Here is a 103,030-nt window from a genome sequence, read left to right on the forward strand (position 1 = left end):
GAGAGCGTGTCGGGATAGGTCGCCCGTTCAGCCTCCAGCAGTTTCTCAACCGCGTTGTAAACCCGGATACTGTCATCCTCCTTGGATTTCGAGAAGGTGATGATCGCAGCCTGCACCCCGTTGATATAAGAAGAGATATCCGGGTTCTTGTCGCTCAGCGTGACCGTGGCAATATCCCCCAGGCGCACCACGCCCCCCGCGCTGGTCTGCAACACGATCAGATCTTCCAGCTCGGCCACCGAGCGGCGCACATCCGCATAGCGCAGCGTGATCGACCCGGCCTTCAGCTCCGCATCCCCCAACGGGCGCGACAGGCTGCGCGATGTGAGCGCACCGGTGATATCGCTGCTCGACAAGCCATGCTGGCGCAGGGTCGCCTCGTCAAACGCGACCTGAAATTCGCGATCCGTAATCCCGGACACACTGGCCCGGGACACCCCCGGAAGCGCCAGAATACGGTCCGCCAGCCCATCGGTATAATCCGCAAGGGCTGCCCGGGTCGGCAGACCGGACACCGCAATCATCGCCACCACGTCGGACCGGGCCAGCACCTCGACCGCGGGGGTTTCCACATCTGACGGGAAGGTGGTGATGCCGGACACGGCAGAAAAGATATCATTGAAAAACTGGGTCAGATCGCCGCCTTCCACCAGTTCCGCCGTGGCATTGGCCCGCCCGGCCACAGACAGGCAGGTCAGATCCTCCAACCCTTTGCGTATTTCGATGTTGATAGCTCCTTCGGGTGCAATTTGAAGGGACTTGATTTCAAACCCGTCACCTGAACGGACAAGGGCGACCGGGAAGGTGCCCGACATATACTCGACGTGTTCGGTCAACTTCTTATAGTTGCGTTTGAGGGTATACGCCTGTTCGCCAAACCAATCTTCCAGATCGTCGAAAACCTCGGCGTCCGTCTTTGTTGTCTTACTGCGTTGCTGCACTCTCCTTGCGCAGCTTTGTCGGGGCCGTCTGAGGGTGTGTAAAGACCAAAACCGAAGTCGGTAAGAGTTTTCTCCGCATATTCTTTGGCTGCGTTAATGGACGCCAGATCCTCTCCAACCATGAGAATGTCGTCGATGTATCTCACCGCGGTGACACCCATGGAGTTTAGCTTCTGGTCCATTTCGTAGAGCAATACGTTTCCGGCAAATGCCGACAGTGACGATCCCTGGGCAACGCCGATACCGCCTTTTGGAAATAGATGCGTGTAGCCGACAAGCTCGTCTTCATTCCCTAAATGGACCTCAAGTGCCTTCGCGAACAACTTGGCAAACGCTTCGTCCGCAGTTTCGCGACGAACGAAATCGACCACCCTGTCCGTCGGAATTTTGGTGAAGAAGGCCCGGATGTCGGATTGGAAGTAGAACCTCGCGCCGTTGTCGATGGCCGACATGATTGTTTCGATGGCGGGGCGCACGCCACCGTATGGATAAATCAGCCCCCCAACACCATACTCGGAGCAATTAACATCATTAATGCGTCCAAGCCTATTGTCGCGAACGGTCTCGAAGCGCGTGTCTGGATTGCGCAGGTGTCACGTGCGTGTCGCGGCTGTAATACTTGTAGAATAGCCCTCTGAACTACCCGGTTTTGGATTGTTGAGTTGGATTGTTGAGATTGCTATGGGGCGTGGGTCCTTGCCTGCCAAAAGGCGTTTACGCTTGTCCTTTAAGACGCCTTCAACAGGGTCAAAGGAAAGCTTGTCTTTGCGTAGATGAGCGATAATGCGCTTAAGGTGGCGCTGGTGCGCATGCTCGAACTCAGAGGCTTTACCCCGAATATCAGGATTTCCAGAGGTTAAAGCACTCCGCTTCACGTGTCGCCAGGCTGAAAAGATATTCTGTTCGCTTCTAACTTCTTCAAATAATGTCTTCGTCATATTCTTCGCTCGGGTCCTCCGCTCATACAATCCCGACCGTTGACGGACACCTCAGCGGCAACAGCCACCTTGGCGAGGTCTCCGTGGCGCTCGATCCGCATGGACAGGTCCAGCTTCACGTCGGACGCCATGGGGACCATGGACATACCAGATATAGTGGTGACTTGACGTAGCTACTTCAAGAGAAGCTCGGAACTAATAGTTCGAAAAGATTATGGGAGTGGCCGACTGACGGCGTTGAAGGGCGGTGGAACCCTGGTGGACACGAATGGGCTGATCCCAGCAAAACGACGTCCCTTTTCAATACTGCCGAAAACCAACCTTCTTGAATACGAGCTCGTTCGGTATCCGCAATTGGTCTATTCATCCACAGCCTGCGTTCCACCTCAACAAGAATCCAGTCTACGAAGCAGATGGGCTGCGATACACATTTGATATCTCTTAGCACCCAGAAAGTTTTAGCTTTGAGGCTGATAGGCTGTGGAAAAGGTGTGGCGACCCCGGAAGAACTCGAATCCTCAACCTGCTGATTAGAAGTCAGCTGCTCTATCCAGTTGAGCTACGGGGCCGTATCCACAAGGCGTATGTAGCAGATGCGAATTTCGGTGGAAAGCACCTTTCCTTACCATCAAATACAAGAAGTTATTTCTTATCTAAATAGGTAGTAAATTTTTAGTGCAACCCAATGAGGAAACAAAAAACTCTCCGCTTCCTCACTCCCTACTGAAGCAATAAGTGTATATTTTATAAGTGACTGTGAGTCATGTCGCTTTCAAAGCTCCAAGCGAAGGAAGGTTCCACGAGCGCATAGCATCGTTTCTTCTTAGCAAACCGGTTAAGATAAGGGTTCGAGTCCTTCCGGGGTCGCCACTCTCCATTCCCCCACGCCGGATATCCAAATCAAAAAACCAGCCGCCCACCCGCTATGCAGGTGAGACAGCCGGTTGACCCGCCAGAGGCCCTGGCAGGTAAAGCGCCCGGTAGGGCCGGATCAGGAAAGATTGCTGAGCTGTTTGGCCACGATCCAGGACACGGGCACGGCAAGAATGAACCCCAAAATCGCTGAATAAACAATGGGTTTTCCGGTATCAAACCCCATGGTCAGCGCGACCACGATGAATATTCCGGCAAGCGTTGCACCAAGCAGGGTGTAAATGACGGCGGTAAGGCGGAGCATGGCGATCCCTCATAAATATATTCAATTTATGGAATTCTTTCGCGCTCCCAAAGCCCCTTCCTTGATCTGGATCAGTCCCCCATCATTGCGCGTGCGACATAGTAACTCACGGGAAACCCTAAGATAAATCCAACCGCTGCCGCCCCCAAAAGCGGCCAAAGCCCGGTGATCCCATTGACCAGCGCCAGCACCACCAGCACGGAGGCCACGGTGGACCCGATAATGCCGTAAAAGGTCATGACCAGCTTGAACAGGGCTGACTTCATCTTACTTCTTCTTCACGAATTTCGTAAGTATAACAATACGTTGCCCTTCCACGCGCCCTTCAATATGTTCCGCGCTATCCGGCACCAGAGAAATCCCGCGCACCGCAGTGCCGCGTTTCGCCGTGAACCCCGCCCCCTTGACCGGCAGGTCCTTGATCAGCACCACATTGTCGCCCTGCGCCAGCCGCGTGCCATTGCTGTCGCGATGCTCCACCGCGTCCAGCACATTGTCCGCCCAGGCCTGCGTGTCCTCATCAAGATACAGCTGATCCAGCAGATCCTGCGCCCAGCCTTCCCCTAACCGTTTGAGAACACGGGAAGAAATCACCTGAACCGCCGGATCCTCAGACCACATGCTTGATGCCAGCCCGCGCCAATGCGCCGGATCCAGATCCCCTGAAAGCTGCCCGGCACAGGTGGCACAAACCTCAACCGCCGCGCCCTCGGGACCACCGCTCACATCATATTTCACCAAGGCCGCATCGGCCGAACACAGGGGGCAACTGGGGGGACAGGACATTGGGGGGCTCCGTTCGCTCATCTCATCAAAACTTTAAACTCTTTAACGAGCATCAGGGGCGGATTTGCAAGTTTTCCCCCGCAAAAAATCGAAACTTTAAACTTTTGAAGGCCCAGAATGTCCACAATCCTGCCGCCCCTCTACGTCCGCCTGACCGACGTGCGCCTCAACCTGACCGAAATGATCAAACGCACCCTGAATGGCGAGGAGCGGATGATCATCACCCGCCACGGCAAACCGGTGGTGGCGCTGGTCACAATCAACGAATTGCACCGAATCTGGGCCGATGAGGATTACGAGCTTTACGGGCCAGTGAACCCCGAAACCGGCCACCGCCACGGCGCCGCATGGGTCGCCCGCACCGGCTGGAAACGCCCTCTGTTTGAGGCAGAGGTGATTGCGAAAGAGGCGGCGGAGAAAGCCGAGGAACAGGAAATGCTCACCCGGATTGAGGCCAAAATTCAGTCTTGGGAGGAGGAAGACCCGGAGACCGAGCAATCCTCAGCAGGGAGTGCGGAGGACGCGCGGCCTGTGTGGTGGAAACGGTGGTGGAGGTAAGGCATTCTTTCAATTCAAATGCAGAGAAAACCTCTTCCTAGTTAAACTGTAACCACCGAAGGAATTCGCTTTATAGTGAAGTATAGAGTCAACAAACCACTTTATAGTTTTTAGCCGCCAAACTATAAAGTGACATATCCACATTAAAGAGGACTATAAAGTGCGATATGACGACTTTGGACAGCACTCTCCTGGGCGACTTGTACCAACAGTTTACAATGCCAAGGCATTTGTACCCACTCCACTTCCTCCCGATCTTAACATGGCGGAGATCGCTCTATCCCTCGCCGAAGCACACGGAGCAATTGGGGAACTGAAGGGTGCATGTCGTCGGCTGCAAAACCCCTATATTTTCATCAAACCTATGCAGCGCTTAGAAGCGCAAACTTCTTCCGCGATGGAAGGCACTCATACTACAAATGAAAAGTTGGCAATGGCCGAAGCTGGTGTTAACGCCAACGGTGATGATCAAACAGCTGAAGTGCTAAACTATGTCCGCGCTTTGGAAACAGCGATTGAGTCATTGAACGAGTTACCGATCTCAAGCCGATTAATTAGAACTGCACATCAACAACTTTTGCAAAATGTGGGCATCTCTCGTGGCGAGGATAAGCTACCGGGTGAGTTCAAACGCGACCAGAACATGATTGGTGGGAGAACCCTAGAGGCGGCGCGTTTCATTCCCGCCCCACCGTTACAAACAGCAGATTGCATGAGCGATCTAGAAGTTTTCATTAATTCTGATCGTGGAGCTCAATATGCACTAATAGATATGGCTTTAGTACATTACCAATTCGAAACCATACATCCATTTGCTGATGGAAACGGTCGCGTGGGCCGCATGCTAATCTCTTTGATGGCAGTATCAAGAGGGCTTCTCGATCTGCCCGCGCTATTCCTTAGCCCTGCATTGGAAGGGGTGAAAGACGACTACATCGAAAAAATGTACCGAGTATCGGCGTTTGGAGAATGGAATGAGTGGCTAAACTTCTTTTTCAGCGCAGTAACTGAAACCGCCCGCCGAACAGTAGATACAATTGACAGAATTATTTCTCTTCAAGAAATCTATCGAGAAAAGGCCGCAGCTGTTTCTACATCTAACAACTTGCAATCCGTTGTCGACATGTTGTTTGAACAGCCTGTCATTCGGCCAAAGGATATCGTCAATCACGTTGGAGTAACCGACGCCGCAGCAAGGGGTCTTCTAAGTAAGCTTATGGAAACAGGTATCTTGGTAGAAGTTGATATGTACCCAAAGACTTGGATAGCCTTGGAACTTATTAAAAACACCCGCCCAGATTGAACGCTGGTTACCACAAAGGCAGCTCATAGGAATCGTGCCTGACACAAGGATAGTGTAGAACACCAACGAGTGGGCACGCGATTGGCTTTGCCAATCTCTTCCGCCCACCAAATGAAAAGGGCCTCTTGCGAGGCCCTTTTCATTTAGTTGTCCATTTTCAGCGCGCTGATAAACGCTTCCTGCGGGATATCAACCTTGCCGAACTGGCGCATCTTCTTTTTACCCGCCTTCTGCTTCTCCAGCAGTTTCTTTTTCCGGGTCGCGTCGCCACCGTAGCATTTCGCCGTCACGTCTTTGCGCATCGCGGACAGCGTCTCGCGCGCGATCACCTTGCCGCCGATGGCCGCCTGGATCGGGATTTTGAACATGTGGCGGGGGATCAGGTCCTTGAGCTTCTCCACCATCGCCCGGCCGCGCAATTCGGCGCGGTCGCGGTGCACCATGGTCGAAAGCGCGTCCACCGGCTCATCATTCACAAGGATCGACATCTTCACCAGATTGTCCTCGCGATAGCCCTCCATCTGGTAGTCGAAACTCGCATACCCTTTTGTGACCGATTTCAGGCGATCATAGAAGTCAAACACCACCTCGTTGAGCGGCAGGTCATAAACCGTCATCGCGCGCGAGCCCGCATAGGTCAGGTCCATCTGGATACCGCGGCGGTCCTGGCACAGTTTCAAGACGTCGCCCAGATATTCGTCCGGCACCATGATGGTCGCCTTGATGCGCGGCTCTTCCATATGATCGACCTTTGAGAGGTCGGGCATGTCGGCGGGGTTGTGCAGCTCGATCATCGAGCCGTCTTTCATATAGACGTGGTAGATCACGCTGGGCGCGGTGGTGATCAGTTCGATATTATATTCGCGTTCGATCCGGTCGCGGATCACTTCGAGGTGCAAAAGCCCAAGGAAACCGCAGCGGAAGCCAAAGCCAAGGGCGGCCGAGGTTTCCATTTCGTAAGAGAAGGACGCATCGTTCAGCGCCAGTTTCTCAATCGAGTCGCGCAGGTCTTCGAATTCGGCACTGTCGACCGGGAACAGGCCACAGAACACCACCGGCTGCGAGGGTTTGAAGCCCGGCAGCGCCTCGGTTGTGCCCTTTTTCTCATGGGTGATCGTGTCCCCCACGCGGGTGTCGCGCACCTGTTTGATCGACGCGGTGAGAAAGCCGATCTCGCCCGGCCCCAGCACGTCAATCGGCTTCATCTCGGGGGTGAAGACACCAACCCGATCCACCGGGTAAACGGCGTTGGTCGACATCATACGGATGCGTTCGCCCTTTTTCAGCTTCCCGTCGATGATCCGCACCAGAACGATCACCCCCAGATAGGAGTCATACCAGCTGTCCACCAGCATCGCCTTCAGCGGCGCATCCGGGTCGCCCTTGGGGGCGGGCAGTTCGGTGACAATCGCCTCAAGCGTTTCACGGATACCAACCCCGGTTTTGGCAGAGACCTGAATGGCGCCGGAGGCATCAATGCCGATCACATCCTCGATCTGTTCAGCCACGCGGTCACATTCCGACGCGGGCAGGTCGATCTTGTTCAGAACCGGCACAATCTCGTGATCCGCTTCAATCGCCTGATAGACATTGGCCAGTGTCTGCGCCTCAACCCCCTGGGTGCTGTCCACCACCAAAAGCGAGCCTTCGACCGCGCGCATCGAGCGGCTGACCTCATAGGCGAAATCCACATGGCCCGGCGTGTCGATCAGGTTGAGGATATAGGTCTCGCCATCCTCGGCGGTATATTCGATCCGCACCGTGTTGGCCTTGATGGTGATGCCGCGCTCGCGCTCGATATCCATACTGTCGAGCATCTGCTCTTTCATATCCCGATCCGCGACGGTGTTCGTCTCCTGGATCAGGCGATCCGCCAGGGTGGATTTCCCGTGGTCGATATGCGCCACGATCGAGAAATTGCGGATGTGTTTCAGGTCAGTCATAAGAGGAGCGTATTATAGGGAATTTAGCCCCGGTCAAGGTCCGAAGTCTTTACTAATAATTGGTGAGTCCAAGAATATGAAATGTATTTACTGCCAACAGCCACTGTCCGATGACCGCACCTCCTCTACATGTTGCTCGAAAGAGCACATTATCCCAGAGAGCTCTGGCGGAAGATACCCAGCAATTACATCGGATTGCTGCAAAAAATGCAATTCAGAGCTTGGTTCCAGAATAGATGCACCATTCCAATCTGAAATGATAATGGAAATGTGCCGCACAAAGTACGCAATACCAAGCAAGAAAGGAAAGGCACCTAGTTTTTCTGTAATGTTTGAGAATGACGGCACTGGCACGTCAACTTTCACACCTAACGGTATCACGCACAAACTGAGGCCTGACTTCCAGATTACCCCGCGTTCCAATGGTGCGTTTGATGTGACTGCCTCTGGATCAGAAGCGGACGTAGCCCATTTCTTAAGAGGCTTCATCAAGAAGCAATTCAAAGTTACGGGGCGAAAAATACCATCAGACACCCTACTCGATGAATTTATAAATAAAGAGCTTTCAAATGCCCAAAGAAAACCAATTACGCATTTTTCTGGGCAAGTAATGATGTCTCAACTGCCTATCGAACGTGGTATGGCCAAGATCGCCTTGGGAGCCGGTCATTTGTTTTTGGGTGATCAGTGGTCCTTCAGTAAAAGCACCGACCCGTTGAGAGCAATACTTAAGCTGGAAAAGTTCAATCCAAAAGTGATCGAAGAAGCAACCAGCATCCCAAACGATGAATTCAGGACCAGCATTATCGGGGAAAATGTTTGGCGAACCGACAGTCATTTTCTGGCAATTTTGCCCGAAAGAAGAAAACTACAAATAGTCATAAATCTGTTTGGTGAAATATCGCTAACGAGAGTTTATCGATTGGAAAATACAATCAATTATTCATTATACTCCAATCTCGATAAATCCGCTCTTTGCATCCCATTAAACCGAAAACAGCCTCCAGAATGGTTTGGCCTCCATGAGTTCCTTTTCTTTAGGCGGATCATGCTGAAGGATGCCATCGAAAATCCCTTCTCTTAAGTTTACAACTGCGCCCGACCTAGGGGGGCATCGGGACATTGCGTGGGACGAGTGCCTGCAAGCCCCGGCACGTGCGCAGCACGGGCCACGCCCGACCTCCCCCCATGGGAGGGCGTTTCGCGAGGATTCAACACACGCACCGTTGCGGCTCTTGAAATAAACTGACAGCCACCAGCGTTGCATCGCCCTCCCGAGGTCAGTCGTGGCCCTTATGTTTTGCAATGTTAACGTCGGGCGCTGTCCGGCCTTCGTCCGGACGAAACATCTCATACGCGCACCCAGGGTCGGGCGTGGCCCTTGTGTGGTGCAGTTACCCCGGTCGGGCGCTGTCCGGTGCGCCACCGGATGGTCATTCTCAGGGCAGCCCCTCACCCCATCGGCAAGCGATTGCGCCTGACCATGGTGCGCAGGGTAAAGCTCGATCGCATCCGGCTCACCCCTTCGACCCGCATCAGGTGGTTTTCCATGAACGCGTCAAAAGATGCGAGGTCGGCCACGACAACCCGCAGCAGGATGTCGCGCGACCCGCTCATCAAATGGCATTCCATCACCTCTTCCATCCGCGAAATTGCCCGCTCGAACGCGCTGATCGCTTCGCGCTTCTGGCTTTCCAGCTCCACCTCGATAAACACCGTGACCGGCAGGCCCAGCCTGGCCTGATCAACCCGCGCGCCATAGCCGGTGATCACGCCGCTGTCTTCCAGCGCCGCCACCCGGCGCGCGCAGGGCGTGGGGGAGAGGCCAACCTCCTCGGCCAGATCCCCGAGTTTCTGCCGTCCGTTTTGCTGCAGAGCAGAAATAATACGTCGATCGGTGGCATCCATCAGATTTCTCGCGTTAAATTTGATTCCACATCAGATTATCACCAATTCACAAAAACTTCACGCGTGAAATTGGTGATAATCTTCCCTGCCCCGGCGGTAAGTTGATCCAAAGGGAGAGATTTATGACCATCACCACCATTGCATCCACCACCCATGAACAGATCCTGCGCGTGGCAGACCCGGCCTGCGGGCTGGTCGGTTTCATCGCCATTCATTCGACCGATCTTGGCCCGGCGGCGGGGGGCCTGCGGATGCGGCCTTACGCCAGCGAAGACGAGGCGCTCACGGATGTGAAACGCCTGTCCGAGGGCATGACCTATAAGAACGCCGCCGCCGGCCTGCCGCTGGGCGGGGGCAAGGCGGTGATCATAGGCGACCCGGCGACGCAGAAAACGCCGGAGCTTCTGCACGCCTTTGGCCGTGCGGTTGAGGCCTGCGCCGGGCGCTATTGGACCGCCGAAGACATGGGCATGACCACGGCGGATATGGCAGAGCTTGCGAAAGAAACCCGGTATGTGGCCGGGCTGGCGGATGGGGAATTTGCCTCGGGCGATCCTTCGCCCATCACCGCGCGCGGCATTTTCAACGCGATCCGCCGCGTGGCCCTGCACCAGTTTGATGACTGGACCCTGCGCGGACGCATCATCGCCGTTCAGGGGCTGGGCAATGTGGGGTGGAACCTGTGCTATCGCCTCACCGCGGCCGGGGCAAAACTGATCGTGACCGACATCAACCCGGAACGGGTGCAAATGGCGGTGACCAGCTTTGGTGCCGAGGCCGTGGGGCTGGAGGAGATCTATGCCGCGAAGGCCGATATCTTTGCCCCCTGCGCCATCGGCGGCATCCTGAACGAAGACAGTATCGCGCAATTGCGGGTCGAGGCCGTGGCTGGCGGCGCCAACAACCAGCTGGCCACGCCCGAAGACGCGCAGCGCCTGCACGATCGCGGCATCCTTTATGCCCCCGATTTTGTTGCCAATGGCGGCGGGATCATCAATGTGGCGACCGAGATCCTCGGCATTGAAAACCGCGTGGACTGGGTGGATGAAAAGCTGGAGGCGCTGGATGCCACGATGGAGGCCATCCTGACCGAGGCGGAACGCCGCGAGGTCAGCCCGGCAGATGTGGCGCTGGAAGTGGTCTCCCGCGCCATTCCCGCCAGACAGGCACAGGCCCCCGCCGCCTGATTTTGTCAAAGCGCGCAAGTCCCATGGACCCCGACTGGGGACGGGACGAAAGCGTTTCAAGTTTATCCCGAAACGCTTTAGGCTCCGACCGACACCGGCCGGAGCCAAATCATGCCAGCAGATCCCCTGCCCATCCTGACCCTGACGCTGAACCCCTCGCTGGATCTGTCCACCGAGGCCGACCATATCGTGGCGGGTGACAAGATCCGCTGTGACACGCCCCGGCTGGATCCGGGCGGGGGCGGCATCAACGTGGCGCGCGCGATCCGCATTCTGGGCGGCGAGGCCACAGCACTGGTCGCCCTGGCGGGACACCACGGCGCGCAGGTGGCAGCCCTTCTGGAGCAGGAGAATGTCCCGCAGATCCATTTCAAACTGCCCGGTGAAACCCGCCTTTCTGTTGCGGTCGGGGAGCGGGACGGAACCGCCCAACACCATGCCAGCCCTCACCAGCCCACTCCTCACCAAGCCAGCCAATACCGATTTGTCATGCCCGGCCCGACCTGGACGCCCGAGCTCAGCTCTGCCTGTCTGGACCTGATCACCACGCGGATCATGCCGGGAATGCTGGTGGTGCTGTCGGGATCCATGCCGCCGGGTGTGACCCACGGCTTTATCGAACAGCTTGCGATCCGGGCGGCCCAACGGGGGGGCAAACTGATCCTCGACACATCCGGCGCCGCCCTGAACGAAGCGGTTCACAACCGCGGCCGTGGCGCGGCCCTGTCGCTGCTGCGGCTTGACCAGAGCGAAAGCGAGGCGCTTGCGGGTCAGCCCCTGCCCGGCCCGCAGGACGCAGCCCGATTTGCCCGGATGCTGATCCGGCAGGGGGTTGCGGATCAGGTGGTGCTGGGGCGCGGCGCAGAGGGATCGGTTCTGGTCACGGCAGATCAGGCATGGCACGGGGTTGGGCCTGACGTGCCGGTGCGCTCAAAGGTGGGGGCCGGGGACAGTTTTCTGGGGGCGTTCACTCTGGCGCTTGCCCGGGGACAAACCGGCCCGCAGGCCCTGTGTCACGGTGTGGCGGCGGCCTCGGCGGCGGTCATGTCTGAGGCAACCGCCCTGTGCAGGCGCCCGCAGGTCGAGGCGCTCGTGCCGCAGGTGTCCCTGAACACGCTGTAAGCTGCGCGTTGTGAGTGGCGGGCTGTCGCCGGTGATTTACAGGAAAAATTGCACCAAAGGGAAAAATATGCTAGGCTTTTCCTAGACCGTTTCGGTTTTCCCTACTTTAGATTAATATCGAAACGCGTTAACCGAGTCCCGGAAAAACCGGGGCCAAAACAACCCAACCAAGGCCCAGGTCAGGCCGCGCGTCAGGGTGGCATCCAAACGCGGGTATTTCGCCGCGACAGGTGCTGAAGCCGGAGCGCGATCATGACAAAGCGGGCCCCAAGAAAATATGAGCACGAGGCAGCACATGAAATATCTGGCAATGGCCGTTGCACTGGGGATCGGTGGCTTTGGCATCAGTTCAATTGCCCCCACCCCAGCCACCGCAGGCGGTATTCAGAAGGCCTGCATGAGCGCGGATCGGTCCGCCGCATCACGCAATCTGTGCGGCTGTATCGAAGACGTGGCAGGGGCCATGTTGAGCAGGAGCGAGCAATCGCGTGTCGTGAAGTTTTTCAAAGACCCGCATAAAAGCCAGGTTCTGCGTCAGTCCGATCGGCGGACGGATGAGAAGTTCTGGCAGAAATACAAGCAGTTCGGTCAGGCCGTGAACACTTATTGCGGCTGAGCGTTTCCTGTTCCCCGCTCTGGTTGCCGCCCCATCTTCGGTGGCGACCCTGTCGAGAACTGCGGATTTGAAGCGTGGTTTGAGATTTATATTGTGACATTACTGGCGTTGGGTCCGCGACAGGATTGTGTGCCCTTCGCCCCTTGCCAGTGCATACCTTGGCCAGCCCATTCCCTGGCCGGTCCGTATCTTGTGTGTCCCCTGCTTACCTCTTGGCTCAGCCTGCTGCCTGTTTCCGGCGCAACTGCTGCAAAAGCCCGTGTGACGCGGCCTCGACCAGGTCGAGTGTCTGGTCGAAATCGCGGGTGTAATAGGGGTCGGGCACGTGGTCCATGCCCCGGCGCGGGTCCTGCGCGGGCAGGTCTGATGGAAGGTAGTCGGTAAACACATGTGCTGGCGTTGTCCGCCCCGGCGGGCGCAGCGCCTCGATATTGGTGATGTTGTCGCGGTCCATGCCGATGATCAGGTCAAACCGGTCAAAATCGGCGCGCGAAAACTGACGTGCGCGTAATGTTGCCAACTCATAGCCACGCACCCTTGCAGCCCGCTGCATGGGGCTATATGGGGGTTCACCTTCGTGCCAGTCTGACGTGCCGGCACTGTCGACCTCCAGCGCCAGTTCCGGGGCGTGTTGGTTGGCGATCTGGCGAAACACCGCCTCGGCACTGGGCGAACGGCAGATATTGCCAAGGCAGACGAAGAGAATACGAGTGGTCATAGTTTCTGATAGCGGTTCTGTTTGCTGCTGTCACCCATCCGCGAAACCACGCCGACGGGCGTGCGCCCATCTTGAACTGAAACGCAACGACCCGAAAATGAGCCTATGAAACGTGCAAAACCCTATGCCCAAACCTGCCCCATTTCCCGCGCATTGGATGTGATCGGGAACCGTTGGGGGATCCATGTCCTGCGCGAACTGCACGCCGGTCCCACCTCATTCGGAGAGATCAAGGCGGGTCTGCCCGGCATTGCGACCAACATGCTCGCATCCCGGTTGTCGGAACTGGTCGAGGCCGGGCTGATCCATAAGGCGGGGCGGTCCTACCGGCTGACCCCCGAAGGCACGGCCACCCGTGGCATCCTGTTCGAACTGGCCCGGTTTGGCCGAACCCTGCCCATGCCCGACATCCCGTCCGATCCGGAAAACAGCCGCCATCGCGCGGTGCCGCTGGCGGGCGCAATCGAACGGATTGCCACGCCGCAAACCTCTTTGCGGGCGGAACTGGTGATCGACGGCGAACCGTTCAGCCTGATCGTGGCCGATGGCCATGTCTCATTGGAAGTGGGCCCCCTGCCCCTGCCGCCGGTGCGGCTGCGCTTTGACTGGGGGGATGTGGACAAGGTTGCCGACGACATGGGCCGATTTGCCGAATTTGCCGAGGCGCAGGGGATTGAGGCCCAGGACCCGGCTGAGGTCGCGGCCCTGCTTGACCTGCTGCAAAAAGCCATCGACAGTCTGGCTGGGCATCGTTAAAGCGCTCGGCCCGTGGCTTTCACCAATGGCTGCGCGCGTGCCCTGGCAGAAAAGGGGCAGGCAGATGGACAGATTTCAGACCACAGAGTTTAAGAACATCGTCATCCTGACGGGCGCGGGCGTGTCGGCCGAAAGCGGGCTGGGCACGTTTCGCGACAAGGGTGGGATCTGGACCAGATATGACCTGCAGGAGGTCGCCACGCCGGAGGGCTTTGCGAAAAACCCCTCTTTGGTGCATGAATTTTACAACGCACGGCGCGCAAACTGCCTGGAGGCCAGCCACAACGCCGCCCACACCGCGCTTGCCCGCCTGCAGGCCAGGCATCCGGGCCGGGTCAGCCTGATCACCCAGAATATCGACGATCTGCATGAACGCGGCGGGGCGGTGGATGTGATCCATATGCATGGGGAGCTTACCCGCGCGCTTTGTGCCACCTGCGGGCATCGCTGGGCTGCGCCGCGCGAAATGGACCCTGCCGATCCCTGCCCCAATTGCCACGCCCCCACCACCCGGCCGGACATCGTCTGGTTCGGGGAAATCCCCTATCAGATGGAGCGCATCCTGACCCCGCTGTCCGAGGCGGACCTGTTTGTGGCACTGGGCACATCCGGCACGGTGTATCCCGCGGCCGGTTTTGTGGGGGAAGCGCGGGGGATGGGTATTCCAACCCTTGAAATCAACCTTGAACGCAGCGACGGCAGCGGCGTGTTTGACCATGGGATCTATGGCCCGGCAAGTCGTGCCGTTCCTGAATGGGTGCAGGAAATCCTTGACGAATAAGAGAAATTCCGGCGTCGGCAGAGCCGGTTTCAATTGCAGCACCCACAAGAGCCTGACAGAATGAAACCGCCCCCCGAGAGGTGCGGCCTTAAAGCGTTTCGGCGTTCACCCGAGACACGTTCACCCGTGGCGGGAAAACGCCGAAACACTGTCAGAGATATCAATGATATCAATGTTGTGGGCGTTTCGGGATAAACATGTGTTTCAAGCTTATCCCGAAACGCTTTAGGGGGTGACTAGTCCCCGTATCGGAAGGACTGGCCCGCAGGGGACGCAAAAACCGCGTGACCCGGCCTTCCGAAAACTTCATATTCAGTTGCTGGCGCCTGCGTTTGCGCCGCTCCCCATGGTGCCCATCTGGCCCTGCCCCATATTGTTCTGGCCCATATTGTCTTGGCCCATATTGCTGTGATCCATTTTCATCATGCCGCCGCCCTTCTGATCACGGTTCAGATCCACCGGGATCTCGACCACAAGCTCACCGGCTTTCTCAAACACCAGCGTCACGGTCACGGTGTCGCCCTGCTCCATCGCGCCATTAAGACCCATGAACATCACATGGTCACCGCCACGCTGGAGCGCATGCATTCCGCCAGCGGGGATCGTGAACCCTTCCGGCACATGCATCATCCTGGCCACGCCCTGATCGTCGATCTTGTGGGTGTGCAGCTCAACCCGTTTGGAAATGTCAGAGCGCGCATCAATCAACTGATCATCTTCGTCCCCCTGGTTCATGATCTGCATGAAGGCCGCACCGGCCTTGGCCGACATGCCAGCCGCACGCGCATAGGCATCCTGCACCATGATCTTGCTGTCAGCGAAGGCCGGCAGGGTGACAAGCGCACAGGCACCGGCGGCGAGAAGGGTTTTCAATTTGGACATAACAACTCCTGATATCCTGATTTGAATAAGGGTGGCGTGGGACACGCGGAAAGGATCGCCCTGCATATTCACAGGGACTGATCGGGGGATTTGCGCTCGGTTTCAGATGGGATTGGTCCCGTCACAAGACGGAAATCACCTGTAAACGGACGGCAAAACGCCCGACGAAGGGATCAGATCAGGGCAGGAGGGCCGCGGGCAGAGGGGCTGGTTTCAGCCCGATCCGTCACCGACAGGGCCACCACAACCGGGAACAAGGCAACCAGCGCACCTTCGGGGCGGTCAATCGCTGGCACATCAAATCCGGCCACGAAATTCTGCGCCCCATCGGGGCAGACATACTGGGTTTTGATCGGTTCGCCATCAGGACCGATGGTGATGGTGGTCATACCGATGCCGGTGCAGATCACCATCTCGATCCCATCCACATAGGTCGTGGGCAAAGGATCCCCGCCCCGCGCCTGGGCGAGCGAGAAGCCGGTCACAGTGAGAACCAGCGCCAAGAGATATGCGACAAAACCGCGGATCATACCCTCATGGCTACGCCTGTCGATTGCGCTTGGCAAGTGACAAAAGGTAACAGGCCCCGTGGCAGGCAAGATACCCCGCGCCGCAACACAGATCGGGACACTTTTGGGCACGGGCCGGAACACAGAAAAACCGCCCTGAAGTCACCTTCGGGCGGCATCTCTTGTCCATTTTGTTGCCGCTGAGGGCAACACACAGGCGGGCTCAAGCTTAGGCAGCGGCCAGAAACTTAGGCAGCAGCCTGTGCTTTTGCGATGTCTTTTTTGATCTTCAGCGCATTGGCCGACAGTTCAGTATCTTTGGCTTTGGCCAGGAACGCGTCCAGACCACCGCGGTGGTCCACCGAGCGCAGGGCAGCAGCCGAGATGCGCAGTTTGAAACCACGACCCAGAGCTTCCGACTGCAGGGTAACGTCGTTCAGGTTCGGCAGAAACCGGCGACGGGTTCTGTTTTTCGCGTGGCTGACATTGTTGCCAGTCATCGGGCCTTTTCCGGTCAGTTCGCAAACGCGCGACATGGTCTCTTCCTTGCTTCTCGGGCCAGATTGGTGGGATTTTGCGATGCAAAGCCGGGGCCATCCCCATCTTCTGCACCGTCCGCCATGGATACCCACATTTGGCCGGTCAATAGTCATAGGCACCGCCAAAGCGGCACCCCGAATTCCGTCCGCGCTCAATAAACGCCTTTCAGGGGCACGTCAAGTGAGTCGGAGCAGCGAATTTCAAGGGCACATCTGCGGGCCGGGTTTGATGAGGGGATAGGGGCTTTTCCCCAAGAGAACAAGGGGAAAACGCACGCCACCTCGCAAAGATCCGCCCGGCGGATCGCGCGGGAACACCCACAGGGCACCACCGGGCGCATTGGGCGCATGAGCACTAGCGAACCGGCGTCACCTCTCCCCCGAGCGAGATAAAGGCCCCCTCAGACCAGCTATAGGCACCAAAACAGATTTCTGCCCCGCTGCGCCCGCACCCGCTGCCGTGCTGGGCAAGCAGCAAAATCGCCCGATCCCCCAATGAGACGATCACCTTGCCTTCGCCAAGGAACTCGAACCGCTGATAGCCCTGTTCCGCTGTCTGATCAGAGACAAACACCGTGATCACCCGCCCGCCGGTTCCCCGGTTGAACGACGCCATGCTGGAACAGCTGTAAACGCCCGTGTCCAGCACCGGATCGGTGATACCGTCCCCATTGAAATCGGCAACAGATTGCAGACCGCCGGGAGCGATGTGCAGCTCACCCTTTTCAAAAGCCGCGCAATCCTGCGCCAGCTCCGCCTCGTAAGCGGCCAGCGCGGGGGCAAAGGCGGCGCTTCGGTTGGCACCATATCCCTGCCCGGTGCCCTCTTGCGACAGGCCGGCTGACCCCATCACCAGCGCGCTGGCAATCCCCCCGATCAGGCTGGCGCTTAGCACAGGTTTCACAATCTGAAATCTGCTCATCTTTGATACTCCTTATACGATGCAATCGACATCTCAGATCTGGAGGGCCGAACGGGAAATGACAACATGAAATGACACGGGGCGCGCGGGATCCTCATTGCCCCCGCACCGTGCCCCCAAAGCCACATCACTCTTCCGCCAGGAAACCACCGGATTGCCGCTCCCACAGGCCGGCATAGGTGCCGCCCAGCGCCAACAGTTCATCATGGGTTCCCTGTTCGATCACCCGCCCCTGATCCAGCACGATCACCCGATCCATTTCGGCAATCGTCGACAGGCGGTGCGCAATGGCCATCACGGTTTTCCCTTCCATCATGCCATAGAGCGTTTTCTGGATCGCGGCTTCCACTTCACTGTCGAGCGCGGATGTTGCCTCGTCCAGCACCAGAATGGGCGCGTCTTTCAGCATCACCCGCGCGATGGCAACCCGCTGGCGTTGCCCGCCCGACAGCTTTACGCCGCGCTCGCCCACATGGGCGTTATAACCCCGGCGCCCCTGCGGGTCCTCCAGCGTCTGGATGAATTCATGCGCTTCGGCCCGGCGCGCCGCCGCGACCATCATCGCCTCATCCGCATCCGGGCGACCGTAAAGGATATTGGCCCGCACCGACCGGTGCAGAAGCGAGCTGTCCTGCGTCACCATGCCGATCTGCGCCCGCAGGCTGTCCTGCGTCACCTGGGCCACATCCTGACCATCAATCAGGATCCGCCCCCCTTCCGGGTCCCGGAACCGCAACAGCAGGTTCACAAGCGAGGATTTCCCCGCACCGGACCGCCCGACCAGCCCCACTTTCTCACCGGGTTTCACGGTGATCGACACATTGTCCAATCCCCCTTTGCCCCGGCCATAATGGTGGGTCAGGGCGTCAAACCGGATTTCCCCCCTGTTGATCTGCAACCGGGTCGCATCCGGCGCATCCACCAGCTCATGCGGCACCGCGATCGACCGCAGCCCCTCGCGGATCACACCGGCATGTTCAAACAGCCGGATCGTCACCCACATGATCCAGCCCGACATGCCATTCAGCCGCACGGTCAGCGCCGACGCCGCCGCCACCTCTCCAACCGAAATCAGCCCGGCCGTCCACAGCCACAGCGCCGGGCCAAGCACCCCGGTGATCAGCATCCCATTGAGGATGTTCAGGCCAAAGGATAGCTCGGTCATCAGGCGCAGGAACCGCATGAACCGCAACCGCAACCGGCGCATGGCAGACAGCACATAGCGTTCCTCGCCCGCGCCTTGCGCAAAGAGCTTCACGCTTTCGATATTGGCATAGGCATCCACCACCCGCCCGTTCACAAGCGACCGCGCATCCGACCATTTCTCGGACGCCACCGCCACGCGCTTGGCAATATGGCGGGTATAGGCGACGTAAAGCACCAACCAGATCGCCAGCGGCAAAGACAGGCGCCAATCAACCGATCCAAGGATCAGCATCGCCGACAGCACATAGGTGGTGGCATAGAAAATGCCCTCGAAAAACATGTAGGTGCTGTCTTCGACCGCCGGCCCCAGCTGCATCACCCGGTTTGACAGGCGGCCCGCAAAATCATTTTGGAAAAACGAAAGCGACTGGCCCAGCATGTGCTTATGCGCCCGCCAGCGCACCTGTTCTTGCATGTTGCCCGCAAGGGTCTGCTCCAGAAAAAACCGGTTCCAGACAATCGCAACGGGGCGCAGGATCAGGATAAACAGCGCCGCCGCCAACAGCTCCCACCCATGGCTGGACCAGAAACTCTGCCGCTCAGAGGCATTCATCAGATCCACCACCCGCCCGGTGTAGAAAATCAACCCGGTCTCGATCAGGGCCACCAGAACACCGGTCAGCGCCATCCAGACCATCCATTTTCTGAACGGCCCGAACTGGCTTGTCATGAAAGGCCAAAGCGCGGCGGGGGGTGTGCCCCCTTCATGGGCCGCAAAAGGGTTCACAAGGTTCTCGAAATAACGAAACATCTAAAGCTCCAAAAACGGAAATCCGGCAAAACGGATTGAAAAAGCGCAACTTCTGGAAAGCGCAAAAGGGATGGGATGATGGACGGGACCGGCTGAAAAACCGACAGCCCGCAACAGCAGGACCGGCGGTTTAGCCTCGGTATAGGGTCCTGAACTGCTTCATCGGCATATCTCCTTCAATGCGTGACACCCTGCCTAACCCAGATGTTAGCGCACATCAAGCCCCCAGGGCAGCGCCAACAGCAGCGCACCGCGCGCGCCCATTTTCTGGTCACCAATATCCTGGGGTGAGGTTCCCCTCAAAGAGGGGGACCGAGGGGCAAAGCCCCTTCAGGCTCACGAAGTGAGCCACCCCCAAGCCTAACGACATCAGGTCAATGGCGGAGCGCGACATCAAGCAGATCTGCGATACGCACAACAACACGCCGTGAAAGTGCTTGGGATGGAAGACACCAGCGGAGCCTTTAAAGCGTTTCGAGATAAACTTGAGGCACATGTCTATTCCGAAACGCTTTAGCAGCCAGAAAACTCTCTTCCGGGGGCGTATCAGGATCGCCAAGCGCAGACCCGCAGTCAGCCTGTATCGCTGTTTCAACAAAGTCTTTGGATTGCCCAGCTCGCTCCAATCTAGAGGTTCAAACAACCCTTCATCACAACCAGTGACCACATCATCCTGCTCGACTTGCATCACCTCGTAGGAAACAGTGTTTGTCCAAACCATGGCTTCAACTTTGGCCACAGCCCCGGAATAGCTTTCCTCGTTTGCCGTGCCCAAACTCTTCCGCAAAAGGCGTGTAATATGCATATTTTCATGCCACTTGCAGACTACCGCCCGCCCCGAGCACATTCAGTGCTTTTTCTTGGGACAAGGCCGGTGCCGCCGCAAGAACTGCGGCTCGAAGGGCGCCAACCGATGCTTCGAACCTGCGCTGTGAGAGGATTGCCAAGGCCACGGCACTCCTCCGGTTGATCTATGCTATATTATGTTTCGGGTTATGTTCTTCCTCATAGATGCCTGTCACATCAACATGCACAGGTATTTTAGTTCCAGATAATCCTCGATCCCGTATTTGGATCCTTCCCGGCCCAGCCCAGACTGTTTGATGCCACCAAACGGGGCCACTTCGGTTGAAATCAGTCCGGTATTGATGCCCACCATCCCGTATTCCAGCGCATCGGACACCCGCCAGATGCGCGACATGTCACGGCTGTAGAGATAGGACACCATCCCGAAATTGCGCTTATGCGCCGGGGTCGACGCAAGCTCGCGCCCTTCGTGCAGGATCTGCCCCGCGGTCGGGCGTTCGAACCCGGCCAGCAGCATCAGGGTGGTGCTCTTGCCGAACCCCGAGGGGCCGAGCAGCGTGATGAACTCGCCCCTTTTCGATCGACAGGTTCATGTCGCGCACCGCGAACAGCTCGCCGTCATAGGTTTTGTCGATATTGCGAAACTCGACAAAGACGCCGGTATCTGTGGTCATGGTTTCCTATCGGTAAACAGATTGCAACGCAGCTTATGCGGCGGCACAAAGACCGGCCCGCGTGGCGTGCAGGGCTGTGCGCAAGCGATTGATCATAATGTAAAATTCATCATCAGTCATGATGTAGGGCGGACAGAGGGCGATGGTGTCACCCATGTTGCGCACGATCAGCCCTTCGCGCAGCGCATTGTTTTCGAACCGCCTGCCGACAGAAAGTTCGGGCGCAAAGGGAGTGCGGTCAGCCTTGTTGGCAACCAGTTCGATCCCGGCGATAAACCCTTCGACGCGGACGTCGCCAATCATGTCATCTGTCGCCAGCGCAGTCAGCGCGCTGCGCAGATCCTGCCCTCGCCGCGCGGTCAGCGCGGGGGCGTCCATCTTGTGGTACTGTTCAAGCGCCGCCAATGCGACGGCCGAGGCGGTGGGGTGGCCGGAATAGGTGAACCCGTGGCCAAACACCCCCAACTGGTCGCTTTGCGCAGCAATGGCCTCATAAACCCGGCCAGAGATGGCAACGGCCCCCATCGGGATGTATCCGGCGGTCAACCCCTTTGCCGTGGCAATCATATCGGGCTGGGCGCCATAAGTCTGAGCCCCGAACCAGTTGCCGGTCCGGCCGAAACCACAGATCACCTCGTCCATCAAAAGAAGGATCCCGTGCGACTGCAAAAGGGTGCTCAACCGGCTGAAATAGCCCTTGGGCGGGGTCAGGACCCCACCGGCGCCGATGATCGGCTCGGCAATCATCGCGGCAATCGTATCGGCCCCATGTGCGGCGATCACATCCGCGACCTCGTCAATCAGCCGGTCACAATAGGCCGCTTCGGTTTCACCCGCATCGGCATTGCGGTAATAGCTGGGGCACGAAACCTGCACCACGCCATCCGTTTTGGGCAGGTTGAACCCGTCTTTCATATGCGGCAGGCCACCCACAACGGCACCGTATATCGAGGAGCCATGGAACGCCCCCTGGCGCGAGATGATCTTGCGGCGTGTGCCGTTACCCTCGGCCATATGGTAATACCAGGCCATCTTGACCATACTGTCGATCGCCTCGGACCCGGAGTTGACATAGAACAGCCGGGCATCCTCCAGCGGAACGATCTGCGCCAGTTTCTCGGATAGTTGCGCGCAAACGTCGTTCGAGCGGTGATTGAACGTGTGATAGGCAGGCAGCTTTTGCAGTTGCGCATGGGCGGCATCGACCAGCCCCTGATTGCTGAAACCCAGATTGGCGTACCAAAGCCCCGACATGGATTCGAGGTATCGGCGCCCCTCGACATCGGACACAAACACGCCGTCGCCCCCTGTCAGCATAAGCGCCCCACGGGACTGATGGGCAACAGCATTGGTTTGAGAATGCAAATGATACCGCGCGTCGATCGCGTTAAGATGAGTGGCGTAGTTGGTCACGAGGTCTGGTCCTTTTAGTCGCTGCCGCATTCTTTGATTGATTGGATAATGTATTATACATTATAAATCGTCAACACCAAACCCCGGAGGATAAGATGACACCCACACAGCCAGCGGCGCGCATGCCAAAGACCGGCGCGCTATCCCCAGACCATCTGCGACACCTGAAAGAACGCGCCCTGTTTTGCCGTCTGGAAACAGTTCGACTGATCCAGATCGCAAAGGTCGGACACTATACATCGGTCTTTTCCTGCGCCGAGATCTTTGCCGCGCTGTACTACGACACGATGCGCCTGAAGCCCGGCGTGCCGGATTGGGAAGACCGCGACCGTTTTACCATGGGCAAGGGGCATGCCGCCGTGGGGCTTTACCCGATCCTGGCGGACCTTGGATTCTTCGACCCTGCCCTGCTGGACGGATATACCAAACTGGGCAACCCGTTGGGCGATCATCCCGACATGCGCAAGGTGCCGGGTGTGGATTTCAGCTCGGGCTCGATCGGCCACGCCATTTCGGGCGCGCTTGGCATGGTGCTGGCCGGTCGCGCGCAAGGCCGGGATTTCCACGCCTTTGCGCTGGTGGGCGATGGCGAGATGCAGGAAGGTCAGGTCTGGGAGGCCGCCCTGAGCGCAGCCCATCACAAGGCGGCCAACCTGACGGTGATCGTGGATCGCAACGGCTTTCAACTTGATGGCGACATCGATGACATTATCGGGGTCGAGGATCTGACCCAGAAATGGCAGGCCTTCGGCTGGGAGGTCCACCGCGTTGACGGCCACGATATGGCGGCCCTTGCCACGCTCTTGCGACAGGTGCGCGCCGACACCGCCCGCACCCGTCCCTGCTGTATCATCGCCGACACAGTCAAGGGCAAGGGCGTCAGCTATATGGAGACCGAGCCCGGTTGGCATCTGGGATACCTGCACCCCGAAGACGAAGCCCGCGCCATCGAGGAACTCAAACAAGGAGCCAGACTATGACCGCCCCTCTGCATAAAGACAGCTGGCAGTATCGTCAGCTCAACGCCCTGAACCCCGGCCTGCAAACCCTGTCGGACGGTCTGGACGATCTGGTTCAGGCCGGGCACTCGGTCATCGCCTGTACGGCCGATCTTCAATATTCTAACGGCCTGTCCAAATTCGCGGCGGCCCATCCGGATCGTTTCGTTCAGTTCGGCATTTCCGAACAGAACATGGTTTCGGCAGCGGCGGGCATGGCCGCAGTCGGGGCGATGCCATTTGTGGCAACCTTCGCATCCTTCCTGGCGCTGCTGTGCTGCGAACAGATCCGCACCGATGTGGCCTATTCCGCGCTTCCGGTGCGCCTGATCGGGCATCACACCGGGATCTCGCTTGGCTTTTACGGCACGTCGCATCACGCGACCGAGGATATTGCGATCATGCGCTCTATTGCCGACCTGACGGTGGTCGCTCCCGCAGACAACGCGCAGCTGCGCGCCGCCATCCGGGCCTCGGCCACCCATGCGCAACCGATCTATTTCCGCATTGGTCGCGGGCGCGACCCGGATGTTTATGAGGCAGATGCGCCGTTCGAGTTTGGCAAAGCCGTCTGGCACGGCGAAGGGGATGACCTGACCATCATCGCCACCGGGTCTATGGTGCACCCCGCGCTGGAAGCCACCCGTGCGCTGCGGGCAAAGGGCCATTCCGTCGGCTTCATCGACATGCACACGATTAAGCCCCTCGACCGCGCCGCAATCCTGCAGGCCGCCAGCACCAGCCGCACCTTGATGACCGTGGAGGAACATAACGTTCTGGGCGGGCTTGGCGGCGCCGTGGCCGAAGTTTTGGCCGACGAAGGCGCAGGTTGCCGCCTGATCCGCCACGGGATCGAGGATGAATACAGCCTGATCGCCCCGCCAACGCATCTTTATGCACACTACAAGCTGGACGCAGACGGCATCGCCGAACGCGCCATTGCCGCGCTTGGCTGACAATTGAACCTGAACGCTGCAGCATGGGCGTGCGTGTCTGACCCATGCTGCATCATCGTCGGCTGTGCGCAGAATATTTCGGCGCGGAGATGGTCGCCAAACGTCAAATGCTTGAGTATATAGTACATTATAGGATCGCGAACCAGAACGAGCACAAGACAGACATGGCAAAACTAAGCCCATCAAAACCCGTCAAGCTTTCGACCCGTATTCATAAAGAGTTTCAGGATCTGTTGATTGCCGGAGAATTCAAACCCGGCGAAAAACTGCGGGTGGCGGATCTGATGGAGCAGACCGGAACGTCGATCACCCCGGTGCGCGAGGCCCTGATCCAACTGGTCAGTGAGAATGCGGTCGAGATGTATTCGCCCCGCGCCTTCGCCATCCCAGCCCTGTCTTTGGACCGCTATCAGGAAATCCGCGTCATGCGCATCGCCCTGGAGGGCATCGCGACCGAAGCAGCCACTCCGCGCCTGCGGCCAGATGAAATTGAACGGCTGCAAAGGCTTCACGACGCATTTGTATCGGCAGAGGCAAGAAAAGATGGCAAGTCCACTCTTCGTAACAACCGTGAGTTTCACTTTCTGATTTATCGCGCCGCGAATATGCCACTGCTGTTGGCAACTATTGAACGGCTTTGGGCGATGATGGGGCCGATCCTGAACGTCTTTTACGAAAAGATGGAGACAGACTATATCGGCGCCGAAGAACATCTAAGCATTCTGGCGGCCATTCGGGCCGGCGACGGGGCCAAAGCGGCCCAGGCCATGCAAAATGATCTGCGACGCGGCGGGGCCAGCATGGAGGCCTATATTTCCCGACAGACCAAAATGACTGAAGAGGCCAACGGCAAATAACGTAAGGGCGCGTGCAACAAACGCACGCGCCGTTTTCTTGTGGCTTAGAGCATGTCGCGCAAAAGCGGGTGCCGTTTTTGCGCTCCTCGGACATGCAAAATCAAGATGTTAGAGTGGGTCGCGTGAATGCAAATGAACGCGGCACGCTTTAATGCGTTTCGAGATTAACTTAAGACACAAGTTGATTTCGAAACGCCTGCAACATCAGTAGGTTTCGAGCGTTTCGCCTCATTATCGTGTCTCAATAATAAGGCGAAACACTTTAGTCGAAGATTCCAGCAGTCTCGCCGCCATCCACCGGAATAATGGCCCCATTCACAAAGCTTGATGCGTCTGAAATCAGCCAGGCAACAACATCTGCCACCTCGCGCGGGTCTGCCAGACGGGCGGCGGGAATGGTGGCCACGGTTGCGGCAAGCCGGTCTGGGTCATCCATGATCTTCTGCATCATCCGGGTGCCGATCTGGCCCGGCGCGACAGCATTGAACCGAACCTCGGACCCGTATTCCAGCGCGAGCGCCTGCGTCAGCCCGATCAGGGCCGCCTTCGATGCCGTGTAAAGCGCAAGGCCACGCTGACCGACAAGTCCGGCCACGGATGAGGTGGTAACCACGCTGCCCTGCGCCGTACGCAGCCCCGGCAGCGCGAGCCGTGTCATCAGATAGACGCTGCGAGCGTTCACGGCCATGACCCGGTCCCAATCTTCGGTTTTTGTATCCTCAAAGGCCGCGCGCAAAGACATGCCCGCATTGTTGACCAACCCAGCAATCTGCCCCTGCCCGATCTCCAAGGCGCGATCTACGGCCGCCGCGCATTGCGCCTCTTCGGCCACATCACACCGTTGAAAAATGGCTCCGCTTTTTTTCGCCAGTGCCCGCCCTGCGGCTTCGTCGCGGCCCGTGAACAGCACCTGATACCCCTGTTTTTTCAGAATTTCGACACAGGACTGCCCGATGCCATGGGTGCCCCCCGTAACAATGACTGTTGACGTATCGTTCATGCTGCGCCTCTCTCTTTTGCCAGTTTCATGGTCACGAACTCCATCTTTTCCAAGGTTTCTTCCAGTTCCAACGCGCCATGTGCTGTGCTGGCCATAAGGTTGCCGCGCCCAAAGATCCAGATCCCCTCGACCAGAAGTTCTTGATGCAGGCGCGCAAGCAATGCCGCATCATGGGTCAGGGTCTCACGGTATCGTTTCGGCGGCGTCCTCGCCGCGAAGATCGACAGGACCGGCCCAAGCCCGTCAGCACAAAGCGGCAGGTCGTGGCGGCGAAAGATCTCGTTGAACCCGTCGATCAGACGGCGGCCATAATCAGTGATCCGCCCAAAACCCGCGCCATCCTCGGCGGCGAGCGTATCAATTGTGGCAAGCGCCGCCACCGCCGAAATGGCATTGGAGTTATAGGTGCCCAGATGGCTGACCTGATTGCCATCCAGAAGCACCATCAGATCCTGCTTTCCGGCAAATCCGGCAATGGGCATACCGCCGGCCATCGCCTTGCCAAAGGTGCACAGATCCGGCGTCACCTCATAATGGCCTTGCGCCCCAGCCAAACCCAATCGGAACCCGCTGACCACTTCGTCAAAAATCAGCACGATCCCATACCGGTCACACAGGCCCCGCAGCGCGTGCAGATAGTCTGCACCGCTGTCCATGCAGCCGTTATTGGTCGGATAGGGTTCCCCAGAGCTGTCTGCACGGCGTCGACCACAGGAGCAGGGCGGTGACCCAGGATCAGCGCCCCGAACCCCATCATGTAATCGATATAGCTACGCCCATCCGCATCCGTGACCCGCGCGCCTGTGCCCTCGGTCAGAAACAGCCCGCGATGGTCAATCCGGCCACCGCTGCCGATCCCGCCAGCCAGAACTTTGGACAATCGCTGGGTCGCTGCCTGCGATTTTTTCTGATCCAGCATCGTGGATCCTCCTTCTTTGAAATTCACGATGTTTTGCGCGCCAGCCAGGCGGTGGCCGCCAACATCAGGATCGAAATCACCACCAACAGGGATGACATCGCCAGGATGGATGGCTCGATATTGTCGCGGATGCCGTCGAACATCTGTCGCGGCAGTGTCTTCTGAACGGGCCCCGCGATGAACAGCGCCACCAGGATGCTCAGTAACAGCTGGCCATTCCGCATCGAAAAAATCGGTGTCATTGGACCATCCCTCATTTATCAATTCCCACCAGCTGGCCGATGCCCACAAAGCGGCCCAGCCCGACATAAAGCGCCAGAATGCAGCTCAGCAGGATGAAACTCAGCGCCGAAGCCATACCCCAGTTCAGCCGCGTATCGGTGAAAAACGCGATAGAATAGCCGATCTTCTGGTCCTGCGCACCGCCGACCAGCGCCGGGGGGATGTAATATCCAACCGCCAAAATGAAGGTCAGCAGGCACCCCGCCCCAATCCCCGGCAGGGTCATCGGCAGATAGACCCGCCAGAACACCTGCAAGGGACGCGCACCCAGCGATGCCGCCGCGCGCATGTAACTGGGGGGGATCCCCTGCATCACCGAATACAGCGGCAAGACCATGAAATTGGCCACAGGAAAGGCGATCAGAAGGCAAACTATCATCATCACCACGCTGACCCAAAGCAAGTGCAACAGAATGTCGATGAATATCCGCTGTTCAGGATCCGCGCGCACGACACTGCCGCTGTCATCAACCCTTAGATCGAGGGCGGCCAGAAGGTAATACGGGGTGACAGGCGCGACCGCACGTTCCGGGCGCAAATCCGGGTTGCTCAGATCCTGTGCCAAGGCATAGAATATCTTTGCTTCAGGAAGCTGTTCTTCTGACCAATCGTTCAGGCTTTGTGCCAATGTCGGCAATCCGGCACGTAGCTCAGGATTTTCGACCGAACGCGACAACATCGCAAATATCGGGCCAATCAACAGGATCGCGACAAACAGCAAAAGCGGCAGAACCAAAAGATGCGAGATCGGACGCTTGCGCCAGACATCACGCCGGAATTCCTGCTTTTGAGCGGTTGGAATTGCGGCCCAGGCCGTGTGGTCGCTTGTCACCGTCATCATGTGTTCCTTGGTTGCGGCAAAGCGCATGATCAACCACGCGCTTTGCCTGCCTCAGTTCAGTTGGCGAGCCACTGTGTGAAACGGGTCTGCAAATCTTCTTCGTGATCAACCCAGAACGCGGCGCTCAGCGACAGGGCCATCCAGGTTTGCAGGGCTTGTCGAAAGTTGCGGCGCGATTTCGGGGTCAATCAGAGCGTGCGCCTCGGTATTGGTCACACCATAGGGGATCTGATCGGTGAATGCCTTCTGGTTGGGCGCGTCCACTGCGAAGGTTATGAACTTCTTGGCGGCATCCAGGTTGCCGCCCTTGACCACGGTCCAGAAATCCATGGCGTAAAGCTGGTTGGACCAGGCAATGCCAAACTCACGGCCCTCCTTGTTGGCATTGGCGATCCGTCCATTATAGGCCGCCATCAGCGCCACGCCGCCCGCAAGCAAAGCGATTCCCCGCGTCATACGCGCCTGTTTGCGCAGCCCGCGCCCACCGGGCCGGGTTTCCAGATCCCACATGTCGGACCAGCTTGTGGGTGCCTTTTCCTGACGCGCCCCATCAGACCCCAGAACCATTGTCCCGACGAAAAAGCCAACACCGCAATCCGAGGATTTGGCCTGATCCAAGAGCACCCCGTCCAATCCCAGATCGGCAGCCAAAATGGATTCCAACAGCCCTTCGGCGCAGGCAAGAACCATCTCGTTCTCATCCATCTGCATCACATCCCAGACGACGCTATCCATCTCGACCATGACCTTGATCTTTGAAATGCCGCCTCCATAGGTGTCTTCATTCACCTTGGCTCCGGTCGCCTGTTCAAAAGGCGTGAAGTAAGCAGCACGCTGTGCGTCCTGAAGAGATCCACCAAAGCCAGTGACCGTCAGGTCTTGGGCATTGGCGCAGGTGGCCGCGATCACAGCGCAAGCCGACGTAAGCAACAGTGATTTCATAATTACCCCCCTTTTTTGTAATTATAATATATCATACATTATATATTCCGGCAAGTTGCTTATGCCGCCTTTGCGCTCACACCCCAAGGTACTGTAGCTTGTCAAAACCCCCTTTGGCCCGAACTCACCAAAACTGATTTAATATCAATTAATTACAGTCAACCGGAAGGAATTTCGAAATCACTGATACCCAATCGGGGCATTTACAAACAAAGGAATCAACGGGCTTTTCCACCCCAATGCTGAGGGCCTTGGCCGCGGATTATAGAAGCCGTTGATGTACTGGAAGATGGCCAGCCCTGCTTCTCTGCGTGTCGGCCACGGCCTTCGTCATATCAGCTCAGCCTTGATGGTCTTGAAGAATATCTCAACAGCGGCGTTACCATAGCAGTTGCCCCCGCCGCTCATCCCATGCCCCCGCATTGTATGTTAAAGCGTTTCGCCTCATTATTGTGTCTCAATAATAAGGCGAAACACTTTAGGCCAGACGTACCTCCTGATGGCGCAGCCTTCGCGCATTGTCACGGGCGGCAAACCGGCGCAGCCGTGCGCGATTATCTTCGCCAAGTCGCGCGAGGGGATGCATCGGCATATCCGCGACCTCAGGATGTCCGGCCAGAATCTCTTGCGTCTTATCCGCACCGATTGCGATTTCGGTCTGGCCGCCAAAATAAAGCGTCTCGGACCAGTGACCGTCCGCGCGGACCATGTCGTGATTGGCGCAAAGGATGTGGTGATATGTAACCCCATTTTCCGGCGAAACACGCTCTACCCCGTCAAGCTCGATCAGCTTTACAGCCGGGACCATGACTTCATCACTGCCGAACATCCGTTGTGCCACTTTCGACCGCACAAGAACCCGATGCTGAGGGGAGACCATCAGCGTCTGTTCCGGGAGACCGTCGCCCAATGCGCCGGGATTGATCAGCACCGGCGCGGATTTGGGATTGGCCGCGATATTTGCAAAGCTGAGCTCCTGGGCGCCAACCCACAGAACCGGCTGCGGGCCATTGTCGCGCGTGATCACTTTCATGCCCGCGGTGATGTCTTCGACCGGGACCGGGCCTTCCACCGTGTCGATCAGGGTGCCGTTCACGAAGCATACCACTCTCGCATTTGTGGTAATTTCGTCGTCCTGACCGTTGGTGTCGATCATCGCCTCGATGTCGAGCCTGCCATCCTCGACCCCGTCAGCCAGATCGAGGGCCCGGATACTGTCCTTGTCGGTGATGATCGTACGGCCATCATCCAGCGTGAATATGTATTCCAGCGCATTACTGCCCGAAGGTGTGACAGTAAAGCCCTGGCCGGACCCGGTATAAAGCACCAGATCGTCGTCGGTGGATCCGGTATCGTTGACCAGCGCCTCAAGGTCGACGCGCCCGTCCTCGGTGCCATCGCCGATATCCCAGCCGCGCAAGCTGTCACGGGCGAGGATGGCGGTGGTGCCGTCGTCGAAGGTGACGATATATTCCAGCGCATTGTTGCCGGAAGGCGTCAGGGTAAAGCCCTGGCCCGACCCGGTATAAAGCACCAGATCGTCGTCGGTGGATCCGGTATCGTTGACCAGCGCCTCAAGGTCGACGCGCCCGTCCTCGGTGCCATCGCCGATATCCCAGCCGCGCAAGCTGTCACGGGCGACGATGGCGGTGGTGCCGTCGTCGAAGGTGACGATATATTCCAGCGCATTGTTGCCGGAAGGCGTCAGGGTAAAGCCCTGGCCCGACCCGGTATAGAGCACCACATCATCGTCGGTGGATCCGGTATCGTTAACCAGCGCCTCAAGGTCGACGCGCCCGTCCTCGGTGCCATCGCCGATATCCCAGCCGCGCAGCGTGTCCTTGGCGACGATGGCGGTGGTGCCGTCGTCGAAGGTGATGATATATTCCAGCGCATTGTTGCCCGACGGCGTGACGGTGTAGCCCTGGCCCGAGCCGGTATAAAGCACCACATCTTCGTCGGTGGAGATGCTGTCGTTGATCAGCGCCTCAAGGTCGACGACCCCGTCTTCGGTGCCGTCGGAGATATCCCAGCCGCGCAGCGTGTCCTTGGCGACGATGGCAGTGGTGCCATCGTCCAGCGTGATGATGTATTCCAGCTCGTCGTTGCCCGATGGCGTGATGGTAAAGCCTTGGCCCGAGCCGGTGGTCAGAATCACATCGCCATCGGTGGAAATGCTGTCGCCCAGCAGGACCTCAAGGTCGATCTTGCCGTCATTCAAGCCATCGGCGTAATCAAAGCCCGCCACGCTGTCGCCCGGCGCATCGGTCCTGTCGATGATCGCGGTGGTGCCGTCTTCAAGGGTGATGATGTATTCAAGACCACTGTTGCCGGTGGGCGTGATGGTGAAACTCTGCCCCGAGCCGGTGTAGAACTCGACAAAATCCCCGTTGGAGGTGGAAATGTTATCCAGCGAATTGACGTCGAAGTTGCCGTCGTTGCTGCCGTCCGTCAGGTCCATGCCCCAAAGGTCGGTGCGATCGGCGATGAAGGTCCGACCACTGTCGGTCGTGACGATGAATTCGTTGGTGTGGTTGCCGGTTGGGCGAATGGTAGCCATAGATCAACTCCTTATGCTAGCCAGAGAGCCGAATTATCGAGCCGCTCTGGTCCCAGTAGGTATCTTCTCGTAGGCGTCATTGCCGGATGGGCACCTGAAGCCGCTGCTCCGTTACGGGCCATTCTGCCAGAAAACGGCCCGATCTTAGCGTGGCCGGGTTAACCGGCCGTGAATTGACGCGTGGTGCACGATCCTCGTCCATTCACGCGGCTGGCAAAATTCTCCAGACGACCCCTGTTCTCTTCTCCCAATTGGGCAAGGGGATGCATCGGCATGTCGGCAACGCCAGGAAATCCGGCCAGAATCTCTTGCGTCTTATCCGCACCGATTGCGATTTCGGTCTGGCCGCCAAAATAAAGCGTCTCGGACCAGTGACCGTCCGCGCGGACCATGTCGTGATTGGCGCAGAGGATGTGGTGATATGTAACCCCATCTTGCGGCGAAACACGCTCTACCCCGTCAAGCTCGATCAGCTTTACAGCCGGGACCATGACTTCATCACTGCCGAACATCCGTTGTGCCACTTTCGACCGCACAAGAACCCGATGCTGAGGGGAGACCATCAGCGTCTGTTCCGGGAGACCGTCGCCCAATGCGCCGGGATTGATCAGCACCGGCGCGGATTTGGGATTGGCCGCGATATTTGCAAAGCTGAGCTCCTGGGCGCCAACCCACAGAACCGGCTGCGGGCCATTGTCGCGCGTGATCACTTTCATGCCCGCGGTGATGTCTTCGACCGGGACCGGGCCTTCCACCGTGTCGATCAGGGTGCCGTTCACGAAGCAGATGTAGAGATCGGTGGACTGCACCTGAGGGAAGCCATCCGTGCCGGTCAGTGTGTAGGTTTCGCCGGGGATCGGCTGAAAGTCAAAGACAAACCCCTCAATTTCACTGACGGCGTCGGTGCCAATGGTCAGCGCGTACATCTTCCCGACGACAACACCGTTACTGTCGGTGATGTAATAGGCATATTCCGGGTTGATCGGCTGATCGACGTTCTGACCGTCGATCGTGCCGGTAAGCCTGTCATCCAGCCCCCCGGAGTTGTCGCCCAGCTCGGCTCGGTCGCCGTAACGGTCGGTATATGTGACGATGTCACCATTGCCGCCAGTGAACGTAAATGACTCATTGATAAAGTCTCCAGAGGCCCCTGTCTGCGGCAAGTCACCAAAGATATCAGTCCATGAAAAGACAAGTATGTCATATGTTGCCATTTTGGGCTATCTCCTCAAACCATTACAAGCTGACGCTACCATCACGCCCCACCCACACCAGAACTCATTTCGTGCGGTTGCCTTTTTCCCCCGAGTGTACGCATGACACACATCACCGGCTATCGCCCGCAAGACACTCTTGATCCGGAGGCGAAGCCCCTTCACCAACAGAAAGGAGACGGGCTGAAAGATCGTCTCCTCCATCGGGCACGAAAGGTCCGACGTGACAGGAGTGCGCCGCCTCAGCTTCTGATCACGGTCAGATAGGAATCGTCCCAGTGTCTTGCTTGCCGTTGCCATGACCTACATCCAAAATCTTTCTTTTTTGTGACGACATTACGCACCTTTGAACATAATTGAAGATATCTTTGGGTCGGCGACGCAGGAGGCGGACCAGATCTCATAGCTGCGCTCTTATTGATCCGGCGGGCTACGCCTCACCGCGAGATACGTCCTGGCGACACGCCATTGGCAATGCGGATCACAGGAGGAAATCCGCCTCCGTTTCGTCCTCCTCTTCCTTCTCGACGGGTTCATGTTCGTTCTCCATCGGGATAAAGAACATGTTCATCAGATCGGCACCATCCATGCCTTTGCCAGGGTGATCGACACCGCGATTGGGGCCGGGATCGGGACCGAGACCACAGCCGCCATCATCGTTTTCGACAACACCGGCATCATTGTCGGGCGTATCTTCATTTGCCACCACAACGATCCCTTCGATCCGGCCGATACCATCATCCAGATCCTCGACATCGCTGTCGATCCGGTCGTCGTCCCCCTGATTGGCAGCGACAAATGTGGTATTGTCATCAGGATTGGAAAACTGCACACTATAGGTCCCGGCTTCTAGATCCTCGAAGCGATAGTTGCCGTCCTCATCTGTGATCTCGAAGCGGTTCAGGGAAACACCATCTGCATCGAATAGTTCGACCCTGATCCCTGGGACGCCGTTGTCATCGCCATCGTTGTCGAGGTCATCGCCGTTCTTATCCAAGAAGTACTTGCCCGAAAGCGAGCCAAGTTCTTCTTCCTCAACCTCGCAGATGCCGATATCGACGTCCTCTGTCTGATCGTGGCGCACCTCGATCGTCCCGGACACGCCGTCGCTGTTCACGTCGCTGTCGATCTCGTCGTTGTCGCCCGCATCCTGCAATGTGAATTCAGTGCCATCCGGCGCAATGCCGACGATCTGATAGTCGCCCACGGGAACGTTGTCGAAGCGGTAGTTGCCGTCCGCGTCGGTTTGTGTCGTCAACGGTTCGCCGTCCTTGTCCAGAACGGGTGTGCCGTCGAGGTTCTGAAGCGCAACAGTGACGCCTTCCTTGGTGTCATCCTCGTCCCCGGTCAGGATGACCTCGCGGAGCTCGACATTATCCAGACCCGCGCCGTAAACCCGGTTGCCACCGGTATCGCCTTCAAAGCTGATCTCGTGGCGGCCTTCGGTCAGTTCCAGCTCGATCGTAACGGTCTTGTCGTCATCCACGCGCACCGTCTCGATCAACTTGCCGTCGACGCGCACTTCGATTTCGTCGTTTCTGCTGCGGAACTGGAGGGCATCAAAAGTCAGCTGGTAGGTGCCCTCGTTTTCGATCTGCACATCCTGCGAGACTTCGTTGTTATGCGCCAGCCTGACAACGGCGTCGCCGCGCTCGTTGCCCAGACCGTAATCCCGATTGTCCGTCCGGACCTTGCCGGATTTATCCCAGTCGTTGATCCGGCTAAAGGAATAGCTGCCCCGAATACTGTTATCCTCGAAATCGCCGTTCTGGATCAGGTTTTCGCCCAGAGTCTCATAGGTGTCGCTGATCTGGAGACCATCGCATTCATCGTCGATGAAGACGGTACCCTCGATGCTGCCGCTCTCGATCTTGAGGCCAGCATCCCAATCGCGGACGTGCTCGCCTTCTTCCACGAACACGCGGGTGCCCGCGCCGTCGCCCCTCACGTCCGCGCTGATGCTGTCGGGCGTGCCAGACGGGCTTTTACCGACAAAGACGTGTCCGTCCTCGCCCTCAAAGGTGACATTGTAGGCACCCGCTTTGACGCCGTCGAATTGATAATTGCCGTTTTCATCGGTCGTTGTGCGCGCGATGAGCTCTTTGGTGTAGGCATGGCGCAGCTCCACCACATTGCCCGCGACACCCTGTTCAAGCTCTCCGGTGTCCTCGTTACGCTGGGTGGTGTCGCCATCCTCGTCAAAGAACAGCCGACCCGAGATGCTGCCAGTGTCCGGCTGCGGATCGGGATCCGTGACAGGATCAGGCGTGTCCGGCACCGTCAGATTGTGGTAGCTCGACATATCGCCGAACCACTTGTTGACATTGTAGGTCCGGACCACGGTCAGGTTCGTGCCCTCGTCCGGCACACCGTAGGACTTGTCAAACGAATAGAACACCTCGTTCGAGTTGTTCTGCTCAATCCGGACCATGCGGTATTCCTGGCCGGAACTGTCACGCACGACCGTGTAATGCTCGCCATAGATCTTGCCGCCATTGCCGACGCTTTGGCCACTCTCGTTGCGGATGGTTGCGCCGCTGACGTAAAGATCGTCGGCATGTTCGTTCCAGCGCAAATCGCCGCCAAGGTTTGCTTCATCGTCCCGGACCGAGATCGAAACCGCCCCACCGGAGGGCACTGTGAATTGGGAACCAATACCGTCTGAGCCGCCCCCGAAGAGGGACTGGGACCGAAACGCGGTAAACTGGTAATCTTGATAGTCTCTCGGCATGGTGAATCCTTACTTTACAGGTCTCTCTTCTGAGCAATGCCCCCTCCGAAGCGGGCGACACTATCTATCGCTCTGCCGATCACTGCGAGTAAATCATTTTCTTTAAATTTAATTAATATGCCTTGAAATCTGGGAGTTTGGAGAAACAGTGTTCGCAAGTGACGGGAAATGTTGCGCGCATGGGGATTGTTCCGTGTGTGGGGACTGTTGCGTGTATAGGGACTGTTGCTGATCTGATTCGCAGAAATAAACATGCTACGACCGTAAAACTCTTCTGGGTCGGCAACGTAAAAGATCGGAACTCTGTTTCTTCGTATTATGCGATTTGATGCGGAGTTTCGCGACGGTGGCGCATGGCGCGGCGTTCAGGGCCTTTGGTCATGAAAGCAAGATAGGCGGCAGTTGCCTGGGCCTCTGGCAATGGCGCAGCGGGCCCTATTTTTGCAATATGTCGTCCCAAACCTGCACGACAAAAGGGACAGTGATTCAGCCCCCTTTCAGAGCGCAGAGAGGCTAGCACCACCAGCACTTTCAGAGAGATGTCGTTCGTCAAAAATGCAAGGTTACCTGGTTCTGGCAGCGGCGCTGAAATGTATCTCTGCGCCAGCACGTCTCGTGCGCTGAAACGCCGCGAGGCAGCTCTTGGGCCAGAATGCCCGGTCCGGCCCTTGGTTGCGGGATGGTTTGGTTTTATCGCTTACCTGTTACCAGTGGATGGCCGTTACCAATGGATGGCCGTTTTTCAGGTGACGCTGAGCAAAAGTGCTTGCTCTCTTTCTGGCAACGATATGACGGGCTGTTGGCGGTGGGCAATCGGCACTCTCCAACTCCGGGAACAGCAGGAAAATTTCTTTTCGTGCTTCTGGTGAAACGGATTTCAAAGCTTGCCGGCCGGTGTACAGGCTTTCGGCTTCCGCCCCATGCGCCACAACGATCTCGTGCTGGTCAAACAGGAAATGATAGTAGGTGATGTCTGCGAGGTCGCTGGCCACATCGACACCATCAACCTCCAGCAGGTGCTTGGCGGCGACCAGCACTTCCTGAGCATCGAACATGCGCACGGCAATCCGCGAACGAACGAGAATCCGGTGCTGGGGGGACACGATGAGATCCTGTTCGGGAATGTTCGGGCCAAGCGCGCCCGCACGGATGCGGATCGGGCGCAGGTTGGGATGGGCGTCAAGCTCGGCCGCGGAGACGTGGCGCGACCCGATCCAGCGAATGGGTTGCGGGCCGTTGTCGAGCGTGTAGGCCAGATCGCCCTTGCGGAGGTTATCGATCAAAACCTCGCCCTCGGGTGTGCGGATCGATGTGCCGGAGGTGAAACAGGCGACCCCGGTATTGTCTGTGGTAAACGTGGATTTGTCGGCGGTCGCCCCCTGGATGGTCAGGCTGCTGTCCGGGCCGAACTGGGTGTTGTCGGAATAGTCGACCGTGTTGCCTTTGGTATCAGTGGTGTTGGACTGGTTGAGGATACCGTCATCGGCCTGGTCGGCGTACAACTCCGACATGCTGTCGTAATGTCCCGACAGATCAATGAAGTCGTTGTTGGTGGTATCACTGTCGCCAAGCGCGCCGCTGTTGCCGGTGTTGAAGTCGGTGATGGTGTCATGGCCGTCCCCGACAATAAAAACATCGTCGCCATCGCCGCCGGTCAGCGTGTCGTTATCCGTCTCCGGTACGGTGGAGATCGGATCGAAATGCACATCCGAGACATAAAGCGAATGACTGGTCACGGTCGAACCGGAGTTGCCGTGGAGGATCACGATCTTCGACACCGGCCCCGGGATCTCGACCAGGACCGAGCCGTTCACGCTGCTCGAGCTATCGCCGCCACCGCTGGCGGTGACCGTGTTGCCCGAGATATTGTCGGGATCGGTTGCGCCGGGCTGCGATAATGTCACCGGGACGGCGTTGCCATCGGCGTCATAGGCGAGGATCGTGACGCTGTCTGTATAGAAGGAGCTATTGTCCACGTCGTTGAGACGGAACACGACGTTTTCGACCTCGTCGGAAACACCGGCTTGCGCAGCCGCGAAATCAAGCGTCGTGCGCGTCGTGGTTCCCAGCTGGTCACCGCCCTCGATCAAGAGAGCGGAGAACGCATCGATGCCTTCATCGGTTTCGACATATTGCTCGTTGGTTCTGATCACCGCATCGCTGTTGGGATCACTGGTAAACTTTTGAAAGGTCACGGTGATATCCATATCACCGGTATTCTGGGTGAAACCGCTGCCGATATCCGTGCCGCTGCCTTCTTCGGACCATTCCAGCGCCTGACGATCCGGGAGCGACCCCCCGTCTATCGTATCGTTGCCCGCGCCACCGTCGACAAGATCGTCGCCCGATCCGGCGTCGATGAGGTCATCCCCGCCATTGGCGATGATCGAATCGTCGCCAGAGCCGCCGATGATCGTGTCGTCCACGACCGACCCCTGAATCGTGTCCGCCCCGGTTCCGCCATCGATGCTGGAGCCGCTGCTGGCTGCGAAAATCTGGTCATCCCCATCACCGCCGGTGATCGTTGCCATGTCGGACCCGCCAAAGATGGTGTCGTTGCCCGTTCCGCCGTCAATCGTATCGAACCCGGCACTGCCGTAGAGCAGGTCGCCGCCATCTCCGCCCTGGATGTCGTCGGCCCCGTCACCACCATCCACCGTGTCATTGCCAAACCCGCCGGTCACCGTGTCGTCGCCACCGCCTGCGACGACATTCAGGCCAGAGCCATCAGCGGTTCCATCGACCAGATCGGCCAGGTCAGTCAGAATGAGGTTTTCGACGCCCGAGAACGTGATGGTATTCGCGCCATCGGTGATCGTGCCCGCCTCGTCGCCCGTATAGGTGACCGTGACCGGGGCCGTTACACGCGACAGGTCGATCGTATCGCTGTCGATCCCGCCCTCGCCGCCGAGAATGGTGTCAGTGCCGAACCCGTCCTGCACGACGAAGGTATCGGCATCATCGCCGCCTGCGAGGCTGTCATCGCCGGTACCACCATCTATCGTATCGGACCCCGCACCGCCAAAGATCGTATCGGCGCCCGCCCCTCCATCGATACTGTCACCCGAGGTATCGGTGTCTCCAGGCAGGGCGTAATCCGCATCCAACCGCTGCGGAATGATATCCGTGTAATTTACCGCGACGCTATCAAGCGAAATGCTCTCGATCGGTTTGCTGGTCAACAGGACGTTGTCGTCATTGTTCGACACTTCCGGCATCATGTAGGTTTCGCCGTCCGTGGTCTGGATTACCACGGCCGTGAAGGTCCCGCTGGTGCCGTCGGTAAACGTCACCGTTGCGTTATAAACAACGCCCGTATCGATGATCTTGTCGATGCCGTCGACCGTGATGGTTTCCGGCGTGGCATCGTCGTCGGGATCAATATGGCCGCTGGCGTTGCTGTCGGTCGTCGTCGCCGTCTGGATCGCGTTGTAAAGTTCCGCCCCTGGCCCGCCATAGGTGCCGAGCAGCCCGTTCTCATTATCGTTCGCCGCATCACCTTCGGCGTTGTCCACCTCGGGCGCACGGCCAAGATGAATGACCGAATAGGTCGTGACCACCGTGTTGCTGCCGCCGACCGAGGTTGCCGGGTCTTCGCCGCCGTAGATGACATCAGCCCCGTCACCGCCCGCAATCGTATCGGAACCCGTGCCGCCATAGACGAGGTCATCGCCGCCGCCCACAGAGATGCTGTCGGCCCCGGCCCCGCCGTCAATCGTATCCTGCGAAGTCGCGCTGCTGTCGATGATGACGTCGGCGCCATCGCCGCCTGCAATCGCGTCGGCCCCTTCGCCGCCTTCGATCGTGTCGTCGCCGGTGCCGCCATCCACCGTGTCGTCGCCTTCCCCCGCGTCGATGGTGTCCGCACCGCTACCGCCCTGAACCTGATCTTGACCCGCACCGGTCTGGATTGTGTCGTTGCCAGCGCCGCCATCCACCGTATCGTCGCCGCCATAGGCGTTCATCTGGGTGCCGTCAGCGTCGATGTAGCTGGTGCCCATAGCGTCATCACCCGAGGTGCCGTCCACATCCCCGTCTATGAACGCATCCTGTTCGGCAAAGGCTACATTGCCGCTGAAACTATCGCCGACGATACTGTCGAGCGTAATGGACTCGATTGGTTTGTCGTCGAGAACGTCGTTGAACCCGTTTCCGGTGCCATAGGGCCTGAGAAACAGGCGCCCCATCTCGTCCTGAACGACCCCCATCTGGGTCGTCACGGTCGTGCCGTCCGAATAGGTGATGGTCACGTTGTAATCGATGACGCTGTCAAGCGTGGAGCGCACGCCGTCGTAGATCAGATCCTCGCCGGTCTGGCCGTTGTCGTTTTCCTTCACGCTGCCATCGTCATTGGCATCGTCCATGCCCAGACTGTCGATGCTGTCATAAAGCGGCGCATCGGGGCCGCCGAAGGTCAGCCCCAGAAGGGATGATGATCCCTCGGACTGAAAATCGGATTCATCCAGGTCAAGATCGGAAAAAATCCCTAGGTAGAATGCCTCTATCGTGTTTATTGCCATGATAAATACCTACTTTCCATCTTTCTTGACCAAGCGACCCTGCGTGACCACTAGGGCATTTTTTTGACCAAAGCAGCACAATCCTCGGGCAAAGGAAAAACCCTTTAATGCTGCTCCTAAAGAGAAAATCTGAAAGCCGCGTAAACATAGGAAAGCCCGACCTGTCATCGCAGATGAAGGCCTGGTGTCGCGTTTGGTGAATTTTTTGCCCTTAATTGCGAGATGCGGTTGCCGTGGGGTCTGCGCTCCTCGCGCGCCTTCGCGCGATGTGATCAACTGCGGCAAGCAGACGTTGCTCCTTCTCGAAAATGCGCAGGAGAGCAACCCTTGCGTCGTCAGTGCTTTGGCTTATGGGCATTCCCCCAGAAACATTCGAGAACGCCAAGAATGCTGCAGGAGCTCAGAAAGCATCATGCGCGACCTTCATCATGCTACAGCTTGGAAAACGCACCAGGGACTTTGGAGCGTATTTTCACAGTATCACCTTGGGGCAAAGGCAAAACCAATTTGATCCATTAGCTTTGATCAAGCGACTTTCCAACACCCATGAGCGAACCGTCTAATGTCCATCACGGAGGACAAGTGACAAACGAGCGAGCCTTAGTGGAAATCTCACCGCCCATGGGAAAAGCCGGCGGTCAGGCATTTCTCCCTGCATCCCCAGCGTTATTTTGGGGCGCGCCATCTCCAGACAGATTTGGAAAGAGCCGCTCTCGAGAATCTAATGGAAACGCTAACCGAACCGACATCTTCGGCAAGGTGAAAGTCAAGTATCCAGCGGCGGTCAGTTTGCTCCGCGTATTGCGTACCGCACGCTCAGAGGCCTTGAGCACAATCTGCGCGTCGCCACGTTCCAGCGTACCATGCCGAAGAACGGCCGAAATCAGTTCCGATGCTCGTTTGTCATCGAGAGTATCCCCAACAAGACGACGACAGCGCTCGTCCAGTTTGCCAAGATCGAACTGCGTCACCCCGCCCCCATTTTCTGGTCAACAATATCCTGGGGTGAGGGCCCCCTCAAAAAGGGGGACCGAGGGGCAAAGCCCCTTCAGGCTCACGAAGTGAGCCACCCCCAAGCCTGACGACCGCAGGTCAATAAGGCGCGGGAGGGCCCGCCGCTGGCATCAGCGCATGTCGGCGTGAATATGGGCAATCATCTCTTCCGCCGCACGACTGGCCCCCACCTCGCCACGGGCAACCTGCCCGCCCAGAACATTCAGGCGCGCGCGGATATCGCCCTTTTCAAGGGCCGCCAGAAGGCCAAGGCGCACATCTTCCTCGAACCAGTGACGCGCCTGCTCGGCCCGGCGGGTGGACCAGTGCCCCTGTGCGCGGCGCCAGTCACTCAGCTCGGTCATGGCCGCCCAGGCCTCGGGCAGACCTGCATGGGTGACCGCAGAGACCATCTGCGCCTTGGGGAAACCTTCCGGGTCATAGGGACGTTTGCGCAACAGGCGCAACGCACCGGCATAATCCGCGCAGGTCCGCATGGCGGTTTCCTTCAGCGGCCCGTCAGCCTTGTTCACCAGGATGATATCGGCGATTTCCATGATGCCGCGTTTCACCCCCTGCAACTCATCCCCGCCCGCAGGCGCAATCAGGAGCAGGAACAGATCCGCCATTTCCGCCACCATGGTCTCGGACTGGCCCACCCCCACGGTTTCGATCAGGACCACATCAAACCCCGCCGCCTCACACAGCGCCACCGCCTCACGCGAGCGGCGCGCAACGCCCCCCATCTGCGCCTGCGATGGCGAGGGGCGGATAAAGGCGTTTTTCTCCCGCGACAGGCTTTCCATCCGGGTCTTGTCCCCCAGAATGGACCCGCCAGAGCGCGCCGATGACGGGTCAACGGCCAGAACCGCCACTTTGAGCCCCTGTTCGATCAGGAACATGCCAAAGGCTTCGATAAAGGTGGATTTCCCGACCCCCGGCGTGCCGGACAGACCGATCCGCAATGCTTCGCGTTTCAGGGGGGCCACCGCCTCGAGCAGCTCGGTCGCCTGCGCCCGGTGATCCTTGCGCGCACTTTCGACCAGAGTGATCGCCCGCGCCAGCGCCCGGCGCTCTCCTGCCGCTACCCGGTTCGCGAGATCCTGAATGTCCATGCCTGCCCCCTCGATTTTCCGCGAAAGTCATAACGGGGCAAAGGGGGTTCGTCCAGAGCGTTGCCGGGCGCACCCTTTGTAGGGCGATCCCTGTTGGCCGCCGGGGCAGATCAGGGGCGCTGCCCCTCGCGAGGCAAGCTCGCTCACCCCGAGATATTTGAAACAAGAAAAAAGTGGTGACTGGACGGGCTGCACCAGCTTGGGGATAAGGGGGCATGACGGATCAACTGCCCATTCACGACGCCCTGCCCGATCTTCTCACGGCCCTTCATGACACCGGGCGCGCGGTGTTGATGGCCCCACCGGGGGCGGGCAAAACCACCCTGGTGCCCCTGAAGATGCTGGCGGCGGGCGCTTTTGAAGGGCGGCTGATCATGCTGGAGCCGCGCAGGCTTGCTGCACGCACCGCGGCCGAGCGCATGGCGCAAACCCTTGGGGAACCTGTCGGGCAAACCGTGGGCTATCGCATTCGCGGTGAGGTGAAAACGTCAAAGGCCACGTGTATCGAGGTGGTGACCGAGGGGATCCTGACCCGGATGTTGCAATCCGACCCGTCCCTTGAGGGGGTCGGCGCCGTGATCTTCGACGAGTTCCACGAACGCTCCCTGGTGGCGGATCTCGGGCTGGCCCTGACATGGGAGGCCATGGGCGCGCTGCGAGACGACCTGAAACTGGTGGTCATGTCCGCGACGCTGGACGCCGAACCGGTGGCGCGGCTGCTGGAAGACGCACCGATCATCCGCTCGCACGGGCGCGCTTTTCCGGTCGAAACCCGGCACCTCGATCGCCCCCTTGCCAAGGGCGTACGTCTCCCGGAGGCAACCGCAGATCTCGTGTTGCGGGCCCTTGACGAAACAGCGGGCGGCGTGTTGGTGTTCCTGCCCGGCGAGGGGGAAATCCGGCGCTGCGAAGCCGCCCTGAGGGGGCGCCTGCCGCAGGATTGCCACCTCCACACTCTTTTCGGCGCCATGGAGTTTTCGGCCCAGCGCGCGGCCATTCAGCCCGCAGGCACGGGGCGCAAGATCGTGCTGGCAACCGCCATTGCCGAAACCTCACTGACCATTCAGGACATTCGTGTGGTGGTCGATGCGGGGCTGGCGCGCCGGGCGCGATTTGATCCGGGGTCCGGCATGTCGCGCCTGGTGACCGAACGTGTCTCCAAGGCCGAAGCCACCCAGAGGCAGGGGCGCGCCGGTCGGGTGGCAGAGGGGGTTTGCTACCGGTTGTGGACACGCGGCGAAGAAGGCGGGTTGCCGCCGTTCCCGCCCGCTGAAATCGAAACTGCCGACCTTGCGCCACTGGCGTTGGAGCTTGCGATGTGGGGGGCTGCCGACGGGTCTGGGCTGGCCTTCCTGACCCCGCCAAATGCCGGGATCCTGCGCGAAGCCCAGCAGTTGCTCCGTGATCTGGGGGCGTTGGATGCTGACGGGCGGATCACCGATCACGGTCGCCAGCTTGCGCGCCTGCCGATGCATCCGCGCCTCGGGCATATGATGGTGGTTGCCGGCGCGTCCGCGGCACCGCTCGCCGCCCTTTGGGGGGAACGGGATCCGCTGCCCCGCGGGGCGGATCCCGATCTTGCGCTCCGACTTGAGGCGATCCGCGACCCCAACGGGTTTGCCCGGCACCGGGGGCTGCAGGCCAATCGGGGCGCGGTTGAGCGTATCCGGGCCGAGGCCAGGCGGGTGGCGCGCATGGTGCCCGAGGGGCCGGACCTGACTGAGGCCCAACAGACGGCCCTCGCCTATCCCGACCGCATTGGCCTGCGCCGCCCGGGGGACACCCCCCGTTTCGTGCTGTCCGGCGGCAAGGGCTGCATCATGGACCCGGCCACACCGCTGGCCAATGCCAGGCTGATCGTCGTGACCGATACCGACGGCAATCCGCGCGAAGCAAAAATCCGTCAGGCCATCCAGATCAGCGAAAGCGAACTGCGCGAGCTGTTCGCGGACAATATCCGCTGGCATGATGACTGTGAATGGTCCAGACGTGACGGCCGTGTCGTGGCGCGACGCCGGGAACGGCTCGGGGCCGTGGTGCTGGACGACCGGATCTGGAAAGACGCCCCGAACGAGGAGATCGCCCGCGCCATGCTGGACGGGGTGCGCGACCTGGGCCTGCGCCTGTCAGATGCCGCAAAACGTTTTGTGGCGCGGGTTGAGTTGCTGCGCGATGAGGGGGAAGAGCTGCCGGACATGCGGGAAAGCGCGCTGATGGAAAGCCTCGAAACCTGGTTGCTACCGCATCTTTCCGGGGTGAAAACCGCCACCGACTGGAAAAAATTCGACGCGCTTGAGGCCCTGCGCGCGCGGCTCGACTGGCCACAGATGCAGATGCTGGACCGGCTCGCCCCCGCCCATTTCGAAACACCGCTGGGGCGGAAGGTTCCGATTGACTATGCCGGCGACCACCCGGAAATCCAGATCCGCCTGCAAGAGCTTTTTGGCGTGACCCGCCACCCCATGGTGGGCCGCACCCCGCTGCGCGTCACCCTGCTGTCACCCGGACATAAACCGGTGCAGACCACGCTTGATATCCCCGGCTTCTGGGCCAGTTCATACGCTGACGTGCGCAAGGACATGCGTGGGCGCTACCCGAAACATCCCTGGCCCGAAGACCCGACCCAGGCCGATCCGACGTTGCGCGCGAAACCGCGCACGAAATAAACCCCGCGCGAAACCACGCACAAAGTAAGCCCTGCGCGAAACACACCGGTGCGGACAGGAACATCCCGCCTCATTTTCTGGTCAAAAACATCCTGGGGTGAGGCCGCACTCGAAGAGGGGGGCCGAGGGGCAACGCCCCTTACCAAGGCACGAGGCTGCCCCCCCGTATGGTCCCAGCCACGCCTCCGTTGCTCAGTGCTAAGTGCTCATTGCCAAGAGCTCAGTGCTTGAATTCTACCCACAGCCCCCTTATATCCGCCTGATACGCAGCAAAATAACACGTGAAGAACACGCCACAGGCCCAGAACAGCCCGATCCATGCCTCAAATCCTGAAATACGCCTGGGAGGAATATGTCGCTCCCCTGTTTCGCCGCCCGTCTTATCCGCAGGTGGCTGCGCTGTGCTATCGCGGCAAGGGGGAAGAGAAAGAGGTCCTGCTGGTGACGTCACGTGGCACCGGGCGCTGGATTTTGCCAAAAGGCTGGCCGATGGAGGGAAAAGCCGCCCCGGATGCGGCCGCGCAGGAGGCCTGGGAAGAGGCCGGCGTCAAGGAAGCCAAGCTGGGACACATGCCGGTGGGTGCGTTTTCTTATGAGAAGGCGCTTGATAACGGGCTTGTCACCCGCTGCGAGGCAACGGTGTTTCCGCTGAAGGTCAAGAAACTGGCGGACGAGTTTCCCGAATCCCATGAACGCACCCGCAAATGGGTGGCCCCGGAAAAAGCGGCGAAAATGGTGGATGAGCCGGGACTGAAACGGCTCCTGCGTAATTTCTGACCAATTTTCAGGCGCTATCATTTCGGCTTCTGTCGCCAGTTCTGCAACACTGCGCCCCACCGGACCGACCAGCCCCATTCCCTGTTGCAATTGAGGCGCTGACGCGCTAGCGCAGCCCCTGAGTGTAACGCCTGGATGACCGTTTTGTGACACTGTCACACCTCTGCCGGTCAACGGGCATCAGGCCAAGACAAGGGGACCGGAGCCATGTCGGACGCACCGAAGGGCAACCAGTGGAACACGCTGGACAAAGACCTGAACAAAATCAGCCAGTTTGAATATGCCGCGCAATATATCTCGCGCCCGCTGGTGGGCATGGGGGTTGCTCTGGTCTTTATCGTCGTGGCCGCCATTGGGGCTGCCGTGTTTTTCGGCGGCACCCCGACCTCGCTTGTGGTGGTGACTGCCGCCGCATTTGGCGCTTACATGGCGATCAATATCGGTGCCAATGACGTGGCCAACAACATGGGTCCCGCCGTGGGGGCGAATGCGCTGACCATGGGGGGCGCGATCGTGATTGCTGCCCTTTTCGAAAGTGCGGGGGCCATGCTGGCGGGGGGCGATGTTGTGTCGACCATCTCCAAGGGCATCATTGATCCGTCCGGGTTTTCAGATGTGCGTGTTTTTGTCTGGGCCATGATGGCGGCACTGATTTCTTCCGCCCTTTGGGTGAACCTTGCCACCTGGGTAGGAGCACCGGTTTCGACCACGCACTCGGTTGTTGGTGGCGTGATGGGGGCGGGCATCGCGGCGGCAGGCTTTGCTGCAGTAAGCTGGCCGACGATGGGCAAGATTGCCGCCAGCTGGGTAATCTCACCGGTTCTGGGCGGCGCGATCGCAGCCCTGTTCCTGGCCTTCATCAAGGCCAAGATCATCTATCAGGACGACAAGATTGCAGCGGCCAAACGCTGGGTGCCGGTGCTGATCGGCATCATGGCCGCCGCCTTTGGCGCCTATCTTGCCATCAAAGGGTTCAAGCGGATCATCAAGATCGACCTTGTCACTGCGCTGATGATCGGCGCTTTCGTGGGGGGCACGGCCTATGCGATTTCGGCACCCCTGATTGCCAGACAGGCCCAAGGGCTTGAGAACCGCACCAAATCGCTGAAGGCGTTGTTTGGCCTGCCGCTGATCTTCTCGGCCGCGATGCTGTCTTTTGCCCATGGGGCCAATGACGTGGCCAATGCGGTTGGCCCGCTGGCCGCCATCGTGCATGTCGAAAGCGTCGGTGATTTTGCCTCGAAAGTGCCGATCCCGGTCTGGGTGATGGTGATCGGCGCCTTCGGGATCTCGTTTGGCCTGGTCCTGTTTGGCCCCAAACTGATCCGCATGGTCGGCAGCCAGATCACCAAGCTGAACCCGATGCGCGCCTATTGTGTGGCCCTGTCCGCAGCCATCACCGTGATTGTGGCCAGCTGGCTGGGCCTGCCGGTATCCTCGACCCATATCGCCGTGGGCGGCGTGTTCGGCGTGGGGTTCTACCGCGAATGGCATATGGAGCGCCGCCTGCGTGGTCAGGCATCGAAGCGCCCGGAAGCCCGGCGCCTGCCCGCCGAAGAGCGCCGCCGCCGCAAGCTGGTGCGCCGGTCCCATTTCATGACCATTGTGGCGGCCTGGGTGATCACCGTGCCTGCCGCGGCCCTCATGTCTGCAGTGATTTTTTACATCCTGAACGCCATGGTTGGCTAAACGCCCTCCGGCAAGAAAATCACAGAGCAAAACTAGAAAAGCCGCGCCTCTCAGCGCGGCTTTTTCATCACGCGGTTTGGTATCAATGCATCCTCATCCGCCGACCGGCATCTGGGGCAGCGTGTCTGTCAGATAGCCCCCTCCCCTGAGCAGCAGCACGCCAATCAGGTAGAAGGTCAGCATGATCAGCACAATCAGACCCGCGAGGTGAAGATGACGCATCACCCAGAAACGAGAGTAGGTTGCGCCAAACCAGTAAGACCACAACCCACCAACCAATAAAGCCCCGACATGCGGGTTGGCGAGTGTTTGCGAAAAATGTGTCAAATGTTCAAAATTCATTTTATCTCAGAGTGTTGATTGGCAGAAAATCAAGGTTTCTCGATACACATTCACTGGCTACCCCCTCTATCTTAACGGGAAATTAGGCAAAAATATGGGCGAATCCTGTCGAGGATCCGCCCTTACTGAGATGTTGACGCAGCGTAAGCTGAATGCGCTTATTTGCCGAGGCACCAGCGCATGACAGCCTTTTGCGCATGAAGCCGGTTTTCCGCTTCGTCAAAGATCACCGATTGCGGCCCGTCCATGACCGAATTGGTGACCTCTTCTTCCCGGTGGGCAGGCAGGCAATGCATGAACAGCGCGTCGTCATTGGCCGCTTTCATCAATTCGTCATTCACCTGATAGGGGCGCAGCAGGTTATGGCGCCGCTCACGCGCTGAGGGGGCGTCATGCATGCTGACCCAGGTATCCGCAACCACCAGGTCAGCCCCTTCCACGGCCTTCATCGGATTGCGCTCGATCTCGATCCTGGCCCCTTTGGCGCGGGCGTCCGCGACGAAAACCTGTTCGGGATCCAGCACGTCCGGCCCGGTAAAGGTCAGGTCAAACCCAAACTGTCCGGCGGCATGGATGAACGACGCGCAGACATTGTTGCCATCCCCCGCCCAGACCACTTTCTTGCCCTCGATGGAGCCGCGATGCTCTTCATAGGTCAGGATATCGGCCATGATCTGGCAAGGGTGCGAGCGGTTGGTCAGCCCGTTGATCACCGGCACATCGGCATGTTCGGCCATCTCCAGCAGGGTGGCCTCTTCAAAGGTGCGGATCATGATCATATCGACATAGCGCGACAGGACGCGCGCCGTGTCGGCGACGGTTTCGCCATGGCCCAGCTGCATCTCGGATCCCGACAGGACCATGGTCTGCCCACCCAGCTGGCGCACGCCGACATCAAAGCTCACCCGGGTGCGGGTAGACGGTTTTTCAAAAATCAGCGCAACCATGTGATCCTTCAGCGGCTGATCCGCATCGAGCGTTGCCTTGGGCTGTCCCTTGCGCGCCTGTTTCATGTCATGGGCCTGGGTCAGCATCGCCTTCAGGTCGCCAACATCGGTTTTGTGGATATCAAGGAAATGTTTCATTGGGCTTGCCCTTCTACCGCAGTGGCGGCCTGATCCAGCCGCGAGAGCGCGGCGTCAATATCGTCGTCTTCAATCGTCAGCGCCGGCAGCAGGCGCAGCACATTGTCGCCGGCCGGCACCACCAGCAGATGCGCGTCGTAACAGGCGGACAGCACATCGGTGTTGGCGGGCTTGCATTTCAAGCCCAGCATCAGGCCCGCCCCCCGCACCTCTTCGAAAACGTCGGGATGGCTTGCCACCAGCCCTTCCAGTTTCTGCCGGAGCAGCGCCGCCTTGCGGTTCACCTCATCCAGGAAGGCCTCATCCGAGATGATCTCGAGCACTTTGTTGCCCACCGCACAGGCCAGCGGGTTGCCGCCATAGGTCGAGCCATGCGTGCCTGCCACCATGCCCGAGGCGGCCTCTTGCGTGGCCAGAACCGCGCCCAGCGGAAAGCCCCCGCCAATGCCTTTGGCAACCATCATGATATCCGGTGTCACCCCGGCCCATTCATGGGCAAAGAGCTTGCCGGTGCGGCCAACACCACATTGCACCTCGTCAAAGATGAGCAGCACACCAGCCTCATCACAGGCCGCGCGGATCGCCTTCAGCTCAGTATCCGGCACCGGGCGAATGCCGCCCTCGCCCTGAACCGGTTCGATGATCACCGCCGCCACAGTGTCATGTGACAGCGCATCGGTCAGACCGTCCAGATCCCCAAAGGCAAGATGCTTGAAGCCCGGCAGCAAAGGTCCGAACCCTTTGGTAAGTTTCTCACCGCCTGCCGCGGCAATCCCCGCCGAGGAACGGCCATGGAACGAGCCTTCGAAACCGATGATCTCCACCCGTTCCGGCTGGCCTTTGTCATGCCAGTATTTGCGCGCCATCTTGACCGCCAGCTCGCAGGCCTCGGTGCCCGAGTTGGTGAAAAACGCGGTGTCGGCAAAGGTCTTGTCCACCAGCGCATCTGCCAGCGCCTGCTGGCCGGGGATCTGGTAGAGGTTCGACACATGCCACAGCTTGGCGGCCTGCTCCGTGATCACCTCAACCAATGCGGGATGGGCATGGCCCAGCGCGTTCACCGCGATGCCGGACGCCAGATCAAGATATCGCACCCCGCCCTCGGTCACGAGCCAGCTTCCCTGGCCACGCTCAAACGCGAGGGGAACACGGTTATAGGTCGGCAGAAGCGACGGGATCATGGTGATATCCTTCGTGGTCTATCGAAGCCCCTTTCGTGCCGAAAGGCGGGCTTCAAGTCAACAATTACAGTGGTTTTTCAGGTGGAGATGTTTGGAGGGATGCGCCGAACTGGCGCGCGATCAAGCGAAACCGGACGTCAGGCGCGAAAGCGTCGGCGTCGGATGGCGGCAGGGCCGCAGAGGGGATGGGTCCGCGTGATCATGGGGGCGATGTAGCGATTGACCGGCAATCTGTCCAGCCTTTTCAACTTCTGCTTTTCTGCAACCGGCGCACAGGGTAAGCGAGAGGTCATGAAAACGCGCCAGACCCCGCAGCAGCCCGAGAGCCCGGTAGCTGCGGCTGCCTTCATCCTTGTCGCCTCGGCCCTGATTGCGGGCACAACCCTGCTGGCCAAGCTGGTGGGGCAGGATCATCTGGGCGCGCCGCTCCATCCGCTGCAGATCAGCCATGGACGGTTTCTGTTTGCCTTCCTTGCCATTTCAGGGGCCGTGCTGGCGCTGCGTCCGGGCTTTCACCAGGTGCATTGGCAGTTGCATGTGGCGCGTTCTGCCGCAGGCTGGCTGGGGATTTCGCTGATGTTTGCGGCGGTGACCTTCATTCCTCTGGCGGACGCCACGGCAATCTCGTTCCTGAACCCGATCATTGCCATGATGCTGGCGGTGCCCTTGCTGGGCGAGCGGGTGGGGATATGGCGCTGGGGGGCGGCGGCGATTGCCCTGACCGGGGCGCTTATCCTGGTGCAACCCGGCGGCAGCGGGTTTCACCCGGCGGTGCTGCTCGCACTTGCAGCCGCCTTTGCGATGGGGTTCGAAATCACCCTGATCAAGCGGCTGACCGGGCGGGAAAGCCCGCTTCAGATCCTGTGGTTCAACAATGCAATCGGCTGCACCATTGCAAGCGGCGCGGTGTTCTGGATCTGGGCCAGCGGGACATTTCAGTGGCCCAATGGCGCGCAGTGGCTGGCGCTGGCCGCGCTGGGGACCATGATGGCCACGGCGCAAGCCGCCTTTATCCAGGGCATGAAGCGGGCAGATGCGAGTTTCGTCGCCCCGTTCCAATATGCCACGCTGATCTTTGCGGGTCTTTACGACTTCATCGGATTTTCCGTGATCCCCGCCGCCACATCCCTGCTTGGGGCAGGGATTATCATTGCCGGAGGGGTGATCCTTGCCGGACGCGAGGCCCGTGCGCCACGTCGCAGAAATTGATTCGTGTGACGTCTTGTATCCGGCGCGCTTGTGGCTAATATAAGCCTTCGTGAATTCACCGGGTGTATCTGCCCAATCAGACCGAAAGACGGGAAACTGCATGTCCTGGACCGACGAACGCGTTGAAATTCTGAAAAAGATGTGGGGTGAGGGGCAATCGGCCTCGGTGATCGCCAAGGAACTGGGCGGCGTGACCCGCAACGCGGTGATTGGCAAAGTACACCGTCTGGGCCTGTCGAACCGCACCAGCGGTGGTGCCAAACCGGCAGCCAAACCAGCAGCCAAGGAAAAACCGGCGGCAAAACCCGCCGCAAGCAAAGCGAAGGCGGCCCCGAAGCCCAAACCCGCCGCCAAGAAAGAAGCGGCGGCTGAAGCAGACGCACCTGCAGCAGCGCCCGCCGCAGAAAAACCGGCCCTGCCCGCCCGCAAGGCGATCATTCCCGCAGGTCAGCCCCTTCCGCCCCAACCCTCGGCCAATGAGGTCAGCCCCGAGGCGCTGGCCAAGGTGAACGAGATCGAGAAGGGCGCCAAGAAGCTGAGCCTGATGGAACTGACCGAGAAGACCTGCAAATGGCCCATCGGTGACCCGGCCACCGAAGAATTCTGGTTCTGCGGGCTGCCTGTTCAGCAGGGCAAACCTTATTGCGAGGCCCATGTGGGGGTGGCATTCCAGCCGATGTCCTCGCGTCGCGATCGCAAACGATAAGAGCTCTGGTTTCAACTGTATCTGGAAAGGGCGTGGGCATATCCCGCGCCTTTTTTTGTGGCAAGCCCTGAGGGGGCTCTGCCCCCGCCTTCGGCCCCCCGAGGTATTTCCGGCAAGAAAAAGACGGCGGCGGGGGATTTGTGATAGGATGGGGGAGCCTGACACGAAGGAGGTGTGTTATGCAGCTTGGCACCTTTTCCCTGAGCCTCGCGGTGAAGGACATCGCCGCATCCCTGGCCTTTTATCAGGCGCTTGGGTTTCGCCAGATCGGCGGTGACATGGATCAGAACTGGGTCATTTTGGAAAGTGGCGGCACGGTGATCGGGCTTTTCCAGGGCATGTTTGAAAAGAACATGATGACGTTCAATCCGGGCTGGTCGGCCCCTGGCGTAAGCGCGGAAGAGTTTGATGATATTCGAAAAATTCAGGCCATGTTGCAGGAGGTGGGGATCACCCCCACCCGTCCGGCCGCGCCCGGTGCGGACGGCCCGGATCATCTGCTGATTACCGATCCTGATGGCAACACGATCATGCTGGATCAACATGTGCCGAAACCGGAATGATCTTTCAGAAATCACTGCGCAACCGATTTCGGTGTCGGCGGCGCGGAGTTGTCTTGTTGTGGGGGTCGACACTGTTTCGCTGAAGCGTTTCCACATTGTGTTGAAACAGCGTGACGTGGAAACGTCGCGCATCATATAAGGATGGTGGGCCGATCGGATTGGCGTTCTCCCTCCTTGCAACTTATGTTCTGGAAGGCTGGTCAGGGCAGGCATAGCGGGGTATACCGCGCGCCATGACTGATGCGATCAACCCTCCGAACCTGCGCCCTGACCTTGCCCCGAAAGCCCGGATCACCGATCCCGTGCGCGAGGGGCAGCCGAAGATTGGTATGGTCAGCCTGGGCTGCCCCAAGGCGCTGGTGGACAGTGAGCGGATCCTGACGCGGCTCAGGGCCGAGGGTTATGCGATCAGCCCGGATTACACCGGGGCGGATGCGGTGATCGTGAACACCTGCGGGTTTCTGGACAGTGCGAAGGCCGAAAGCCTTGAGGCGATTGGCGAGGCGCTGAAGGAAAACGGGCGTGTCATCGTCACCGGCTGTCTGGGGGCGGAAGAGGATTACATCCGCGGCACCCATCCCAGCGTGTTGGCCGTGACCGGCCCGCATCAATATGAGCAGGTTCTGGACGCGGTGCATGGGGCGGTGCCGCCCGCGCCGGACCCGTTTGTGGATCTGCTGCCAGCGTCGGGCGTGAAGCTGACCCCGCGCCATTACAGCTATCTGAAGATTTCCGAGGGCTGCAATCACCATTGCAAATTCTGCATCATCCCCGACATGCGGGGGCGCCTGGTGTCGCGCCCGGCCCATGCGGTGGTGCGCGAGGCGGAAAAGCTGGTGGAGGCAGGCGTCAAGGAACTGCTGGTCATTTCGCAGGACACATCCGCCTATGGGGTGGATATCAAACACGCAGAGGAACGCGGGCATCGGGCGCATATCACCGATCTGGCGCGCGACCTTGGGGCGCTGAAAAGCAATCTGGGGGCGGGCCACGATCTGTGGGTGCGGATGCATTACATCTATCCCTACCCCCATGTGCGCGAGCTGATCCCGCTGATGGCGGACGGGCTGATCCTGCCCTATCTCGATATTCCGTTCCAGCACGCCCACCCCGATACCTTGAGGCGCATGGCGCGCCCGGCGGCCGCAGAACGCACGCTGGACCGGATTGCCGAATGGCGCGGCATTTGCCCGGACATCACCCTGCGCTCGACCTTTATCGTCGGCTATCCCGGCGAAACCGAGGCCGAGTTTCAGACCCTTCTGGATTGGATGGACGACGCGCAACTGGATCGGGTTGGGTGTTTTCAATATGAAAATGTTGACGGGGCGCGGTCAAACGACCTGCCCGATCACGTGCCTGCCGAGGTCAAACAGGACCGGTGGGAACGGTTCATGGAGAAAGCCCAGGCAATTTCCGAGGCGAAACTGGCCGCGAAAGTAGGCCAGACCATGGATGTGATCGTGGACGACATCGACGAAGACGGCATCGCCACCTGCCGCACCAAGGCGGATGCGCCAGAGATCGACGGAAACCTGTTCATCGACGAGGGCACCGAAGGGTTGCAGGTCGGCGAGATCGTCTCGGTCGAGGTGGATGAGGCTGGGGAGTATGACCTTTGGGGGGGGTTGCGGTGAGAAATACAGCTAAGCTCCTCGGACGACTGAATTGATCTTCGTTAAAAAGCGATCAGCTGCCTCATGCCCTTCGTGGGTAATTTGGTAGTATTGGATCATTTTTATTGGCGCCGAAAAATCTTTATGAATTGGTTTCAAGAATCCAATTTGAACCAATTGGTCAACATAATGAGAAGTTGCCAAGTGTTCTTTCCTACTCAACTGTCTAAGAGCCGCATCCCCAATCTTGGCAACGGGACTTTCTGAACGCTTAAGGAACGTTTGATTACTTGGATTGGTGGTCAGCATTATCTCCCCAGATTTTGATCCAGCTACATCCACTAACAATCCCACGGCGCCAACCACAAGCTCAGATTCCTTAATGGATTTTCTTTCAAGCTTTCCTTCTGCGTCATTCAGGAGTTGTTCAACTAGCTCCTCACCCCCAACTTCCTCAGCCTCTTTCTCACGCTTCGCCGCCTCAATTTTGCGGCGTTCACGCGCCTCCTCTTCCGCTGCACGTCTTTCCTCAAGCTCAGTAGCCCTGCGAATATCCGCGATCTGGTGCTGGTGCGCCGCCTCATCCTGCAACTGTTTGAGATGCGCGACAGGCTTTTTTGCCACCCATGCCCCGGCGTATCTCAACCATGGACTCGCCAGAGCAAATACCACTCCCCCGACGACAGGCCACAAATAAAGCGACTCCCACGTTGTCACATTGTCAAAATGCGCCAACCGCACCAGCACCGGGCTATCCCCGAACAGCAGGTTGAACAGGGGGCGCCAGTTCACCACCAGAAACACAAAGAGGATTGATCCCAAAAACGGGCTACGGATCCGGTTGTTCGCCGCGTCCATCAGATCTTTCAGCACGTCACCCATGGCACCCTCATCTCTAACCGGCCCACATCATACTCAATCTATGCGAGTAGGAAAGCGAAATTGCTTTTTCAGACAATCAACCCCAAGCAGATCCCCCTTGCCTCATCTCCCGTCACATTCTACGCTGACCTCAGCGAGGGTTGGTAAGCGAGAGGCAAGATGGAACCTCCTTATCCTGACCCGACAGGGGATGATGACACGGCGTTTTTGCGGATGGAACAGGGGTTCCGGCAGGCGTTGGATGAAGACGTGCACCAGAAGGGCCGCGATCCTTTGCGGGCGCAGCTGGCCTATGTGAACAAGGTGCTGGCGGCTGCGGACGCGCTGGGTATTCAGCTTTTGTCCCATCTGACCCGCCCCGAAATCCCGCTGTTGAAAGACGTGGGAAACCTGAACCATCTGCGGGATGAGATTGATCATACCCTGGTTGCGCTGCGCCTGAAATTTGCCCGCCATGACCCGGTCAAACCCCGGCACCTGCCGGAAGATCAGCATCACCGGCTGCTCAGCCTGTTAAACAGCATCACTGCGGAAATCGAAAACACCCACCTCCCGAAAACCATGGATCAGGAGGCCCGACAGGTGTTGAGCACCCTGCGCGGGCAGCTGGAAACACGCACTCTGCGGATGGAGCATTTCGTGGATCTGGGCCGGGTGATTGCCAGCATCGGGCGCCAGCCCGAAACCGAGGCGGTCGCGGATAAATGCTGGCAGTGGTTGCGCCTGTCGATGGACCTGCTGAGCCAATCCAAAGACAGCCATCGCCCCTTTGCCCATCTGAATGACGGGGAGGCGACAGGGGAATGAACAGGAGCTGAACAGGGTCGACATGCCCCAACACGCTGCAAGAGATATCAATGCCGTGGGCGTTTCGGAATAAACATGTGTCTCAAGCCTATCCCGAAACGCTTTAAGCACGTCAAAACCCCGCGCGAAATCAAAAGCGCCGCCCGGATGAACGGCGCTTTTCTTGTTTTGGAAAGGGGCGTTATGCCTGAAGCGGCGCCACCTCGATCTCACGCTCGACCCGCGCTTTCATCGCGCGTGCAGCGGCGTGCGACGCGGCCAGCGTGGTGAAATAGGGGATCTTATCCATCAGGGCGACATTGCGCATCTGGCGACTGTCATTCACCGATTGCGCGCCTTCGGTCGTGTTCATCACCAGTTGCACATCGCCGTCTTTCATGTGGTCGACAATGTTGCGACCCGGCTCATAAACCTTGTTCACCTCTTCGGTCTCAATGCCATTTTCCTTGAGGAACTTGGCGGTGCCATAGGTGGCGATGATCGAAAACCCAAGATCTTTCAGCATCTTGGCGGTTTCCACCAGCTGCCCGGTCTTGTCGCTTTCCTTGATCGACAGGAAGACCTTGCCCTCGGTCGGCAGATGTGTGCCGGCGCCCATCTGGGCCTTGAGGAACGCCATGGCAAAGCTTTTGTCCGCGCCCATCACCTCACCGGTGGAACGCATTTCCGGCCCAAGCAGCGTGTCGACGCCGGGGAAACGGGCAAAGGGCAGCACGGCCTCTTTCACCGCAAAGGTGTCGATCTCGGGATTGACCAGATCGAAGGCATCAAGCTTTTCGCCCGCCATCACCCGTGCGGCGATGGTGGCAATCGGGCTGCCGACGGCCTTGGCCACAAAGGGCACTGTGCGCGAGGCGCGCGGGTTCACTTCGATCAGGTAGATCTCATTGTCTTTCACGGCAAACTGCACGTTCATCAGACCGACCACGTTGAGGGCCAGCGCCAGGGCTTCGGACTGTCGGCGCAGCTCGGCGATGATCTCAGCCGACAGCGAGTAAGGCGGCAGCGAACAGGCACTGTCGCCCGAGTGCACGCCGGCCTCTTCGATATGCTGCATGATACCGGCCACATGGACCTTTTCCCCATCCGAAAGCGCGTCCACATCCACTTCAACCGCCCCGGACAGATAGCTGTCCAGCAGAACCGGGCTGTCACCCGACACCACCACGGCCTCAGCGATGTAGCGTTCCAGCTGGGCCATGTCGCGCACGATCTCCATCGCGCGGCCACCCAGTACATAGGACGGGCGGATCACCAGCGGGAAGCCGATTTCCCCTGCGATTTCAAGCGCCTGAGCATCCGTGGCGGCGATGCCATTTTTCGGTTGCTTCAGGCCAAGCTGGTTCACCAGCGCCTGGAACCGCTCGCGGTCTTCGGCAAGGTCAATCGCGTCGGGCGTGGTGCCCAGGATCGGAATGCCCTCGGCCTCCAGCGCATTGGCGAGCTTCAGCGGCGTCTGGCCGCCAAACTGAACGATGACGCCGTGCAGCGTGCCGTTTTCCTGCTCAATCCGCAGGATTTCCATCACATGTTCGAAGGTCAGCGGTTCGAAATAGAGGCGATCCGAGGTGTCGTAATCGGTCGACACGGTTTCCGGGTTACAGTTGACCATGATGGTTTCATAACCCGCCCCAGTCAGCGCGAAACAAGCGTGACAGCAACAATAGTCAAACTCGATCCCCTGACCGATCCGGTTCGGACCACCGCCCAGAATGACAACCTTTTTGCGGTCCGACGGGCGGGCCTCACATTCCACGTCGCCCATCATCGGCGCTTCGTAGGTGGAGTACATGTAAGGCGTCTGCGCTTCAAATTCAGCGGCGCAGGTGTCGATCCGTTTGAAGACCGCGTTCACGCCGACCTTGCGGCGCGCACCCCGCACGTCGGTTTCCTTGAAGCCGGTCAGCTTGGCCAGACGCGCATCGGTAAAGCCCAGCATCTTGAGCTTGCGCAGGCCCGCCGCATCCGAGGGCAGCCCGCTGTCTTTCACCGCGTTCTCGGCATCGACGATTTCACGGATCCGGGCAAGGAACCACGGATCAAACGCGGTCACACGCTGGATTTCCTCATTGCTCAGCCCGTGGCGCATCACCTGTGCGATTTTCAGGATCCGGTCGGGGCGCTGCTCGGAAATCGACTTGATCAGGGCGGCATGGTCCGGCGCGCCGGGGATCTCGATCTCGTCAAAGCCGGTCAGGCCGGTTTCCATCGAGGCGAGCGCCTTTTGCAGGCTTTCATGGATGGTGCGGCCGATCGACATGACCTCACCCACCGATTTCATCGCGGTGGTAAGCTCCGGCTTCGAGCCCGGGAATTTCTCAAACGCAAAGCGCGGGATCTTGGTAACCACATAGTCGATGGTCGGCTCAAACGAGGCGGGCGTGACCTTGGTGATGTCATTGTCCAGCTCATCCAGCGTATAGCCCACGGCCAGTTTCGCAGCGATCTTGGCAATCGGGAAACCGGTCGCCTTTGAGGCCAGCGCGGAGGAGCGCGACACGCGCGGGTTCATCTCAATCACCACCATGCGGCCATCTTTCGGGTTTACCGCCCATTGCACGTTGGATCCGCCGGTTTCCACGCCGATCTCACGCAGCACGTTGATCGAGTGGGTGCGCATCAGCTGGTATTCCTTGTCGGTCAGCGTCAGCGCAGGGGCCACGGTGATACTGTCACCGGTATGCACGCCCATCGGGTCGATATTTTCGATCGAGCAGACGATGATCGCGTTGTCGGCAGTGTCGCGCACCACCTCCATCTCATATTCTTTCCAGCCCAGAAGGCTTTCATCAACGAGGATCTGGTTCACCGGCGAGGCATCCATGCCGGTGCGGCAGTAATGTTCGTATTCCTCGCGGTTATAAGCCACGCCCCCCCCGGTGCCGCCCAGGGTAAAGGCGGGGCGGATAATGGCGGGAAGGCCGATGTCATCCAGCGTTTCCAGCGCGATTTTCACCCCGGCATTCAGATCCGCCTGACCCTTGTCATTGGTCGGCGCGGTGACGATGGTCGCGCGCGGGTTTTCGATGCCCAGACGATCCATTGCTTCGCGGAACAGTTTGCGATCTTCTGCCATTTCAATCGCATCGCGCTTGGCGCCGATCAGTTCCACGTTGAACTTGTCCAGCACGCCAAGGTCATCAAGCTCCAGCGCGGTGTTCAGACCGGTCTGCCCGCCCATCGTCGGCAAAAGCGCATCGGGGCGTTCCTTCTCGATGATCTTGGCAACCACTTCGGCGGTGATCGGTTCGATATAGGTCGCATCCGCCATGTCCGGGTCGGTCATGATCGTCGCCGGGTTCGAGTTCACCAGGATGACGCGATACCCTTCCTCGCGCAGGGCTTTACAGGCCTGGGCACCGGAATAGTCAAATTCGCAGGCCTGGCCAATGATAATGGGGCCCGCCCCGATGATCATGATGGATTTGATATCGGTTCTTTTCGGCATGGGATCCCCCTTCGGCAGGTCAAGGCAGAGTATAGGCACGAGTCTGTCCCGCGCGCAAATTGTCCTGCGTTATAGTGATCGAAAGATGTTGTGCAAGCCCTCATTACGTCTGCGCGACAGGTTTGCGCAGTTTGTTTGCGAAAGACCGGGTCTGAGGGGCAAATGCGGGCATGTGGCAGGGGGGAAGGCGCAACGGCGCGTAAAACTTCACTGAAGTGGCGCATTCTGCCCTTCCCTCCCTGCGACGGGGATTATACATGGCCTTCACAACAGCGCCCTTTGGCGCACACCGCTTAAACAGCAGCACAACCAGCAAAAGGGACACCGCGGGTGCAGATCAGGTTCGACCAGTTTTGTCATGACCGGGGTCAGGCGGGAAGACCCTGCCAGTTCACCCGCCCGATCCGCATGATCGAGGCGACAACCCCGGCCGAGGTGCCCGCAGCACTTGACGCGCTGGATTGCGCACGGGCGGAAGGGCTGTGGCTGGCCGGATATGCAAGCTATGAGCTGGGCTATGTGCTTGAACCGAAACTTGTACCGCTTCTGCCGGAAAACCGCCGCCTGCCACTGTTGCGCTTTGGTGTCTATGACGGGCCCGCGCCTGCCGAAGACCTGCCCATGGGCCGGGCCGGACGGGATGTCGGGCTGGGCACGCTTTCCCCCCGCTGGGACGAAACGCGCTATCGCCACGCCTTTGAACAGGTGCATGACGCCATTGGCGCGGGGGACATCTATCAGGCCAACCTGACCTTCCCGATTGACAGCACGGTGCATGGCGATCCGGCGATGCTTTACGCCGCCCTGATGACACGCCAGCCGGTGCTGCATGGGGCGCTGGTGGAACAAGACGGGCTGCCCGCGCTCCTCTCGCGTTCGCCCGAACTGTTTTTCCGCACCACCGCCGCCGGGCGCATTGAAACGCGGCCGATGAAAGGCACCCAGCCGCGTTCGGAGGACCCGGCGCAGGATCGCGCCAACCGCGATTTCCTGATCACGGATGAAAAGAACAACGCCGAAAACCTGATGATCGTCGACCTCCTGCGCAACGACATCTCTCGCGTGGCCAGACCCGGATCGGTGCATGTGCCGGAACTCTTCTGCGTGGAAAGCTATGCCACCGTGCACCAGATGGTATCGACCGTGGCGGCCGAGCTGGCAGAGGGGGTGCAGCTGTCCGATATCCTGCGCGCATTGTTCCCCTGCGGCTCAATCACCGGTGCGCCGAAAATCCGCGCGATGGAAATTCTGCGCGGGTTGGAGCCGGATCCGCGCGACATTTATTGTGGCACGATCGGCTGGGCCGCCCCGGATGGCGCCTCCAGTTTCAACGTGGCCATCCGCACGCTGATGGTCGAAGACGGCCAGGCCCGCCTGAATGTGGGCGGCGGGGTCGTGTGGGACAGCACAAGCGGGTCGGAATATGAGGAAGCCCTATGGAAAGCACGGTTTGCGGAAGCGTTCCAGATGGAACAGAGCTGATTGAAACCTTTGCGCTTGGGCCTGCGGGCGTGGCGCGGCTGGACCTGCACATGGCGCGGATGGCGCGGTCTGCGCAATGGCTTGGGTTTCCCTTTGATGAGGGCAAGGCGCGCGCCCTCTTGGCATCGCAAACCGCACCCGAGCCCCTGCGCGCGCGGCTGACCCTTGCGCAGGACGGCAGGTTGGATCTGACCACAGCCCCCCTGCCCGCCTCAGTCCCCAGCTGGCGCTTTGCAATCCACCCGGAACGGCTGCGCTCGGACAATCCGTGGCTTTTGCACAAAACCACCCGGCGCGCCCTTTACAACGACGCGCGCGCGGCCTTGCCTGACGGCATTGACGAATGGATTTTCCTGAACGAACGCGGTGAGATCTGCGAAGGCACCATCACCAATATCGAACTGACCCGACCCAACGGCGAGGTCCTGACCCCGCCACTTTCCTCCGGCTGCCTGCCCGGCATCTATCGGCAAAACCGCCTGACGACGGGCGCCCTCACCGAGGCCGTTCTGACACCACATGACCTGAAAGGCGCAACCGAGATCCGCCTGACCAATGCGCTGCGCGGGGCAACCCCGGCAATTTGGGCCCCGGAATGCCCCCATTTCAACCAGTTTGCTTGACAAGCGCGGCGCAACCTTGTGTATCGGCAAAGACGCGTTTTACAGCGCATGACACCTTTGCCCGAACCCTGCGGGCACCGATCCGATTTTGCCGATGAAAGGCCGTAACATGCACGCATATCGCAGCCATACCTGCGCCGAGCTTAACAAATCCAACGTAGGTGACACCGTTCGCCTTTCCGGCTGGGTCCACCGTGTCCGCGACCATGGCGGCATTCTGTTCATCGACCTGCGCGACCATTATGGCGTGACCCAGGTTCTGTGCGACCCGGACAGCCCGGTGTTTGCCGAGATGGAAAAAGTGCGGTCGGAATGGTGCATTCGCATCGATGGCAACGTGAAAGCGCGCGACGCGGATCTGGTCAATGACAAGATCCCGACCGGCGAAGTTGAAGTTTTCGTGCGTGACCTTGAGGTTCTGGGCGACGCGGGGGAACTGCCGCTGATCGTGTTCGGCGACCAGGAATACCCGGAAGAAACCCGCCTGAAATACCGGTATCTCGACCTGCGCCGCGAACAGATGCAACAAAGCATGAAACTGCGCTCGGACGTGGTGGCCTCGATGCGCAAACGCATGTGGGACGCGGATTTCCGCGAATACCAGACCCCGATCATCACCGCCTCCTCGCCCGAAGGTGCGCGTGACTTCCTGGTGCCGTCGCGCCTGCATCCCGGCAAGTTTTACGCGCTGCCCCAGGCGCCGCAGCAGTTCAAACAGCTGATGATGGTGGCGGGCTTTGACAAATACTTCCAGATCGCACCTTGTTTCCGCGACGAGGACCCGCGCGCCGACCGTTCGCCCACCGATTTCTATCAGCTCGACATGGAAATGTCCTTTGTGACCCAGCAGGACGTGTTCGACACCATTCAACCCGTGCTGCAGGGCGTGTTTGAAGAGTTCGGCGGGGGGCGCAAGGTCGACACTGACTGGCCGCAGATCTCCTACAAGGACGCGGCGCTTTGGTATGGCACCGACAAACCGGACCTGCGCAATCCGATCAAGATGCAGGTTGTGAGCGAGCATTTCGCCGGGTCCGGCTTTGCAATCTTTGCAAAACTTCTGGAAAACGAAGGCACCGAAATCCGCGCCATCCCCGCGCCGAAAGGCGGCTCGCGCAAATTCTGCGACCGGATGAACAAGTTTGCCCAGCAGGAAGGTCTGCCAGGCATGGGCTATATCTTCTGGCGCGATCAGGGCGAAGGCATGGAAGCGGCTGGCCCGCTGGCCAAGAACATCGGCCCGGAGCGCACCGAGGCGATCCGTCAGCAACTGGGTCTGGGCGTGGGCGACGCGGCCTTCTTCCTGGGTGGCAAGCCGAAAGCCTTTGAAAAGGTTGCGGGCCGTGCACGCGACGTGATCGGGGACGAGCTGGGCCTGACGGACAAGGACCGTTTTGCCTTTGCCTGGATCGTCGATTTCCCGATCTACGAAGCCGACGAGGAAACCGGCAAGATCGACTTTGAACACAACCCGTTCTCAATGCCGCAGGGCGGTATGGACGCACTGAACGGCGATCCGCTCAACGTGCTGGGATACCAATATGACCTGGCCTGTAACGGCTATGAGCTGGTGTCAGGTGCGATCCGGAACCACAAGCCAGAGATCATGTTGAAGGCCTTTGAACTGGCAGGCTACGGCGAAGACGAGGTGAAGAACCGCTTTGGCGCGCTTTTCAACGCGTTCCATTACGGCGCCCCGCCGCACGGTGGCTGTGCCGCCGGGATCGACCGGATTGTGATGCTGCTGGCCGATCAGGAAAACATCCGCGAAGTGATGCTGTTCCCGATGAACCAGCGTGCTGAAGACCTGATGATGGGGGCACCCAGCTTGCCGGAAAACGAGCAGCTGCGGGAGCTTCACCTGCGGGTTATTCCACAGGAATAAACCGGGTCCGGCCAAACCGTGAAACACAAAGCCCGCGCAATGCGCGGGCTTTTCTTTTTCCCTGCAGCCAGCAGCGGAGCTGCCGGGGCAAAGCCTATGGATCAGAAGATCAGGACACGCGCGCGGTCGGTGCTGCCTGCCCGACCGGGGGCACCTCTTCCGTGGCAACCGCCTGAGACGGGGCTGCAAGAGAGAGCGCCACGGCAATCATCAACATTGCGGCACCACACATAAGCACAGCCCAATCCACCGCGGCCTCTGCCCAGCTGGGGCCTGCCTGTCTGGCATCTGTCGACATCTCGGTATTTGCCTGGGGTAATGCGGTCGCCATCTTGTCCACCATTTCCTCCACCTTTTACGCGGCCTCGCCACCGCTTGTGCAGCGAGCCCCTTGACCCTCGTGTTGCATTCCAACCGAATGTTCCACCGAATTGGGGCGTAAATGTGAAGGGGTGGGGGCAATTGAGCGACCGGTCCGTAACCGGGTCGGTCAGCGCGGTACGTGATATCTCTTGTCAAAGGGGCGCCAGTCAGCAACCGGCGGGATACTCCAGACCTCCAGCCGCTGTTGTCGTTACCGGTGCCGTTGCTGGTGCCATCCGGCCAGTCAGAGTGCCTGACGCGCGGCAAGCCGTTCCTGAACCAGCCCGGCGACCAGATCATATTGCTTGCGCCAGCCCCCCTCTCCCCTACCCGCACGGGCAAGATCGTCAGCGGCATGTTCGAGCTTTTTGTCATGGGCCGAGCGCGCCACACCACCGAGGAACTGGGCAATATACCCGACATCCACATTATCCGGATCCTCCCCCATGATCTCTGCCATATGGCTGAGGTCATCCTGCAGGGCCATTGCATCGGGATGCACCAATTCGCCGGAGACTTCGCGCAGACCTGAAGGGCCTTCGCCTTTGGGCAACAGCTCCAGCACGGTTTGTTGAAACACCGCGAGGCTTTCAAGCGGCTTTGCCATGAACCGATCTGCCCCGGCCTTGATTGCGTCGTTGTGGGTGGCGTCATCACCGCTGATTGCGATCAGCACCGGAACGCGGCATGGCTCCTGCGCCAGTTCCCGGATCAGATCTGCCCCTGACCCGTCGGGCAACCCCATATCCACAATCACGATGGAGGGGCGGTAGACCCGCAGATGCCGGTGCGCGGAGGCCAGACTATCCGCCCGGCGAATCCGTGCCCCGGATCGCAGGCACAGAAGGCGAATAGCCTCGGAGGCATATCGGCTGTCTTCGACCAACAGCACGGTCTTGCCCTGCAGGGGGCGGTCGGGGGTTGCGGGTTGGCTCATCAAGAAGCGTTCGAGATCATCACTCATGGCAGCGATTCCTTTCCTCCCCCACGAAAGCCGAAAATGGTAAACCACGGGTTAATCCCCCATGCCCAGCCAAGATCCCACACTGAAGCGTTTCGGGGAAAACTTGGGGGCAGGTGGGTATCCTGAGACGTCCACGACATTAATATCTCTTACGGCGTTTCCATTTTTCCCTGCCTCAGAGGGACGTCAAAACACTTTAACAGTCACAATTGCTGCTCTGCGGCATGTGCGTTCTTGCCACAGACCCCACCCACACGGCATAAGACCCCAACACTTGTCGGAGGGAGAGAGAAATGATTGGACGTCTGAACCACGTGGCCATTGCGGTGCCGGATCTGGAAGCGGCTTCGGCCCAGTATCGTGATACGCTTGGGGCCAAGGTGAACCCGCCGCAGGACGAACCGGATCATGGCGTGACCGTGGTGTTCATCGAACTGCCCAACACCAAGATCGAACTGCTCTACCCGCTGGGGGACAATTCGCCCATCGCAGGTTTTCTGGAAAAGAACCCCGCCGGTGGCATCCACCACATCTGTTATGAGGTCGACGACATCCTGGCCGCACGGGACAAGCTGAAAGAGGCCGGCGCACGTGTGCTGGGCACCGGAGAGCCCAAGATCGGCGCCCATGGAAAGCCGGTCCTGTTCCTGCATCCGAAAGATTTCAACGGCACTCTGGTTGAGCTGGAACAAGTCTGATGACCATAACCGCAGCCCTTGTCCTGTATGTCGTGATCTGGTTCGTGACCATGTTTGTGGTCCTGCCCATCCGCCTACGCACGCAGGGCGACGAAGGGGCCGTGCTGCGGGGAACCCATGCCGGTGCGCCCGCCAATTTCAGGCTTGGGCGCACCATGATTATCGTCACCATCTGGGCAAGCCTCGCCTGGGCAGTGGTTGCGGGGATCATCGTCTCGGGCTGGATCACGGTTGAGGATATCGACTGGTTCAACCGGATGGGACCAGAGGGGTAATCATCGGTCTTTGAGGTGCAGCACAGTCGGAGCCAACCAATGAAACTATGCGTTGTGACCGACATATTTTCCGCGCCCGCCCCGGTGGAATGTATCAGCGCCCGCTTGCCAGACCTGACCCAGGTCGAGCACCTTTCCTTGCCAGAGCTGAGCGGAGCACCTGATCTGAACGGGCCCGCCCTGCATCAGCATTTGTTCCAACAGGGTGGCCTGGAAACAGCCGTCCGCGCCCTTTCCGAGCGCCTGAGCAGCGATTGGTTTGGGTTGGGGTATAGCGCCGGGGGAACCGCCCTGTGGCAGACCGCTTGCCGATATGTGCGTTTGCGAGGGCTTTACTGCATTTCCTCGACACGGCTGCGAGACGAACGGGAAATCCCTACCCCGTCCCTGGTGTTTTTCGGGGAGGAGGACCCAAACATACCCTCAGCCTCATGGCGATCAACCATCCCCGACACATGTATCATGTTGCCCAATGTGGGGCACAGCTACTATCAGGATCGACACTCGGAGCAATGTCACATCACGCTGCGCCAGATCGCCGACGATATGTCCAACCGTTAGCCCGATTGCGTCACGGGTTTCGGGCTCCTGAACTCACCGTCCCGACAATCGCTGGAACATATGGGTGAAGGTCGCGGCCCCCAGAATGGGGATCAACAGGTTCACTAGCGGGATCGACAGCGGCACGGCCATCAGTATGCCCGCAATCCAGATCTGGGTGTTGTGACGTTTGCGCAGGGCATGGGCCGCCTCACGCTCCATCCGGCGCATCGCCGCCATGGTGAAATATTCCCGCCCCAGCAGATAGCCGTTCACCGCGTAAAACAGGATCGGCGCCAGCGGCCCCACAAAGAAAAACAGGATCAGCGCCACAAGGTTCACGCCAACAATCACGCCGAAAAACCCAAGGCTTTCACGGATTGCAGCTGAGATCGGCTGGGCAGCGTTCGGCGCCAGATACGGGTAGTGCCGCGCCTCAACCGCATCCGCCACCTCATCAAGAAACAGCCCGGTAAAGGCCCCCGCCACCGGCACCATCAGCACCGCAGACAGCACGATCATCAACAGCGCGGCCACCCACATGGCAACACCACCGACAAAAGACACCTCCCCCACAAACGGCAGGCTCAGCACGTCGGGGATCACAAACCCTACCAAGGTGACCATGACCCAGGTGATCGCCACCAAAAGCCCAACCGTCAGCCCCAGACCCTTCAAAAGAACCTTACGAAAGCGCGGATCACTCAGTTGGGCAAGCGCGCGGAAAAAATCATCAATCATCACAGGTCCTCAGTTTTCAATCCAGGTGGTAAGGGCGGCAATATCCGGGCGTGGACGTTCTGGCGGGGCCACGGTTTCCGTGCCAATGTGAATGATCCCGGCCACCCGCTCATGATCCTCAAGCCCAAGCCCGTCGCGCAGAAACCCCCGATCCTGAGAGGCCCAGCCCGACAGCCAGTTTGCCCCCCAACCCGCAGCCAACGCCGCGTTCAGAAGTTGCAGACAGGCCGCCCCCGCCGAATAGGTCTGTTCGATCGCCGGGATTTTCTCCGAGACCACCGGGCTTTCAACCACAACAACCGCAAGAGGCGAATTGTCATAGGCATGGCGCTCTTTGGCCACTTTCATCTCGTCAATGCCCAGTGCCGCACCGCGGAGGGTGACCAAAGCCGCCAACCGCTCCAGCGCAGGCTTTTCCAGAACAATGAACCGCCACGGCTCCAGCTTGCCATGATCCGGCGTGCGCCCGGCCGCCGTCAGGATCGGCATCAGGTCTTCACGCGACGGCCCCGGCCCGGTCAGGGTTTTTGCAGGCCGGGAACGACGTGTCAGCAGAAACTTCAGGGCGGCGTCATTGCGTTCAGGCATATCGCTTCTCTTTTCAGCACGGTTGCACTCTGCACCGCTCACGCGGCTTGCTTCGGTGACATGTCGTATCTCGAACCGCTCCCGTCAAGATGTAAAGGCAATTTACATCAAGATTGCCACATCTCAGGATCCCGCATTTTTCTTGTTCCAAATATCCCGGGGTGGACTTGTCGCGTATTTGTGCCGCTCCGGTTTCTCACTTAAGCGACCTTTCGTTCGAAGGCCAAGGGGCTTTTCCAGCCCAGTGCTGAGTGCCTTCGACGCGGATTGTAGAAGCCGTTGATGTATTCGAAGATGGCCATCTCAGCATCGCGACGTGTCCGCCAGGATCGCTGCCACAGCAGTTCCGCCTTGATGGTCTTGAAGAAGGTTTCGACGGCAGCGTTGTCGTAACAATTCCCAGTCCCGCTCATTGATACCTTGAAGCCGTGCTGGCGTAGGATCTTCTGGTAGTCGTGGGAACAGTATTGGCTGCCGCGGTCCGTGTGATGGATGCAGCCCTTCGATGGTCGCCGCAAGGCAATGGCCATGTTCAACGCTCGGATCGCCAGGTCCCGCTTCATACGATTACTGACAGCCCAGCCGATCACCCGTCGGGAATGCAGATCGAGGATGACCGCGAGATACAGCCAGCCCTCTTGGGTCCAGACATAGCTGATGTCACCCGCCCATTTCCGATTCGGACGGGCTGCCGAGAAGTCCCGGTTCAGTAAGTTCGGTGCGATGTTGAAGCTGTGGTTGCTGTCCGTGGTCGCCTTGAACTTCCTGTTCCTTCTAACCACAATGCCGTTATCACGCATCAAGCGTCCGATGCGGCGGTGGCCGACTGGCAATCCCAACTCTTTCAATTCCTCGGTCATGCGTGACCGGCCATAGCTGCCGAGAGACAGGGCAAACTGTTCACGGATATGAGCCAGCACAACCATGTCCTTGCGTTGGCTCTGGCTGAGGGGGCGGCTCCGGAAGGCCCGATACCCCCGCGGGCTGACATCCATGATTTGGCACAGCCGTTCGATGGGCAACATTTCGGCGTTCTTTGCGATGAAAGCGAACCTCATTTGCTTCGCTCCGCAAAGAACTGGGTGGCCTTTTTTAGCACCTCCCTCTCCTCCCGGAGCATGCGGTTCTCTTTGCGCAGCTCCGCGACCTCGCGCTCGAGATCAGAATGGGCAGAAGGCTTCTCTGGGTTGCGCCGATCCTGCTGGATCCAACGGCTCAGCGTCGAGAAGCCGACGCCAAAATCCGCAGCGACCTGCTTACGCGGCAGCCCGCTGGTTAACGCTACCCGCACTGCCTCTGCGCGGAATTCGGGGGTGGGGTTCGATGCCATGATGTCTCTCCTTTGTGGCAAAATACCAAGTCAAAGGAGCGGAACAATTCCGCGACAGGTCCAAAAGATGGCAAGGCTTTCGTGGTGCGCGTTTGGGATGAGTTTGTGGTCAAGCACGTCCAGATCATCGGCAAGAGCGCGATCTCGTTGCTCAGTGCCAACACGATTTACCCGCCGCGAGAGCTCAAGCTCCCCCTCGATGATCGTGACTTTCAGATCATCGGCCAGGTGGTCGCATCGATGCATGAATGGCCATAGTTGATGCCGCGTTTGGTGAGTTGCGGCATCAAGCGGCTCTATTCTAAAATAAACCGTGCCGCTTTTGCCAATCGGCCAATTTTGCCCGCGTTTGTCGGATCGCCCATAAACAAAGGCCTTTCAGAGATGAGCCCTTTCATGCATTCCAATTTAGAACGTGCTCACCATTCCAATTCATTCCGATCCCCCCCACCGCCCTCTTCATCCTGCGCCAAGGTCAAACTCCCTGTAGAAACGCCCGCCAAAACCGATTAGGACATTTCCAACCAACCCCATGCCAAAGGGACCGCTTCGATGACCAAGACCTTCACCAATGCCCGCCTGATCAATCCTGAAACCGGCGAAGATGCTCTGGGCAGCCTGACGGTGGAAGATGGGGTGATCACCGCGCTGAACCAGAAACCGAAAGGTGAGGTGATCGACTGTGGCGGCAAATGCCTGGCCCCCGGTCTGATCGACATGGGCGTGAAAATCGGTGAGCCGGGCGAACGCCATAAGGAAAGCTTTCGAACCGCCGGGGATGCAGCGGCGGCGGGTGGCGTGACCACCATGGTGATCCGTCCGGACACCACACCTGCCGTGGACACGCCGGAAACGCTCGCTTTTGCCACAAGACGTGCCGCTGAGGTGGCGCCGGTGAACGTGGTTGCCCTCGCGGCGCTGACCAAGGAACGGGCCGGGCGCGAGATGGTAGAGATGGGCTTCATGCTGGATGCGGGCGCCGTGGCTTTCACCGATTGCGACCATGTGGTCACCGATCCCAAGGTCTATTCCCGCGCCATGACCTATGCCCGGTCGCTGGGGGCGCTGATCATTGGTCACCCGCAGGAACCGAGCCTGTCGAAAGGGGCCGCTGTCACCTCGGGCAAATTCGCCTCGTTGCGGGGCCTGCCCGCGGTTTCGTCCATGGCCGAACGGATGGGGCTGGAACGGGACCTCGCGCTGGTTGAGATGACCGGGGTGCGCTATCATGCCGACAGCCTGTCCACCGCAAAATCCCTGCCCGCGCTGGAGCGCGCAAAGGCTGCGGGGCATTCGGTCTCGGCCGGGGTGAATATCCATCACCTGTGCCTGAATGAACTGGATGTGGGCGACTATCGCACCTTCTTCAAACTCAAACCACCGCTCCGGTCGGAAGAGGATCGCGTGGCGATGATCGAGGCGGTCGCCTCCGGGCTTGTGGACGTGGTGTCGAGCTTTCACACGCCGCAGGATGAGGAGAGCAAACGCCTGCCGTTTGAAGAGGCTGCCTCTGGGGCCGTGGGTCTGGAAACCCTGCTTCCCGCCGCGATGCGGGTGGTGCATTCGGGGCTGATCGACCTGCCTGCAATCTGGCGGGCGATGTCGCTGAACCCGGCCAGGCTGCTGGGGCTGCCCGGCGGTCGTCTGGCACCGGGTGCGCCTGCGGACCTGGTGCTGTTTGACCCGGATGCCCCCTTTGTGCTCGACCGGTTCAAGCTGCGTTCGAAATCGAAGAACACGCCTTTTGACGGGGCGAGGATGGAAGGCCGGGTGATCGGCACCTGGGTGGCTGGTGTGTCGGTTTTTTCGGGGTAAGGGGCGCTGCCCCTCGACCTGCGGTCTCACCCCGGGATATTTTTGACCAGAAAATGAGGGCGCTGGCCGTCCGAGATGAGGAATGATCATGCCTGAGTTAACGTCTGCGCTGCCGGTTCTGGCTCTGGCTCTGGTGGCTGTGCTTGGCTACCTGCTGGGGTCAATCCCGTTTGGTATTGTGATGGCGCGCCTGTTCGGGTTGGGGGATCTGCGTCAGATCGGATCCGGCAATATCGGCGCGACCAATGTGCTGCGGACCGGCAATAAACTCGCCGCGTTTCTGACGCTGATCGGGGATGCGGGCAAAGGCGGTGCTGCGGTGCTGGCGGCGCGTGCGCTGGTGGGGGAAGACGCGGCGCAGGTTGCGGGTTTCTTTGCCTTTCTGGGCCATTGCTTTCCGGTGTTTCTGGGCTTCAGGGGCGGGAAAGGGGTTGCGACCTGGCTGGGCACGATGCTGGCGCTGTCGTTCCCACTGGGTCTTGCGGCCTGCGCTTCTTGGTTGGTGACGGCGGTCGTGTTTCGGATTTCATCCCTGTCGGCATTGGTGGCGGCGGCGCTGTCGCCGGTGGTGGCGCTGTTGCTTGGGCAGGACAGTCTGGTGGGGCTGGCGGTTGCCTTGGCTGCATTGATTTTTTACCGGCACAGCGCCAATATCTCTCGTATTCTCAAAGGTGAAGAGCCGAAAATCGGCAAAAAGGAGTGAGTTTATGGATTTCCAAACGGCAGTCAAAACCTGCTTTTCCAAATATGTGACTTTTCAGGGGCGGGCTCGACCTGCATAGTACTGGCTGTTCTTCTTGTTTCTGGCGATTGCATTCTCTATCGCAGTGTTTCTCGATCTCTATTTCTGGGGCACCACCACAGCAAACGAAGTTTCGCCGGGGACATTCAGCTATTCACGAAACACGGACAACCCCGTACCTGACTGGTTTTTTGTGGCTTGCAACTGTTCTGCCTTATCTGGCTGCGGCAACACGTCGTTTGCATGACACCAGTCGTTCTGGTTGGTGGCTTCTGCTTGGGTTCGTTCCCCTTATCGGAGGGATCATTCTTATTGTGTTTCTGGCGTTGCATGGCACCCGTGGCGACAACCGCTATGGTCCAGATCCGCTGGACGGGGCAGTGGGCGGTGGAGTTGATCCTAATGCAGGGGATGAGACCTATCGCCAATCCTCCATCCCGCGCGTGGGTGATTAATTTATCCGAAACACCTTGTCGCGCGACGTGGCCCCATGGGTGAGGGTCAGGCGCGATTTTGACACTCCCAAGGCGGTTGAGAGCAGCTTCTCGACCGCCTTGTTTGCTTTTCCGCCTTCGGGCACCGTGGTGACGGAGATTTTCAGCCCGCCGTCGACCTCTTCCACCGCATTGCGGGACGCTTTGGGGGTGACGCGCACCGCAAGCGTGGCACCGGGGATTGCGAGGTGAGAGAGGCTGCCTTTTTTCATACCCTCTTGGTGGCGGAAATGGCTGGACGGGGCAAGGGTGCGCGTTAAGCTTGCGCCAAAGCGGAGGATATCATGGCCACGGGATTTTACTGGGATGAACGCAGTTTCTGGCATTCGGGTGGCAATTATGCGGGGACGCTTCCGGTGGGTGGGCTGGTGCAGCCGCTGGCGGCGGGCGGCTTGCCCGAAAGCCCCGAAACCAAGCGGCGGCTGAAGAACCTTCTGGATGTGACCGGGTTGTCGCGTGAGCTGGTGGGGTCGAGCGCCCCTGCAGCCACCCATGAGATGCTGGCGCGGGTCCATCCCATCGCCTTTCTGGACAGATTTAAGCGGGTGTCTGATGCGGGGGGCGGCGAGCTTGGCCTGCGCACACCGTTTGGACAGGGGGGATATGAGCTGGCGGCGCTGGCGGCGGGGCTCTCGGTGGCTGCCATGCGGGATGTGTTAAGCGGGAAGGTGGAGAACGCTTATGCGCTGTCACGCCCGCCGGGGCATCATTGCCTGCCCGATTTTCCCAACGGGTTCTGTCTGCTCGCCAATCTTGCCATCGCCATTCGCACCATGCAGAGACCGGCAAAACCGTCTTAGTAGCCGATCAGGCTCACCAGCCTGACGCCGCTTTCCAGCGCAACCTCGATCTGGCGATCTGGCGTAGTGACGTGATCCGGCCCGCCACCGATCTGCCCAAAGGATCAGCCGAGCGCGCGGCCATGATCGAAAAGATCGCTGAGACGCCTCATCGGTTCCCGACTGGTAAGCGTAAGCTGATCACCAAACAAACCCTCTATAACTGGGTGCGCGACTATGAGGCCTCTGGCATTCACGGCCTCATGCGCAAGACGCGCACCGACAATGGTGCCAAGCGCCAAAAGGTCACCCGTGCTTGGGATGCATTCTTTGAGGCGCACATCGATGCGGCCAAGCATGCCGAGATCAGCGATGAGCTAACCACCTACATCCGATCCCTCTGGGCGGCGGGTGAGCGCGGCTGGCGCTCGATCACCGAGAAATCCACCACCCGCCTGATCGAGATGAGCCGAGGGCTTAATGTGCTGGCCTTTGATGCGCTTGAGCTGGGCTGGTGTGGTGACACCAACGCCAAGGGCACCCAGTTCGGCCTTTGCAACGTGAACCGCCGCCAGGTGGAACATCACCGCGAATATGCGCTCCGCGCCATCAAGGACAAAGACAACGCGGTATTCCAGGACAACTATATGCCCTCGATCCGGCGTGACTATTCCAGCCTCTTGCCGCGCCAGATTGTCGTGGGTGAAGCTCGAAACAAAATCTTCTATGCATCGAGCACGAGCTTACCAACAGGGTTCGATGACCCCAGTGAAGCACTTACCAGAGAGTGTCAGCTTACGCTCGGTTTGATCTGGGGCGCGATTGATTTGACAAGGAATGCGGGCCAGAAAATACCATTCATCGAACAGGCACTGCAAACCGCCAACATCGCAATTGCTGAGCGTAAAAAGAAATAATGCAGACAAAGCAGAAGACATTGGCGCAAACGCAGCGAAATTTCCCTTCCTCCCGCATAACGTTCGTTGCCAATCTCTTGTTGGAACATCCCCATTTGCGGCGGTACTTGGTCACGCCCCCCGCGCCCGATCAATCTGCGCCTTGGTGTCCTTTGCGTCCGCCTGATATTTCAGCATGTGCTTGTCGCCCGCAATCGTCACCACCTGGGCGGCGGTGAAAATGGTGTTCACCGCGTCGATATTGTGCAGCAGGATGGCCGATCCGGTGGGACCGATCAGGCGGCGGTTGGTGAGGGTCCAGATAAAGCCGGTCTGTTCCTTGAGCAAATAAGCCCCGCGCAGGGCGATGGCCAGCACGGCCCCCACGATCCCAGTCCACGGGAAGGGGTTCTTGATCGCCATCAAGATCACCACCATCACCACAGAGCCGATCGCGGCCAGCATGACGTGTTCCTTGAGATAGGTGGTCCGATTGCCCTGAAACTGCGCCAGTATTTTTTCACCGGGCTCCAGATCCGGCACGGTCTGATCTTCCAGACGGGGTTCAAGTTTCATATCAGTCCTCTAGGGCTTTTTTCAGTTCTGCCACCAGATCCGCTGGTGCATCGGTGTCAAGGCGCTGGGTGGCCACCGCATCTTTGCGCCGGATCGTGACGATCACCGCCCGGTCCAGCGGTTTGATGCCAGCGATACTGTCGCGCGAAAAGGTCAGCCCCTTGCGCAGATACAGCGCCTGGGAGGTCAGGGCCCAATCGCCCTGATGGCGCAGACCCAGCATGAACGCTCCGAAAGCGAGGTAAAAGATCAGCGCGAAGACCGGCACCATGGCCCAGCTGAACAACCCTACGAAACTGCCCAGCACACCATAGATTGCCGTGGCGCCCAATGTGGTGAAAACTGCAATCCGCAGCGCGGTTTCACGGCGGGCGGAGCCGCGCAGGATCAGGTCTTCGCCCTGATCGAGCTGCAACCAGTCTTTTGATACACGCTTAGGCATAGGTCTCTTTTTCCGCCTGATCACGTGCGATGATGCGGTGGTTGCGTGCCAGCAGGTCCATCGCGGCCATGCGCACGGCCACGCCCATTTCCACCTGTTCCTGAATGACCGAGCGGTTGATGTCATCGGCAATGGTGCCGTCGATTTCCACGCCCCGATTCATCGGGCCGGGATGCATGACAATCGCGTCATCCTTGGCATTTGCCAGCTTTTCGGCATCCAGCCCGTAACGGTGGTAATATTCGCGTTCGGACGGGATAAAGCCCCCATCCATACGTTCCTTCTGAAGCCGCAGCATCATCACCACATCCGCGCCTTTCAGACCCTCCTCCATGTCGTCATAAACCTCGACCCCGAACTGGTCGATCTGGCTGGGCATGAGGGTGGGCGGCCCCACAAGGCGCACCCGGTTTTCCATCTTGCCCAGAAGGATCAGGTTTGAGCGGGCCACGCGTGAATGCGCGATGTCCCCACAGATCGCAATGGTCAGACGATGCAGACGGCCCTTCTCGCGCCGGATCGTGAGCGCGTCCAAAAGCGCCTGCGTCGGGTGTTCATGTTTGCCATCACCCGCGTTCAGCACCGCGCAATTGACCTTCTGTGCCAGCAGATCCACCGCCCCGGAATGCGGGTGGCGCACCACCAGAAGATCCGGGTGCATTGCATTCAGCGTCAGCGCGGTGTCGATCAGCGTCTCGCCCTTTTTGATCGAACTGGCCTGCATCGCCATATTCATCACATCCGCGCCCAGCCGTTTGCCCGCAATTTCAAAACTGGCCTGGGTGCGGGTGGAGTTTTCAAAAAACATGTTGATCTGCGTCAGCCCGGCCAGCGCATCGGAGCGTTTGTTGCCGCTGCGGTTCAAATCAACGTAATCATCGGCCAGATTGAGGATGGTTTTAATCTCCTCGGGGTGCAGATGTTCGATGCCCAGAAGATGGCGCTGGCGAAATGTCATGGGGGCCTCCGATCCGTGTTGCTTTGCTTATAGGATCGGGGGGGCGGGACGTCTATCCTGCAATGCAGGGCGTTTCATCGCATGGGGAGAAAACTAGAAAACTAGGGCGTAGACTCATAAGAGCCAAATGACTGTTGCGGCGACGTGGGCTGCTGCCAAGAAGGTTTTTGGGCAGCGGAAGGTGCGTCGTGATAGGTGTCGCCAAACCTTGATGCGGTTGAACATGCGCTCGACGATGTTGCGGGTTTTGGAGAGGGCTGCGTCATATTCGAATTGCATTTTGCGGTTCTTGCGCGGTGGGATGCAGGCGGTTGCCTTGGCGTCGCTCAGCCAGTCGCGCAGGTGATTTGCGTCGTAACCTCGGTCTGCAATGACGGTGGTTCCCCTGGCAATATATGACTCAAGGCATTGATTTGCATTAGTAATATCGGCTCGATGCCTGCGGTCAGATGCAGATGGACCGGCTTGCCACTGCCATCGCACACCAGATGCAGCTTTGAATTCAACCCGCCTTTTGTCTTGCCGATATCCCGTCCTTCGCCGGTGTTTTTTTGGCACCATTGGCTGCGATGCGATGGGTTTTGACATGGCTGGCGTCGATCATCAGCGTGGAAAGATCTGCCGTCTCCCGCGCCAAAGTTTCGAACACATGCTCGAAAACGCCTGCTTCAGACCAGCGTTTGTAGCGGTTGTAGAGCGTCTTGGCGGGGCCATATTCCGGCGGCACATCGGACCAGCGATAGCCTCGCTGAATGCAGAAAATGATGCCCGATAACACGCGCCGGTCGTCGACACGCGGAACACCGCGCGGCGTATTGGGCAACAAGGGCCTGATTTTATTGTACTGTTCTTCGGTGAGCCAGAAATGCGACGACATGAAACCTCCCAGATTTCACATCTTGAATCACATCAACGTTTATAGGTCTACGCCCTAGAAAACTAGAAAACTAGAAAACTAGAAAACTAGAAAACTAGAAAACTAGAAAACTAGAAAACTAGAAAACTAGAAAACTAGAAAACTAGAAAACTAGAAAACTAGAAAACTAGAAAACTAGAAAAGAGGGGCCAGACAGGCCTGTGTGGGTCAAGCCCCTCTTGTGGGACATCTCCGCCCGCGCTTACCATTCATCAACCAAGATGAGCGTAACTCTCCCCATGTCATGGAAAAACCGCATTCAAAACATCCTGCTGCTGCAGCGCGACTGGGACAGCCTGTCGAATAAGGAACTCATTCACCTTCGCGGAAGCGCTCTTTGGTGGCGCAATTGGGCTTTGATCGCACTATCCCTTTATCTTATTTGGTTGGCGGTAGCGGTATTCTCCTTTGGCCTCTCATACACGCTTGACCGCCTTTCCCCGCCCCGTCATTCCTTTGTCACGCTCATTCGAGAACATTTCATCGGCCTGACCGCATTGGTCATTGCCGTTCCACAGCACCTAAAGTTGCAACAGATTGACAAAATCACCCATGATCGGATGTGGGGTGATCACAAGACTGACGATGCAAATCCCTAAGATCATCCAAACGGTTCAATCGCCATTCTACATACGCCTTCCCATTCTCAACCTGAGAAATCAAGCTAGACAGCTGAATATACTCACTTATGTCACTCACCCCAGCGACGAAATCATCCCAGCCGAAAAACACATTCAGAAACTCCGCAGCACCAATACCAGCCGCATTTGCCAGCGCCCCAACATTTCCACTCACCCGGAACGCTCGGAAAGCCACTCCGATTCCCGTAACAGAAGCAATAAGCCCTCCAATCTGTTGACCTACTTCCCATAGTGCTTCTGCAGCATCCCGACCAAAACGCGGTAAGGGCAACGGACGCCACAGCCCCCTCGCAACAGGCGTTGCCCCCGCCCGCGCCACCGCCTACCCTGCCCTCATGGAATCACCCGCGCTCTCTGATCTCGACTGGCACATCGCCCGCGCCCATCTCGACTGGCAGGTCGAACTGGGGGTGACGGATGCGATTTGCGATGCGCCGATCAACCGCTATGAGCTGGAGGCGAGAAAGCCCAAAACCGCCGCGCCGACACCGCTGGCCTCCCCGCCCGCGCGTGTGCCCGACCCCGAGGTGGACTGGGTCGCCCGCGCGAAAGAAGCCGCCGCACGGGCACAGGATCTTGAGGCCCTGCGTGCCGCATTGGAGGCGTTCGATGGCTGTGACCTCAAGAAAGGGGCGCGCAACACGGTGCTGGCCGATGGCAACCCCGCCGCCCGCGTGATGATCATCGGAGAGGCCCCGGGGCGGGACGAAGATATTCAGGGCAAACCTTTCGTGGGCCGCGCCGGGGGGCTGCTGGACCGGATGTTTGCCGCCATCAACATGGGGCGCACCGCAGCACTGTCAAAAAACGCGCTCTATATCACCAATGTGATGCCCTGGCGCCCACCGCAAAACCGCGACCCCAGCCCCGAGGAAATGGCCATGATGGTGCCCTTCCTTCAGCGTCACGTCCAGCTGGTCGCCCCCGAGCTGATTGTGCTGATGGGCAACACGCCCTGTCAGGCGGTCCTTGGCAAGCGCGGGATCACGCGGATGCGGGGACGTTGGGAGGAGGCATGGCACAAACCGGTCCTGCCGATGTTCCACCCGGCCTATCTTCTGCGCAACCCGGCCGCAAAACGCGAGGCCTGGGCGGATCTGCTGGAATTACAGGCCCGGCTGCGCGATCTCTGACCCCGCACCCCCTTGGTCCATGCCCCCTTGATCCATATCAGGGATTTGCCGATATGATCCGGGCAAAACAGCGCCATATTCCGATGAAAGGCCACCTTCATGTCCCATATCCCCGCCGACAACAAACGTGACTTCATCCCGGTGCGCATTGCGATCCTGACAGTCTCCGACACGCGCTCGATGGACGAGGACCGCTCCGGCGACACCCTTGTTGCACGGCTGGAAAGTGCAGGCCACGAACTGGCCGACCGCAAGATCATCCGCGATGAGCGTGGCGAAATTGCCGACCAGCTGCGCGCCTGGAGCCTGGACCCGGAGATCGACGTGATCATCTCTACCGGCGGCACCGGCCTGACCGGACGGGATGTGACGGTTGAGGCCCATCGCGATGTCTATGAGAAAGAAATCGAAGCCTTCGCAACCGTTTTCACCATGATTTCGATGGAGAAGATCGGCACATCGGCGGTGCAATCCCGCGCCACGGGTGGCGTGGCCAATGGCACCTATCTTTTTGCACTGCCCGGCAGCACCGGCGCCTGCAAGGACGCCTGGGACGGGATCCTCGAAGCCCAGCTGGATTACCGCCACCACCCGTGCAATTTCGTCGAAATTTTCCCGCGCCTCGAAGAACACAAGCAACGCAAAAAATAATCGACAGAAATCGGTGATTGTCCCGTATCACCTCTTGAAGAAGTGACCATCCGCATCTTGCCACCGGACAAAAGCCGGGCAAGATGGGGGTGGATGAAACGGAGTATTCCACATGCGTTTTCTGGGTCGCAGCCTGACCGGGCTTTTCCTGCTTGCCGCCACTATTGGTCTTCTTGCGCTGGCTGCGCTGCAAATTTCGGCCGCGTTCAAGGCGCGTGCGGAACGCGACAATGCCCGCCCGCAGGGGCGCGAACGGCTGTTTGCCGCCAATCTGCTGCCCTATATCGAGGCCCGCGAAGTGCCGATCCTGTCGGTACATGGCGAGGTGGCCTCCCGGCGCGCGCTGGACGTGCGCTCGCTTGCCGGTGGCACGGTGATCGACATGACCGACGGGTTCGAAACCGGCGCGCGCGTCACCGAAGGAGAGCTGCTGTTACGGATCGACCCGACCGAATTCATGCTGGCCCAGGAACTGGCCCGGGCAGATGTGGAGCAGGCCGAGGCAGATGTCGCCGAGGCCGAGGCCGCCCTTGAGCTGGCGCGTGACGAACTGGCCAATGCCAAGCGGCAGGCAAGCTTGCGTGAGGCGGCGCTGGAACGGCAGAATGACCTTGTCAAACGAGGGGTCGGCACCGAAGCCGCAGTGGAAACCGCAGCACTGGCTGCGGCCTCTGCCGAGCAGGCGGTGCTGGCCAAACGGCAGGCGGTGATCTCGGCCGAGGCACGGATTGCCACCGCCAACACCACTTTCACCCGCCGCAAGATCCAGCTCGACGATACGCAGCGCCGGCTGGAAAACACCGAAATCTATGCCGAGATCTCCGGCACGCTGGCGGATGTAACCGTGCTGCGTGGCGGGGTGGTTTCCACGAATGAGAAACTGGCCCGGATCATCGACCCGAATGCGCTGGAAGTCAGGTTCCGCCTGTCCACCACGCAATATGCACGCCTTCTGACCCCTGAAGGCACCCTTCCCCGCGCGCCGATCAGTGTGCGACTGGACAGCGCAGACGGGGTGCTGGTGGCAACCGGAACACTGGCACGCGAAAGCGCGGAAGTGGGAGAGGGCCAGACCGGGCGTCTGGTTTTTGCAACGCTGGACGCAGCAGCCGGGTTGCGCCCCGGCGACTTCGTGACCGTCGAAGTGGCGGAGCCTGCACTGGATCGCGTGGCGCGTCTGCCGGCATCAAGCCTTGGCGCCAACGGCACTCTTTTGCTCCTGGGCGAAGGGGATCGTCTGGAAGAGGTGACGGTCACGCTCCTGCGCCGTCAGGGCAATGAGATCCTGGTGCGCGGTGACGGGCTTGCGGGTCGTGAGGTGGTGGCCGAACGCACCCCCACGCTTGGCGCGGGCATTCGGATCAAACCGCGCCGCGCCGGTGGCGAACAGACACCCAAGGAGATCACCCTCAGCACCGCGCAGATCACGGCAATCCGCGCCTTTGTTGAACAGAATACGCATATGGAAGACGATGCCAAGGCCCGGATCCTTCAACAGATCGAAACGGGCAGGATGCCTGCCGCCACGCTCGAGCGGCTGCAGTCGCGGATGGGGAGCTGACCCATGACCACGCGTGCCCCCCTCTCAGCTGCCAATGGCGTCCTGTCCTATTTTACCCGCCATGCCACGCTGGCCAATCTGTTGCTGGTGGTGCTGCTCACACTGGGCATCATGACCTACCCCCGAATGCGGGCGCAGTTCTTTCCCGACGTGGTGGTGGAAAGCGTGACTGTCACCGTGTCCTGGGACGGGGCCGGGGCAGAAGATGTGGATGCGGGCATCGTTCAGGTTCTGGAACCGGCCCTTCTGGCTGTCGAAGGCGTGGAAGAGGTGATTTCACGCGCAACCGAAGGCCGGGCACGGATCGAGATGGAGTTCGAACCCGGCTGGGATGTGGCCCAGGCCGCAGATGACGTGCAGGTCGCCGTGGACGAGATCAGCACCTTGCCCGAAGACAGTGACACGCCGATTGTCCGGCGCGGGGCCTGGCGCGACAGTGTGACGGATGTGGTGATCACCGGACCGGTGGGCATAGATCAGCTGGGACGGTTCACCGATGAAATGGTGGCGCGCCTGTTTGATCGCGGCGTGACCCGCACCACCATTCGCGGCATTGTTGCACCGGAAATCCTGATCGAGCTGCCGTCGATTTCTCTGCTGCGCCACGATGTGACCATGGCGCAGATCGCTGCGGCGATCCGGGAAGAGGTCTCTACCGCGCCGGCGGGGGATGTGGCCTCGGGCGCGGCGCGGGTGCGCACCGGCGTGGCCAAACGCTCGGCCGATCAGATCGAGGCCATTGTGCTGCGCTCGAACCCGGACGGTTCCAAACTGACCATTGGCGATGTGGGGCGGGTGCTGAGCCGGGGCGTGGATCGGGAACGGTCCTATTTCGTGGGTGACCGACCGGCGGTTGCGCTGAATGTATCGCGCTCGGCTGCGGGGGATGCCATTGCGCTGCAGGAAGAGGTGGAAGAGGTGCGCGCCGCCATGCTGCCATCCCTGCCCGATGGGGTCGAGATCACCCTGATGCGCACCCGGTCCGAGCTGATCAAAGCCCGGATCAACATGCTGATGGAGAACGGGTTGCAGGGGTTGTCCCTCGTGCTGATCCTGCTCTTCCTGTTTCTCAACGCCCGCACGGCGCTTTGGGTCGCGGCCGGGATCCCGGTGGCGATGCTGAGCGCGATTTTCCTGATGTATATGTCGGGACTGACGATCAACATGATCTCTCTTTTTGCGCTGATCATCACCTTGGGGATTGTGGTGGATGACGCGATTGTGGTCGGAGAGCACGCGGATTTTCGCGCCCGGCGTCTGGGGGAAACCCCGATTGAGGCCTCCGAGAACGCCGCGCGCCGCATGTTTCCGCCGGTCTTTTCCGCCACCATAACCACCGTGATCGCCTTTTTCGGCCTGACCTCGATCGGCGGGCGGTTTGGCGACATGATTGCCGATATTCCCTTTACCGTCATTGTGGTCCTGCTGGCCTCACTTGTGGAATGCTTCCTGATCCTGCCCCATCACATGGCCCATGCACTGACCCATACCGCGAAAGAACACTGGTATGACTGGCCGTCGCGTCAGGTGAACCGCGGCTTTCGCTGGGTCCGTGATCATGCATTCCGCCCGCTGATGAAACTGGTGATCCGGGCCCGTTACCCCGTGATGGCAGCGGTGATCCTGCTCTTGATAAGCCAGGTGTCGATCTTCATTCGCGGCGACCTGACCTTTCGTTTCTTCAACGCACCCGAGCGCAGTTCAATCACCGCAAACTTTGCCATGGTCTCAGGTGCCACCCGCGAGGATACGCGTGAAATGATGGGGTTGGTACAAGCGGCGGTCGACAGAACGGCGGCCCAGTTCGAAGCCGAGTATGGTCGCGCGCCCCTGACCGTGGCCCTTGCCCAGACCGGGGGAAATTCCGGGCGTGGCCTGTCCGGGGTCGACAGCAAGGATACCGACCTGTTGGGGGCTATGGTGATGGAACTGATCGACGCCGATCTGCGCCCCTATTCAGTAAGCGCTTTTGTGTCCGCCTTGCAGGAGAATGTCCCGCAACACCCGCTTTTGGAAACGCTCAGCTTCCGTGGTTCGCACTTCGGGCCGGGGGGGGATGCGCTGGATGTGGAACTCTATGGGGCAGAAAGCGAAACCCTGAAAGCGGCTGCGGAAGCATTAAAAAAAGCCCTGGCTGATTTCCCAGAGGTCTCGGCCCTGGAAGACAGCATGGCTTATGACAAGGACGAGCTGCTCCTCGATCTAACCCCGCAGGGGCAGGCCCTCGGCTTTACCATCGACGGGTTGGGCCGGGTGCTGCGCGCGCGCTTGAACGGGCTTGAGGCAGCCACGTTCCCGGATGGCACCCGTACCGCCGCAATCCGGGTAGAACTCCCCGAAGAGGAGTTGACTGCGGATTTTCTGGACAGCACTCAGATGCGCAGCGCCGCTGGCACCTATGTTCCGCTGGCCGATCTTGTTTCCGTGCAGACACGCACCGGTTTTTCCAGCGTCGAACGCGAAAATGGCATCCGCCTGATCAACGTCACCGGCGATCTGGATGAAAACAACCCGGCCCGCGCCGAGGAAATCACCCGCACTCTGGCCGATGACATTCTGCCCCGCATCGCCGAGGAGTTTTCCGTGACGTGGCAACTGGGCGGGCTTGCCGAGCAGCAGGACGAATTCCTGAACGATGCCAGCACCGGCCTGATCCTGTCCCTGCTGGGGATCTATCTGACGCTGGGCTGGATTTTCTCCAGCTGGACCCGCCCGTTTGTGGTGATGGCGATCATTCCGTTTGGTCTGATCGGGGCCATCATCGGCCATGTCAGCTGGGGGGTGCCGCTGTCGATGTTCTCTGTCGTCGGGCTGATTGGCATGACCGGTATCATCATCAACGATTCCATCGTCCTTGTGACCACGATCGACGCTTATGCACGGGACAGAGGGCTTGTTCCTGCAATCATAGATGGCGCCGCAGACCGGCTGCGCGCAGTGATGCTCACCACGGCCACGACCGTGCTGGGGCTGGCACCGCTTCTCTATGAAACCTCGCGCCAGGCGCAATTTCTGAAACCGACGGTGATCACCCTGACCTATGGGCTGGGTTTTGGCATGGTCCTGGTGCTGATCGTGGTGCCCGCACTGGTGGCGATGCAGGCAGATCTGGCCCGTATGGTGGCCGCCCTCAGACGCCTGTGGCGAGCGCGCGCGCACCAGGCGGTGCGCAAGGTGCTGGGGGTGGTGGCAACCGCAATCGCCCTCCTGCTGGGGGCCGCCGTCACTGCGGCCGCGCTTTACGGCCTCACCCCGTTGGCAGTGGGTGTCTTCATACTGGCCGCAGCGGGGATCACGCTTGTCATCTACATTGCAGTCTTTGCCTTCTGGCATCCAAGCGGTAGCTGAGCTGAAGCTGACCGGACAGAGGATCTGACCGCTAAGCCGCATATTTTCTGGTCATAAAGCGTTTCGACTTTTCCCTGTTTCAGGTGACCGTCGAAGCGCTTTAAAATCCCGGGGGGATTGCCATCAGGCTCGGAGGTTGCTCAAACCTTTGGTTTGAGCCTGAAGGGGCGCTGCCCCTCGCGGCTTTGCCGCTCACCCCGGGATATTTGAGCAAGAGGAAGACAGGGAAAAGAGCGCGGGGTAGCGTGTCAGTCAAACGTGCCGGTCACGCGCCCCAGCAGCATGAAGGCACGGGCGGTTCGGGTGTTGGACAATTCGGCGATGTCACTATCCGAGGCGTTTTTCTCAAAATCCGCGAAAGTCTGGTCAAATTTGCGCAGGAAGTGATGCGCGGCATCGCGGAAGATCGGATCTTGGCGCATACGGCCTGCGGTCAGGGCCAGGGAAGAGCGATCCCGCACCCCGCCCAGCGTTGCAACCGTCCGCCCCCGCTCGCCGGCTGCAAATTTGCGCCAGATTTCAGGTTTGGCGCGATCTGGGCGCAGATCATCCATATAGATGCCATCCTGAGACAGGAGCGTCAGCACGTCCTGTGAGGCCTGCACCAGGCCGGACACTTTTCGGTCGGAAAGGGCGCGGCGCAGGGCGCGGAAGCCCTCGGCGTCATTTTCGTTCTCGGGGAAATGCAGGGCGCGGATGAAATCCTCGATCGACAGTGGCGGGGCCATGTCCTCCAGCCGGGTGCCCAGCGCGAGGCTGGTCTGATCATCCATTGTTCCCCCGGCCAGGCCGGAGGGCAGGGCGGGCATGGCGGGATGGGTCTGCACCCCACCCGGGCGGATCGAAGTAAAGGTTGCCAGCGCGGTTTCGGTTTTCTTGCTGACGGCGGCGATTTCCTCGAGTTTTCGTTCAACCTGAGAGGGCTGTTTCACACCGCCCGCCTGCTGCTGAAGATAGGTCTGGCGCATCCCGTCAATTGCCGCCTGCAACCGGTTGCTTTCCTCGCGCATGATACGCGCCGAGCGCATTGCCGCCACGGCCACCCAGATCAGCGCCACCGGCATGAAGATGGCGAGCAGGACAATCACAAAGCGCAGCGGATCGGCACCATTGCCGCCACCGCCCCCCAGCACGATGAAAAACGCTGCACAGGCAAACAGCCAGACGGCCGACACGGCCAGCCCGATGACCTCACCTGCGCTGAGCGAGGAGATATCCGGTGCCTGCAGCGGACGGTTCAACCCGCCGCCCGATTTGGCGGATTTTTTGGCCGGGTCGCTTTGCGGGCCAACACTCATGGCCTCACTCCTGATTGGTCAACGATGAGATACGCGTAAAGTTACTTTAAATATACTGGATCTTCAAAATCTCGTAAGCACGTTCTCCGCCGGGGGTGCGCACCTCGACACTGTCCCCTTCTTCCTTGCCGATCAGGGCGCGGGCCAGCGGGGATTTGATGTTGAGCTTGCCATTTTCCAGATTGGATTCCGGTTCCCCGACAATCTGGTAGGTCTTTTCCTCTTCGGTATCTTCATCGATCAGGGTCACAGTGGCCGAGAACTTGACAGCGCCCGACATGTTGGCGGGGTCGATCACGTCCGCCAGGGACAGGATGCCTTCCAGCTCTTTGATGCGCCCCTCGATGAAGCCCTGTTTTTCGCGCGCGGAATGATATTCGGCATTTTCCTTCAGGTCGCCAAGCTCACGGGCCGAGGCGATGGCCTCGATGATCGCGGGGCGTTCCACCGACTTGAGGTGTTTCAATTCATCACTGAGCGCGGTGTGGCCCGCACGTGTCAGGGGTATCTTGTCCATGAAGTGTTACAGATCCTGTTTGGCCCGGCACGGCGCCGGAACCTTTCGTTCCAAAAGATGTATAGGCAAAGCGGCTGTCTGCCGCTAGATTTGGTATAAAAGAAAAGCAAAATCGAGCGGTTTGCAATGCCATTATTCGCCTTGATCACGCTGGCCTACCTTATCGTGGGCGGGCTGGTGACCTTGATCTACAGGGACAATCCCCTGCATCTGCTGCTGGAAATGGCAGAAGCGATCCCGTTTTCACTGCTTGTCTTTCTGTCCTTGGGCTGGTGGGTGGTGCCCCTGTTTCTGGTCGTAACCTTCCTGTTTGACCGCAAAACCATGGTCACGCGCCTGTCGCGCGCCATTCTGGCGGTGATGATCTGCTCGGCAATGTTTCTGATGTTCACCATGCTGAAGACCACCATGCCCTTCATCCTGCCCTTCTGGGCGGATCCCTGGATGGCAGATCTGGATCGGGCGCTGCATTTCGGGGTGGACCCCTGGCGCCTGACCCATGCGTTTTCTGCCTGGATCAATCCCGAACTGGTGGGGACGATCTATTTCACCGCCTGGCTGTTGCCCTGCATGTATCTTCCGGTTCTGATCGTGATGTTCGACATGGACGCGCGGCGGTTCCGGCGCTTTATCCTGCTTTACCTGTTCAGCTGGATTGTCATGGGCAATGTGCTGGCGCTGGCGTTTCTGTCGGCCGGGCCGATCTTTTACGACCGCCTGTTAGGGGGCGATACATTTGCCCCGATGATGGCCTCTTTGCAGGAGATCGGCTTTGCCGGGGGCTTTCTGGATGCGCTCAGTGACAACCTCTGGGCCGCCTATGAAAGCAAGGCGCAACTGCCCGGCTCCGGCATTTCCGCCTTCCCGTCGGTGCATATCGCCACCGCCACGGTCTTTGCCCTTTACCTTTACGAACGCCACCGGGCGTTTTTGCCCCTGTCGATCCTGATCGTGGCAACCTATCAGTTCCTGTCCGTCTATCAGGGCTGGCACTATGCGATCGACGGGTATTTTTCGATTCTCGTCATGATCGGCGTCTGGATCTGGTTGCGGCGGCGCGAAAAGCGCTCTGCCCCCGCCCCAGCCCGGCCACCGACCTGCCCCCCGCCGCCGGGTCATTCAGCGACTGACAGCGCAAACAATTAACAAAAAAACGGCAGATAGGTCGCAATCTCCTGATTTGACGCCGTGTTGCGATTGACCCTGCCCAAGTGGCGAGCTAACGATCTTGCTGAAACGGACCATCCGGGGAAAAGATTATGAGCGAGATTGAACGCGAAAGCATGGAATACGATGTGGTCATCGTGGGCGCTGGCCCCGCTGGTCTGTCGGCAGCCATCCGTTTGAAACAGCTGAACGCCGACCTTGAGGTTGTTGTTCTGGAAAAAGGGTCCGAAGTGGGCGCGCATATCCTGTCAGGCGCGGTGTTTGACCCTTGCGGGCTGGACAGGCTGATCCCGGACTGGAAAGAAAAAGGCGCGCCGCTGAACGTGCCGGTCAAGGAAGACAACTTCCTGGTGCTTGGGCCGGCAGGGTCGATCCGCCTGCCCAACTGGCCGATGCCGAAGCTGATGGACAACCACGGCAACTACATCGTGTCTATGGCCAATGTCTGCCGCTGGATGGCTGAGCAGGCCGAGGAACTGGGCGTGGAAATCTTCCCAGGCATGGCGGCGTCCGAGCTGGTTTACGGCGAAAACGGCGAAGTCAAAGGCGTTGTTGCTGGCGTATTTGGCCTGGAAGAGGATGGCTCTTACGGCCCGAACACTGAGCCGGGCATGGAGCTGCACGGCAAATACGTGTTCATCTCAGAAGGGGTGCGCGGGTCGCTCGCCAAGGAAATCATCGCCAAATACGACCTTCAGGCCGGGCGCGACGTGCAGAAATTCGGCGTCGGCATGAAGGAAATCTGGGAAATCGACCCGGAGAACCACCGCGAAGGCACCGTGACCCACACGATGGGCTGGCCGCTGGGGTCAAATGCAGGTGGGGGCTCGTTCCTCTATCACCTGGACAACAACCAGGTTTACGTGGGCTTCGTGGTGCACCTAAACTACAAGAACCCGCACCTTTACCCCTACATGGAGTTCCAGCGTTTCAAGCATCACCCCGAGATCGCCAAGGTGCTTAAGGGGGGCAAACGTATCGCCTATGGCGCGCGGGCAATTTCCGAAGGTGGCTATCAGTCGATGCCGAAATCGGTCTTCCCGGGCGGGGCGCTGCTGGGCTGTTCCGTGGGCCTCGTGAACGTGCCGCGCATCAAGGGCAACCACAACGCCATGCTGTCGGGCATTGCGGCGGCTGAAGCGGCTGCCAAGGCGATTGCCGCTGAACGCTCGGGCGATGAACTGGCTGATTACGAGACCGAACTGCGCACGGGCGAGATCGCTGATGACCTCAAGAAGGTGCGCAATGTGAAGCCGATCTGGTCGAAATGGGGCCTGACCGCGTCGTTGGTGCTGGGCGGTCTGGACATGTGGACCAACTCGCTCTTCGGTTTCTCCTTCTTCGGCACCGTGAAGCATGGCAAAAACGATGCGCAGGCCACCGGCAAAGCGGCGGATTACAAGGTTATTGATTATCCGAAACCCGATGGCACCCTCTCGTTTGACCGCCTGACCAATGTCAGCTTTGCGGCCACCAACCACGAGGAAAGCCAGCCCTGCCACCTGCGCCTGGCCGATCCGAATGTGCCGATCAATGTGAACCTGCCCGAGTTCGACGAACCCGCCCAGCGCTATTGCCCTGCGGGTGTCTATGAGGTGATCAAGGAAGACGGCGCCGAGCCGCGCTTTGTGGTGAATTTCCAAAACTGCGTTCACTGCAAAACCTGCGACATCAAGGACCCGAGCCAGAACATCACCTGGACCGTTCCGCAAGGAGGCGACGGGCCGAACTACCCGAATATGTAAATCGGCGGAAAATGACCGTATTGTGAGGGGCTGCAGGTGCGGCCCCTCATTGTTTTTGTGCATCCGCAACGATAGGGTCGGGGCGAAACGCTCATGTAAAGAAAGCAGAACCCTTGCGTATGTTGCGCCATGCCCCCAAATCCCTGACCCTGTCTGCCCTCCTGACCCTGTCAACCATGCTGGCCCCACCCGCCCTTGCCGAAGGTGAAACCGGGCTGGGGGCCTATCTTGCCGCCCGCACCGCAGATTATCAGGGCGATTTTTCCGCAACCCTGGAATATGGCGCACGGGCCATCGCGGATGATCCTGACAATGCACGTATTCTGGAAGGGCTGACCATCGCCCAGCTGGTGCTGAACCCACTGCCCGAGACCACCCCCTATGCCCGCCGGCTGGCAGCACTGGACGAACAGAACGCCATCGCCCGGCTGGTGCTTTTGGGGGATGCTTTTGGTCATGAAAAATGGGACACGGCACTGACGTTGCTTGAAGAGGGCGTCTCGGTTGGGCCACTGATGACCGAAATGCTGCGCGCCTGGGCAGAGCTGGGGCGCGGACAGATGTCGCAGGCGCTGGCCGTGCTGGACCGGCTGGCCGAGGACGAAGGCACACGCGGCTTTGCGATCCAGCAAAAAGCCCTGGCCACCGCCTTTGTCGGTGATTTCGAAACTGCTGCCCAATTGATGCAGCAACAGGTGGCCGAGTTTCGCCTGAACCGACGCGGCGTGATCGCCTATGTGCAGATCCTCAGCCAGCTGGACCGATATGACGAGGCGCTGGAGGTGCTTGCACAGGCCTCGAACGGGGTGCTGGACGACGAGTTGATCGCGATTATCGACACGCTCAAATCCAAAACCCCCCTGCCCTTCACCGCTGTTCGCACGGTTCAGGAAGGGGCGGCTGAGCTGTTTTACCTGATCGCCAACAATATCCCGCCCAATTCCGGACTGACCTCGGCTCTGATCTATGCCCGCATTGCCGAATATCTTAGCCCCGGCCTCTATGACGCCACCTTGCTGACGGCGCAATTGCACGAGGATATGGGCCAGCATGATCTGGCCGTGGCCGCCTATGCCCGCATCCCGCAAGACAGCCCGCAATTCCTGCAAGCCGCCCTTGGGCGCGCCATGGCCCTGAGCCAGTCGGACCGGGCAGAAGAAGCGATTGGCGAGCTGCGCGCACTTTCAGGCCAGTTCCCGACACGGGCCCGCATCCCGACCCTGCTGGGGGAATTTCTGTCCCGCGAGGATCGCTATGAAGAAGCCCGAGCGGCCTTTGATCAGGCCATTTCCCTGTTTGAGCAGGATCTGGACACCCAGTGGCGGGTCTATTTCCAACGCGCCATTGTTGAAACAAAACTGGATGACTGGCCCGCGGCGGAAGCAGATTTTCGCAAAGCCCTTGCCCTCAACCCGAACCAGCCCAATGTGCTGAACTATCTTGGCTACAGTCTGGTGGAACGGCGCGAGCATCTGGAGGAGGCACTCGAGATGATCGAACGTGCCGTGGCCGAGCGGCCCGACAGTGGCTATATCACCGACAGTCTTGGCTGGGTCTATTACCGCCTTGGCCGATATGACGAGGCGGTTGAGCAGATGGAACGCGCGGTTGAGCTGCTGCCCGTTGACCCGATCCTCAATGATCACCTAGGTGACACCTACTGGGCGGTTGGGCGCAAACGCGAGGCAGAGTTTCAATGGAAACGCGCGCTCAGCTTTGTCACGGAAGACACGGATCTGGAAGAGCTGAACCCGGAACGCATTCGCCGAAAACTCGAACTGGGGCTGGATCAGGTGCTGGCAGAGGAAGGCGCCGCACCGCTGCACGGATCGAAATAAGCAATGGATTTCAACACGCTGCAGATCTCTAAAACCTTTGCACCCGCCAAGGTCAACCTGACCCTGCACATCACGGGCCAACGTGGCGACGGCTATCACCTGCTGGACAGCCTGGTCGTTTTTGCCGATGTGGGCGATCGGATTTCGATCCGACCGGCGGCGGCCAATCAACTCAATGTGGTGGGGCCACAGGCTGACGGCGTGCCCTCGGATGGATCGAACCTCGTCTGCAAGGCGGCAGATCTCTATGGTATTCCGGTGGAAATCACCCTGTCCAAACACCTGCCTGCAATGGCGGGGATTGGCGGGGGCAGTTCGGATGCAGCAGCAACCGTTCTGGCCCTGGCGGAGCTTACAGGTGACACGCGCCTGCCTGACGTGTCGACACTTGGGGCGGATGTGCGGGTCTGCCTGATACGTCAGGCGGCACGGATGCAGGGGATCGGAGAGCGGGTGACGCCGGTCGAGGGGCTCCCCCCCCTCTTTGCGGTACTGGCCAATCCCGGTGCAGCCGTGTCCACCCCGACCGTATTCAAGGCGCTGACACAAAAGGCCAACGCCCCCATGCCCAAGACATTGCCACGCTGGAAAACCACTGCCGCCCTGATTGACTGGCTGGCCCGGCAGCGCAATGACCTTGAGACCCCGGCCATCGCCGCAACACCGGTGATCGCAGACACGCTCACGGCGCTCGCCGCTTTGCCCAACGCGCGCCTTGCCCGCATGTCCGGCTCCGGTGCGACCTGTTTCGCCCTGTTTGAAACCAGAGCCGCCGCCGAGGCCGCCGGGGCTCAACTGCGCCACGACCATCCTGATTGGTGGATCGCAGCCTCCGCTTTGAGGTAAAGCATGGCTGGGGGCGCTGCCCCCAGACCCCCGAGGTATTTAAGGCAAGAAAAAAGAGAGGGGGGCGCCCTCTCTTTTCAAAGCTTATCGCTTTTTCCTTGTACGGTCATCGGCGTCCCCGCCTGTACCGCAGCTCCAAACTGCCAGATCCTGGTTAACAAAATCTTTCGGCCTTTTTTCTTGTTCCAAATATCCCCGCCGGAGGCATTGGGGCGCAAGCCCCAAATCTGATCAGGCAACTCGCGCCACCACGTAGTCAGCGATATCAATCAGCATATCACGGATCGGATCCTCGGGGAGAGAGGCCATGGCGGATTTTGCTTTTTCCGCCCAGGCCAGCGCATCCTGCCGGGTTTCCTCCAAGGCATCATGCTTATTCAGAAGCATCAGCGCCTGTTCAAGGTCACCCTCTTCCTGCCGGCCTTTCTCAATGGTGCGGACCCAGAAAGCGCGCTCCTCGGGTCCCGCCTTGGCCACCGCTTTGATCAATGGCAAGGTGAGTTTGCGTTCGCGGAAATCGTCACCAATATTCTTGCCCGTGGCCTCCCCCCCCCAGTAGTCCAGCAGATCATCGACGATCTGGAAGGAAATACCCAAGGCGTCACCATACTCAAACAGCGCCTGCACATGGGCGTGATCCGCGTCGGCGATCACCCCCCCTACCTCGGTTGCGGCGGAAAACAGTGCTGCGGTTTTGCCGCGCACCACCTGCAAATAAATACCTTCATCCGTCTTCAGATCCTGCGCGGCGGTCAGTTGTAGCACTTCACCTTCGGCAATGGTGGCCGAAGCGTTGGACAGGATGCGCAGCACGTCAATGGACCCGGTTTCGGTCATGAGCTGAAACGAGCGTGAAAACAGGTAATCCCCGACCAGGACCGAGGACTTATTATCCCAAAGCAGGTTTGCCGTCGGGCGCCCACGCCGCTGGGCGCTTTCATCCACCACATCATCATGCAGCAGGGTCGCGGTGTGAATAAACTCAACCGTTGCCGCAAGATGCACGTGATAAGGCCCATCATAGCCACACAGGCGCGCCGCCGCCAAGGTCAGCATCGGGCGCAATCTTTTGCCGCCAGCATCCACCAGATGCGCTGTCACTTCGGGAATGCGCGGTGCATGCTCGGACGCCATCCGATCGCGAATCAGCGTGTTCACAGCATCCATGTCTGCCGCCAGATGCGCCCCAAGGCGTTCATGCGGTTTATAGCTTGCGTCCTTCATTTTGCTCACGATCCCGTCACATTGCCGCAAAACCCCGTTGGCGTTTCACGCGCTTGCCCTTAAGTCTTTGTCTATGAAAGAGCTTATCCGCACCACTGACCCGACACTGATCCCCTACGTCACAGCCCTTCTTGAGGCCGAGGATATACCCTTATTTGTCATGGACGTCCATATGAGTGCACTGGAGGGATCAATAGGAATTTTACCTCGTCGCGCTATGGTCCGCGATCAGGATCTGTTCCCGGCGCGGGCAATCCTGCGCGACCATGACATTGCGACGGGAGGATAGCGGGATGAGCACAGCACCAACGGGTTTCAGTGAGGACAAGTTTCTGGGGGGGAAGCTCGTTCTGACCCAACCCGTCAACGGATATCGCGCCGGGGTGGATCCGGTCTTTCTGGCGGCCTCCGTGCAGGCCCATCCGGGGGAATGCGTGCTGGATATGGGGTGCGGGGCCGGGGCCGCTGCCCTTTGCCTTGGTACACGGGTGACAGGGGTGCGTCTTGTGGGCATTGAACGCCAGGCAGCCTATGCCGAGCTGGCCCGCCACAACGGGGCACAAAACCACATCCCTTTCGAGGTTCACGAAGCGGATATTGCAACCCCACCTGCCGCGCTCAAGGAAGAAAGTTTTGATCATGTGATCATGAACCCCCCCTACTATCTGCGAGAGCGTGGCACGCCCTCACCCGATACGCTGCGTGAAGGGGCGTTGGGCGAAGACCTGCCGCTCTCCGTCTGGATTGATCAGGCCACCCGGCGGCTGAAACCACGCGGTTACCTGACCATGATCCAAAAGGCCGAACGCCTGCCAGAGATCATGGCCGCTCTGGATGACAGGCTTGGCTCGATCATGGTCAAACCGCTCAGCCCCAGAATCGGCCGGGTCACCTCACTTGTCATTGTGCAGGCCCGAAAAGGCGGACGCGGTGCCTTCCGCCTCGCAGCACCCCTCGTTTTACACGAAGGACCACAACATGTTGGGGATGCCGAGCATTACACCCCCGAGGTTTCGTCGATCCTGCGTGACGGCCATGCCTTCCCTCTTTGGTGACCAATTCGCAATACTTCGCGGAGGCGCGAAAATATGCCAACAATTGCAACCAATTCGTGACATCCCCGAAATTTTATGATGCACTCGAAGGGCAAAATCGTTTTTCAAAGGAGGATCGCCATGAGCGTCAGTTCGCATGTGGAAGAGTTGCGCCGCAAACATCAGGCCCTGGAGGGCGAGGTCGAAGCCGCACAGCGCGCACCCGGAACCACGGACCAGGAGATCACCGAACTGAAAAAGCAGAAACTGAAGATCAAGGAAGAGATTGCCCGTCTGGAAAATGCCTGAACTGGCATCCCAAACAGATCTGATCTGACGTAAACTCCGCGCGCGCCTTCCCGCAATCGCCTGACGATCACCATCCTGTCAGTGCCGCTATCTGGTGCTGGCGCGCGCCGCCATCACGGCCCCTGCCGTGATGAGGAAACCTGCAAGCAAAAGTGCGGCACTTGGCGCGGCAATCCCTGCCAGAATCAACACCAGAGTGGATAAAAGCGGCGCCACATAGGATGCCACGCCCAACAGCTGAATATCCCCCTGCTTGACCCCCACATCCCAGACATAAAACGCAAGCCCCACCGGACCGAGGCCAAGCCCGAGAACGGACAACCAGCCAATGGCCCCGACCGGCCAGACCGTTTCTTCGACCAGGATATGCGCAATCCCTGCCAACAGGGATGTCATCAGGCAGAACACCACAACCGAGGCGGTCGGGGTGCTGCCCAACCGGCGGCTCAGCACCGAATACCCTGACCAGGTCAGCGCACAGAGAAACGCCAGCCCATATCCCGGAAGGTGTTCTGCGGAAAACCCGGCCGCGCCCCCCAACACGATCAACGCCGCCCCCACAAAGGACACCAGGGCACCAAGGATATGCATGGGGCGCAGCTGCTCTCCCGGCAGCAGACCGGAAAACAGGACAATCATCAGCGGCCAGAGATAGGCAATCAACCCCGCCTCGGCAGCCGGCGCCATCCGCAGGGCGGAGAAATAAAGCGCATGATAGCCAAACAGCCCCAGAGTCCCGAAACCGTAAACCTTCCAACTGACACCACGCAGCACAGAGAACCCGCCCGTAGCCCCAATCCAGACCGCCCCCAATGCCCCACCAATGGCGAAACAGAGGGCTGCAAGCTGGAAGGGCGGGACCGGCGCAGACCCCACCGTAAACAGCGCCAGCAAGGCCCACAGCAGCACCGCGATGAACCCCACAGAAGTGGCGCGAGGCCGGGTCACGCCAGCGCCTCGACCGGCAAAATTGTCATGTCATCCGACACATGGGCCGTTTTTTCGATTTCCTCCAGCATCCAGTCCAGCAGCGCCTTGATTTCCGGGCGGGTCTCTCGTCCGAGCGCGCAGAGAAACCGGAAATGCGCGCGGGTCGAAATTGCCACGCCATAGGGCGCAACCAGTCGCCCCTCCATCAGGTCTTTCGACACGAAAAACCGCCGGCCCAGCGCAACACCCGCCCCGGCCATCGCAGCATCCAGCGCGTGATCGGCCTGGTTGAAACTGAGTGCTGGCCCCGGCTGGGCATCGATCCCCGCCGCCCGAAACCACGCCGCCCAGTCGCACCGCGGCTGCAAAAAATCAATCGAATGATCGGAGATCAGAGGGGCCTGCAACAACGCCTCCGGCGTGGGGTAACGTTGCGCCATTTCCGGGGTCATGACCGGCGTGATCCACTCTTCTGACAGGGGATGCGAAAACAACCCGCCATCGGGGCCATAACCAAACCGAATGGCCACATCGACCTCATCCCGCGACAGGTCCACCATCTGCAGACTGGCCGCAAAACGCAATTCGACCTCGGGATGGGACTGGGCAAACGCATACATGCGCGGCGCCAGCCATTTCGAGGTAAACGCCGGCCCGGCCGTCACAGTCAGCACGTTGGTTTCCAGACTGCGACGCGCAGCCCGCCAGGCGGCGGTCAGCGTTTCGAACCCTTCCTGCGCACCAGGCGCCAGCGCCTTGCCTGCCTCGGTCAGCTCAACCGCGCGGTTCAGCCTGTAAAACAAAGCCCCCCCGAGATGCTCTTCCAGCGACTTGATCTGGAACGAAAGCGCGGCGGGCGTCACGTGCAGCTCGCTCGCCGCCTTTTGAAACGACATGTGGCGGGCGGCGGCATCAAAGGCGCGCAGGGCGGTCAGCGGGGGAAGACGATCAGACATATCAGTTCAATATCACTTAACCGAAACCCTGAAAAGTCTCGTTTGTTATTTAGTTTCATGTCATCCATCTTATGTGAAGCAAATAAAACTTGAGGGTATCCAATGCTGGAAACTGCCAATATCACCGAGATGCAGCGCCACTATCGCAAAGCCCATATCCTGCGGGCACAAGCCTTTCACGCCCTGTTCACCCTGCGCCCACTCCGCGACGCCATAAAAAAACGGGCCGCGAAACCGCGACCCGCTCTGCAATCCTGCCCGTGCTGATCAGACGAAGAACTGAGCCCCGTTGGCCGAGATGGTTGAGCCGTTGATGAACTCGGATTTCTCATCTGCCAGGAAGGCGACGCAGCGGGCGATTTCTTCGGGTTCCCCCAGTCGACCGGCAGGGATCTGACCAATAATGGCTTCCCGCACCTTCTCTGGCACGGCCATCACCATTTCGGTGCCGATATAACCGGGACAGATCGCATTTGCGGTGATGCCAAAACGCGCGCCTTCCTGCGCCAGGGATTTCACGATCCCCAGATCCCCGGCCTTGGTCGCAGCATAGTTCACCTGCCCAAACTGCCCTTTCTGACCATTGATCGAGCTGATCACGATCACGCGGCCATATTTCCGCTCGCGCATACCCGGCCAGATCGGGTGCACGGTGTTGAACACGCCGGTCAGGTTGGTGTCGATCACTTCCTGCCATTGCTCGGGGGACATCTTGTGGAACGGTGCATCGCGGGTGATCCCGGCATTGGCAACCACCACGTCGATCGGGCCAAGATCGGCCTCGACCTGGGCCAGACCTGCCTTGCTGTCCTCATAGCTGCCGACATTCCACTTGTAGGTCTTGATGCCGGTTTCTGCGGTAAAGGCCGCGGCCTTTTCGTCGTTGCCCGCGTAGGTGGCGGCAACCTCGTAACCTTCGGCTTTCAGAGTTGTTGAAATCGCAGCTCCGATGCCGCGCGAACCGCCGGTTACAAGTGCTACTTTTGCCATGTTCATATCTCCCAAATAGACATCACTTATTGGTAATGTTATTACCCCCAGGAAGCTGGAAGAGCAACAATATTGCGACGATATTTCTGCATTGCGGCTATTTAACTGCAATTGCAGCAAGATTTCCCGCAAATCGCTCAGTTTTCAGGCAGTTTGGAACGCTGCCAGCGCAAAATGACACTCCTGCTGGCGAATCAATCACAAGCTGCACGAGACTTGTAAACACGAGATGACAAAAGCAGCCCGGACGTTATTTCAGGCACAAGATATCAGGCACAAAAAAAGGGCGCCCATCGGCGCCCCTTTCCAAAATATCTTGTCGCCGGTTACGGGCGCTCAAGGCACATGGCCACGCCCATACCGCCACCGATGCACAGGGTCGCCAGACCCTTTTTGGCGTCGCGGCGCTTCATTTCAAACAGCAGCGTGTTCAGGATACGGCAACCAGACGCGCCGATCGGGTGACCAATGGCAATGGCGCCGCCGTTCACGTTCACGATCGACGGATCCCAGCCCATGTCCTTGTTCACGGCGCAGGCCTGCGCGGCAAAAGCTTCGTTGGCTTCCACCAAGTCCAGATCGCCCACGGCCCAGCCGGCCTTGTCCAGCGCCTTGCGCGAGGCGAAAATCGGGCCGACACCCATGATCGACGGGTCGAGCCCGGCGGTGGCGTAAGAAGCGATGCGGGCCAGCGGCTCCAACCCGCGCTTCTCGGCCTCGTCAGCCGACATCAGCAACACGGCGGCCGCACCATCGTTGATGCCCGATGCATTGGCCGCCGTCACGGAACCGCCGTCCCGCACGAAAGCAGGGCGCAGTTTCTGCATCGCTTCGATCGTGGCGCCGTGACGGATATACTCGTCGCTATCGACCACGATGTCCCCTTTGCGGGTTTTCACGGTGAAGGGGGTGATTTCATCCGCAAACCGGCCCGCTTTCTGAGCGGCTTCGGCCTTATTCTGCGAAGCCACGGCAAATTCATCCTGCATATCACGCGAAATCTGCCATTGATTTGCAACATTCTCGGCGGTTTGGCCCATGTGATAGCCATTGAACGCGTCCCAGAGGCCATCCTTGATCATCGAATCGATGAATTTCATGTCCCCCATTTTGTGCCCGGCACGCAGATGCGCCACATGGGTCGACAAAGACATGTTTTCCTGACCGCCTGCGGCGACAATTCCGGCATCCCCCAACTGAATATGTTGCGCGGCGAGTGCGACCGAACGCAGCCCCGAACCACAGACCTGGTTGATGCTCCACGCAGCCGATTCCTGCGGAAGGCCCGCGTTGATATGGGCCTGACGAGCGGGGTTCTGCCCCTGACCGGCCGCAAGCACCTGACCCAGAATAGTTTCATCCACCTCGGATTTTTCAATACCGGCCCGTTCCACCACGGCTTCCAGCACGGTTGCGCCCAGATCATGGGCGGGCGTATTGGCAAACGCACCCGAGAAACTGCCAACCGCGGTGCGCGCGGCCGATACGATTACGACATTGGTCATGGTCTTCCTCCACCTGATGCAAGTCGACCTGGCTGTTGCCGCCTTCGATCACCTGCGTTCCAAATTCCTACATGCGGGTCAGAGGCAACCGCCCTCCCCAAGACAGGCCAACCCAGATCCGCGTGATTGCGGTGCCGGCATCCTGTGCTGCATTGCAGAAAAAATCAAGCGTGAGAAATAATATGTTTAAGAAAACACGATGAGCGCAACTTTCAGCATAGCGCAGAAGCACGCTCTGACATCTGACCACCACCCGTTTTGCAGGGGGCATCTGGATGTCAGGCCGTTTTTCCCAGTATCTGATTGACCCGCCAATAGGGGGTCAGGGTCGGCACTCCAAAATAATACCCCTGCATGCAATCCATCCCGATCGAGCTGAGATATTCTGCGTCTTCGAAGGTTTCGACATTTTCGGCCACAACAAACATTTCGAATTTATGGGCCAGGTCCAGCAGCGCCTCCGTCAGCAATTGCGCATCCGGGTCCTTATGCACGCCATTGATCAGTTCCCCGTCAATCTTGAGCAGGTCGAAATAGAAATCCTTAAGGTATTTGAACGAGGTATATCCGGCCCCGAAATCATCCAGGGCAAAGCTGATCCCCTTACCCTGCATCTCGGTCATGAAATCCAGCAGGTCATCAGATTTGCACAGCGCGGTGCGTTCGGTGATTTCGATAATCAAACGTTCGGCCAGCGTGGGGTCTTTGGACAGCCCCGCCAGCAAAGCTGCGTTCCAGGGGGCATACCCTATCGTATTTGCAGACATGTTGATTGACAGCCGCAGACTGGGTTCCTCAGCCAAAGCCATCAGACCCTGTTCAATAGCCAGCGCGTCCAACTGACGCCCCATATCGGTCTCTTCCACCACGTCAATGAAATCCTTGGCAGGGATCACACGCCCCTGCTGGTCGGTAACGCGCAGCAGCCCTTCATAAAAGGCCATACAATCCGGCTGGGCCGTCAGCACCACCGGCTGGAAGGCAAGCTTCACCTGTTTGTGCGCCAGCGCAATGCGCACCATATCCAGCGTCTCGCTTTGCCGTTTTTGCACCGCAAAATCAAACGGGCTGCTTTTAACCTTCTTGCTCATATCGTCCCCAACACGATTTGTGTGGCACCAGCCCCCTTCAGCAACGCTGCTCGCCACATCCCAACACTGTCATTTTGTCGGCAAACTCGCTAACAACAGGTAAAACACAGCTTTTAAGGAAAATTGAAAACTTTCCGAACAAGCAATTGATATTGGGGGAAAAATGATCAGATGCGCCTGGTGCGGCGAGGATCCGCTTTATCAAACCTATCACGACCTGGAATGGGGGGTGCCCGAATGGGACGGACGCGCCCTGTGGGAGAAGCTGATTCTCGACGGGTTTCAGGCAGGTCTCAGCTGGATCACCATCCTCAGGAAACGCGACAATTTCCGCGCCGCCTTTGCCGGGTTTGACCCCGAACAGATTGCGGCCTGGGGCGAGGAAGACATCTCTCGCCTCTTGGCGGACCCCGGTATCATCCGCCATCGCGGCAAGATCGCAGCCACCATCACCAATGCGCAGGCCTATCTGGATCTGGGCGGCGCAGAGGCCTTTTCCAAAATGATGTGGGCCTATGTGGATGGGCACCCGCTTGTGGGGCATTATGCCACCCAGGCCGATGTGCCGACCTCCTCCGCCCTCAGCTCTCAGATTTCCAAGGATCTGAAAAAGGCCGGGTTCAAGTTCTGCGGTCCGACCATTGTCTATGCGTGGATGGAGGCGTGCGGACTGTTCATGAACCACACGAGGGACTGTCACCGTTACCCGGACCTTAACGGGCAGCCCTAACGCAGACGAGCAAGGAGCGCGCGGCTGGGAACCCCCGTCTGGCGCAACCCATGTGCCTTTTCATAGGCCCTGATCGCGGCGCGGCCCTTTTCCCCAATCACGCCATCGGCCCGACCTGCATTATAACCCGCTGTATTCAAAAGGTTTTGCAGCTCAACACGCTCTTTCAAACTCATCCCCCAGGGTCGGTCGGAAGAACGGGTCAGAAATGCCCCCTCCCCCGCAATTCGATCCGCCAGATGGCCAACGCTGATCGCATAGCTGTCGGCATAATTATACGTCTTGATGATGTGAAAATTCGGGTAAATCATGAAAACTGGCCCCTCTGGCCCAGAAGGCAGGATCACGGCGCCTTCGCGTTTTCCGGACAGTTTCCGGCCATTGGCCCGGGTGACCCCAAGCTGCGCCCACGCGGCCTGCTTACGTGGATAAATCCGCCCGGTCAGCGCCAGATCAAACCCTTGTGGAAGCCGAACCTCCTCTCCCCAGCGCGGCCCTTTGGACCAGCCTTTCGCAGCCAGGAACGCCGCGGTGGAGGCCAGCGCATCCGTGGGATCATCACCCCAGATATCCCGCCGCCCATCCCGATCAAAATCAACCGCATGTTCAAGGTAGGAGCTGGGCATGAATTGCGTATGCCCCATCGCCCCCGCGTAAGAGCCGACCAGCCGCTTCGGGGCCACATCCCCCGCCTGCAGGATCTTCAAAGCCGCCAGAAGTTCATCCTCAAAACGCTCTCTCCGACGCCCTTCATAGGCCAGAGAGGCAAGCGCCGACAGCGTAGGGACATTGCCGCGAAATCCGCCATAGCTGCTTTCCATCCCCCAGATCGCCAACAGCACATAGCGCGACACGCCATAGCGCCGCTCCAGCTGCTCCAGCAGTCCGGAATGTCGGCGCGCCATGGATTTTCCCGTCCGGATTCGAGCGGACGACGCCGCAGAGGAAATATAGAAATCCAGTGACTTGGCCGTCTCAGCAGGCTTGCGGTCTGCAGCCACCACCTTGGGAAGATAGGCAACAGTGTCGAGCTGTTTCAGGGTTGCGGATTTGATCCCGGCGCGACGCGCGGCCTTCCCGAAACCGGACAACCAGGCCCGGAACCCAGCCTCAGCCCCGGCAACATGCGGCAGCGCGGACATCGCCATCAAACCTGTCAGAACAACCCGCCGTGAAACCATGACACTCTCCCGATCCATGCCCATAGCATAAAGCAGCCTCCCCCTTCCTCAATCCCCGGGAAAAGAAAAGGCAAGCTTTCGCCCGCCCTGTTTCCTTGTTGCAAATATCCTGGGGTGAGCCTCGCAGAGGCGAGGGGCAAAGCCCCTGCCCCGTCAGCGCATCCTTGAGGGCTCAAACCCCGGTGTGCCTGCCTTTTCCGGGTGCCGCTTCACATCCAGACGCTTGAGCATCTCAGTGGATCCCCCTTTGCCATCATGGCGCCACCCCGGCGGTTTGATGGCATAGTTCCAGCGATCTTTCCACGTCACGCCCGGCTGCATCCAATCCCTGAAGATTGCCACCCATTCGTGAAAGGCCACCCGGATCGGGTTGAACGTACCAAGGTTGTGAACCAGCCCGTAATCCACCGGCTCGCTCTCCTGTTCCGGTACAAACGTGCCGAACATCCTGTCCCAGACAATAAACACGCCCGCGTAATTCGCATCCAGATAACGCGCATTGCGCCCGTGATGCACCCGGTGATGAATGGGGGTGTTCATGACCGCTTCAAACCAGCGCGGCATCTTGTCGATCACCTCGGTATGGATCCAGAACTGGTAGATCAGGTTGATGCCACCGACAAACAGGATCATCGCCGGGTGAAACCCCAACAGCACCAATGGCGCCCGCACCACCATCATCAGGGTGAAGGTTCCGGTCCAGGTCTGACGCAGCGCCGTTGTCAGATTGTAATGCTGGCTGGAATGGTGGTTCACATGGCTGGCCCAGACCCAGCGGATCCGATGTCCGAACCGATGCACCCAGTAATAGCGCAGATCGTCAAGCACAAAGCAGACCACCACCACCCACCAGGCCGTGCCCAGATCAAACGGCGTGATCCGCCACAACACCATGAAAAACCCGAATGCGAGAAACCCAAGGAGGATCCCCGACAGGACTGACCCCACCCCCATGAACAGGCTGGTCATCGCATCCTGCGCCTCATAGCGACCGCCGCGTTTTTTAAAAAAGATCCACGCAAGCTCCAACGCGATGGCCGCAACAAAAAACGGCACGGCGTAGTCAGTTACATTAGGCTCAGGCCTCATAACCAAAACATAACTGTTGCGGCGAGAGCGATGGCCGAGGGGAAGACTTTGGGGCATCTGTCATATCGGGTGGCGACCCGCGGCCAATCCTTCAGACGCGCGAACATGATCTCGATCACTGCCCGGCAGTGATCAGGCGCCCACGCCCCCCTTTTTGACGCCCAGACTGGACGCTGTACGATGGGCTTTCAGATAGGTCGCATCGATCATGATCGTCGTCAGGTCCGTCGCTTCCACAGCCAACCCTTCAAAGATCCTGGCAAAAACACCCATCTCGCTCCAACGTCTCCAGCGATTATAGAGCGTCTTCGGCGGGCCGTATTCCCTGGGCGCATCGCACCACCGTAAGCCATTGCGATTGATGAAGATTATCCCACTCAACACCCGCCGATCATCAACCCTCGGCTTGCCATGGCTCTTGGAAAAAAACGGTCGCAGCCGCGCCATCTGTTCGTCGGTCAGCCAAAAAAGATTGCTCATGATACCCCCTGAAAGTCTGGGGGGTGAAGCATGCGACCAATGCGATCTCAAGCCGATTAATGGGGCCTGAGCCTAGGGCGTAGACCTATAAACGCTGATGTGATTCAAGATGTGAAATCCGGGGGGGTTCATGTCGTCGCATTTCTGGCTCACCGAAGAACAGTACAATAAAATCAGGCCCTTGTTGCCCAGAAAGCCGCGCGGTGTTCCGCGTGTCGACGACCGGCGCGTGTTATCGGGCATCATTTTCTGCATTCAGCGAGGCTATCGCTGGTCCGATGTGCCGCCGGAATATGGCCCCGCCAAGACGCTCTACATCCGCC

97 protein-coding genes, 1 tRNA gene and 7 pseudogenes (1 of these 105 only partly in view) are annotated in these 103,030 nt (G+C 59.2%); 47 read left to right on the forward strand and 58 right to left on the reverse strand.

Annotation, left to right across the window (positions count from 1 at the left end; all coding sequences use genetic code 11):
* From AKJ29_RS09690 to AKJ29_RS09715, 8 genes are all read right to left on the reverse strand, one after another.
* Positions 1-941: the 5' portion of an efflux RND transporter permease subunit gene (locus tag AKJ29_RS09690; RefSeq protein WP_139231410.1), read on the reverse strand. Its footprint begins 2,212 nt before the window's first position; only the first 941 of its 3,153 coding nucleotides appear in the window; the start codon lies at positions 939-941; its stop codon lies beyond the left edge, outside the window.
* Positions 833-1,393 (reverse strand): reverse transcriptase domain-containing protein, encoded by a 561-nt coding sequence (locus AKJ29_RS19870; protein WP_055190244.1) that lies wholly within the window; start codon positions 1,391-1,393, stop codon positions 833-835. Before AKJ29_RS19870 ends, AKJ29_RS09690 begins: the two co-directional genes overlap by 109 nt.
* 141 nt (positions 1,394-1,534) lie before the next feature.
* Positions 1,535-1,879, reverse strand: a complete 345-nt coding sequence (locus AKJ29_RS19875; RefSeq protein ID WP_200909144.1) for a hypothetical protein — start codon at positions 1,877-1,879, stop codon at positions 1,535-1,537.
* Complete coding sequence (locus tag AKJ29_RS19880) at positions 1,876-2,025, reverse strand: hypothetical protein (protein WP_200909145.1); 150 nt, start codon at positions 2,023-2,025, stop codon at positions 1,876-1,878. The genes AKJ29_RS19875 and AKJ29_RS19880 overlap by 4 nt, the downstream gene beginning before the upstream one ends.
* A 346-nt stretch (positions 2,026-2,371) precedes the next feature.
* Positions 2,372-2,448, reverse strand: a tRNA-Arg gene (locus AKJ29_RS09700).
* Positions 2,449-2,870: 422 nt separating this feature from the next.
* Positions 2,871-3,056: a hypothetical protein gene (locus AKJ29_RS09705; protein ID WP_055190246.1), complete on the reverse strand. Its 186-nt coding sequence runs from the start codon at positions 3,054-3,056 to the stop codon at positions 2,871-2,873.
* A gap of 71 nt (positions 3,057-3,127) precedes the next feature.
* A complete protein-coding gene (locus AKJ29_RS09710; protein WP_055190248.1) occupies positions 3,128-3,322 on the reverse strand; it encodes a hypothetical protein in 195 nt (64 codons plus the stop codon).
* A gap of 1 nt (position 3,323) precedes the next feature.
* On the reverse strand, positions 3,324-3,842 hold the full coding sequence (locus AKJ29_RS09715; protein WP_055190250.1) for a PhnA domain-containing protein: 519 nt from the start codon (positions 3,840-3,842) through the stop codon (positions 3,324-3,326).
* Positions 3,843-3,959: 117 nt separating this feature from the next.
* Here AKJ29_RS09715 and AKJ29_RS09720 point away from each other — a divergent pair, with 117 nt between their 5' ends.
* Entirely contained in the window at positions 3,960-4,400 is a 441-nt protein-coding gene (locus AKJ29_RS09720; RefSeq protein WP_055190252.1) for a type II toxin-antitoxin system Phd/YefM family antitoxin, read from the forward strand.
* A gap of 262 nt (positions 4,401-4,662) precedes the next feature.
* Positions 4,663-5,703, forward strand: coding sequence for a Fic family protein (locus tag AKJ29_RS09725; protein WP_074963730.1), 1,041 nt, complete (start codon positions 4,663-4,665; stop codon positions 5,701-5,703).
* 143 nt (positions 5,704-5,846) lie between these two features.
* Here the strand turns inward: AKJ29_RS09725 and lepA are convergent, their stop codons facing one another.
* Complete coding sequence (lepA, locus tag AKJ29_RS09730) at positions 5,847-7,646, reverse strand: translation elongation factor 4 (RefSeq protein ID WP_055190256.1); 1,800 nt, start codon at positions 7,644-7,646, stop codon at positions 5,847-5,849.
* Positions 7,647-7,722: 76 nt separating this feature from the next.
* Here lepA and AKJ29_RS20570 point away from each other — a divergent pair.
* Positions 7,723-7,887 (forward strand): annotated as a pseudogene (locus AKJ29_RS20570) (HNH endonuclease); the annotation flags it as partial.
* Positions 7,888-7,974: 87 nt separating this feature from the next.
* Positions 7,975-8,730, forward strand: coding sequence for a hypothetical protein (locus tag AKJ29_RS09735; protein WP_055190258.1), 756 nt, complete (start codon positions 7,975-7,977; stop codon positions 8,728-8,730).
* 368 nt (positions 8,731-9,098) lie between these two features.
* On the opposite strand, the gene AKJ29_RS09740 is transcribed toward AKJ29_RS09735, so the two are convergent.
* The gene (locus AKJ29_RS09740; RefSeq protein WP_055190259.1) at positions 9,099-9,554 is read right to left on the reverse strand and encodes an Lrp/AsnC family transcriptional regulator; all 456 of its coding nucleotides are present in this window, start codon (positions 9,552-9,554) and stop codon (positions 9,099-9,101) included.
* 122 nt (positions 9,555-9,676) lie between these two features.
* Between AKJ29_RS09740 and AKJ29_RS09745 the strand changes: the two genes are divergently transcribed.
* From AKJ29_RS09745 to AKJ29_RS09755, 3 genes are all read left to right on the forward strand, one after another.
* The gene (locus AKJ29_RS09745) at positions 9,677-10,741 is read left to right on the forward strand and encodes a Glu/Leu/Phe/Val family dehydrogenase (protein WP_055190261.1); all 1,065 of its coding nucleotides are present in this window, start codon (positions 9,677-9,679) and stop codon (positions 10,739-10,741) included.
* 111 nt (positions 10,742-10,852) lie between these two features.
* Positions 10,853-11,863 carry a 1-phosphofructokinase family hexose kinase gene (locus AKJ29_RS09750; RefSeq protein WP_055190263.1) on the forward strand — a complete coding sequence of 337 codons (1,011 nt, stop codon included), beginning with the start codon at positions 10,853-10,855 and terminating at the stop codon, positions 11,861-11,863.
* A gap of 277 nt (positions 11,864-12,140) precedes the next feature.
* Complete coding sequence (locus tag AKJ29_RS09755) at positions 12,141-12,479, forward strand: hypothetical protein (protein ID WP_235477386.1); 339 nt, start codon at positions 12,141-12,143, stop codon at positions 12,477-12,479.
* Positions 12,480-12,696: 217 nt separating this feature from the next.
* On the opposite strand, the gene AKJ29_RS09760 is transcribed toward AKJ29_RS09755, so the two are convergent.
* Entirely contained in the window at positions 12,697-13,197 is a 501-nt protein-coding gene (locus tag AKJ29_RS09760; protein WP_055190267.1) for a low molecular weight protein-tyrosine-phosphatase, read from the reverse strand.
* 105 nt (positions 13,198-13,302) lie between these two features.
* Between AKJ29_RS09760 and AKJ29_RS09765 the strand changes: the two genes are divergently transcribed.
* Together AKJ29_RS09765 and AKJ29_RS09770 are read left to right on the forward strand one after the other, a co-directional pair.
* Positions 13,303-13,953 (forward strand): winged helix-turn-helix transcriptional regulator, encoded by a 651-nt coding sequence (locus tag AKJ29_RS09765; protein WP_055190269.1) that lies wholly within the window; start codon positions 13,303-13,305, stop codon positions 13,951-13,953.
* 64 nt (positions 13,954-14,017) lie between these two features.
* Positions 14,018-14,734 (forward strand): NAD-dependent deacylase, encoded by a 717-nt coding sequence (locus AKJ29_RS09770; protein WP_055190271.1) that lies wholly within the window; start codon positions 14,018-14,020, stop codon positions 14,732-14,734.
* Positions 14,735-15,046: 312 nt separating this feature from the next.
* Here AKJ29_RS09770 and AKJ29_RS09775 read toward each other — a convergent pair whose 3' ends face one another.
* The 8 genes and pseudogenes from AKJ29_RS09775 to AKJ29_RS09810 all read right to left on the reverse strand — a co-directional run bounded on the left by AKJ29_RS09775 (position 15,047) and on the right by AKJ29_RS09810 (position 22,437).
* Positions 15,047-15,616, reverse strand: a complete 570-nt coding sequence (locus tag AKJ29_RS09775) for a copper chaperone PCu(A)C (RefSeq protein WP_074963732.1) — start codon at positions 15,614-15,616, stop codon at positions 15,047-15,049.
* A gap of 173 nt (positions 15,617-15,789) precedes the next feature.
* Positions 15,790-16,146: a hypothetical protein gene (locus AKJ29_RS09780; RefSeq protein WP_055190273.1), complete on the reverse strand. Its 357-nt coding sequence runs from the start codon at positions 16,144-16,146 to the stop codon at positions 15,790-15,792.
* 227 nt (positions 16,147-16,373) lie between these two features.
* Positions 16,374-16,661: a 50S ribosomal protein L28 gene (rpmB, locus tag AKJ29_RS09785; protein ID WP_055190275.1), complete on the reverse strand. Its 288-nt coding sequence runs from the start codon at positions 16,659-16,661 to the stop codon at positions 16,374-16,376.
* Between the two features lie 358 nt (positions 16,662-17,019).
* Positions 17,020-17,586: a hypothetical protein gene (locus AKJ29_RS09790; RefSeq protein WP_055190277.1), complete on the reverse strand. Its 567-nt coding sequence runs from the start codon at positions 17,584-17,586 to the stop codon at positions 17,020-17,022.
* Between the two features lie 127 nt (positions 17,587-17,713).
* Entirely contained in the window at positions 17,714-19,543 is a 1,830-nt protein-coding gene (locus AKJ29_RS09795; RefSeq protein ID WP_055190279.1) for an ABC transporter ATP-binding protein, read from the reverse strand.
* A gap of 271 nt (positions 19,544-19,814) precedes the next feature.
* Entirely contained in the window at positions 19,815-20,282 is a 468-nt protein-coding gene (locus tag AKJ29_RS09800) for a hypothetical protein (RefSeq protein WP_152972440.1), read from the reverse strand.
* Between the two features lie 279 nt (positions 20,283-20,561).
* Positions 20,562-20,915 (reverse strand): annotated as a pseudogene (locus AKJ29_RS20315) (aldehyde dehydrogenase family protein); the annotation flags it as partial.
* Between the two features lie 142 nt (positions 20,916-21,057).
* On the reverse strand, positions 21,058-22,437 hold the full coding sequence (locus tag AKJ29_RS09810) for an aminotransferase (RefSeq protein ID WP_235477387.1): 1,380 nt from the start codon (positions 22,435-22,437) through the stop codon (positions 21,058-21,060).
* Positions 22,438-22,532: 95 nt separating this feature from the next.
* Between AKJ29_RS09810 and AKJ29_RS09815 the strand changes: the two genes are divergently transcribed.
* The 3 genes from AKJ29_RS09815 to AKJ29_RS09825 all read left to right on the forward strand — a co-directional run bounded on the left by AKJ29_RS09815 (position 22,533) and on the right by AKJ29_RS09825 (position 25,248).
* Positions 22,533-23,417: a transketolase gene (locus AKJ29_RS09815; protein ID WP_175502286.1), complete on the forward strand. Its 885-nt coding sequence runs from the start codon at positions 22,533-22,535 to the stop codon at positions 23,415-23,417.
* Positions 23,414-24,391 (forward strand): transketolase family protein, encoded by a 978-nt coding sequence (locus tag AKJ29_RS09820; RefSeq protein WP_055190290.1) that lies wholly within the window; start codon positions 23,414-23,416, stop codon positions 24,389-24,391. Before AKJ29_RS09815 ends, AKJ29_RS09820 begins: the two co-directional genes overlap by 4 nt.
* A gap of 164 nt (positions 24,392-24,555) precedes the next feature.
* On the forward strand, positions 24,556-25,248 hold the full coding sequence (locus AKJ29_RS09825) for a GntR family transcriptional regulator (protein WP_074963736.1): 693 nt from the start codon (positions 24,556-24,558) through the stop codon (positions 25,246-25,248).
* Positions 25,249-25,510: 262 nt separating this feature from the next.
* Here the strand turns inward: AKJ29_RS09825 and AKJ29_RS09830 are convergent, their stop codons facing one another.
* From AKJ29_RS09830 to meaB, 13 genes and pseudogenes are all read right to left on the reverse strand, one after another.
* Positions 25,511-26,248, reverse strand: coding sequence for an SDR family NAD(P)-dependent oxidoreductase (locus AKJ29_RS09830; protein ID WP_055190294.1), 738 nt, complete (start codon positions 26,246-26,248; stop codon positions 25,511-25,513).
* On the reverse strand, positions 26,245-26,904 hold the full coding sequence (locus tag AKJ29_RS09835) for an aminotransferase class III-fold pyridoxal phosphate-dependent enzyme (protein WP_074963734.1): 660 nt from the start codon (positions 26,902-26,904) through the stop codon (positions 26,245-26,247). Before AKJ29_RS09835 ends, AKJ29_RS09830 begins: the two co-directional genes overlap by 4 nt.
* Positions 26,838-27,167, reverse strand: coding sequence for an aminotransferase class III-fold pyridoxal phosphate-dependent enzyme (locus AKJ29_RS09840; protein ID WP_139231412.1), 330 nt, complete (start codon positions 27,165-27,167; stop codon positions 26,838-26,840). Before AKJ29_RS09840 ends, AKJ29_RS09835 begins: the two co-directional genes overlap by 67 nt.
* Positions 27,168-27,190: 23 nt before the next feature.
* Complete coding sequence (locus tag AKJ29_RS09845; protein WP_055190300.1) at positions 27,191-27,409, reverse strand: ABC transporter permease subunit; 219 nt, start codon at positions 27,407-27,409, stop codon at positions 27,191-27,193.
* 11 nt (positions 27,410-27,420) lie between these two features.
* Positions 27,421-28,287 (reverse strand): ABC transporter permease, encoded by an 867-nt coding sequence (locus AKJ29_RS09850; RefSeq protein WP_235477388.1) that lies wholly within the window; start codon positions 28,285-28,287, stop codon positions 27,421-27,423.
* 108 nt (positions 28,288-28,395) lie between these two features.
* Positions 28,396-29,232, reverse strand: a complete 837-nt coding sequence (locus tag AKJ29_RS09855) for an extracellular solute-binding protein (protein ID WP_139231413.1) — start codon at positions 29,230-29,232, stop codon at positions 28,396-28,398.
* Positions 29,233-29,412: 180 nt separating this feature from the next.
* Positions 29,413-29,640, reverse strand: a pseudogene (locus AKJ29_RS19895) (IS3 family transposase); the annotation flags it as partial.
* Between the two features lie 70 nt (positions 29,641-29,710).
* Positions 29,711-31,792 (reverse strand): Hint domain-containing protein, encoded by a 2,082-nt coding sequence (locus AKJ29_RS09860; RefSeq protein ID WP_055190304.1) that lies wholly within the window; start codon positions 31,790-31,792, stop codon positions 29,711-29,713.
* A 158-nt stretch (positions 31,793-31,950) separates the two neighbouring features.
* Positions 31,951-33,006: a Hint domain-containing protein gene (locus AKJ29_RS09865; RefSeq protein WP_055190307.1), complete on the reverse strand. Its 1,056-nt coding sequence runs from the start codon at positions 33,004-33,006 to the stop codon at positions 31,951-31,953.
* A gap of 481 nt (positions 33,007-33,487) precedes the next feature.
* Positions 33,488-35,737 (reverse strand): SdrD B-like domain-containing protein, encoded by a 2,250-nt coding sequence (locus AKJ29_RS09870; protein WP_055190309.1) that lies wholly within the window; start codon positions 35,735-35,737, stop codon positions 33,488-33,490.
* 704 nt (positions 35,738-36,441) lie between these two features.
* Positions 36,442-40,257 (reverse strand): Hint domain-containing protein, encoded by a 3,816-nt coding sequence (locus AKJ29_RS09875; protein WP_055190311.1) that lies wholly within the window; start codon positions 40,255-40,257, stop codon positions 36,442-36,444.
* Positions 40,258-40,895: 638 nt separating this feature from the next.
* Positions 40,896-41,219, reverse strand: a pseudogene (locus AKJ29_RS18735) (hypothetical protein); the annotation flags it as partial.
* A 162-nt stretch (positions 41,220-41,381) separates the two neighbouring features.
* A complete protein-coding gene (meaB, locus tag AKJ29_RS09890) occupies positions 41,382-42,365 on the reverse strand; it encodes a methylmalonyl Co-A mutase-associated GTPase MeaB (RefSeq protein ID WP_055190316.1) in 984 nt (327 codons plus the stop codon).
* Positions 42,366-42,580: 215 nt separating this feature from the next.
* On the opposite strand from meaB, the gene hrpB reads away from it, so the two are divergent.
* The 3 genes from hrpB to AKJ29_RS09905 all read left to right on the forward strand — a co-directional run bounded on the left by hrpB (position 42,581) and on the right by AKJ29_RS09905 (position 47,497).
* Complete coding sequence (gene hrpB / locus AKJ29_RS09895; protein WP_055190318.1) at positions 42,581-45,031, forward strand: ATP-dependent helicase HrpB; 2,451 nt, start codon at positions 42,581-42,583, stop codon at positions 45,029-45,031.
* 318 nt (positions 45,032-45,349) lie between these two features.
* Positions 45,350-45,808: an NUDIX hydrolase gene (locus AKJ29_RS09900; RefSeq protein ID WP_055190320.1), complete on the forward strand. Its 459-nt coding sequence runs from the start codon at positions 45,350-45,352 to the stop codon at positions 45,806-45,808.
* A 207-nt stretch (positions 45,809-46,015) separates the two neighbouring features.
* On the forward strand, positions 46,016-47,497 hold the full coding sequence (locus tag AKJ29_RS09905; protein ID WP_055190322.1) for an inorganic phosphate transporter: 1,482 nt from the start codon (positions 46,016-46,018) through the stop codon (positions 47,495-47,497).
* 93 nt (positions 47,498-47,590) lie between these two features.
* On the opposite strand, the gene AKJ29_RS20030 is transcribed toward AKJ29_RS09905, so the two are convergent.
* The 3 genes from AKJ29_RS20030 to AKJ29_RS09920 form a co-directional block, all read right to left on the reverse strand.
* Positions 47,591-47,839: a hypothetical protein gene (locus AKJ29_RS20030; protein WP_055190324.1), complete on the reverse strand. Its 249-nt coding sequence runs from the start codon at positions 47,837-47,839 to the stop codon at positions 47,591-47,593.
* Between the two features lie 158 nt (positions 47,840-47,997).
* Entirely contained in the window at positions 47,998-48,924 is a 927-nt protein-coding gene (argF, locus tag AKJ29_RS09915) for an ornithine carbamoyltransferase (protein WP_055190326.1), read from the reverse strand.
* Entirely contained in the window at positions 48,921-50,105 is a 1,185-nt protein-coding gene (locus AKJ29_RS09920) for an aspartate aminotransferase family protein (protein WP_055190328.1), read from the reverse strand. The genes argF and AKJ29_RS09920 overlap by 4 nt, the downstream gene beginning before the upstream one ends.
* A gap of 291 nt (positions 50,106-50,396) precedes the next feature.
* On the opposite strand from AKJ29_RS09920, the gene AKJ29_RS09925 reads away from it, so the two are divergent.
* From AKJ29_RS09925 to rimO, 4 genes are all read left to right on the forward strand, one after another.
* Positions 50,397-51,314 (forward strand): DMT family transporter, encoded by a 918-nt coding sequence (locus AKJ29_RS09925; RefSeq protein WP_055190567.1) that lies wholly within the window; start codon positions 50,397-50,399, stop codon positions 51,312-51,314.
* Positions 51,315-51,414: 100 nt separating this feature from the next.
* Positions 51,415-52,020, forward strand: coding sequence for a GcrA family cell cycle regulator (locus tag AKJ29_RS09930; RefSeq protein ID WP_055190330.1), 606 nt, complete (start codon positions 51,415-51,417; stop codon positions 52,018-52,020).
* Positions 52,021-52,199: 179 nt separating this feature from the next.
* Positions 52,200-52,583, forward strand: a complete 384-nt coding sequence (locus AKJ29_RS09935; RefSeq protein WP_055190332.1) for a VOC family protein — start codon at positions 52,200-52,202, stop codon at positions 52,581-52,583.
* A 233-nt stretch (positions 52,584-52,816) separates the two neighbouring features.
* Positions 52,817-54,220 carry a 30S ribosomal protein S12 methylthiotransferase RimO gene (rimO, locus tag AKJ29_RS09940; protein WP_055190334.1) on the forward strand — a complete coding sequence of 468 codons (1,404 nt, stop codon included), beginning with the start codon at positions 52,817-52,819 and terminating at the stop codon, positions 54,218-54,220.
* Positions 54,221-54,229: 9 nt separating this feature from the next.
* On the opposite strand, the gene AKJ29_RS09945 is transcribed toward rimO, so the two are convergent.
* A complete protein-coding gene (locus AKJ29_RS09945) occupies positions 54,230-55,081 on the reverse strand; it encodes a hypothetical protein (RefSeq protein WP_055190336.1) in 852 nt (283 codons plus the stop codon).
* 159 nt (positions 55,082-55,240) lie between these two features.
* Here AKJ29_RS09945 and AKJ29_RS09950 point away from each other — a divergent pair, with 159 nt between their 5' ends.
* Positions 55,241-55,888 carry a hypothetical protein gene (locus tag AKJ29_RS09950; protein WP_055190338.1) on the forward strand — a complete coding sequence of 216 codons (648 nt, stop codon included), beginning with the start codon at positions 55,241-55,243 and terminating at the stop codon, positions 55,886-55,888.
* 181 nt (positions 55,889-56,069) lie between these two features.
* Here AKJ29_RS09950 and carB read toward each other — a convergent pair whose 3' ends face one another.
* A complete protein-coding gene (gene carB, locus AKJ29_RS09955; RefSeq protein ID WP_055190341.1) occupies positions 56,070-59,336 on the reverse strand; it encodes a carbamoyl-phosphate synthase large subunit in 3,267 nt (1,088 codons plus the stop codon).
* A 330-nt stretch (positions 59,337-59,666) separates the two neighbouring features.
* Between carB and AKJ29_RS09960 the strand changes: the two genes are divergently transcribed.
* The 3 genes from AKJ29_RS09960 (at position 59,667) to aspS (ending at position 63,326) form a co-directional block, all read left to right on the forward strand.
* A complete protein-coding gene (locus tag AKJ29_RS09960) occupies positions 59,667-60,818 on the forward strand; it encodes an aminodeoxychorismate synthase component I (protein WP_055190343.1) in 1,152 nt (383 codons plus the stop codon).
* The gene (locus tag AKJ29_RS09965) at positions 60,773-61,441 is read left to right on the forward strand and encodes an aminotransferase class IV family protein (protein ID WP_055190345.1); all 669 of its coding nucleotides are present in this window, start codon (positions 60,773-60,775) and stop codon (positions 61,439-61,441) included. The genes AKJ29_RS09960 and AKJ29_RS09965 overlap by 46 nt, the downstream gene beginning before the upstream one ends.
* 109 nt (positions 61,442-61,550) lie before the next feature.
* Positions 61,551-63,326, forward strand: a complete 1,776-nt coding sequence (gene aspS / locus AKJ29_RS09970; RefSeq protein WP_055190347.1) for an aspartate--tRNA ligase — start codon at positions 61,551-61,553, stop codon at positions 63,324-63,326.
* 109 nt (positions 63,327-63,435) lie between these two features.
* Here the strand turns inward: aspS and AKJ29_RS09975 are convergent, their stop codons facing one another.
* Together AKJ29_RS09975 and AKJ29_RS09980 are read right to left on the reverse strand one after the other, a co-directional pair.
* Positions 63,436-63,669, reverse strand: a complete 234-nt coding sequence (locus AKJ29_RS09975) for a hypothetical protein (protein WP_055190348.1) — start codon at positions 63,667-63,669, stop codon at positions 63,436-63,438.
* A gap of 264 nt (positions 63,670-63,933) precedes the next feature.
* Complete coding sequence (locus AKJ29_RS09980; RefSeq protein WP_055190350.1) at positions 63,934-64,653, reverse strand: response regulator; 720 nt, start codon at positions 64,651-64,653, stop codon at positions 63,934-63,936.
* Positions 64,654-64,946: 293 nt separating this feature from the next.
* Between AKJ29_RS09980 and mce the strand changes: the two genes are divergently transcribed.
* Genes mce through AKJ29_RS09995 form a run of 3 tightly spaced genes read left to right on the forward strand, consistent with a single transcriptional unit; the run spans position 64,947 to position 66,187 of the window.
* Entirely contained in the window at positions 64,947-65,351 is a 405-nt protein-coding gene (gene mce, locus AKJ29_RS09985) for a methylmalonyl-CoA epimerase (protein ID WP_055190352.1), read from the forward strand.
* A complete protein-coding gene (locus AKJ29_RS09990; RefSeq protein ID WP_055190354.1) occupies positions 65,351-65,626 on the forward strand; it encodes a DUF1467 family protein in 276 nt (91 codons plus the stop codon). The genes mce and AKJ29_RS09990 overlap by 1 nt, the downstream gene beginning before the upstream one ends.
* 39 nt (positions 65,627-65,665) lie before the next feature.
* The gene (locus AKJ29_RS09995; RefSeq protein ID WP_139231461.1) at positions 65,666-66,187 is read left to right on the forward strand and encodes a dienelactone hydrolase family protein; all 522 of its coding nucleotides are present in this window, start codon (positions 65,666-65,668) and stop codon (positions 66,185-66,187) included.
* 33 nt (positions 66,188-66,220) lie between these two features.
* On the opposite strand, the gene AKJ29_RS10000 is transcribed toward AKJ29_RS09995, so the two are convergent.
* The 3 genes from AKJ29_RS10000 to AKJ29_RS10010 all read right to left on the reverse strand — a co-directional run bounded on the left by AKJ29_RS10000 (position 66,221) and on the right by AKJ29_RS10010 (position 68,825).
* Positions 66,221-66,907: an EI24 domain-containing protein gene (locus tag AKJ29_RS10000; protein WP_055190358.1), complete on the reverse strand. Its 687-nt coding sequence runs from the start codon at positions 66,905-66,907 to the stop codon at positions 66,221-66,223.
* A 9-nt stretch (positions 66,908-66,916) separates the two neighbouring features.
* Positions 66,917-67,495, reverse strand: coding sequence for a nitroreductase family protein (locus AKJ29_RS10005; RefSeq protein WP_055190360.1), 579 nt, complete (start codon positions 67,493-67,495; stop codon positions 66,917-66,919).
* A gap of 200 nt (positions 67,496-67,695) precedes the next feature.
* Positions 67,696-68,825, reverse strand: a protein-coding gene (locus AKJ29_RS10010; protein WP_409360022.1) for an IS3 family transposase whose coding sequence is annotated in 2 segments (ribosomal slippage) — positions 67,696-68,591 and positions 68,591-68,825 — 1,131 coding nt in all. Because the reading frame shifts where the segments join, the coding sequence is not laid out codon by codon here.
* A gap of 12 nt (positions 68,826-68,837) precedes the next feature.
* Between AKJ29_RS10010 and AKJ29_RS20035 the strand changes: the two genes are divergently transcribed.
* From AKJ29_RS20035 to AKJ29_RS19900, 4 genes are all read left to right on the forward strand, one after another.
* Positions 68,838-69,083 (forward strand): S24 family peptidase, encoded by a 246-nt coding sequence (locus AKJ29_RS20035; protein WP_055190366.1) that lies wholly within the window; start codon positions 68,838-68,840, stop codon positions 69,081-69,083.
* 294 nt (positions 69,084-69,377) lie between these two features.
* A complete protein-coding gene (gene pyrC, locus AKJ29_RS10025; RefSeq protein WP_055190368.1) occupies positions 69,378-70,640 on the forward strand; it encodes a dihydroorotase in 1,263 nt (420 codons plus the stop codon).
* 88 nt (positions 70,641-70,728) lie between these two features.
* The gene (plsY, locus tag AKJ29_RS10030) at positions 70,729-71,343 is read left to right on the forward strand and encodes a glycerol-3-phosphate 1-O-acyltransferase PlsY (RefSeq protein ID WP_055190569.1); all 615 of its coding nucleotides are present in this window, start codon (positions 70,729-70,731) and stop codon (positions 71,341-71,343) included.
* 230 nt (positions 71,344-71,573) lie between these two features.
* Positions 71,574-71,837 carry a DUF805 domain-containing protein gene (locus tag AKJ29_RS19900; protein WP_200909146.1) on the forward strand — a complete coding sequence of 88 codons (264 nt, stop codon included), beginning with the start codon at positions 71,574-71,576 and terminating at the stop codon, positions 71,835-71,837.
* Here AKJ29_RS19900 and AKJ29_RS10040 read toward each other — a convergent pair.
* Complete coding sequence (locus AKJ29_RS10040; protein ID WP_055190370.1) at positions 71,834-72,088, reverse strand: DUF167 domain-containing protein; 255 nt, start codon at positions 72,086-72,088, stop codon at positions 71,834-71,836. The genes AKJ29_RS19900 and AKJ29_RS10040 overlap by 4 nt on opposite strands.
* Before the next feature lie 72 nt (positions 72,089-72,160).
* Here AKJ29_RS10040 and AKJ29_RS10045 point away from each other — a divergent pair.
* Together AKJ29_RS10045 and AKJ29_RS10050 are read left to right on the forward strand one after the other, a co-directional pair.
* Positions 72,161-72,643, forward strand: a pseudogene (locus AKJ29_RS10045) (class II histone deacetylase); the annotation flags it as partial.
* Positions 72,586-73,572 (forward strand): helix-turn-helix domain-containing protein, encoded by a 987-nt coding sequence (locus AKJ29_RS10050; RefSeq protein WP_139231523.1) that lies wholly within the window; start codon positions 72,586-72,588, stop codon positions 73,570-73,572. The pseudogene AKJ29_RS10045 and the gene AKJ29_RS10050, both read left to right, overlap by 58 nt.
* Before the next feature lie 111 nt (positions 73,573-73,683).
* On the opposite strand, the gene AKJ29_RS10055 is transcribed toward AKJ29_RS10050, so the two are convergent.
* The 4 genes and pseudogenes from AKJ29_RS10055 to AKJ29_RS18745 all read right to left on the reverse strand — a co-directional run bounded on the left by AKJ29_RS10055 (position 73,684) and on the right by AKJ29_RS18745 (position 76,404).
* A complete protein-coding gene (locus AKJ29_RS10055; RefSeq protein WP_055190374.1) occupies positions 73,684-74,127 on the reverse strand; it encodes a hypothetical protein in 444 nt (147 codons plus the stop codon).
* Between the two features lies 1 nt (position 74,128).
* A complete protein-coding gene (locus tag AKJ29_RS10060) occupies positions 74,129-74,569 on the reverse strand; it encodes a hypothetical protein (RefSeq protein ID WP_055190376.1) in 441 nt (146 codons plus the stop codon).
* Complete coding sequence (locus AKJ29_RS10065) at positions 74,562-75,527, reverse strand: aspartate carbamoyltransferase catalytic subunit (RefSeq protein ID WP_055190378.1); 966 nt, start codon at positions 75,525-75,527, stop codon at positions 74,562-74,564. Before AKJ29_RS10065 ends, AKJ29_RS10060 begins: the two co-directional genes overlap by 8 nt.
* Positions 75,528-75,641: 114 nt before the next feature.
* Positions 75,642-76,404: pseudogene (locus tag AKJ29_RS18745) on the reverse strand (IS5 family transposase).
* Between the two features lie 260 nt (positions 76,405-76,664).
* On the opposite strand from AKJ29_RS18745, the gene AKJ29_RS10080 reads away from it, so the two are divergent.
* The 5 genes from AKJ29_RS10080 (at position 76,665) to AKJ29_RS10100 (ending at position 83,777) form a co-directional block, all read left to right on the forward strand.
* Positions 76,665-77,042 (forward strand): hypothetical protein, encoded by a 378-nt coding sequence (locus tag AKJ29_RS10080; protein WP_139231476.1) that lies wholly within the window; start codon positions 76,665-76,667, stop codon positions 77,040-77,042.
* A gap of 377 nt (positions 77,043-77,419) precedes the next feature.
* Positions 77,420-78,217 carry a uracil-DNA glycosylase gene (locus AKJ29_RS10085; protein ID WP_055190386.1) on the forward strand — a complete coding sequence of 266 codons (798 nt, stop codon included), beginning with the start codon at positions 77,420-77,422 and terminating at the stop codon, positions 78,215-78,217.
* A gap of 99 nt (positions 78,218-78,316) precedes the next feature.
* Positions 78,317-78,868 carry a molybdenum cofactor biosynthesis protein B gene (moaB, locus tag AKJ29_RS10090; RefSeq protein ID WP_055190388.1) on the forward strand — a complete coding sequence of 184 codons (552 nt, stop codon included), beginning with the start codon at positions 78,317-78,319 and terminating at the stop codon, positions 78,866-78,868.
* Between the two features lie 112 nt (positions 78,869-78,980).
* Positions 78,981-80,429, forward strand: coding sequence for an efflux RND transporter periplasmic adaptor subunit (locus tag AKJ29_RS10095; RefSeq protein WP_055190389.1), 1,449 nt, complete (start codon positions 78,981-78,983; stop codon positions 80,427-80,429).
* Positions 80,430-80,432: 3 nt separating this feature from the next.
* Complete coding sequence (locus AKJ29_RS10100) at positions 80,433-83,777, forward strand: efflux RND transporter permease subunit (RefSeq protein ID WP_055190391.1); 3,345 nt, start codon at positions 80,433-80,435, stop codon at positions 83,775-83,777.
* Between the two features lie 248 nt (positions 83,778-84,025).
* Here AKJ29_RS10100 and AKJ29_RS10105 read toward each other — a convergent pair whose 3' ends face one another.
* Both AKJ29_RS10105 and greA read right to left on the reverse strand, forming a co-directional pair.
* Positions 84,026-85,075 carry a hypothetical protein gene (locus tag AKJ29_RS10105; protein ID WP_055190393.1) on the reverse strand — a complete coding sequence of 350 codons (1,050 nt, stop codon included), beginning with the start codon at positions 85,073-85,075 and terminating at the stop codon, positions 84,026-84,028.
* 46 nt (positions 85,076-85,121) lie between these two features.
* Positions 85,122-85,592: a transcription elongation factor GreA gene (greA, locus tag AKJ29_RS10110; RefSeq protein WP_055190395.1), complete on the reverse strand. Its 471-nt coding sequence runs from the start codon at positions 85,590-85,592 to the stop codon at positions 85,122-85,124.
* Between the two features lie 126 nt (positions 85,593-85,718).
* Here greA and AKJ29_RS10115 point away from each other — a divergent pair, with 126 nt between their 5' ends.
* The 4 genes from AKJ29_RS10115 to AKJ29_RS10130 all read left to right on the forward strand — a co-directional run bounded on the left by AKJ29_RS10115 (position 85,719) and on the right by AKJ29_RS10130 (position 91,188).
* Complete coding sequence (locus tag AKJ29_RS10115; protein ID WP_055190396.1) at positions 85,719-86,738, forward strand: phosphatase PAP2 family protein; 1,020 nt, start codon at positions 85,719-85,721, stop codon at positions 86,736-86,738.
* Between the two features lie 113 nt (positions 86,739-86,851).
* Positions 86,852-88,504 carry an electron transfer flavoprotein-ubiquinone oxidoreductase gene (locus tag AKJ29_RS10120; RefSeq protein WP_055190399.1) on the forward strand — a complete coding sequence of 551 codons (1,653 nt, stop codon included), beginning with the start codon at positions 86,852-86,854 and terminating at the stop codon, positions 88,502-88,504.
* A 119-nt stretch (positions 88,505-88,623) separates the two neighbouring features.
* Positions 88,624-90,342, forward strand: a complete 1,719-nt coding sequence (locus AKJ29_RS10125) for a tetratricopeptide repeat protein (protein ID WP_055190400.1) — start codon at positions 88,624-88,626, stop codon at positions 90,340-90,342.
* A 24-nt stretch (positions 90,343-90,366) separates the two neighbouring features.
* On the forward strand, positions 90,367-91,188 hold the full coding sequence (locus AKJ29_RS10130) for a 4-(cytidine 5'-diphospho)-2-C-methyl-D-erythritol kinase (protein ID WP_055190571.1): 822 nt from the start codon (positions 90,367-90,369) through the stop codon (positions 91,186-91,188).
* A 231-nt stretch (positions 91,189-91,419) separates the two neighbouring features.
* On the opposite strand, the gene AKJ29_RS10135 is transcribed toward AKJ29_RS10130, so the two are convergent.
* Positions 91,420-92,412 carry a polyprenyl synthetase family protein gene (locus tag AKJ29_RS10135; RefSeq protein WP_055190573.1) on the reverse strand — a complete coding sequence of 331 codons (993 nt, stop codon included), beginning with the start codon at positions 92,410-92,412 and terminating at the stop codon, positions 91,420-91,422.
* 73 nt (positions 92,413-92,485) lie between these two features.
* Between AKJ29_RS10135 and AKJ29_RS10140 the strand changes: the two genes are divergently transcribed.
* From AKJ29_RS10140 to AKJ29_RS18750, 3 genes are all read left to right on the forward strand, one after another.
* A complete protein-coding gene (locus AKJ29_RS10140; RefSeq protein ID WP_055190575.1) occupies positions 92,486-92,701 on the forward strand; it encodes a putative signal transducing protein in 216 nt (71 codons plus the stop codon).
* A 4-nt stretch (positions 92,702-92,705) separates the two neighbouring features.
* The gene (locus tag AKJ29_RS10145; protein WP_055190402.1) at positions 92,706-93,467 is read left to right on the forward strand and encodes a tRNA1(Val) (adenine(37)-N6)-methyltransferase; all 762 of its coding nucleotides are present in this window, start codon (positions 92,706-92,708) and stop codon (positions 93,465-93,467) included.
* A 120-nt stretch (positions 93,468-93,587) separates the two neighbouring features.
* A complete protein-coding gene (locus AKJ29_RS18750; protein WP_074963795.1) occupies positions 93,588-93,755 on the forward strand; it encodes a YdcH family protein in 168 nt (55 codons plus the stop codon).
* Positions 93,756-93,842: 87 nt separating this feature from the next.
* Here AKJ29_RS18750 and yddG read toward each other — a convergent pair whose 3' ends face one another.
* Both yddG and gcvA read right to left on the reverse strand, forming a co-directional pair.
* Entirely contained in the window at positions 93,843-94,703 is an 861-nt protein-coding gene (gene yddG, locus AKJ29_RS10150; RefSeq protein WP_055190404.1) for an aromatic amino acid exporter YddG, read from the reverse strand.
* Positions 94,700-95,641: a transcriptional regulator GcvA gene (gcvA, locus tag AKJ29_RS10155; RefSeq protein ID WP_055190406.1), complete on the reverse strand. Its 942-nt coding sequence runs from the start codon at positions 95,639-95,641 to the stop codon at positions 94,700-94,702. The genes yddG and gcvA overlap by 4 nt, the downstream gene beginning before the upstream one ends.
* 102 nt (positions 95,642-95,743) lie before the next feature.
* On the opposite strand from gcvA, the gene AKJ29_RS19670 reads away from it, so the two are divergent.
* A complete protein-coding gene (locus AKJ29_RS19670) occupies positions 95,744-95,908 on the forward strand; it encodes a hypothetical protein (protein WP_161805399.1) in 165 nt (54 codons plus the stop codon).
* On the opposite strand, the gene phbB is transcribed toward AKJ29_RS19670, so the two are convergent.
* The 3 genes from phbB to AKJ29_RS10175 form a co-directional block, all read right to left on the reverse strand.
* Positions 95,909-96,631: an acetoacetyl-CoA reductase gene (gene phbB, locus AKJ29_RS10160; RefSeq protein ID WP_055190577.1), complete on the reverse strand. Its 723-nt coding sequence runs from the start codon at positions 96,629-96,631 to the stop codon at positions 95,909-95,911.
* A 326-nt stretch (positions 96,632-96,957) separates the two neighbouring features.
* Complete coding sequence (locus AKJ29_RS10165) at positions 96,958-98,136, reverse strand: acetyl-CoA C-acetyltransferase (RefSeq protein WP_055190408.1); 1,179 nt, start codon at positions 98,134-98,136, stop codon at positions 96,958-96,960.
* A gap of 278 nt (positions 98,137-98,414) precedes the next feature.
* Entirely contained in the window at positions 98,415-99,227 is an 813-nt protein-coding gene (locus AKJ29_RS10175) for an EAL domain-containing protein (RefSeq protein ID WP_055190412.1), read from the reverse strand.
* 163 nt (positions 99,228-99,390) lie between these two features.
* Between AKJ29_RS10175 and AKJ29_RS10180 the strand changes: the two genes are divergently transcribed.
* Positions 99,391-99,957 carry a DNA-3-methyladenine glycosylase I gene (locus tag AKJ29_RS10180; RefSeq protein ID WP_055190414.1) on the forward strand — a complete coding sequence of 189 codons (567 nt, stop codon included), beginning with the start codon at positions 99,391-99,393 and terminating at the stop codon, positions 99,955-99,957.
* Here AKJ29_RS10180 and AKJ29_RS10185 read toward each other — a convergent pair.
* From AKJ29_RS10185 to AKJ29_RS10195, 3 genes and pseudogenes are all read right to left on the reverse strand, one after another.
* Positions 99,954-101,138, reverse strand: coding sequence for a lytic murein transglycosylase (locus AKJ29_RS10185; RefSeq protein WP_055190416.1), 1,185 nt, complete (start codon positions 101,136-101,138; stop codon positions 99,954-99,956). The genes AKJ29_RS10180 and AKJ29_RS10185 overlap by 4 nt on opposite strands.
* Before the next feature lie 153 nt (positions 101,139-101,291).
* Entirely contained in the window at positions 101,292-102,227 is a 936-nt protein-coding gene (locus AKJ29_RS10190) for a sterol desaturase family protein (RefSeq protein ID WP_055190418.1), read from the reverse strand.
* A gap of 138 nt (positions 102,228-102,365) precedes the next feature.
* Positions 102,366-102,707, reverse strand: a pseudogene (locus AKJ29_RS10195) (transposase); the annotation flags it as partial.
* Positions 102,708-102,837: 130 nt separating this feature from the next.
* Between AKJ29_RS10195 and AKJ29_RS10200 the strand changes: the two are divergent.
* The coding region (locus AKJ29_RS10200) for a transposase (RefSeq protein ID WP_152972441.1) at positions 102,838-103,030 on the forward strand (193 nt) is incomplete at its 3' end.

The sequence above is a fragment of the Aliiroseovarius crassostreae genome (assembly GCF_001307765.1).
GTDB classification, from domain to species: Bacteria; Pseudomonadota; Alphaproteobacteria; order Rhodobacterales; family Rhodobacteraceae; genus Aliiroseovarius; species Aliiroseovarius crassostreae.

What these genes read in the sequence shown, in the direction of transcription:
- AKJ29_RS19870 (WP_055190244.1), bottom strand. Translation starts at nt 1,393, where the DNA reads ATGTCGGCCATCGACAACGGCGCGAGGTTCTACTTCCAATCCGACATC.
- AKJ29_RS19875 (WP_200909144.1), bottom strand. Translation starts at nt 1,879, where the DNA reads ATGACGAAGACATTATTTGAAGAAGTTAGAAGCGAACAGAATATCTTT.
- AKJ29_RS19880 (WP_200909145.1), bottom strand. Translation starts at nt 2,025, where the DNA reads ATGTCCATGGTCCCCATGGCGTCCGACGTGAAGCTGGACCTGTCCATG.
- AKJ29_RS09705 (WP_055190246.1), bottom strand. Translation starts at nt 3,056, where the DNA reads ATGCTCCGCCTTACCGCCGTCATTTACACCCTGCTTGGTGCAACGCTT.
- AKJ29_RS09710 (WP_055190248.1), bottom strand. Translation starts at nt 3,322, where the DNA reads ATGAAGTCAGCCCTGTTCAAGCTGGTCATGACCTTTTACGGCATTATC.
- AKJ29_RS09715 (WP_055190250.1), bottom strand. Translation starts at nt 3,842, where the DNA reads ATGTCCTGTCCCCCCAGTTGCCCCCTGTGTTCGGCCGATGCGGCCTTG.
- AKJ29_RS09720 (WP_055190252.1), top strand. Translation starts at nt 3,960, where the DNA reads ATGTCCACAATCCTGCCGCCCCTCTACGTCCGCCTGACCGACGTGCGC.
- AKJ29_RS09725 (WP_074963730.1), top strand. Translation starts at nt 4,663, where the DNA reads ATGGCGGAGATCGCTCTATCCCTCGCCGAAGCACACGGAGCAATTGGG.
- lepA (WP_055190256.1), bottom strand. Translation starts at nt 7,646, where the DNA reads ATGACTGACCTGAAACACATCCGCAATTTCTCGATCGTGGCGCATATC.
- AKJ29_RS09735 (WP_055190258.1), top strand. Translation starts at nt 7,975, where the DNA reads ATGTTTGAGAATGACGGCACTGGCACGTCAACTTTCACACCTAACGGT.
- AKJ29_RS09740 (WP_055190259.1), bottom strand. Translation starts at nt 9,554, where the DNA reads ATGGATGCCACCGATCGACGTATTATTTCTGCTCTGCAGCAAAACGGA.
- AKJ29_RS09745 (WP_055190261.1), top strand. Translation starts at nt 9,677, where the DNA reads ATGACCATCACCACCATTGCATCCACCACCCATGAACAGATCCTGCGC.
- AKJ29_RS09750 (WP_055190263.1), top strand. Translation starts at nt 10,853, where the DNA reads ATGCCAGCAGATCCCCTGCCCATCCTGACCCTGACGCTGAACCCCTCG.
- AKJ29_RS09755 (WP_235477386.1), top strand. Translation starts at nt 12,141, where the DNA reads ATGAGCACGAGGCAGCACATGAAATATCTGGCAATGGCCGTTGCACTG.
- AKJ29_RS09760 (WP_055190267.1), bottom strand. Translation starts at nt 13,197, where the DNA reads ATGACCACTCGTATTCTCTTCGTCTGCCTTGGCAATATCTGCCGTTCG.
- AKJ29_RS09765 (WP_055190269.1), top strand. Translation starts at nt 13,303, where the DNA reads ATGAAACGTGCAAAACCCTATGCCCAAACCTGCCCCATTTCCCGCGCA.
- AKJ29_RS09770 (WP_055190271.1), top strand. Translation starts at nt 14,018, where the DNA reads ATGGACAGATTTCAGACCACAGAGTTTAAGAACATCGTCATCCTGACG.
- AKJ29_RS09775 (WP_074963732.1), bottom strand. Translation starts at nt 15,616, where the DNA reads ATGTCCAAATTGAAAACCCTTCTCGCCGCCGGTGCCTGTGCGCTTGTC.
- AKJ29_RS09780 (WP_055190273.1), bottom strand. Translation starts at nt 16,146, where the DNA reads ATGATCCGCGGTTTTGTCGCATATCTCTTGGCGCTGGTTCTCACTGTG.
- rpmB (WP_055190275.1), bottom strand. Translation starts at nt 16,661, where the DNA reads ATGTCGCGCGTTTGCGAACTGACCGGAAAAGGCCCGATGACTGGCAAC.
- AKJ29_RS09790 (WP_055190277.1), bottom strand. Translation starts at nt 17,586, where the DNA reads ATGAGCAGATTTCAGATTGTGAAACCTGTGCTAAGCGCCAGCCTGATC.
- AKJ29_RS09795 (WP_055190279.1), bottom strand. Translation starts at nt 19,543, where the DNA reads ATGTTTCGTTATTTCGAGAACCTTGTGAACCCTTTTGCGGCCCATGAA.
- AKJ29_RS09815 (WP_175502286.1), top strand. Translation starts at nt 22,533, where the DNA reads ATGACACCCACACAGCCAGCGGCGCGCATGCCAAAGACCGGCGCGCTA.
- AKJ29_RS09820 (WP_055190290.1), top strand. Translation starts at nt 23,414, where the DNA reads ATGACCGCCCCTCTGCATAAAGACAGCTGGCAGTATCGTCAGCTCAAC.
- AKJ29_RS09825 (WP_074963736.1), top strand. Translation starts at nt 24,556, where the DNA reads ATGGCAAAACTAAGCCCATCAAAACCCGTCAAGCTTTCGACCCGTATT.
- AKJ29_RS09830 (WP_055190294.1), bottom strand. Translation starts at nt 26,248, where the DNA reads ATGAACGATACGTCAACAGTCATTGTTACGGGGGGCACCCATGGCATC.
- AKJ29_RS09835 (WP_074963734.1), bottom strand. Translation starts at nt 26,904, where the DNA reads ATGGACAGCGGTGCAGACTATCTGCACGCGCTGCGGGGCCTGTGTGAC.
- AKJ29_RS09840 (WP_139231412.1), bottom strand. Translation starts at nt 27,167, where the DNA reads ATGCTGGATCAGAAAAAATCGCAGGCAGCGACCCAGCGATTGTCCAAA.
- AKJ29_RS09845 (WP_055190300.1), bottom strand. Translation starts at nt 27,409, where the DNA reads ATGACACCGATTTTTTCGATGCGGAATGGCCAGCTGTTACTGAGCATC.
- AKJ29_RS09850 (WP_235477388.1), bottom strand. Translation starts at nt 28,287, where the DNA reads ATGACGGTGACAAGCGACCACACGGCCTGGGCCGCAATTCCAACCGCT.
- AKJ29_RS09855 (WP_139231413.1), bottom strand. Translation starts at nt 29,232, where the DNA reads ATGAAATCACTGTTGCTTACGTCGGCTTGCGCTGTGATCGCGGCCACC.
- AKJ29_RS09860 (WP_055190304.1), bottom strand. Translation starts at nt 31,792, where the DNA reads ATGGCTACCATTCGCCCAACCGGCAACCACACCAACGAATTCATCGTC.
- AKJ29_RS09865 (WP_055190307.1), bottom strand. Translation starts at nt 33,006, where the DNA reads ATGGCAACATATGACATACTTGTCTTTTCATGGACTGATATCTTTGGT.
- AKJ29_RS09870 (WP_055190309.1), bottom strand. Translation starts at nt 35,737, where the DNA reads ATGCCGAGAGACTATCAAGATTACCAGTTTACCGCGTTTCGGTCCCAG.
- AKJ29_RS09875 (WP_055190311.1), bottom strand. Translation starts at nt 40,257, where the DNA reads ATGGCAATAAACACGATAGAGGCATTCTACCTAGGGATTTTTTCCGAT.
- meaB (WP_055190316.1), bottom strand. Translation starts at nt 42,365, where the DNA reads ATGGACATTCAGGATCTCGCGAACCGGGTAGCGGCAGGAGAGCGCCGG.
- hrpB (WP_055190318.1), top strand. Translation starts at nt 42,581, where the DNA reads ATGACGGATCAACTGCCCATTCACGACGCCCTGCCCGATCTTCTCACG.
- AKJ29_RS09900 (WP_055190320.1), top strand. Translation starts at nt 45,350, where the DNA reads ATGCCTCAAATCCTGAAATACGCCTGGGAGGAATATGTCGCTCCCCTG.
- AKJ29_RS09905 (WP_055190322.1), top strand. Translation starts at nt 46,016, where the DNA reads ATGTCGGACGCACCGAAGGGCAACCAGTGGAACACGCTGGACAAAGAC.
- AKJ29_RS20030 (WP_055190324.1), bottom strand. Translation starts at nt 47,839, where the DNA reads ATGAATTTTGAACATTTGACACATTTTTCGCAAACACTCGCCAACCCG.
- argF (WP_055190326.1), bottom strand. Translation starts at nt 48,924, where the DNA reads ATGAAACATTTCCTTGATATCCACAAAACCGATGTTGGCGACCTGAAG.
- AKJ29_RS09920 (WP_055190328.1), bottom strand. Translation starts at nt 50,105, where the DNA reads ATGATCCCGTCGCTTCTGCCGACCTATAACCGTGTTCCCCTCGCGTTT.
- AKJ29_RS09925 (WP_055190567.1), top strand. Translation starts at nt 50,397, where the DNA reads ATGAAAACGCGCCAGACCCCGCAGCAGCCCGAGAGCCCGGTAGCTGCG.
- AKJ29_RS09930 (WP_055190330.1), top strand. Translation starts at nt 51,415, where the DNA reads ATGTCCTGGACCGACGAACGCGTTGAAATTCTGAAAAAGATGTGGGGT.
- AKJ29_RS09935 (WP_055190332.1), top strand. Translation starts at nt 52,200, where the DNA reads ATGCAGCTTGGCACCTTTTCCCTGAGCCTCGCGGTGAAGGACATCGCC.
- rimO (WP_055190334.1), top strand. Translation starts at nt 52,817, where the DNA reads ATGACTGATGCGATCAACCCTCCGAACCTGCGCCCTGACCTTGCCCCG.
- AKJ29_RS09945 (WP_055190336.1), bottom strand. Translation starts at nt 55,081, where the DNA reads ATGGGTGACGTGCTGAAAGATCTGATGGACGCGGCGAACAACCGGATC.
- AKJ29_RS09950 (WP_055190338.1), top strand. Translation starts at nt 55,241, where the DNA reads ATGGAACCTCCTTATCCTGACCCGACAGGGGATGATGACACGGCGTTT.
- carB (WP_055190341.1), bottom strand. Translation starts at nt 59,336, where the DNA reads ATGCCGAAAAGAACCGATATCAAATCCATCATGATCATCGGGGCGGGC.
- AKJ29_RS09965 (WP_055190345.1), top strand. Translation starts at nt 60,773, where the DNA reads ATGGAAAGCACGGTTTGCGGAAGCGTTCCAGATGGAACAGAGCTGATT.
- aspS (WP_055190347.1), top strand. Translation starts at nt 61,551, where the DNA reads ATGCACGCATATCGCAGCCATACCTGCGCCGAGCTTAACAAATCCAAC.
- AKJ29_RS09975 (WP_055190348.1), bottom strand. Translation starts at nt 63,669, where the DNA reads ATGGTGGACAAGATGGCGACCGCATTACCCCAGGCAAATACCGAGATG.
- AKJ29_RS09980 (WP_055190350.1), bottom strand. Translation starts at nt 64,653, where the DNA reads ATGAGTGATGATCTCGAACGCTTCTTGATGAGCCAACCCGCAACCCCC.
- mce (WP_055190352.1), top strand. Translation starts at nt 64,947, where the DNA reads ATGATTGGACGTCTGAACCACGTGGCCATTGCGGTGCCGGATCTGGAA.
- AKJ29_RS09990 (WP_055190354.1), top strand. Translation starts at nt 65,351, where the DNA reads ATGACCATAACCGCAGCCCTTGTCCTGTATGTCGTGATCTGGTTCGTG.
- AKJ29_RS09995 (WP_139231461.1), top strand. Translation starts at nt 65,666, where the DNA reads ATGAAACTATGCGTTGTGACCGACATATTTTCCGCGCCCGCCCCGGTG.
- AKJ29_RS10000 (WP_055190358.1), bottom strand. Translation starts at nt 66,907, where the DNA reads ATGATTGATGATTTTTTCCGCGCGCTTGCCCAACTGAGTGATCCGCGC.
- AKJ29_RS10005 (WP_055190360.1), bottom strand. Translation starts at nt 67,495, where the DNA reads ATGCCTGAACGCAATGACGCCGCCCTGAAGTTTCTGCTGACACGTCGT.
- pyrC (WP_055190368.1), top strand. Translation starts at nt 69,378, where the DNA reads ATGACCAAGACCTTCACCAATGCCCGCCTGATCAATCCTGAAACCGGC.
- plsY (WP_055190569.1), top strand. Translation starts at nt 70,729, where the DNA reads ATGCCTGAGTTAACGTCTGCGCTGCCGGTTCTGGCTCTGGCTCTGGTG.
- AKJ29_RS10040 (WP_055190370.1), bottom strand. Translation starts at nt 72,088, where the DNA reads ATGAAAAAAGGCAGCCTCTCTCACCTCGCAATCCCCGGTGCCACGCTT.
- AKJ29_RS10055 (WP_055190374.1), bottom strand. Translation starts at nt 74,127, where the DNA reads ATGAAACTTGAACCCCGTCTGGAAGATCAGACCGTGCCGGATCTGGAG.
- AKJ29_RS10060 (WP_055190376.1), bottom strand. Translation starts at nt 74,569, where the DNA reads ATGCCTAAGCGTGTATCAAAAGACTGGTTGCAGCTCGATCAGGGCGAA.
- AKJ29_RS10065 (WP_055190378.1), bottom strand. Translation starts at nt 75,527, where the DNA reads ATGACATTTCGCCAGCGCCATCTTCTGGGCATCGAACATCTGCACCCC.
- AKJ29_RS10080 (WP_139231476.1), top strand. Translation starts at nt 76,665, where the DNA reads ATGAGCGTAACTCTCCCCATGTCATGGAAAAACCGCATTCAAAACATC.
- AKJ29_RS10085 (WP_055190386.1), top strand. Translation starts at nt 77,420, where the DNA reads ATGGAATCACCCGCGCTCTCTGATCTCGACTGGCACATCGCCCGCGCC.
- moaB (WP_055190388.1), top strand. Translation starts at nt 78,317, where the DNA reads ATGTCCCATATCCCCGCCGACAACAAACGTGACTTCATCCCGGTGCGC.
- AKJ29_RS10095 (WP_055190389.1), top strand. Translation starts at nt 78,981, where the DNA reads ATGCGTTTTCTGGGTCGCAGCCTGACCGGGCTTTTCCTGCTTGCCGCC.
- AKJ29_RS10100 (WP_055190391.1), top strand. Translation starts at nt 80,433, where the DNA reads ATGACCACGCGTGCCCCCCTCTCAGCTGCCAATGGCGTCCTGTCCTAT.
- AKJ29_RS10105 (WP_055190393.1), bottom strand. Translation starts at nt 85,075, where the DNA reads ATGAGTGTTGGCCCGCAAAGCGACCCGGCCAAAAAATCCGCCAAATCG.
- greA (WP_055190395.1), bottom strand. Translation starts at nt 85,592, where the DNA reads ATGGACAAGATACCCCTGACACGTGCGGGCCACACCGCGCTCAGTGAT.
- AKJ29_RS10115 (WP_055190396.1), top strand. Translation starts at nt 85,719, where the DNA reads ATGCCATTATTCGCCTTGATCACGCTGGCCTACCTTATCGTGGGCGGG.
- AKJ29_RS10120 (WP_055190399.1), top strand. Translation starts at nt 86,852, where the DNA reads ATGAGCGAGATTGAACGCGAAAGCATGGAATACGATGTGGTCATCGTG.
- AKJ29_RS10125 (WP_055190400.1), top strand. Translation starts at nt 88,624, where the DNA reads ATGTTGCGCCATGCCCCCAAATCCCTGACCCTGTCTGCCCTCCTGACC.
- AKJ29_RS10135 (WP_055190573.1), bottom strand. Translation starts at nt 92,412, where the DNA reads ATGAAGGACGCAAGCTATAAACCGCATGAACGCCTTGGGGCGCATCTG.
- AKJ29_RS10140 (WP_055190575.1), top strand. Translation starts at nt 92,486, where the DNA reads ATGAAAGAGCTTATCCGCACCACTGACCCGACACTGATCCCCTACGTC.
- AKJ29_RS10145 (WP_055190402.1), top strand. Translation starts at nt 92,706, where the DNA reads ATGAGCACAGCACCAACGGGTTTCAGTGAGGACAAGTTTCTGGGGGGG.
- AKJ29_RS18750 (WP_074963795.1), top strand. Translation starts at nt 93,588, where the DNA reads ATGAGCGTCAGTTCGCATGTGGAAGAGTTGCGCCGCAAACATCAGGCC.
- gcvA (WP_055190406.1), bottom strand. Translation starts at nt 95,641, where the DNA reads ATGTCTGATCGTCTTCCCCCGCTGACCGCCCTGCGCGCCTTTGATGCC.
- AKJ29_RS19670 (WP_161805399.1), top strand. Translation starts at nt 95,744, where the DNA reads ATGCTGGAAACTGCCAATATCACCGAGATGCAGCGCCACTATCGCAAA.
- phbB (WP_055190577.1), bottom strand. Translation starts at nt 96,631, where the DNA reads ATGGCAAAAGTAGCACTTGTAACCGGCGGTTCGCGCGGCATCGGAGCT.
- AKJ29_RS10165 (WP_055190408.1), bottom strand. Translation starts at nt 98,136, where the DNA reads ATGACCAATGTCGTAATCGTATCGGCCGCGCGCACCGCGGTTGGCAGT.
- AKJ29_RS10175 (WP_055190412.1), bottom strand. Translation starts at nt 99,227, where the DNA reads ATGAGCAAGAAGGTTAAAAGCAGCCCGTTTGATTTTGCGGTGCAAAAA.
- AKJ29_RS10180 (WP_055190414.1), top strand. Translation starts at nt 99,391, where the DNA reads ATGATCAGATGCGCCTGGTGCGGCGAGGATCCGCTTTATCAAACCTAT.
- AKJ29_RS10185 (WP_055190416.1), bottom strand. Translation starts at nt 101,138, where the DNA reads ATGGTTTCACGGCGGGTTGTTCTGACAGGTTTGATGGCGATGTCCGCG.
- AKJ29_RS10190 (WP_055190418.1), bottom strand. Translation starts at nt 102,227, where the DNA reads ATGAGGCCTGAGCCTAATGTAACTGACTACGCCGTGCCGTTTTTTGTT.